General features: G+C 63.3%; 114 protein-coding genes, 1 pseudogene and 1 riboswitch (1 of these 116 cut by a window edge). Of the genes and pseudogenes, 63 read left to right on the top strand and 52 right to left on the bottom strand.

Annotated features, from left to right (window positions below):
• Positions 1–810, bottom strand: partial view of a carboxypeptidase M32 gene (locus NKI41_RS13030; RefSeq protein ID WP_352683344.1) — the 5' portion only. 675 nt of this gene lie to the left of the window's left edge; only the first 810 of its 1,485 coding nucleotides appear in the window; the start codon lies at positions 808–810; its stop codon lies off the left edge, out of view.
• A 184-nt stretch (positions 811–994) separates the two neighbouring features.
• Between NKI41_RS13030 and NKI41_RS13035 the strand changes: the two are divergent.
• Positions 995–1,337 (top strand): annotated as a pseudogene (locus NKI41_RS13035) (DUF1304 domain-containing protein).
• Positions 1,338–1,416: 79 nt separating this feature from the next.
• On the opposite strand, the gene NKI41_RS13040 reads toward NKI41_RS13035, so the two are convergent.
• The 7 genes from NKI41_RS13040 to NKI41_RS13070 all read right to left on the bottom strand — a co-directional run bounded on the left by NKI41_RS13040 (position 1,417) and on the right by NKI41_RS13070 (position 7,505).
• Positions 1,417–1,815, bottom strand: coding sequence for a hypothetical protein (locus NKI41_RS13040; protein WP_352683346.1), 399 nt, complete (start codon positions 1,813–1,815; stop codon positions 1,417–1,419).
• 264 nt (positions 1,816–2,079) lie between these two features.
• Positions 2,080–3,111 (bottom strand): peptidoglycan -binding protein, encoded by a 1,032-nt coding sequence (locus NKI41_RS13045; RefSeq protein ID WP_352683348.1) that lies wholly within the window; start codon positions 3,109–3,111, stop codon positions 2,080–2,082.
• Between the two features lies 1 nt (position 3,112).
• Positions 3,113–4,138: a MotA/TolQ/ExbB proton channel family protein gene (locus NKI41_RS13050; RefSeq protein ID WP_352471212.1), complete on the bottom strand. Its 1,026-nt coding sequence runs from the start codon at positions 4,136–4,138 to the stop codon at positions 3,113–3,115.
• 115 nt (positions 4,139–4,253) lie between these two features.
• Positions 4,254–4,961 (bottom strand): PAQR family membrane homeostasis protein TrhA, encoded by a 708-nt coding sequence (gene trhA, locus NKI41_RS13055; RefSeq protein WP_352683350.1) that lies wholly within the window; start codon positions 4,959–4,961, stop codon positions 4,254–4,256.
• Between the two features lie 99 nt (positions 4,962–5,060).
• Positions 5,061–5,861 carry an inositol monophosphatase family protein gene (locus NKI41_RS13060; RefSeq protein ID WP_023678017.1) on the bottom strand — a complete coding sequence of 267 codons (801 nt, stop codon included), beginning with the start codon at positions 5,859–5,861 and terminating at the stop codon, positions 5,061–5,063.
• 81 nt (positions 5,862–5,942) lie between these two features.
• Complete coding sequence (gene efp / locus NKI41_RS13065) at positions 5,943–6,509, bottom strand: elongation factor P (RefSeq protein WP_023678016.1); 567 nt, start codon at positions 6,507–6,509, stop codon at positions 5,943–5,945.
• A gap of 138 nt (positions 6,510–6,647) precedes the next feature.
• Positions 6,648–7,505 carry a LysR family transcriptional regulator gene (locus tag NKI41_RS13070; protein ID WP_352683352.1) on the bottom strand — a complete coding sequence of 286 codons (858 nt, stop codon included), beginning with the start codon at positions 7,503–7,505 and terminating at the stop codon, positions 6,648–6,650.
• Between the two features lie 112 nt (positions 7,506–7,617).
• Between NKI41_RS13070 and NKI41_RS13075 the strand changes: the two genes are divergently transcribed.
• Positions 7,618–7,779, top strand: a complete 162-nt coding sequence (locus tag NKI41_RS13075) for a hypothetical protein (RefSeq protein ID WP_352683354.1) — start codon at positions 7,618–7,620, stop codon at positions 7,777–7,779.
• Between the two features lie 15 nt (positions 7,780–7,794).
• Complete coding sequence (locus tag NKI41_RS13080; RefSeq protein ID WP_352683433.1) at positions 7,795–8,634, top strand: zinc-dependent alcohol dehydrogenase family protein; 840 nt, start codon at positions 7,795–7,797, stop codon at positions 8,632–8,634.
• 42 nt (positions 8,635–8,676) lie between these two features.
• Here NKI41_RS13080 and NKI41_RS13085 read toward each other — a convergent pair whose 3' ends face one another.
• The 3 genes from NKI41_RS13085 to NKI41_RS13095 form a co-directional block, all read right to left on the bottom strand.
• Positions 8,677–9,708 (bottom strand): tetratricopeptide repeat protein, encoded by a 1,032-nt coding sequence (locus NKI41_RS13085; protein WP_352683356.1) that lies wholly within the window; start codon positions 9,706–9,708, stop codon positions 8,677–8,679.
• 1 nt (position 9,709) lies between these two features.
• A complete protein-coding gene (locus NKI41_RS13090; protein ID WP_352683358.1) occupies positions 9,710–10,357 on the bottom strand; it encodes a thiamine phosphate synthase in 648 nt (215 codons plus the stop codon).
• A gap of 176 nt (positions 10,358–10,533) precedes the next feature.
• Positions 10,534–11,418, bottom strand: coding sequence for a DMT family transporter (locus NKI41_RS13095; RefSeq protein ID WP_352540309.1), 885 nt, complete (start codon positions 11,416–11,418; stop codon positions 10,534–10,536).
• A 132-nt stretch (positions 11,419–11,550) separates the two neighbouring features.
• Here NKI41_RS13095 and NKI41_RS13100 point away from each other — a divergent pair, with 132 nt between their 5' ends.
• Together NKI41_RS13100 and NKI41_RS13105 are read left to right on the top strand one after the other, a co-directional pair.
• Positions 11,551–12,000, top strand: coding sequence for an Lrp/AsnC family transcriptional regulator (locus NKI41_RS13100; RefSeq protein WP_023678010.1), 450 nt, complete (start codon positions 11,551–11,553; stop codon positions 11,998–12,000).
• A gap of 95 nt (positions 12,001–12,095) precedes the next feature.
• The gene (locus tag NKI41_RS13105; RefSeq protein WP_352450835.1) at positions 12,096–12,866 is read left to right on the top strand and encodes a sulfite exporter TauE/SafE family protein; all 771 of its coding nucleotides are present in this window, start codon (positions 12,096–12,098) and stop codon (positions 12,864–12,866) included.
• 40 nt (positions 12,867–12,906) lie between these two features.
• Here the strand turns inward: NKI41_RS13105 and NKI41_RS13110 are convergent, their stop codons facing one another.
• Positions 12,907–13,458, bottom strand: a complete 552-nt coding sequence (locus tag NKI41_RS13110) for a DUF2269 family protein (protein WP_023678008.1) — start codon at positions 13,456–13,458, stop codon at positions 12,907–12,909.
• Between the two features lie 581 nt (positions 13,459–14,039).
• Between NKI41_RS13110 and rcdA the strand changes: the two genes are divergently transcribed.
• Entirely contained in the window at positions 14,040–14,567 is a 528-nt protein-coding gene (rcdA, locus tag NKI41_RS13115; protein WP_352450833.1) for a protease adaptor protein RcdA, read from the top strand.
• A 38-nt stretch (positions 14,568–14,605) separates the two neighbouring features.
• Here the strand turns inward: rcdA and NKI41_RS13120 are convergent, their stop codons facing one another.
• On the bottom strand, positions 14,606–14,923 hold the full coding sequence (locus NKI41_RS13120; protein ID WP_245274745.1) for a winged helix-turn-helix transcriptional regulator: 318 nt from the start codon (positions 14,921–14,923) through the stop codon (positions 14,606–14,608).
• A gap of 192 nt (positions 14,924–15,115) precedes the next feature.
• Between NKI41_RS13120 and NKI41_RS13125 the strand changes: the two genes are divergently transcribed.
• The 16 genes from NKI41_RS13125 (at position 15,116) to ftsH (ending at position 29,750) form a co-directional block, all read left to right on the top strand.
• On the top strand, positions 15,116–15,970 hold the full coding sequence (locus NKI41_RS13125; protein ID WP_352540306.1) for an SDR family oxidoreductase: 855 nt from the start codon (positions 15,116–15,118) through the stop codon (positions 15,968–15,970).
• Positions 15,971–16,235: 265 nt separating this feature from the next.
• Entirely contained in the window at positions 16,236–16,748 is a 513-nt protein-coding gene (gene ruvC / locus NKI41_RS13130) for a crossover junction endodeoxyribonuclease RuvC (protein ID WP_352540305.1), read from the top strand.
• Between the two features lie 55 nt (positions 16,749–16,803).
• Positions 16,804–17,073 (top strand): AbrB/MazE/SpoVT family DNA-binding domain-containing protein, encoded by a 270-nt coding sequence (locus NKI41_RS13135; protein WP_352471202.1) that lies wholly within the window; start codon positions 16,804–16,806, stop codon positions 17,071–17,073.
• Positions 17,051–17,473 (top strand): type II toxin-antitoxin system VapC family toxin, encoded by a 423-nt coding sequence (locus tag NKI41_RS13140; RefSeq protein WP_352471201.1) that lies wholly within the window; start codon positions 17,051–17,053, stop codon positions 17,471–17,473. Before NKI41_RS13135 ends, NKI41_RS13140 begins: the two co-directional genes overlap by 23 nt.
• 13 nt (positions 17,474–17,486) lie before the next feature.
• A complete protein-coding gene (gene ruvA / locus NKI41_RS13145) occupies positions 17,487–18,107 on the top strand; it encodes a Holliday junction branch migration protein RuvA (RefSeq protein WP_352540304.1) in 621 nt (206 codons plus the stop codon).
• A gap of 43 nt (positions 18,108–18,150) precedes the next feature.
• A complete protein-coding gene (gene ruvB / locus NKI41_RS13150) occupies positions 18,151–19,191 on the top strand; it encodes a Holliday junction branch migration DNA helicase RuvB (protein WP_352454896.1) in 1,041 nt (346 codons plus the stop codon).
• A gap of 127 nt (positions 19,192–19,318) precedes the next feature.
• Complete coding sequence (gene ybgC, locus NKI41_RS13155; protein WP_352540302.1) at positions 19,319–19,789, top strand: tol-pal system-associated acyl-CoA thioesterase; 471 nt, start codon at positions 19,319–19,321, stop codon at positions 19,787–19,789.
• Positions 19,790–20,084: 295 nt separating this feature from the next.
• The gene (gene tolQ, locus NKI41_RS13160) at positions 20,085–20,795 is read left to right on the top strand and encodes a protein TolQ (RefSeq protein ID WP_023677997.1); all 711 of its coding nucleotides are present in this window, start codon (positions 20,085–20,087) and stop codon (positions 20,793–20,795) included.
• Between the two features lie 9 nt (positions 20,796–20,804).
• Positions 20,805–21,263, top strand: a complete 459-nt coding sequence (gene tolR, locus NKI41_RS13165) for a protein TolR (protein ID WP_352522864.1) — start codon at positions 20,805–20,807, stop codon at positions 21,261–21,263.
• Between the two features lie 7 nt (positions 21,264–21,270).
• Entirely contained in the window at positions 21,271–22,428 is a 1,158-nt protein-coding gene (tolA, locus tag NKI41_RS13170) for a cell envelope integrity protein TolA (RefSeq protein ID WP_352613388.1), read from the top strand.
• A 78-nt stretch (positions 22,429–22,506) separates the two neighbouring features.
• Positions 22,507–23,778, top strand: coding sequence for a Tol-Pal system beta propeller repeat protein TolB (tolB, locus tag NKI41_RS13175; protein ID WP_245274748.1), 1,272 nt, complete (start codon positions 22,507–22,509; stop codon positions 23,776–23,778).
• An 81-nt stretch (positions 23,779–23,859) separates the two neighbouring features.
• Positions 23,860–24,216: a four helix bundle protein gene (locus NKI41_RS13180; RefSeq protein WP_352683435.1), complete on the top strand. Its 357-nt coding sequence runs from the start codon at positions 23,860–23,862 to the stop codon at positions 24,214–24,216.
• A 222-nt stretch (positions 24,217–24,438) separates the two neighbouring features.
• Positions 24,439–24,945 carry a peptidoglycan-associated lipoprotein Pal gene (pal, locus tag NKI41_RS13185; RefSeq protein WP_023677992.1) on the top strand — a complete coding sequence of 169 codons (507 nt, stop codon included), beginning with the start codon at positions 24,439–24,441 and terminating at the stop codon, positions 24,943–24,945.
• A gap of 175 nt (positions 24,946–25,120) precedes the next feature.
• The gene (ybgF, locus tag NKI41_RS13190; protein WP_352683361.1) at positions 25,121–26,230 is read left to right on the top strand and encodes a tol-pal system protein YbgF; all 1,110 of its coding nucleotides are present in this window, start codon (positions 25,121–25,123) and stop codon (positions 26,228–26,230) included.
• A gap of 54 nt (positions 26,231–26,284) precedes the next feature.
• Complete coding sequence (gene tilS / locus NKI41_RS13195; protein ID WP_352683364.1) at positions 26,285–27,718, top strand: tRNA lysidine(34) synthetase TilS; 1,434 nt, start codon at positions 26,285–26,287, stop codon at positions 27,716–27,718.
• Between the two features lie 106 nt (positions 27,719–27,824).
• Positions 27,825–29,750: an ATP-dependent zinc metalloprotease FtsH gene (ftsH, locus tag NKI41_RS13200; RefSeq protein ID WP_023677989.1), complete on the top strand. Its 1,926-nt coding sequence runs from the start codon at positions 27,825–27,827 to the stop codon at positions 29,748–29,750.
• A gap of 529 nt (positions 29,751–30,279) precedes the next feature.
• Here ftsH and NKI41_RS13205 read toward each other — a convergent pair.
• Positions 30,280–30,942: a hypothetical protein gene (locus NKI41_RS13205; protein ID WP_502901207.1), complete on the bottom strand. Its 663-nt coding sequence runs from the start codon at positions 30,940–30,942 to the stop codon at positions 30,280–30,282.
• 874 nt (positions 30,943–31,816) lie between these two features.
• Between NKI41_RS13205 and glmM the strand changes: the two genes are divergently transcribed.
• The 5 genes from glmM to serA all read left to right on the top strand — a co-directional run bounded on the left by glmM (position 31,817) and on the right by serA (position 38,357).
• The gene (gene glmM / locus NKI41_RS13210) at positions 31,817–33,169 is read left to right on the top strand and encodes a phosphoglucosamine mutase (protein WP_352471193.1); all 1,353 of its coding nucleotides are present in this window, start codon (positions 31,817–31,819) and stop codon (positions 33,167–33,169) included.
• 226 nt (positions 33,170–33,395) lie between these two features.
• Positions 33,396–34,235 carry an outer membrane protein gene (locus NKI41_RS13215; protein WP_352613400.1) on the top strand — a complete coding sequence of 280 codons (840 nt, stop codon included), beginning with the start codon at positions 33,396–33,398 and terminating at the stop codon, positions 34,233–34,235.
• A 232-nt stretch (positions 34,236–34,467) separates the two neighbouring features.
• Entirely contained in the window at positions 34,468–35,217 is a 750-nt protein-coding gene (locus NKI41_RS13220) for an outer membrane protein (protein ID WP_352450819.1), read from the top strand.
• A 182-nt stretch (positions 35,218–35,399) separates the two neighbouring features.
• Entirely contained in the window at positions 35,400–36,575 is a 1,176-nt protein-coding gene (locus NKI41_RS13225) for a phosphoserine transaminase (RefSeq protein ID WP_352683368.1), read from the top strand.
• A gap of 183 nt (positions 36,576–36,758) precedes the next feature.
• Positions 36,759–38,357 (top strand): phosphoglycerate dehydrogenase, encoded by a 1,599-nt coding sequence (gene serA, locus NKI41_RS13230; protein WP_352683370.1) that lies wholly within the window; start codon positions 36,759–36,761, stop codon positions 38,355–38,357.
• A gap of 59 nt (positions 38,358–38,416) precedes the next feature.
• On the opposite strand, the gene NKI41_RS13235 is transcribed toward serA, so the two are convergent.
• A complete protein-coding gene (locus NKI41_RS13235) occupies positions 38,417–39,319 on the bottom strand; it encodes a DMT family transporter (protein WP_352454884.1) in 903 nt (300 codons plus the stop codon).
• Between the two features lie 322 nt (positions 39,320–39,641).
• Here NKI41_RS13235 and NKI41_RS13240 point away from each other — a divergent pair, with 322 nt between their 5' ends.
• Both NKI41_RS13240 and NKI41_RS13245 read left to right on the top strand, forming a co-directional pair.
• A complete protein-coding gene (locus tag NKI41_RS13240; protein WP_023680654.1) occupies positions 39,642–40,940 on the top strand; it encodes an adenylosuccinate synthase in 1,299 nt (432 codons plus the stop codon).
• A 73-nt stretch (positions 40,941–41,013) separates the two neighbouring features.
• Positions 41,014–42,699, top strand: a complete 1,686-nt coding sequence (locus NKI41_RS13245; protein WP_352683372.1) for a hypothetical protein — start codon at positions 41,014–41,016, stop codon at positions 42,697–42,699.
• 31 nt (positions 42,700–42,730) lie between these two features.
• Here the strand turns inward: NKI41_RS13245 and NKI41_RS13250 are convergent, their stop codons facing one another.
• The 4 genes from NKI41_RS13250 to NKI41_RS13265 form a co-directional block, all read right to left on the bottom strand.
• Entirely contained in the window at positions 42,731–43,030 is a 300-nt protein-coding gene (locus NKI41_RS13250) for a CcdB family protein (RefSeq protein ID WP_352450813.1), read from the bottom strand.
• Complete coding sequence (locus NKI41_RS13255; protein ID WP_254816484.1) at positions 43,030–43,272, bottom strand: type II toxin-antitoxin system CcdA family antitoxin; 243 nt, start codon at positions 43,270–43,272, stop codon at positions 43,030–43,032. The genes NKI41_RS13250 and NKI41_RS13255 overlap by 1 nt, the downstream gene beginning before the upstream one ends.
• A gap of 76 nt (positions 43,273–43,348) precedes the next feature.
• The gene (locus NKI41_RS13260) at positions 43,349–45,169 is read right to left on the bottom strand and encodes an ABC-F family ATP-binding cassette domain-containing protein (RefSeq protein ID WP_352683374.1); all 1,821 of its coding nucleotides are present in this window, start codon (positions 45,167–45,169) and stop codon (positions 43,349–43,351) included.
• 15 nt (positions 45,170–45,184) lie between these two features.
• Positions 45,185–45,829, bottom strand: coding sequence for a thiamine diphosphokinase (locus tag NKI41_RS13265; protein WP_352683376.1), 645 nt, complete (start codon positions 45,827–45,829; stop codon positions 45,185–45,187).
• A gap of 127 nt (positions 45,830–45,956) precedes the next feature.
• A riboswitch (TPP riboswitch) is annotated at positions 45,957–46,071 on the top strand.
• Positions 46,072–46,114: 43 nt separating this feature from the next.
• Between NKI41_RS13265 and thiB the strand changes: the two genes are divergently transcribed.
• From thiB to NKI41_RS13285, 4 genes are all read left to right on the top strand, one after another.
• Complete coding sequence (gene thiB, locus NKI41_RS13270; RefSeq protein WP_352683378.1) at positions 46,115–47,128, top strand: thiamine ABC transporter substrate binding subunit; 1,014 nt, start codon at positions 46,115–46,117, stop codon at positions 47,126–47,128.
• A gap of 488 nt (positions 47,129–47,616) precedes the next feature.
• Complete coding sequence (gene thiP / locus NKI41_RS13275; RefSeq protein ID WP_352471186.1) at positions 47,617–49,236, top strand: thiamine/thiamine pyrophosphate ABC transporter permease; 1,620 nt, start codon at positions 47,617–47,619, stop codon at positions 49,234–49,236.
• Positions 49,233–50,024: a thiamine ABC transporter ATP-binding protein gene (gene thiQ, locus NKI41_RS13280; protein ID WP_352613421.1), complete on the top strand. Its 792-nt coding sequence runs from the start codon at positions 49,233–49,235 to the stop codon at positions 50,022–50,024. Before thiP ends, thiQ begins: the two co-directional genes overlap by 4 nt.
• Before the next feature lie 253 nt (positions 50,025–50,277).
• Positions 50,278–51,747 (top strand): M48 family metalloprotease, encoded by a 1,470-nt coding sequence (locus tag NKI41_RS13285; RefSeq protein WP_352683380.1) that lies wholly within the window; start codon positions 50,278–50,280, stop codon positions 51,745–51,747.
• Between the two features lie 13 nt (positions 51,748–51,760).
• Here the strand turns inward: NKI41_RS13285 and NKI41_RS13290 are convergent, their stop codons facing one another.
• Positions 51,761–52,618 (bottom strand): RNA polymerase factor sigma-32, encoded by an 858-nt coding sequence (locus NKI41_RS13290; protein WP_254816490.1) that lies wholly within the window; start codon positions 52,616–52,618, stop codon positions 51,761–51,763.
• A gap of 324 nt (positions 52,619–52,942) precedes the next feature.
• On the opposite strand from NKI41_RS13290, the gene NKI41_RS13295 reads away from it, so the two are divergent.
• The 3 genes from NKI41_RS13295 (at position 52,943) to NKI41_RS13305 (ending at position 55,286) form a co-directional block, all read left to right on the top strand.
• The gene (locus NKI41_RS13295; RefSeq protein WP_352683381.1) at positions 52,943–53,716 is read left to right on the top strand and encodes an amino acid ABC transporter substrate-binding protein; all 774 of its coding nucleotides are present in this window, start codon (positions 52,943–52,945) and stop codon (positions 53,714–53,716) included.
• Positions 53,717–53,838: 122 nt separating this feature from the next.
• Positions 53,839–54,519, top strand: a complete 681-nt coding sequence (locus tag NKI41_RS13300; RefSeq protein ID WP_352471183.1) for an ABC transporter permease subunit — start codon at positions 53,839–53,841, stop codon at positions 54,517–54,519.
• Positions 54,516–55,286 (top strand): amino acid ABC transporter ATP-binding protein, encoded by a 771-nt coding sequence (locus NKI41_RS13305; RefSeq protein ID WP_352683383.1) that lies wholly within the window; start codon positions 54,516–54,518, stop codon positions 55,284–55,286. Before NKI41_RS13300 ends, NKI41_RS13305 begins: the two co-directional genes overlap by 4 nt.
• A gap of 77 nt (positions 55,287–55,363) precedes the next feature.
• Here NKI41_RS13305 and NKI41_RS13310 read toward each other — a convergent pair whose 3' ends face one another.
• The 6 genes from NKI41_RS13310 to NKI41_RS13335 form a co-directional block, all read right to left on the bottom strand.
• Positions 55,364–55,945 carry a CarD family transcriptional regulator gene (locus NKI41_RS13310; protein WP_006327799.1) on the bottom strand — a complete coding sequence of 194 codons (582 nt, stop codon included), beginning with the start codon at positions 55,943–55,945 and terminating at the stop codon, positions 55,364–55,366.
• Between the two features lie 367 nt (positions 55,946–56,312).
• Complete coding sequence (gene fdxA, locus NKI41_RS13315; RefSeq protein ID WP_292664799.1) at positions 56,313–56,651, bottom strand: ferredoxin FdxA; 339 nt, start codon at positions 56,649–56,651, stop codon at positions 56,313–56,315.
• Positions 56,652–56,799: 148 nt separating this feature from the next.
• A complete protein-coding gene (locus tag NKI41_RS13320) occupies positions 56,800–57,186 on the bottom strand; it encodes an RNA-binding S4 domain-containing protein (RefSeq protein WP_023680553.1) in 387 nt (128 codons plus the stop codon).
• 12 nt (positions 57,187–57,198) lie between these two features.
• Entirely contained in the window at positions 57,199–60,606 is a 3,408-nt protein-coding gene (locus NKI41_RS13325) for a helicase-related protein (protein WP_352683385.1), read from the bottom strand.
• Between the two features lie 731 nt (positions 60,607–61,337).
• The gene (phbB, locus tag NKI41_RS13330; protein ID WP_352683387.1) at positions 61,338–62,063 is read right to left on the bottom strand and encodes an acetoacetyl-CoA reductase; all 726 of its coding nucleotides are present in this window, start codon (positions 62,061–62,063) and stop codon (positions 61,338–61,340) included.
• A 104-nt stretch (positions 62,064–62,167) separates the two neighbouring features.
• A complete protein-coding gene (locus NKI41_RS13335; protein WP_352683388.1) occupies positions 62,168–63,352 on the bottom strand; it encodes an acetyl-CoA C-acetyltransferase in 1,185 nt (394 codons plus the stop codon).
• 278 nt (positions 63,353–63,630) lie between these two features.
• Between NKI41_RS13335 and phaR the strand changes: the two genes are divergently transcribed.
• Positions 63,631–64,239, top strand: a complete 609-nt coding sequence (phaR, locus tag NKI41_RS13340; protein WP_023678449.1) for a polyhydroxyalkanoate synthesis repressor PhaR — start codon at positions 63,631–63,633, stop codon at positions 64,237–64,239.
• A gap of 73 nt (positions 64,240–64,312) precedes the next feature.
• Here phaR and NKI41_RS13345 read toward each other — a convergent pair whose 3' ends face one another.
• Positions 64,313–65,461: a citrate/2-methylcitrate synthase gene (locus tag NKI41_RS13345; protein WP_352452507.1), complete on the bottom strand. Its 1,149-nt coding sequence runs from the start codon at positions 65,459–65,461 to the stop codon at positions 64,313–64,315.
• A gap of 92 nt (positions 65,462–65,553) precedes the next feature.
• Here NKI41_RS13345 and NKI41_RS13350 point away from each other — a divergent pair, with 92 nt between their 5' ends.
• The 7 genes from NKI41_RS13350 to NKI41_RS13380 all read left to right on the top strand — a co-directional run bounded on the left by NKI41_RS13350 (position 65,554) and on the right by NKI41_RS13380 (position 73,713).
• Complete coding sequence (locus NKI41_RS13350) at positions 65,554–66,642, top strand: citrate synthase/methylcitrate synthase (protein WP_352683390.1); 1,089 nt, start codon at positions 65,554–65,556, stop codon at positions 66,640–66,642.
• Positions 66,643–66,842: 200 nt separating this feature from the next.
• Positions 66,843–67,625 (top strand): 3-hydroxybutyrate dehydrogenase, encoded by a 783-nt coding sequence (locus tag NKI41_RS13355; RefSeq protein ID WP_352489286.1) that lies wholly within the window; start codon positions 66,843–66,845, stop codon positions 67,623–67,625.
• A gap of 26 nt (positions 67,626–67,651) precedes the next feature.
• Positions 67,652–68,782, top strand: a complete 1,131-nt coding sequence (locus NKI41_RS13360; protein ID WP_352452521.1) for a patatin-like phospholipase family protein — start codon at positions 67,652–67,654, stop codon at positions 68,780–68,782.
• Between the two features lie 16 nt (positions 68,783–68,798).
• Complete coding sequence (locus tag NKI41_RS13365) at positions 68,799–68,942, top strand: hypothetical protein (RefSeq protein WP_352452504.1); 144 nt, start codon at positions 68,799–68,801, stop codon at positions 68,940–68,942.
• Positions 68,943–69,064: 122 nt separating this feature from the next.
• Entirely contained in the window at positions 69,065–70,276 is a 1,212-nt protein-coding gene (locus NKI41_RS13370; RefSeq protein ID WP_352683392.1) for an efflux RND transporter periplasmic adaptor subunit, read from the top strand.
• Positions 70,277–70,278: 2 nt separating this feature from the next.
• Complete coding sequence (locus NKI41_RS13375; RefSeq protein ID WP_352683394.1) at positions 70,279–73,455, top strand: efflux RND transporter permease subunit; 3,177 nt, start codon at positions 70,279–70,281, stop codon at positions 73,453–73,455.
• A 99-nt stretch (positions 73,456–73,554) separates the two neighbouring features.
• Positions 73,555–73,713: a DUF3309 family protein gene (locus tag NKI41_RS13380; protein WP_023678456.1), complete on the top strand. Its 159-nt coding sequence runs from the start codon at positions 73,555–73,557 to the stop codon at positions 73,711–73,713.
• A gap of 65 nt (positions 73,714–73,778) precedes the next feature.
• Here the strand turns inward: NKI41_RS13380 and NKI41_RS13385 are convergent, their stop codons facing one another.
• The gene (locus NKI41_RS13385) at positions 73,779–74,738 is read right to left on the bottom strand and encodes an SDR family oxidoreductase (protein WP_352683396.1); all 960 of its coding nucleotides are present in this window, start codon (positions 74,736–74,738) and stop codon (positions 73,779–73,781) included.
• Between the two features lie 93 nt (positions 74,739–74,831).
• Here NKI41_RS13385 and NKI41_RS13390 point away from each other — a divergent pair, with 93 nt between their 5' ends.
• The gene (locus NKI41_RS13390; protein WP_352683398.1) at positions 74,832–75,743 is read left to right on the top strand and encodes a LysR family transcriptional regulator; all 912 of its coding nucleotides are present in this window, start codon (positions 74,832–74,834) and stop codon (positions 75,741–75,743) included.
• Here the strand turns inward: NKI41_RS13390 and NKI41_RS13395 are convergent.
• From NKI41_RS13395 to NKI41_RS13410, 4 genes are all read right to left on the bottom strand, one after another.
• On the bottom strand, positions 75,701–76,882 hold the full coding sequence (locus NKI41_RS13395) for an MFS transporter (protein ID WP_352683400.1): 1,182 nt from the start codon (positions 76,880–76,882) through the stop codon (positions 75,701–75,703). The two genes, NKI41_RS13390 and NKI41_RS13395, sit on opposite strands and share 43 nt — an antisense overlap.
• A gap of 146 nt (positions 76,883–77,028) precedes the next feature.
• Entirely contained in the window at positions 77,029–77,406 is a 378-nt protein-coding gene (locus NKI41_RS13400; protein WP_502893702.1) for a cupin domain-containing protein, read from the bottom strand.
• A gap of 78 nt (positions 77,407–77,484) precedes the next feature.
• Positions 77,485–77,793: a DUF1244 domain-containing protein gene (locus NKI41_RS13405; RefSeq protein ID WP_352683402.1), complete on the bottom strand. Its 309-nt coding sequence runs from the start codon at positions 77,791–77,793 to the stop codon at positions 77,485–77,487.
• A gap of 26 nt (positions 77,794–77,819) precedes the next feature.
• The gene (locus NKI41_RS13410; protein ID WP_352613454.1) at positions 77,820–78,617 is read right to left on the bottom strand and encodes an N-formylglutamate amidohydrolase; all 798 of its coding nucleotides are present in this window, start codon (positions 78,615–78,617) and stop codon (positions 77,820–77,822) included.
• 286 nt (positions 78,618–78,903) lie between these two features.
• Between NKI41_RS13410 and NKI41_RS13415 the strand changes: the two genes are divergently transcribed.
• From NKI41_RS13415 to NKI41_RS13425, 3 genes are all read left to right on the top strand, one after another.
• Entirely contained in the window at positions 78,904–79,350 is a 447-nt protein-coding gene (locus tag NKI41_RS13415; protein WP_352489443.1) for a DUF1036 domain-containing protein, read from the top strand.
• Positions 79,347–80,777, top strand: a complete 1,431-nt coding sequence (pyk, locus tag NKI41_RS13420; protein WP_352454861.1) for a pyruvate kinase — start codon at positions 79,347–79,349, stop codon at positions 80,775–80,777. Before NKI41_RS13415 ends, pyk begins: the two co-directional genes overlap by 4 nt.
• Before the next feature lie 213 nt (positions 80,778–80,990).
• Positions 80,991–82,073 carry an NAD(P)H-dependent flavin oxidoreductase gene (locus NKI41_RS13425; protein WP_352683404.1) on the top strand — a complete coding sequence of 361 codons (1,083 nt, stop codon included), beginning with the start codon at positions 80,991–80,993 and terminating at the stop codon, positions 82,071–82,073.
• A gap of 102 nt (positions 82,074–82,175) precedes the next feature.
• Here the strand turns inward: NKI41_RS13425 and NKI41_RS13430 are convergent, their stop codons facing one another.
• The gene (locus NKI41_RS13430) at positions 82,176–82,775 is read right to left on the bottom strand and encodes a tetratricopeptide repeat protein (protein WP_352489294.1); all 600 of its coding nucleotides are present in this window, start codon (positions 82,773–82,775) and stop codon (positions 82,176–82,178) included.
• A 94-nt stretch (positions 82,776–82,869) separates the two neighbouring features.
• Positions 82,870–82,995, bottom strand: a complete 126-nt coding sequence (gene ykgO, locus NKI41_RS13435) for a type B 50S ribosomal protein L36 (protein ID WP_006327841.1) — start codon at positions 82,993–82,995, stop codon at positions 82,870–82,872.
• A 225-nt stretch (positions 82,996–83,220) separates the two neighbouring features.
• Here ykgO and NKI41_RS13440 point away from each other — a divergent pair, with 225 nt between their 5' ends.
• Positions 83,221–83,643, top strand: a complete 423-nt coding sequence (locus tag NKI41_RS13440) for a lysozyme inhibitor LprI family protein (protein WP_352683406.1) — start codon at positions 83,221–83,223, stop codon at positions 83,641–83,643.
• A gap of 92 nt (positions 83,644–83,735) precedes the next feature.
• Here NKI41_RS13440 and NKI41_RS13445 read toward each other — a convergent pair whose 3' ends face one another.
• The 12 genes from NKI41_RS13445 to NKI41_RS13500 form a co-directional block, all read right to left on the bottom strand.
• The gene (locus tag NKI41_RS13445; protein WP_352471166.1) at positions 83,736–84,812 is read right to left on the bottom strand and encodes a 5-(carboxyamino)imidazole ribonucleotide synthase; all 1,077 of its coding nucleotides are present in this window, start codon (positions 84,810–84,812) and stop codon (positions 83,736–83,738) included.
• Positions 84,809–85,306 carry a 5-(carboxyamino)imidazole ribonucleotide mutase gene (gene purE, locus NKI41_RS13450; protein WP_023678468.1) on the bottom strand — a complete coding sequence of 166 codons (498 nt, stop codon included), beginning with the start codon at positions 85,304–85,306 and terminating at the stop codon, positions 84,809–84,811. The genes NKI41_RS13445 and purE overlap by 4 nt, the downstream gene beginning before the upstream one ends.
• A gap of 124 nt (positions 85,307–85,430) precedes the next feature.
• Positions 85,431–86,264, bottom strand: coding sequence for an anti-sigma factor family protein (locus NKI41_RS13455; protein ID WP_352683408.1), 834 nt, complete (start codon positions 86,262–86,264; stop codon positions 85,431–85,433).
• Positions 86,261–86,821, bottom strand: coding sequence for a sigma-70 family RNA polymerase sigma factor (locus NKI41_RS13460; RefSeq protein WP_502901206.1), 561 nt, complete (start codon positions 86,819–86,821; stop codon positions 86,261–86,263). Before NKI41_RS13460 ends, NKI41_RS13455 begins: the two co-directional genes overlap by 4 nt.
• Before the next feature lie 25 nt (positions 86,822–86,846).
• Positions 86,847–87,194: a cupredoxin domain-containing protein gene (locus NKI41_RS13465; protein WP_352683410.1), complete on the bottom strand. Its 348-nt coding sequence runs from the start codon at positions 87,192–87,194 to the stop codon at positions 86,847–86,849.
• Positions 87,195–87,205: 11 nt separating this feature from the next.
• A complete protein-coding gene (locus NKI41_RS13470; RefSeq protein ID WP_502895005.1) occupies positions 87,206–88,153 on the bottom strand; it encodes a metallophosphoesterase family protein in 948 nt (315 codons plus the stop codon).
• A 165-nt stretch (positions 88,154–88,318) separates the two neighbouring features.
• Positions 88,319–89,524, bottom strand: coding sequence for an aminotransferase class V-fold PLP-dependent enzyme (locus NKI41_RS13475; protein WP_352683411.1), 1,206 nt, complete (start codon positions 89,522–89,524; stop codon positions 88,319–88,321).
• Positions 89,525–89,547: 23 nt separating this feature from the next.
• Complete coding sequence (locus NKI41_RS13480; RefSeq protein ID WP_023678474.1) at positions 89,548–90,009, bottom strand: RidA family protein; 462 nt, start codon at positions 90,007–90,009, stop codon at positions 89,548–89,550.
• A gap of 34 nt (positions 90,010–90,043) precedes the next feature.
• Entirely contained in the window at positions 90,044–90,838 is a 795-nt protein-coding gene (locus tag NKI41_RS13485) for an amino acid ABC transporter ATP-binding protein (RefSeq protein WP_292655694.1), read from the bottom strand.
• 4 nt (positions 90,839–90,842) lie between these two features.
• Positions 90,843–91,493 (bottom strand): amino acid ABC transporter permease, encoded by a 651-nt coding sequence (locus tag NKI41_RS13490; RefSeq protein WP_352683413.1) that lies wholly within the window; start codon positions 91,491–91,493, stop codon positions 90,843–90,845.
• Between the two features lies 1 nt (position 91,494).
• Positions 91,495–92,160 carry an amino acid ABC transporter permease gene (locus NKI41_RS13495; protein WP_023678477.1) on the bottom strand — a complete coding sequence of 222 codons (666 nt, stop codon included), beginning with the start codon at positions 92,158–92,160 and terminating at the stop codon, positions 91,495–91,497.
• 66 nt (positions 92,161–92,226) lie between these two features.
• Positions 92,227–93,108 (bottom strand): transporter substrate-binding protein, encoded by an 882-nt coding sequence (locus NKI41_RS13500; protein ID WP_031212143.1) that lies wholly within the window; start codon positions 93,106–93,108, stop codon positions 92,227–92,229.
• 128 nt (positions 93,109–93,236) lie between these two features.
• Between NKI41_RS13500 and NKI41_RS13505 the strand changes: the two genes are divergently transcribed.
• Positions 93,237–94,040 carry an IclR family transcriptional regulator gene (locus tag NKI41_RS13505; RefSeq protein WP_352683415.1) on the top strand — a complete coding sequence of 268 codons (804 nt, stop codon included), beginning with the start codon at positions 93,237–93,239 and terminating at the stop codon, positions 94,038–94,040.
• 50 nt (positions 94,041–94,090) lie between these two features.
• Here the strand turns inward: NKI41_RS13505 and NKI41_RS13510 are convergent, their stop codons facing one another.
• Positions 94,091–94,294, bottom strand: a complete 204-nt coding sequence (locus NKI41_RS13510) for a YdcH family protein (protein ID WP_023678480.1) — start codon at positions 94,292–94,294, stop codon at positions 94,091–94,093.
• A 239-nt stretch (positions 94,295–94,533) separates the two neighbouring features.
• Between NKI41_RS13510 and NKI41_RS13515 the strand changes: the two genes are divergently transcribed.
• The 7 genes from NKI41_RS13515 to NKI41_RS13545 all read left to right on the top strand — a co-directional run bounded on the left by NKI41_RS13515 (position 94,534) and on the right by NKI41_RS13545 (position 101,252).
• Entirely contained in the window at positions 94,534–94,713 is a 180-nt protein-coding gene (locus tag NKI41_RS13515) for a YdcH family protein (RefSeq protein WP_023678481.1), read from the top strand.
• A gap of 195 nt (positions 94,714–94,908) precedes the next feature.
• The gene (gene ispG, locus NKI41_RS13520) at positions 94,909–96,162 is read left to right on the top strand and encodes a flavodoxin-dependent (E)-4-hydroxy-3-methylbut-2-enyl-diphosphate synthase (protein ID WP_352683417.1); all 1,254 of its coding nucleotides are present in this window, start codon (positions 94,909–94,911) and stop codon (positions 96,160–96,162) included.
• A gap of 4 nt (positions 96,163–96,166) precedes the next feature.
• On the top strand, positions 96,167–97,021 hold the full coding sequence (locus NKI41_RS13525; protein ID WP_352683419.1) for a transglycosylase SLT domain-containing protein: 855 nt from the start codon (positions 96,167–96,169) through the stop codon (positions 97,019–97,021).
• A gap of 162 nt (positions 97,022–97,183) precedes the next feature.
• Positions 97,184–98,380, top strand: coding sequence for a phosphoglycerate kinase (locus tag NKI41_RS13530; RefSeq protein ID WP_352540261.1), 1,197 nt, complete (start codon positions 97,184–97,186; stop codon positions 98,378–98,380).
• A gap of 140 nt (positions 98,381–98,520) precedes the next feature.
• Complete coding sequence (locus tag NKI41_RS13535) at positions 98,521–99,546, top strand: class I fructose-bisphosphate aldolase (protein ID WP_352683421.1); 1,026 nt, start codon at positions 98,521–98,523, stop codon at positions 99,544–99,546.
• 150 nt (positions 99,547–99,696) lie between these two features.
• Positions 99,697–100,434 carry a DUF899 domain-containing protein gene (locus NKI41_RS13540; protein ID WP_352683423.1) on the top strand — a complete coding sequence of 246 codons (738 nt, stop codon included), beginning with the start codon at positions 99,697–99,699 and terminating at the stop codon, positions 100,432–100,434.
• A gap of 86 nt (positions 100,435–100,520) precedes the next feature.
• The gene (locus tag NKI41_RS13545) at positions 100,521–101,252 is read left to right on the top strand and encodes an SGNH/GDSL hydrolase family protein (protein ID WP_352683425.1); all 732 of its coding nucleotides are present in this window, start codon (positions 100,521–100,523) and stop codon (positions 101,250–101,252) included.
• A 117-nt stretch (positions 101,253–101,369) separates the two neighbouring features.
• Here the strand turns inward: NKI41_RS13545 and NKI41_RS13550 are convergent, their stop codons facing one another.
• Positions 101,370–101,531 (bottom strand): hypothetical protein, encoded by a 162-nt coding sequence (locus NKI41_RS13550; protein ID WP_352540257.1) that lies wholly within the window; start codon positions 101,529–101,531, stop codon positions 101,370–101,372.
• Positions 101,532–101,734: 203 nt separating this feature from the next.
• Between NKI41_RS13550 and NKI41_RS13555 the strand changes: the two genes are divergently transcribed.
• The 3 genes from NKI41_RS13555 to NKI41_RS13565 all read left to right on the top strand — a co-directional run bounded on the left by NKI41_RS13555 (position 101,735) and on the right by NKI41_RS13565 (position 103,190).
• Complete coding sequence (locus NKI41_RS13555; RefSeq protein ID WP_023678489.1) at positions 101,735–101,902, top strand: hypothetical protein; 168 nt, start codon at positions 101,735–101,737, stop codon at positions 101,900–101,902.
• Positions 101,903–102,044: 142 nt separating this feature from the next.
• Positions 102,045–102,452 (top strand): hypothetical protein, encoded by a 408-nt coding sequence (locus tag NKI41_RS13560; RefSeq protein ID WP_352683427.1) that lies wholly within the window; start codon positions 102,045–102,047, stop codon positions 102,450–102,452.
• 18 nt (positions 102,453–102,470) lie between these two features.
• The gene (locus NKI41_RS13565) at positions 102,471–103,190 is read left to right on the top strand and encodes a helix-turn-helix transcriptional regulator (RefSeq protein WP_023678491.1); all 720 of its coding nucleotides are present in this window, start codon (positions 102,471–102,473) and stop codon (positions 103,188–103,190) included.
• A 59-nt stretch (positions 103,191–103,249) separates the two neighbouring features.
• Here the strand turns inward: NKI41_RS13565 and NKI41_RS13570 are convergent, their stop codons facing one another.
• The 3 genes from NKI41_RS13570 to NKI41_RS13580 all read right to left on the bottom strand — a co-directional run bounded on the left by NKI41_RS13570 (position 103,250) and on the right by NKI41_RS13580 (position 105,583).
• The gene (locus tag NKI41_RS13570; RefSeq protein WP_023678492.1) at positions 103,250–103,945 is read right to left on the bottom strand and encodes a DUF1013 domain-containing protein; all 696 of its coding nucleotides are present in this window, start codon (positions 103,943–103,945) and stop codon (positions 103,250–103,252) included.
• 354 nt (positions 103,946–104,299) lie between these two features.
• On the bottom strand, positions 104,300–104,440 hold the full coding sequence (locus tag NKI41_RS13575; RefSeq protein WP_023678493.1) for a DUF1127 domain-containing protein: 141 nt from the start codon (positions 104,438–104,440) through the stop codon (positions 104,300–104,302).
• Positions 104,441–104,572: 132 nt separating this feature from the next.
• Positions 104,573–105,583: an NAD(P)H-quinone oxidoreductase gene (locus tag NKI41_RS13580; RefSeq protein WP_352452476.1), complete on the bottom strand. Its 1,011-nt coding sequence runs from the start codon at positions 105,581–105,583 to the stop codon at positions 104,573–104,575.
• Positions 105,584–105,707: 124 nt separating this feature from the next.
• Here NKI41_RS13580 and NKI41_RS13585 point away from each other — a divergent pair, with 124 nt between their 5' ends.
• From NKI41_RS13585 to NKI41_RS13595, 3 genes are all read left to right on the top strand, one after another.
• A complete protein-coding gene (locus tag NKI41_RS13585) occupies positions 105,708–105,902 on the top strand; it encodes a DUF1192 domain-containing protein (protein WP_023678495.1) in 195 nt (64 codons plus the stop codon).
• Between the two features lie 95 nt (positions 105,903–105,997).
• Positions 105,998–107,245, top strand: a complete 1,248-nt coding sequence (locus NKI41_RS13590; protein ID WP_352683429.1) for an MFS transporter — start codon at positions 105,998–106,000, stop codon at positions 107,243–107,245.
• 31 nt (positions 107,246–107,276) lie between these two features.
• The gene (locus NKI41_RS13595; protein ID WP_023678497.1) at positions 107,277–107,564 is read left to right on the top strand and encodes an ArsR/SmtB family transcription factor; all 288 of its coding nucleotides are present in this window, start codon (positions 107,277–107,279) and stop codon (positions 107,562–107,564) included.
• Between the two features lie 59 nt (positions 107,565–107,623).
• Here the strand turns inward: NKI41_RS13595 and NKI41_RS13600 are convergent.
• On the bottom strand, positions 107,624–108,006 hold a 383-nt coding region (locus NKI41_RS13600; protein ID WP_352683431.1), incomplete at its 5' end, for a transposase.

The following is a 108,006-nucleotide window of genomic DNA, read 5'->3' on the forward strand; positions in this document are numbered from 1 at the left end:
CAGCGCATGGCCGGTCTCGTGCAGCACGCCCATCAGCGCCGACAGGAAATCCGAGGTCTTGTAGCGGGTGGTGATGCGCACGTCGCTCGGCACGCCGCCGCAGAAGGGATGGTGCGAAACCGACAGCGAGCCGTGGGTGAGGTCGAAGCCGACTGCCGCCATCATGGCGAGGCCGAGCTCGCGCTGTTTGTCCAAGGGGTAGCTGCCGGAAAGCGGCTTCAGCGGATGTTTCGCCAGCCGCTCTTCCTGCACGGCCAGTGCCTCCGGCACGAAACCTTTCAGGAAGGTCTTCAACTCGGCAAACACAGGCGTGACGTCGGCGGTGCGATTGCCCGGATCATATTGCTCCATCAGCGCGTCGTAAGGCTCGAGCCCGAGCACCTCGGCGCGAAGGGCCGCCTCCTCGCGGACCAGCGCCACGACGCCTTCCAGCGCCGGCAGGAAGCCGGCCCAGTCGTTCTTGGCGCGCAGGTCGCGCCACAGCTGCTCGGAGCGCATGCGCGCGGTCGTCTGGCGCTCGACGAACTCGACCGGCAGGCAGGTCAGGTTGGTATATTGCCGGCGGAATTCCCTGACCGCGGCCTGCTGCTCTTCGTTCAGCGCCTCCTGCTCGGCCGCCGCGATCCAGTCGGCAATCTCCGGCGCAGTCGCCCGGGCATGGTGCATGCCGGCAAGCACCGACATTGCCTCTGCGCGCTTCTCGCCGCCGCCGACCGCCATATGGGTCGCCTCGTCGGCGCCGAGGATGGCGAGGGCGTGTTCCAGTGCTTCGAGCTTGTGGCCGAGGTCGTCGAGTTTTTGAAAGGACATTGTGGGTTCCGCTGATTTGACGGCGGGAAAAGATACCAATGCAAAACTGTTGGCAACCCCTGAAGACCGTCCGCGACCGATGCATCGACTGCCGGCCGCAACGGTCGAAAGGCATCTTGTGAAAGCGGTGGCGTGCGTGATCAATGTCGTCCGGCGGCGGCAGACCGCGATGGGGAGACGAAACGTGATCGCCAATGTGCTGGTCGGGCTGGTGGCCGTGATCCACCTCTGCATCGCCTATCTGGAGATGGTGCTGTGGGACACGCCGCGCGGCCATATGGTATTCAGGCTGACGCCGGAATTCGCCAGTGCCTCGAAAGTCCTCGCGGCCAATCAGGGCTTTACGACGGCTTTCTCGCAGCCGGCCTGACCTGGGGCTTTACCTCGGCGAAGCCGGTTTTCAGTAGTCTTCTTCTTGCTCTGCGTCGCCGTCGCCGGCCTTTACGGCGGCAACGGCGGGCGCAAAATCCCTGTTCATCGAGACAGTGCCGGCAGTACTGGCGCTGATTGCGCCGGCGTTGGACTAGCGCATGATCCCTGAACCGAAAGCTGGAAAAGGATCATGGGCAAAATCAATTGCCACAGCGCCGGGCATTGCGGCCGATTTCAGCCGCCTGGATAAGTTGGGCCATAGCCGTTGGGATAGTATCCGCCATCGGCGCCGTTGCCGATGAGGAAGGCACTGCCGGTGTCAGCGCGCAGCTTTTGGCTGATATCGTCGAGCTGCGCCATCAACTGCTGATATTGCGTGCTCGGCATCGTTCCACGGCGGGCGGCCCTCTGGGCGGCCCGATCGAGTTGAGCGACCTGCGTGCGCAAGTCACGTGCCTCGCCCGGCTCGAGCTTGTTCGCCCGGATGGCGCCCTGGATACCCGTCTCCACACTCTGGATCTGATTGATCAAGGCCGTCTCACGCGGGCCGGCGTAAGCGCCAGCAAACGGAACGGCGAGGAGAAGTGTGGCGAGGGTAGCAGTCCTGAGATTCCTGGGAGCGAAGAAGCGCATGGTTGCGTCTCCTTTACTGGGGAAGGCGGTGGTTGGGAGGGTCCTGCCTTCCGGCCGCGGGCCGTCAGGTTCCGTCGCGTCGCGATGAGCGGTTCCACCGCCGGCGGTTCTCGGCCCATGACCAAGGCTAAAAGGCCATGGCGGCAAAGTGTAATTAAAAAAAGGTAATTTTTTCAGTTCTTGCCGCTGCCGCACCAGTGCCCTAAATGCCGCCGACTTGAGCCGGCTCGACCTGGCGCATGATACAAGCCAAAGGCTTGCAGATCACCGCTCGGTCAGCTTCAACTCGATGCGGCGGTTCTTGTTGCGCGCCTCTTCGGTATCGGCGGGGTCGAGCGGCTGGAATTCGCCGAAGCCGGCCGCGACCAGCCGGTTGGCTGGCACACCGTTCTCGATCAGGAACTTGACCACCGATGTCGAGCGCGCCGTCGACAATTCCCAATTGTCGCGGTAGCGGCCGGTGCCGGAGAGCGGCTTGTTGTCGGTGTGGCCATCGACGCGCAGCACCCAGTTGATCTCCGGTGGGATTTCCTTTTGCAATTCGATGATAGCATCGGCAAGCTTCTTCATCTCGAGCTTGCCGGCATCGTTGATCACCTCGGAGCCGGTCGGGAAAAGCACTTCCGACTGGAAGACGAAGCGGTCGCCGACGATGCGGATGTTCTCGCGGTCGGCAAGAATTTCACGCAAGCGGCCGAAGAAATCGGAGCGGTAGCGGTTTAGCTCCTGCACGCGTTGCGCCAGTGCGACGTTGAGGCGGCGGCCGAGATCGGCGATCTTGGTGTTGGATTCGCGGTCGCGCGTTTCGGACACGTCGAGCGCTTGTTCGAGCGCTGCGATTTGCCTGCGCAGCGCCGAAATCTGCTGGTTGAGGATCTCGACCTGGCTCAGCGCCTGCTGGCTGATCTGGCGCTGGCTGTCGAGCTCGCCGGAAAGTGCCGTCGCGCGCTGGTTGGCGGCATCGCCGGCACCGGCGCCTTGCGCCAGCAATTGCTCGAGCCGGCTCTTTTCCGCCTCCGATGCAGACAGCGATGCCTGCAAATTGGCAAGGGTGTCCTCCTTGTCCTGCGTCGTCGAGCGCTCCAGCGCCAGAAGCTGGGTCAACTCGTTGATCTGCGAATTGAGGCGGTTGAGCACCGTGTCCTTGCCGGAGATCTCGCGGCCGAGCAGGAACTGCGCCAGCACGAAAACAGTCAGCAGGAACATGATCGCCAACAGCAGCGTCGACAGCGCATCGACGAAGCCCGGCCAGTAATCGATGCGGCGGTCGGAGCGCCGGCCTCGTGCCAACGCCACGTCAATGCACTCCAGGCTTCTTCAAGGCGTCGGCGATCTTCTCCAGGGTGTTGCGCATCGCCTTCTGCTCGTCCGACTGGGCCTCGACCCAGTCGCGCATGATCTGCTGTTCCGAGCGCATGTTCTTGACCAGGCCGGAAATGCCGTCGGCGAGATTGGCCATGGCGGTGGCGACGCGCGGATTGGAGCCGCCGCCATTCTCCTGCAGAGTGCGCAGCTTTTCCGACAACAGCCGGATTTCCTCGGAGGGTTCGGTCTTGGCCGTGTCGGCAACGACGATGTCGGAGGACAGGTCGGTGACCGAGGACAGCCAGTTTTCGAGTTCGGTATAGAAGCGCGTCTGGGCGCGGCCGGCCTGCAGGTCGAGAAAGCCGAGCACCAGCGAGCCGGAGAGGCCGAACAGCGAGGACGAGAAGGCGGTGCCCATGCCGGCCAACGGAGCGGAAAGCCCCTGCTTCAGGGATTCGAGCACGGCCGCGGCATCGCCGGTGCCGGGATCGAGCGACTCGATGGTTTCGCGGATCGAGCCGATCGTGTTGAGCAGGCCCCAGAAGGTGCCGAGCAGGCCGAGGAACACCAGCAGTCCGACAAGGTAGCGCGACGTGTCGCGGCTTTCGTCGAGCCGGGTGGCGATCGAATCCAGCATGGTGCGCATCGAACTGGTCGAGAAGGCAATCGTCGAGGAGCGGCCGATCATCGCCTTCATCGGCGCCAGCAGCACCGGTTCGGTGGTTTCGGAACCGGCGCGGAACGAGTTGACCCAGCGCACCTCGCGGAACAGCCGGCCGACCTGGACGAAGGCCAGCAGGATGCCGACCGCCAGCACGCCGATGATCAGGCCGTTGAGGCCGGGATTGGTGACGAAGGCGGTCGAGATCTGGCGGGTCAGGATGGCGGCTATGAAGGCCACGATGAACAGGAAGATCACCATGGTCAGCAGAAACACCTGCGGGCTCGACAATTTGTGCGGGTCGTAGATCAGAACGTCGGAGCGCCTGCCCATGCCGAAGGATCTGAGAAGAGTCATCCGTGCCCCGTTTCCGATGCCGTCGCCGCCGATCAATTTGTGTTTGCGACTCTAAACGGAATTGTGACGAAATTGAATGGCGCTTGGCAATATTGCCACTGTCCGCGACCGGAGGTCAAAGCCGGTTGATGACCAGGCAGTCGACCATGGCGGCCAGATGCAGGCCGGCGCCGGTAACGACAAAACCATGCCACAGCGCATTGTGGAAGCGCAGGCCCTTCCAGGCGAAGAAGATCACGCCACAGGAGTAGACGATGCCGCCGGCAACGATGAGCGCGATCGATGTCGCCGGCAGCGTCCGCACGAGCGGCTCCACCAGAACGATGCCGCTCCAGCCGATGGCTAGGTAGAAGACGATCGCCAGCCGGTCGAAACGGCCGGGAAGAAAGATCTTGATGGCGATGCCGACCGCCGCGGCGGTCCAGACCAGCACGATCATGGAAACGGCCAGCGGCGAGCCGCCGAGCTGCGCCAGGAAAGGCGTGTAGGTGGCAGCGATCAGCAGATAGATCGCGGCATGGTCGAAGCGCCGCAATATCCATTTTGCCGGCGACGACACCGGCCAGACATTATAGGCCAGCGAAACCGACAGCACGGTGAGCAGCGAGACTACATAGAAGGCGGCGGCGACGTATTCGCCGGGGCCGGTTCGATAGGCGGCCAGTGCCAGCAGCGTCGAGCCGGCAGCGATCGCCAGCACGATGCCCACGGCGTGGACAATGCCGTCGGCGATGATCTCGGCGCGCGAGTAATGCCAACGCCCCATGAAGGGAATGTCGAGCTGGGAGAGTTCGCTCTGGGGTTGGGGCCGGCTGTTCGTCATCGATGATCCTGCGCCACCTTATCTGGGCGGCAGCGGGACAGTATTTCAAGCTTTGGTTGCGGTTTTGCGACTGCGGCGGTTCAGCGCGGCGTGCCTCTATCAGCCGGCTGAGAGTGGCCTTTTGATAGTCTTCAACAGCGCGCGCTGGATGAGTTCGTTGCCGGCGACCAGTGAACCGGCGTTCAGCACATCCTGTCCCCCGGCGAAATCGGAGACGAAACCGCCTGCCTCGCGGATCAGCAAAATGCCGGCGGCGACATCCCAGGCCGACAGGCCGGTTTCCCAGAACCCGTCCATGCGGCCAGCGGCGACGTAGGCGAGATCGAGCGAGGCGGAGCCGAGACGGCGGACGCCAGAGACCTCGGCCATGACATTGCGCAACTCGATGAGGAAATTGCCGTGCTGGCCACGCCCGAGATGCGGCATGCCGCAGCCGATCACCGCATCGACCAGCTTGGTGCGGCCGGCGACGCGCAGCCGGCGGTCGTTCATGAAAGCGCCGCCGCCGCGCTCGGCGGTATAGAGCTCATCCATCGCCGGATTGTAGACGACGCCGGCGACGATCTGGCCCTGGCGCTCCAGCGCGATCGAAACGGCAAAGAGCGGAATGCCGTGCAGGAAATTGGTGGTGCCGTCGAGCGGGTCGACGATCCAGCGGTGCTGGCCGTCGTCGCCCTCGATCACGCCGCGTTCCTCCATCAGGAAGGCGTAGCCGGGCCGCGCCTTGGAGAGTTCGGCAAAGACGATGTCTTCGGCCTTGCGGTCGGCCTGGCTGACATAGTCGCCCGGCCCCTTCATCGAGACCTGCAGGTTCTGCACTTCGCCGAAGTCACGCGACAGCGAGCGGCCGGCCTTCATTGCGGCCTGGACCATGACATTGAGGATCGCGGAACGCGCCATTGCTGTTCTTCCTGTCGCTGCGCCTATTTGCCTTGACGCATGATCTTATCCAAAAAGTCTGCAACTCTTTGGGATCACGCCTTAGTCGGCGCGGCGCACGTAAGTGATTTCGTTGGTATCGACGATGATGCGCTCGCCCGAGCCGATGAACGGCGGCACCAGCACGCGGATGCCGTTTTCGAGTATCGCCGGCTTGTAGGACGAGGCTGCCGTCTGGCCCCTCACCACCGGGTCGGCCTCGGTGATGGTCAGCGTCACCTGGTCGGGCAGCGAAATACCGATCGGCCTTTCGTCATAGAGCTGGACCGTCACCATCATGCCGTCCTGCAGGAAGGCGGCGCGATCGCCGACGAACTCCTTTTGCAATTCGAGCTGCTCGTAGCTTTCGGTGTCCATGAACACCAGCGCGTCGCCCTGCTCGTAGAGGAAAGAAAAATCCTTCAGATCGAGCCGGATCTGCTCGACCGTCTCGGCCGAACGGAAGCGCTCGTTGAGCTTGGTGCCGTTGATCAGGTTCTTGAGTTCGACCTGGTTGTAGGCGCCGCCCTTGCCGGGCTTGACGGTGTTGGTCCTGACCGCCACCCAAAGGCCGCCATCGTGCTCGATGACGTTGCCGGGACGGATTTCGTTGCCATTGATCTTGGCCATGGTGAGGTGATCCGGAAATGAGATGATCGCCGCAAAGGGCAATTTGGCGCCTCCAAGACCACAAATCGCCAGCAGAGGCAAGGAGCGCCTTCCGATGAAGCGGGAACGAAGCTGGCCCGGCAGCGCGGCGTGGCGGCCTCAGTCCGTCCTGACAGTCGCGGTGACGGCCTCGGTCACTGCGTCGGCGACCTCTCTCAAAAGATGCAGGTGCGGCGAACGCAGGACGACAATTCGCAGCGACAGCTCGAGGCCGGGAGCGTCGACCAGGGCAATGCCCTGCGGCAGCTTTTCCCGCAGCAGCCGCCTGGGCAGCAGGCCAAGGCCTTGGCCTCGACGAACCCAGTCGATCTGCAGCGCGCTGTCCTGAATCTCGGCGCCGACCATCAACCTGTGGCCGTCCTCGGCCAGGGCAGCCGCCAGCCGCCGGCGCGCGTCGCAGGGTTCAGGGCTGAGGACCCAGGGCGTGGTCTTGACGTCGGCTTGCCGGCTGGTGTTTTCGGCAGCGATGATGCCGAGGGGCTCGGTTCCGACAACGCCGTCTCCAGTTTTGGAATTGCTGCCGTCCAGGATGAAGGCGAGGTCGAGCTGTCCGCGCTTGTGCTGGTCGGCCAGCTCAAGACTCCAGCCGCTCTTCAGACGCAGCGAAACCTTCGGAAACCGCGCCACGGCATCAGCAATGGCGGCGGCCACGGCTTTGTCGCAAAGTCCATGCGCGAGGCCGAGCCGCAGCAGGCCCTCCGGCTCGTTGCCCTTGGCGAATGATCTCAGCGCGTCGACGGCGGCGAGAATGTCCTTGCCGCGTGCCAGCACTTCTACGCCGGCCGGGGTCAGTCGCGACGGCTTTAGCCGGCGGTCGAGCAATTCCGTGCCGAGCATCTCCTCCAGCCGCTGGATCTGGCGGGTGACGGCCGGCTGCGTCAACGGCAGGCGTTGCGCCACCTTCTGAATCGAACCCTCCTCGGCAAAGAGGGCCAGTGTTTTCAGTTCTTCAAGCACGACACACCCGAACATGTCATAGAAGCATAATTATGCTGAACATTATGAATTTGAAATCCGGTGGATGGCAAGCGATTTTCCTCTGGCAGGACCCAGCTGAAAAGGAACGACGATGAAAGCGATCGAATTGCAGAGCCCGGGCGGCCTCGAGAACCTCAGAATGGTCGAGCGGCCGATGCCTGAGCCAGGGCGCCAGGAGATGATTGTGAAGGTCAAGGCGACGGCGCTGAATTACCGCGATGCCGAGATCGTTCGCGGCAGCTATCACACGTAGTTTGCATTGCCGCTGGTGCCGCTGTCGGACGGCGTCGGCGAAGTCGTTGCCATCGGCGCCGAGGTCAGCCGGTTCAAGATCGGCGACCGGGTCTGCGGCACGTTCTGGCAGCGCTGGGTCGGCGGCAGTTTCGCGATGGCCGAGCCCTCCTATCAACGCGGCGGCCCGATCGACGGGCTGCTCAGCGAATTTGCCCGGCTCGACGAACAGGCGGCGGTGCTGGCGCCGGCCAATCTGAGCGACCCCGAAGCGGCGACGCTGCCATGCGCCGGTGTGACGGCATGGCACGCGCTGTTTACGGAGGGCAGCGTCAAACCCGGCGACACCGTGCTTTGCCTCGGCACCGGCGGCGTTTCGCTGTTTGCGGTGCAGTTCGCCGCCGCTGCCGGCGCGCGCGTCATCGTGACGTCGAGCAGCGATGAGAAGCTTGCGCGGGCGAGGCAACTTGGCGCGCAGGATGGCGTGAACTATCGCAGCGTCCCCGACTGGGCATCGGCCGTGCTGGGATTGACGGATGGCCGCGGCGCCGACCATATCATCGAGGTTGGCGGACCGCAGAGTTTTGCACAATCGCTGAGGGCAGCGGCGCGCGGCGCCCAGATCAACGTCATCGGCTATCTCGGCGGCAGTGACGGCGCCATCAACCCGCTCGACATCTTCCGCCGGCAGGTCAGGGCGCGAGGCATACCGGTCGGCTCACGCGAATCCTTCGAGGCGATGAACCGCGCCATTGTCGTCAACCGGTTGAGACCGGTGATCGACCGGGTCGTGCCATGGAGCCGGGCCGCCGAAGCCTTTCGGTACCTTGAACACGGCTCGCCCTTCGGCAAGGTCGTGCTCGATCATACGCAATGAGCCCGCCTGACGAGCCCGGTGCGATGAGTCTCGAGACCGCGGTCAGGGCAGGCGGTTGGCCCGTTGCAGCGCCTGCTGCGTCTGGTCGTCGGTCAGGCCCTGCAGGAAATCGTCCATCTCTTGGTCGATGAGCCCGGCGCGGCGGGCGACAACATACCAGGCGCCAGCGAGGATCAGATCCGGGTCGGTGCCGATGCCGTTCATGTAGAGCTTGGCGAGACGGTTCTGGGCGGCGACATTGCCGCCCTCGGCGGCCTGCTTCATCCAGTTGAAGCCGGATTTCAGGTCGCGGGCGCCGCCGCGCCCCTCGATCATCCAGGTTGCGAGATCGATCTGTGCCGTGTCGTAGTTCTGCCGCGCGGCCTGTGCCAGCAGGCTGCGGGCGCGGACATCGTCGCGCGGCTTGCCGCCGGCGCCATTGGCGTAGACCTGTGCCATCGCATATTGTGCGTCGGCAAGCCCGGTCGCGGCAGCGCGCTCGTAATAGGATACGGCTTTGGCAATACCAGCATCGCCGGGCTCTTGTTCGACCATCAGCTGCGCAAAATTGAACTGCGCCAGGCGGTTGCCGGCCTCGGCGGCGGCCTGCATCAGCGCATAGGCCTCCTTCTCGTCCTTTTTGACGTAGCGGCCGTCGAGCAGCATCAGCGCATACTGGAATTGCGATTCCGGGACGCCCTGCTCGGCGGCAAGCGCATACCACTTCGCCGCCCCTGCCGCGTCGACCGGCACGCCGAGGCCGCGCGACAATATCTCGGCCACCAGCGTCTGTGCCGCCGGATCGCCGTTTTGAGCGCGCGAAAGCGCAAGGTTGTAGGCCGTCTTGTAGAGTCCGCGCTGAAAGGCGCCATAGGCAGCGTCGGACGGCTTTGCGCCGAAGCGGTCGGGGTTGATGGTATCGGCCGACGGCAACGGGGTGGTGGTGGCGGGCTGCGGCAATTGTGCGGCGATCGGCTTGTCGGCAGGTTCGCTGGAATCCGGCCTGGGCTGCGGCAGCGGAACGGGTTCCGCCGCTATCGCCTGCGTCACGGCCGTTGCAAGAAAGGCGCTGAAAAGGATTTTCCGCGAGAGCACGTCAGTCCTCGAAGCGCGGCGCGGTTTCGTCGAGCAGCGCGTTGGCGGCGGCGACCGCCATCTTCGGATCGACGTCGTCGGCGAAGACGGCGCTGGACAGCGCCACGAATTCAGCGCCGGTGGCGGCGACCGCTTCCACCGAGGCAAGATCGGATCCGGCCATGACGATGCAGGGGATCTGGATGACGTCCGCCCACCATTGCCCGAGCGACAGGTTGCGCGGGTGCGGCTCAGGCTTGTTGTCGTAGCCGAAACGGCCGAAGAAAATGTAATCAGGCCTGACTTCGCCGAGTTCCAGCGCATCGTCGCGGGTCTTGGCGCCGCCGGTGCCGACCATCATCCTGGCCTGGAAGTGTTGGATCGTTTCGGCGAGCTCGTCCTTGCCGACCTCGACATGAATGCCGTCGGCCTGGACGCGGCCGGCGATGCGGGTGTCGCCGGCAATGATGACGGCAATGCCGGCCGCTTGCGCCACCGGCACGATCTGTTCGGCAAAGGCTTGGAAAGAGGCCTCGTCCATACCGTTTTCCGGCAGGATAAGCGAGGCGACGTCACCGCCGTCGAAGGCCGCGGCGATGCGCTCGGCCGGCACGTTCGGCGGCGCGATCAGCACGATACGGCAGCGGTTGGGCGGCGTTGCGTCATTCATTGGTGTTCGATCCCGGTTATCGCCTATGCCGGGCGAAGATGGTTGCATTGCGGCATAGAGCAAAGTGCGGGGATTGAACAGGCGGCAGGGGGATCACGATTGCCGTCAACGATTCCATAGGGCTCGGCGCATGACTGCCGTTGGCCGAAATTCTCCTCGCCTGGTCGCCTGCGGCCCTACGCAGGCACCTTCGATTTCCACAGCGACCAGCCGAGATTCATGCCGGCCGCGGCGACCAGGATGGCGGCGGCGCCGACGATCTGCGCCGGATGCAGCCGATGGCCGAAGGCGACCACATCGACGAGGATGGCGACGACGGGATAGATGAAGGACAGCGATCCCTGCAGATGCGTCGGCAGCTTCTGGATGGCGCCGTACATGAGGATGTACATCAGGCCGGTATGGACGATGCCGAGCGTCGCCAGCATGACCCAGCTCCGCGCATCGGCGGGAAGGTGGGTGAGATTGGCGAAGGGTGCCAGCATGAGAACGCCGACGCAGACCTGGATCAGGGCGATCAGGTGCGGCGGCGTGCCTTTGAGCTTCTTGGTGACGATAGCCGCAACGGCCCAGAAGAAAGCCGCGGCCAGCGCCATCGCAATGCCGGTAAAGTAATCCGTACCATGATCGCCTGCATCGGGCGCGGCCTGCACGATCAGCAGCATGCCGGCGAAGGCGATGCCGAGCCAGGTCAGCTTGGTCACCGTCAGCCGTTCGGAGAAGAAGAGCGCGCCAAAACCCACCAGCATGAAGGGCTGCGTGTTGTAAACGGCCGTGGCGATCGAGATCGACGCGCGGGAAAACGCGCTGAACAGCAACAGCCAGTTGATAACGATGGCAGCACCGCCGAGAGCCGCGATCGCGACGATGCGAAGCGACAGCCTGCCACGCAGCAGTCCCAGCGCCGCGCAGATGATCAGCAGCGTTACCGCCCCGAAAGCACAGCGCCAGAACACCACGTCCATGATAGGTTGGCCGGAAAGGACGACGAACCAGCCGATCGTGCCGAGGATCGCCATCGCCGCCGTCATTTCGATCGTGCCGCGTACCGTGTTGTCCATGGATGCTCCTGAAACCCGTTGAGATTTTATAATCCCACAGCGGATCGGGTCTTTCTATGACTTCTAGCTGGTGATATGCAGGACGAACCTCATTAAATTAGGTAGACATCGGCTTTTTCTTGGAATTGTAAAATGCTGGACGAACTCGACAGAAAGCTCCTCGATATCCTGGTCAAGGATTCACGGACCTCGCTGAAGGAACTGGCGCTGCAGGTCGGGTTGTCGTCGCCAAGCGTTTCGGAGCGGCTTCGGCGGCTAGAGGATCGCGGCGTCATCCGCGCGTTCACCATCGACATCGATCCGCAGGCGCTCGGCTACGCCTTGCAGGCGATCGTTCGCATCCGGCCATTGCCGGGCAAGCTGCACATCGTCCAGAAGCTGATCGAGGAAATCCCGGAATTCGGCGAATGCGACAAGGTGACGGGCGATGACTGCTTCGTTGCCCGGCTGTTCGTCCGCTCGATCGGCGAGCTCGACGGGATTCTCGATCGCATCGCCGACAAGGCCGAAACCAGCACCGCCATCATCAAGGCGCAGCCGATCCGGAGACGCCCGCCGCCGCTCGACATGCCAAACATGTGACGGGTTTCGGTGGCGTGGCCCACATATTTGCGGTCGCGGTCTGGCCATTTCTGGTCTATTCCAGAGTTCAACTTTCCCTCCAGCGTCCCTTCCCCATGTCAGGCCTGCTCGTCGATCCCTGGTTCTATGCCGCGGCCATTCCGGCCGTCATCCTCGTCGGCCTGTCGAAAGGCGGCTTCGGCGGCGCCGTCGGCTTTGTCGGCGTGCCGTTGATGGCGCTGACCATGCCGCCGGTTCAGGCTGCCGCAATTCTTCTGCCAATTCTGTGCCTGATGGACATTGTCTCGGTATGGACGTGGTGGGGCATCTTCGACCGCAAGATGCTGGCCGACATGATGCCGGGCGCCGTGATCGGCATCGCCCTTGGCTGGCTGACGGCGGCACTTGTAACCGAAGAGATGGTGCGGCTGATCGTCGGCGCGGTTGCCCTGATCTTCGTGCTGCGCTGGCTCTATTTGCAACTCCGCCACGGTGCCGGCCACGCGGCGGAGCCCAACCGCGTCGCCGCCGGCTTCTGGGGTACTGTTGCCGGGTTCACCAGCTTCGTCGCCCATGTCGGCGGCCCGCCTTTTCAGGTCTATGCGCTGCCGATCAGGCTCGATCCGAAGGTGCTGTCGGGCACCGCGGCGATCTTTTTCGCCGTCACCAATGCGCTGAAGCTCATCCCCTATTTCGCGCTCGGCCAGTTCGACACCACCAATTTGACCGCATCGGCGGTGCTGATGCCGCTGGCGCCGCTGTCGACCATCGCCGGCGCCTGGCTGGTGCGGCGGATGCGGCCGGAGCTGTTCTATCCCTTCACCTATGCGACCGTGGCGGTCGTCGCGGTCAAGCTTCTGTGGGACGGCATCGCCGGCCTCCTGTAAGACGGCGGCCCCATTCGGCCGCCGCCGGATTCCTTACACCTCAGGCGGCACTCGGCAGCAGCTGCCGCGTCCTGCCAAGCGCCAGGGCAATGCCGGTTGCGAGTACGAGCGCCATGCAGCCCAGAATGGTGATGTCGTGCAGCGTCGGCTTCAGCACCATGTCCGCGATGATCACCAGCATCACCGAATAGTCGAAGCGCGCGGCGCTGAGGACGCGCTGGCCCTGGGCAAGCACCGCCGGCGTCACACCCTCCTTGGCGATCATGCCTGCCATGCGGTCGGCAGTCGGCTTGAAGATGAACATGCCGATGCAGAAGGTCGTCGCATAACCGGCAAGGCCGATCAGCACCCACAGATCGGAAAAGCCGACCCAGAAGCCGCACATGATGAGGCCGAAAAGCAATGTCAGCATCGACATCGGCGCGAAGAACCGGTTGCCGAGCTCGCCGGTGGCGCGCATCGCCTGCAGCATGCCTTCGACGTTCCCGGCGCGGTCGGCGCGTACCGCGAGCAGCATCAGCGTGAAGCCGCCGCCGACCCAGAGGATCGCCGAGACGATATGCAGAAATTTAACGGCCGAGTACCAGTCCATTATTCGCTCCTTGAGAGATTTGATGATTTGCCGGAGCGCAAGGTTTGCTCCGCCTCGTTGCGAGGAGCGGGCGTTTACCGCGGCGCCTGTTTCGGAACGATGTCGCGCGGCGAGCGTATCTGTTTCGATATGTCGGTCACGATCTGGAGGAAACATGGCGCAAGCGCGTCGCCCCGACTTTCCAGCCGGTAGTGGGAACGGGTGCCGTGGCCAGTCAGCTGTGCTGTTACGGCACAGATGCTGGGCGTTTGATCGAAAAATATGCCCTGCGTTAAGGCTTCGTTAAGCTTTACAGGCGTTTACTATGTCCATCCAGTGATCTGGATTCTTACCGAGTGGTTGGAGCCACTTTGTTTGACGCCTCCCTGTTAAACTCCTGAGAGCCGCCTTATCCGCGGCTCTTTTTTTTTCCGCCGGCATGGGCGTCCTTCCGGCTAAATGCGTCCGTTAACCGTTTGTTAAACATGTGCTTGCCTTCGCTGGCAGCGAAGCGCATTTTCAAGCTTCAGTCGTTTAGGCTGCCGGATATGGCGGCCAAGAGCCGAATCGGCCGGCTGTCAGGCAAGTGCAGGGGCGTAGCGATGAACGAGCCTTCGAAGGCGAGCGCGAAAACCATCAAGCTGGCGGAGCGCCGGGTTTTCTCCCAATCCTTCAAGCCGCTCTATCAGGAAGGCATGGGCCTGGTCGAGCAGGCGGCCGAATATCTCGACGGCAAGGGCCGCGCCGAGGCCAAGAAGCTGTCGAGGCTGGCGGCGACGCTTTATGCGGCCGAATCGATGCGGCTGACCACCAGGCTGATGCAGGTCGCCTCGTGGCTGCTTTTGCAGCGGGCGGCGAATTCCGGCGAGATGACCCGCGATCAGGTGGCCTCAGAAAAATCCAAGGTGCGTCTCGATACTGCCTCGGCGCATGACGAGGCGCCCGGCTGGGCCGAGCTGCCGAAGGATTTCATCGACCTCGTCAACCGTTCGCTGCGGCTGCAGGCGTTGGTGCGCCGGATGGACGAGGAGATCTATGGCGGCCTTGCCGAGGTGCCGCCGTCGAGCCGTCGCCTCAATCCGGTCTCCGACCAGATCACGCTGCTCAACACGGCTTTCGCCCGCGGCTGAGAGACCGTTTCATAATTCTACTCCGGCGGCCATCTAGACTAACCGCGAAGGGATGGGCTCGCGATCATCAGGCGGGGAGAATCACGCAGCAGCAGGCGCGATCCGACCTCCACGATAGACCTGATCGCTGGGAGCAGCTCCTGCCCCAATGACGTCAGCTCATACTCCACGGTCGGCGGCGATGTCGGCATCACGTGGCGTGCGAGGACGCCACGCTCCTCGAGATCGCGCAACCTGCCGGTCAGCACCTTCGCCGAAATGGCTGGGATATCGCGGCGCAATTCGGAGAACCGGCGCGGGCCGTCGCTCAAGGACCAGAGCACCTCGGGTGTCCAGCACCCGCCAAGCAGCGCCATGCACCTCGACATGGGGCAGCCGGGAAGCGCCTTCACCTTCGTTCGCATCCTGAGGACCATCGCGCATCTTCCATGAGAGTTTCCAGTTGGTTACCGGAAAATGATGGTAACTACAAGATACGTGGTTTCCGCGGGTAACGAGAGCCGCTATCTGAGGCTCTCAATCCATCCAACCACGAAATGGACAGAACGATGTACGCAATAACTGGAGCAACAGGACAGCTTGGCCGTCTCGTGATCGACGCACTGCTGAAGACAGTTCCGGCCAGCCGGATCGTTGCGGCGGTTCGTGATCCGGCAAAGGCCAGCGATCTTGTCCAACGCGGCGTAGTCGTGCGGGAGGCGGACTATGATCGTCCCGACACGCTCCCGATGGCGCTGGCCGGCGTCGATAGACTGCTGCTGATTTCCTCGACCGAAGTCAGCGGCCGCTTGCCGCAGCATCGGTCAGTGATCAAGGCCGCCCAACGGGTGGGGGTTTCGCTGATCGCTTACACAAGCATGCTGCATGCGGACACGTCTCCCGCGAGGCTCGCGGTCGAACATCGGCAGACGGAGGAGGTCATCGCGGCCTCCGGCCTACGCGCCGTCATCCTGCGCAACGGCTGGTACACCGAGAACCATCTGATGGCGCTCCCGGCGGCTCTGGAGCACGGCGCCTTCATCGGCGCCGCAAATGAGGGGCGCTTCTCGTCCGCGGCGCGGCAGGATTATGCCGAGGCCGCGGCCGTGGTGCTGACGAGCGAGGATCAAGCAGGGAGGACTTACGAGCTCGCCGCGGACCAAGCCTTCACGCTCGCCGAGCTTGCGGCGAAGGTCTCGCGGCAATCGGGCAAGGCGATCGCCTACAACGATCTTGCCGGGGCGGCCTATGAGGGCGTGTTGACAGGCGCCGGGCTGCCCGCCGATCTCGCCGCTATCCTGGCCGATGCCGACATTGCAGCCTCACGCGGAGCGTTGTTCGATGACGGCGGCGCCATGAGCCGGCTGATCGGTCGACCGACAACGCCACTGGAGAGCGTCGTTGCGGCAGCATTGCGCGGTTGAAACCGAGATGGCTGTCACATCCGCCAAAGGATCAGAGGACCGTCTGTCGCTCGCGCCAACAGTTATTCAAACGACTAGACTAGCGCAGCCTTCTGCGCTTCCGGTGCTCGCGTACTTATGTACGCTCCGCTCCGGTTCTCGAAAACCACGCTATCTGTCTCGCCAGAGCGAATTCTCAAAGATTCTCTAGACCAGACTCGGTTGCTGTTTCTGGTTTGTTTCACATTTCGCTGGCATCGCTGTCCCCCGAAGGTAGACTTGACGGATGGGGGAAGCGATTCGCATCATCGGCATCGATCCGGGGCTGAGGCGCACCGGCTGGGGCATCGTCGAGAGCCTCGGCAATTCGCTGCGCTTCGTCGCTTGCGGCACGGTGCGGTCCGACGACAAGGCCGCCCTGGCGGTGCGTCTTTGCCAGTTGTATGACGGGCTCGCCGAGGTCCTGCATGCCGCGATGCCGCAGGAGGCGGCGGTCGAGCAAACTTTCGTCAACAAGGACGCCGCAGCGACGCTGAAACTCGGCCAGGCACGCGGCATCGCCATGCTGGTGCCGGCGCGTGCCGGCCTTGTCGTAGCCGAATATGCGCCAAACGCCGTCAAAAAGGCGGTGATCGGCGTCGGCCATGGCGACAAGAAGCAGATCCACATGATGGTCAAGGTGCTGATGCCGAAGGCGACTTTCGACAGCGATGACGCCGCCGACGCGCTGGCCATCGCCATCTGTCACGCGCATCACCGGCAGAGCATCGCCTACAGGATGGCGGCGCTGGCCGGATAAGTATGTTCTTGACTTGTTCTCCATGGGCAATAAGTAATACCAACGAGGTATTACCATGCGCGTTACCACCAAGGGCCAAGTGACCATCCCGAAGGAAATACGGGATCATCTGGGTATCGGCCCGGGCTCGGAGGTGGAGTTCGTCCCCACCGAGGACGGGGCTCGTGTTATTGCGGTCGACGAAAACATGTCGGAGGAGGAAGCCTCGCGCAGATTCAGCCAGATGCTCGGCCGTATGGCCGGTACGCTGGATCTGGGAGGCATGACGGCGAACGAATATATGGAATGGCTGAGGGGCCCACGTGAAGATCTCGACATTGATTGACACAAATGTCCTGATCGACGTTTGGGGTCCTGCCGGACGGGAGACGAAATGGTCGGCATCCGCGATTACCGCATGCCGGCGCGACGGCGCACTCGTAATCAATGCAATCGTCTGGTCCGAGCTCGCGCCGTTGATTGCGACCGAACAGGCCCTTCGCCAAGCAGTCGACATGCTCAAGATGGATCGCGAATTCCTGCCGTGGGAGGCAGCCTTCCTCGCTGGTGTCACGCATTCCCGCTATCGCCGCGCCGGCGGCATTGGCGAACGAACGCTGCCGGATTTCTTTATCGGCGCCCATGCGGTTGTCGCCGGGCATCGGCTGCTGACGCGCGATGCCGCGCGCTATCGCAGCTACTTCCCGGACCTCGATATCATCTCTCCGGAAACCCACCCGGCATGATCGGCACGCTCAAATGATCGGCAAGCTAAAAGGCACGCTGGACGAGATCGACGAGGATTTCTGCATCGTCGACGTACATGGCGTCGGCTACGTTGCCTATTGCTCGGCGCGCACGCTGGCGGCATTGCCGCCGCCCGGCGAGGCGGTGGTGCTGTTCATCGAGACCTATGTGCGCGAGGACATGCTGCGGCTCTATGGGTTCCAGTCGGTGCTGGAGCGCGAATGGTTCCGGCTGTTGATGAACAATGTGCAAGGCGTCGGCGCCAAGGTGGCGCTGGCCATCCTGTCGACGCTGGCGCCGGCCGACCTCGCCAATGCGATTGCGCTGCGCGATATCGCCATGGTCAGCCGTGCTCCCGGCGTCGGCAAGAAGGTCGCCGAGCGCATCGTCACCGAATTGAGGAACAAGGCGCCGGCCTATGCGGGCACTGCCTCCGGCACCATCGGCCTGAAGCAGGAGCTCGGCGAGGGCGTCGCCTCGGCGCCGATCACCGACGCCGTCTCGGCGCTGGTCAATCTCGGCTATTCGCGCGACACCGCGGCCAATGCGGTGGCGGCAGCGCTGAAGACGGCAGGCGAGGAGGCGGACGCCTCGAAGCTGATCCGCTTCGGGCTGAAGGAGCTGGCACGGTGAGACGTTGCTTGTCCGGTCCCTTGCCATATGCAAGGAAGGCGGCATGAGCCTTTCGCCACGCCTCATTGCTCCCGACAGACGCGGCGAGGACGCCGAGCAGACCTTGCGGCCGCAGACGCTTGGCGACTTCGTCGGCCAGGCGGCGGTGCGGGCCAATCTCAAAGTGTTCATCGAGGCCGCCAAGGGGCGCAGCGAAGCGCTCGACCATGTGCTGTTCGTCGGCCCGCCCGGCCTCGGCAAGACGACGCTGGCGCAGATCATGGCGCGCGAGCTTGGCGTCAATTTCCGCTCGACCTCGGGTCCGGTCATCGCCAAGGCCGGCGATCTCGCGGCGCTGCTCACCAACCTCGAAGACCGCGACGTGCTGTTCATCGACGAGATCCACCGGCTCAACCCGGCGGTCGAGGAAATCCTCTATCCGGCGATGGAGGATTTCCAGCTCGACCTGATCATCGGCGAGGGGCCGGCGGCGCGCTCGGTCAAGATCGACCTTGCCCGCTTCACGCTTGTCGCCGCCACCACCCGGCTCGGCCTGTTGACCAACCCGCTGCGCGACCGGTTCGGCATTCCGGTGCGGCTCAATTTCTACTCGGTCGAGGAACTCGAGCAGATCGTGCGGCGCGGCGCCCGCATCCTTGCCATGCCGCTCGGCGACGACGGTGCTTTGGAGATCGCCCGGAGGGCGCGCGGCACGCCGCGCATCGCCGGCCGGCTGTTGCGCCGGGTGCGCGACTTCGCCAGCGTTGCCGGCGACGGCCATGTCGACCGCAAGATCGCCGACGAGGCGCTGACGCGGCTGGAGGTCGACGGGCTCGGCCTCGACGCGCTCGACCGCCGTTATCTGTCGATGATCGCCCGGAATTTCGGCGGCGGGCCGGTCGGCATCGAGACCATCGCGGCCGGGCTTTCCGAGCCACGCGATGCCATCGAGGACATCATCGAACCCTTTCTGATCCAGCAAGGCTTCATCATGCGTACCCCGCGCGGCCGCGTGCTGGCGGCCAATGCCTGGCGGCACCTCGGCCTCGACGCGCCAAAGGACCTGGCGCAGCAGCAGATCAGCCTGTTCCAGGAAGAACCCTAGGTTCCGCTGCTTATGGCTTCGGTGCTGGCAGTCCCCGGCCCAGCCCTCCAGGTCTTGATCATCGCCGGTCTATGCGCAAAACAGGTGTTGCTTGAAACAGGGCCTGTCGGGCCAAAAGGACAGCGCAATGGACGATCACGGTGAATCGGCATTGTCCGCCGGACTTTCCGGCGCGCTGACGGAATTCGGCCATCGACTGATGGCGCGGGTCTATTATGCCGACACCGATTTTTCCGGCGTCGTCTACCACGCGCGCTATCTCGAATTCTTCGAGCGCGGCCGGTCCGACTATCTGCGGCTGGCTGGCGTCCACCACACCGAGCTTGCCGACGGCAAGCATGGCGAGAAAATAGTCTGGGTGGTGCGGCGCATGGAGATCGACTTCCGCGGTTCGGCCCGCATGGATGACATCCTGACCATCGATACGCGCACCGACGAGATTTCCGGCGCGCGCATCGTCATGGCGCAGCAATTGAAGCGCGGCAGCGAAGTGCTGGTCGAGGCGCGGGTCGAAGCGGCGATCGTCGGCGAGAATGGACGGCCGCGGCGCTTTCCCAAGGATTGGGTGGCAGCCTTCATGCCCGGAACGCGCAAATAAGAGTTCAGAGGCGGAAGATCCGGAGCTCCCGGTCGAGGCGAGGATCGCCGGGCTGGTCGTCGGGGCGCGGCAATGCGCCGCGCTGTACGTCCTAACCCATCCTTAACCATAACGGTCCATGAAGGGATTGGTTAAGATTGGAAGAATCCAAGCGCCTTCCTTTCACCAATATTTGCCCCGAAAAGGCCGCCAACGGTGCATTTGGGGTTATTCCGCAAGCTTAACGCGAACGGACCACAAGGGATGCCCATGGGCCAGCCGCCAGCCACGCCCCGAAAATCTTTAAGGACGTAACATGGAAAACATCGCTCTCGCCGAACCGGGCGCGCATTTATCGATTTGGGCCTTGTTCATGCAGGCCGGTTGGGTGGTCAAGCTGGTCATGATCGGGCTGCTTGGTGCCTCGATCTGGACCTGGGCGATCATCGTCGACAAGCTCGTCGCCTATGCCCGCATGCGGCTGGCGCTCAACCGCTTCGAACAGGTGTTCTGGTCGGGGCAGTCGCTGGAAGAGCTTTACCGCACGCTCGCCGACCGCAAGACGACCGGCATGAGCGCGATCTTCGTCGCCGCCATGCGCGAATGGAAGAAGAGCTTCGAGAAGGGCGCAAAATCGCCGCTCGGCCTGCAGACCCGCATCGACAAGGCTATGGATCTGGCGCTGACCCGCGAGATGGAAAAGCTGGAAGGGCGGCTCGGCTTCCTCGCCACCACCGGCTCGGCGGCGCCCTTCATCGGCCTGTTCGGCACCGTGATCGGCATCATGACCTCGTTCCAGGCGATCGCCGCTTCGAAGAACACCAGCCTGTCGGTGGTCGCGCCCGGCATCGCCGAAGCGCTGCTGGCGACGGCCATCGGCCTGCTCGCCGCCATCCCCGCCGTCATCGCCTACAACAAGCTGTCGTCCGACGCGAGCAAGATCGCGGTGCGCATGGAAGGGTTCGCGGATGAGTTCTCCGCCATACTCTCGCGCCAAATCGATGAAAAAGTCGCGCAGAAGGCCTGAGGAACGATCATGGGAATGTCCGTAAGCGCAGGTGGCGGAGGACGCGGCGGGCGCGGCCACAGGCGGCGCGGCCGCCATCACGCCTTGATATCGGAGATCAACGTCACGCCGATGGTCGACGTGATGCTGGTGCTGCTGATCATCTTCATGGTCGCGGCGCCGTTGCTGACGGTCGGTGTGCCGATCGACCTGCCGGATACCCAGGCCAAAGCGATGAACGCCGATACGCAGCCTATAACCGTGTCCATCAACTCGGCCGGTCAGATCTACCTCCAGGAAACCGAGATCCCGATCGAGGAGCTGGTGGCAAAGCTGCAGGCGATCTCGAAGACCGGCTATGACGAGCGCATTTTCATCAGGGGTGACAAGTCCACCGACTATGGCACTGCCATGAAGGTGATGGCCCGCATCTCGGCTGCTGGCTACAAGAATATCGGCCTGGTTTCACTGCAGGAACAGGATCAGTAGACGCAAGATGAGGACCGGCCTCACCACATCGGTGATCTTGCATACGGTGGCGATCGCCTTCGGGCTGTTCACGTTGTCCTCGCCGCCTGCGATGCCTGCGTCCGATGCGGAATCGGTGTCGGTCGAGATCGTGCCGATGGAAGCGACGGCACAGGTCCTGCAAGGCGACAAGAAGGCTGTAATGCACGACAAGCCGGCGCCGGTACCGACGCAGCGTCCCGACATCGTTCCCGATGCCCAGAAAGTCGGCGATAACAGCGTCGACACCGACAAGCCGCCGACACCGGAGTCCAAGCCCCAGCCAGTCGACATGACGGCGGCTCCGCCACCCGCGCCGACGCCGGTCGAAAAGCCCAAGCCCGAGGACGTGCCGAAGCCGAAGGAAGAGCCGAAGCCTATTCCTGCTACGGAGGTGGCGCCGGTGCCGCAGCCGAAGGAAGAGGTCAAGCCCGAACCTGTCAAGCAGACCGAGCCCAAGCCGACGCCGGCCAAGGAGCCGACGCCCACGCCGCCGCAGGACAAGACTGCCGCGATCGATCCGCAGCCCGAGGTCAAGCCGGATGCCGTCGCCGAGGCGATTGCCAAGCAACCGCCAACCGAGGAGGCGCAGCTTCCCGACTCGGCGCCGGCACCCGAGGCTCGGCCAAAGCCGCAGCCGGCCCAGGCCGAGAGCGCGAAGGCACCGGAGCGCAAGGACGCCGACAAGCCGGTCAAGGAAGCCTCATCCAGGCCGAAATCGGACGACAAGCAATTCAACGCCGACGAGATTTCGGCTCTGCTCGACAAGCGGAAGCCGTCCGGCGGCGGCGCCAAGCGCTCGACCCAGCAGGCATCGCTCGGCGGCGAGAAGGATCAGGGCCAGAAGCTTTCGAAATCGGAGCAGGGGGCATTGGAGGCCCAGCTTGGTGGTTGCTGGACGCTTCCGGCAGGGCTCGAGGGTTCGGAGAATTTCGTCGTCGTGGTCCGGTTTAATCTGGACGCCTCCGGCAAGCTGGATGGCCGGCCGAGCGTTGAAAAGTCGAGCGGAAACCGCCCGTTTGACGAAAGTGCAGTGCGCGCGGTTCAGAAATGCGATGTGGCCGGCTTGCAGGTTCCGGCGGGCAAGCAAGACATCTGGTCCGACGTTCGGGTCACTTTTGACCCCAGGGAGATGCTCGGTCTTTAGGCCTGGCGCTCACAGAATCAGCGAAAGAAGCGAGAAGACATGAAATCCATCCTCAAGCCGCTCCTGACGATCGCAGCGATGGCGCTGGGTATGACCGTTGCTGTCACCCTGCCGGCGCGGGCGCTCGTTGAGCTCAACGTCAATAAGGGCAATGTCGAGCCGTTGCCGATCGCCATCACGGACTTCCAGGGCGGCGATGCGCTCGGCGCCGAGATTTCTGGCATCGTCAGTGCCGACCTGAAACGCTCCGGCCTGTTCGCGCCGATCGACAAAAGCGCTTTCATCGAAAAGATCTCGAACCCGGATGCAACGCCGCGCTTCGAAGACTGGAAGGTGATCAATGCGCAGGCGCTGGTCACCGGCAGTGTCGGCAAGGAGGCTGACGGCCGCATTCGCGCCCAGTATCGGTTGTGGGACACGTTTGCCGGCCAGCAGATGTCGGGCGAGCAGTTCTTCGCCAACGACGCCAATACCAGGCGCGTCGCCCATATCATCGCCGATGCGATCTACGAGCGGCTAACCGGCGAGAAGGGCTATTTCGACACGCGCGTCGTCTTCATCGACGAGTCCGGCGCCAAGAATGCGCGCAAGAAGCGGCTAGCCATCATGGACCAGGATGGCGCCAACGTCCGCTATCTCTCGAACGGCAAATCGATCGTGCTGACGCCGCGCTTCTCGCCGAACCGGCAGGAAATCACCTACATGTCCTATGAAAGCGGTCAGCCGCGGGTGTACCTGCTGCAGATCGAGACGGGGCAGCGCGAGCTGGTCGGCAATTTCCCCGGCATGACGTTTGCGCCGCGCTTTTCGCCGGACGGCCAGAAGGTGATCATGAGCCTGCTGCGCGATGACGGCAATTCCAACATCTTCGCCATGGATCTGAGAAGCCGCTCGACAACCAGGCTCACCAACTCGACCGCCATCGACACCTCACCATCCTACTCGCCTGACGGCAGCAAGGTGGTGTTCACCTCGGATCGCGGCGGCCGCGCGCAGATCTACGTGATGGGCGCCGACGGCTCGGGCCAGACCCGCATCTCGTTCGGCGACGGCGTCTATTCGACGCCGGTGTGGTCGCCGCGCGGCGATCTCATCGCCTTTACCAAGCAGACCGGCGGCGAATTCCAGATCGGCGTCATGCGCACCGACGGTTCGGGTGAGCGCATCCTGTCCACCGGCTTTCAGCAGGAGGGGCCGACCTGGGCGCCCAACGGCCGGGTGCTGATGTTCTTCCGCGATTCCAATGGTGGACCAAAACTTGTTTCGGTCGATCTCACCGGCCGCAACGAACAGTCGATCCCGACGGCGAACTTCGCCTCGGATCCGGCCTGGTCGCCGCTGCTGGAGTGATGGAAGAAGAATTGAGGAATTGAAGAACTGAGGAATTGAAGAGTTGAAGAACTGAAGAATGGAGAAGGCAGGGGGGTCTACATCGAGCACGCGAGGGATTTAGAAGTCTATAAGCGTGCCTATGCGGTTTCCCTTGGGGTACACAGAGCCACGCTTGCTTTTCCGAAAATGGAGCAATACGCGCTCGCCGATCAACTACGTCGTTCCAGCAAGGCGATCTGCGCCACTTTGGCCGAAGGCTTTGCCAAACAGGCTCACTCCAAGCCCGAATTCGCACGCTTCATTTCAATGGCCATAGGATCATGCAGTGAGGTGGAGACCTGGAGTTCGTATGCGTTCGACCTCGAGTACATCACACAGGCGCAACGCGACGATTGGTTGCAATCCTATGCCCGCATCTACGGAATGCTGGTCAATCTCATAGAGAAGCTGAGGTGATCTCTTTCCTCAATTCCTCAGTTCTTCAGTTTCCTCAATTCCCTCTTTTTCATGTTTTGGCCGCATTTCCGCCTACGGTCCGCGCTCATTGTCGCCCCTCGGCAGAACGGTTGCGGACGGCAGCCGAAACCAAATTTTAACCGTGTTTCTTGAGCGTCGGTTAACCCAAACGTGGTTACTGGACGATCAATGAAATCACTCGAATTGCGAAGGAGAGGCGGCATGGGCCGTATCGCAGCACTTACCACAAACCCGGTCATGATCGCTCTGGTCGCTATGCTCGCGATCACCGGTTGCGCCTCGAAGAAGACGCCGAACAGCGCCGCCGATCTCGGCCTCAACGGCGCTGGCGCGGCAACGCCCGGGTCGGCCCAGGACTTTACCGTCAATATCGGCGACCGCATCTTCTTCGACACCGATTCGTCCTCGATCCGCGCCGATGCGCAGACGACGCTGTCGCGCCAGGCGCAGTGGCTGAACCAGTACAAGCAGTATGCCATCGTCATCGAAGGCCATGCCGACGAGCGCGGCACGCGCGAATATAATCTGGCGCTCGGCGCCCGCCGTGCTGCCGCCACACGCGACTTCCTGGTCGCCAAGGGCGTTTCGGCGCAGCGCCTGAAGACCATTTCCTACGGCAAGGAGCGTCCGGTCGCGGTTTGCGACGACATCTCCTGCTGGTCGCAGAACCGCCGCGCCGTAACCACACTGGGCGGCGCCGGTTCTTGATCGGCATAAATGCAACACCTGGTGCGAAAGGCGGCCAAAAGGCCGCCTTTTTCATATCTGCCCGCTCCAAACAAAATTTGGCCGAAGTCTCACGTCCTGTTAAGAGCCGAGGGCGCCTGGCCACTTCGGTTGGAAAGGGCGCGCAACAGGCTAACGGTTTCACGGCGAGAGGCACATGCATTTCAGATCGGTCTTGAGCGGCACGCTTGCGCTGCTGCTCGTATCAAGTATCGCGGCACTTGCTGACGGGGCAAACGGCACCGGGCAGTCACCGGAAAGCGGTTTTTCCTTCCACCTGCCGACGATCAAACTGCCCGGCATTTTCGGCGAAAAGAAAAAGCCGGATCAGGTTCAATTCGCGCAACAGGATGGTACCGGCACTCCGGCGCTGGAGGAACAGCTCCGGCAGATGAATGGCAAGATCGAGGAACTCAATTTCCAGGTCCTGCAGATGCAGGAGCAGATCCGCAAGCAGCAGGAAGACAACGAATTCCGCTTCCAGCAGCTGGAAGGCGGTCCGCAAGGCGCGCAGCAGCCGGCGGAGCAGAAGAAGTCCGAGGCCGCGCCCAGCAGCGACAGCCCCAATGGCGACGGTAACGTGGCGGAGGCGCCGGCAACGCCGGCTCCAGCCGCTGCGGACGCGCCGCCAGCAGGCGATAAGAGCGTCGAGGACGTCATCGTCGAATCGCCCAACGGCGATCCCGGCAAGCTGATCCCCGGCGCGCCGCCCAAGACGTTCGGCACCATCACCGTCGACAAAAACGGCAATGTCGTCGAAGCCGATGGCAATGCGCAAGCGAATGCGCCGCGGCAGAATACGGCCCCAGCCAACGGCGCCAGCGCAGCCGGCAACAAGGCCGGTAAATCCGATGATACGGTGGTCGCGGCACTCCCGTCGACCAACGATCCGGAAGAGCTTTACCGCAATTCTTACCAGTTCATCCTGTCGGGCGACTACAGCACCGCCGAACAGGGCTTCCGCGACCATATCGCCCGTTTTCCCAAGGACGCCAAAGCAGCGGACGCGCATTACTGGCTTGGTGAATCGCTGCTCGGCCAGCAGAAATACCGCGATGCGGCCGAGACTTTCCTCGCTGCCAGCAAGGACTATCCCAAGGCCAAGAAGGCGCCAGACATGCTGCTGAAGCTCGGCGTTTCACTGGTCGGGCTGAAGCAGCGCGACGTGGCCTGTGCCACTTTCAGCGAGATCGGCAAGCGCTACCCCGATATTTCCGGCGCGCTCAAGGAGCGGGTCAAGCAGGAAAGGGCACTCGCGGCGTGCTAGTTTTTCCGTTGCGTGTCGTTGCCGCAAAACCGGGCCCACGCTTGGGCGACATGCATGACGCTCGACAGCGAGCCTGACCTTTCGGATTTTTCGCGGATCGACTTTTCCAACGGCGCTGTTGCGGCCGTGTCCGGCGGCAGCGACTCGACCGCCCTTCTCCTCCTCCTCAAAGCCCATCTCGATCGTAACGCCCCGGCAACGAAATTGCTGGCGGTAACGATCGATCATCAATTGCGGCCGCAAGCGGCAGCGGAAGCGCAAGCCGTGGCCAGGCTGTGCGCGGCGCGCGGCATTGCCCATCGCATCCTCGCCTGGTCGGGGCACAAACCATCGACCGGCCTGCCCGCCGCCGCGCGCGAGGCGCGCTACCGGCTGCTCGCCGAGGCCGCCGAAGCGGCAGGCATCGGCCTGATCCTGACCGGCCACACCGCCGACGACCAGGCCGAGACCGTGCTGATGAGGCAAGCACGTGACGACGGGCCAGGTGAGGAGAGGCCGCGCGAGGAAGGGCGGGGCCTTGCCGGCATGGCGCCGGCAACCCTCTACGAGTGGCGGCACTGGATCGTGCGGCCGCTGCTCGGCGTAAGGCGTGCTGAGCTGCGCGAATTCCTGCGGCGTGAACAGGTTGTCTGGATCGAAGATCCGACCAATGCCGACACCGCTTTCGAGCGGCCGCGCGTCCGCGCAGCACTTGTTGAAGGCGACGATGCGCCTCGCATGGCTGAAGCTATGGCGCTGGCCAGAAAGGCGGCGGTCGAGCGTGAGCAGCTGGGACATCGCGCGGCCATGCTGATCCGCAGCTTGGCCTCCAGGCCGGCCGCCGGCCTCGTCCGGCTCGATCGGGATTTTGCGACGGCCGCCGACAGCCGGTCGGCCATTTATGCGCTGCGCATCCTGCTGGCGGCGACCGGCGGCACCGCCTTCCTTCCCGACCAGGCCCGCAGCGAAGCCCTTTTCGGCCGGTTCCGCACCGGGCCGCTTTGTGCCACATTGTCGCGGACCGTGGTCGATGCCCGGCGTACCGGCATCTTTCTGCACCGCGAATTGCGCGATCTGCCGCCCGCTGTTGCGGTTTCCGGCAATGCCCTGTGGGACGGCCGCAGACGGATCACATTGGGCGACAGCCCAGGTGCATTGTTGATCGCGCCGCTGTTGGTAGCACCGCTCGGGGCGGCTCTTGCCGCAAAGCGGGCAATTGAAGGGCATGGCACGCCGGCAAGCCTTGTGCGTGCCGCCTTGGCCGCCGAGCCGGCGCTCTGGCGGGACGGCGAATGCCTCGGTTTGCTCGGGGAAGGCCGGGGTTTGCCCGGGGAAGGCCCGATGCAGGCGGCTGTCGCCGCATATCCGGCAGTCGCGCCCTTCGCCCGTTTCCTGCCGTCCTTCGATCTGGCGCCGGCCGATGCCGTCGCCGCGTTGCTTGGCGCGGCGCCCGTTCCAGCCGTGCCGTTCGGCGGCCACAATGCCGGCCTACCACGGGCGAAAGCTTAACCGAGACCTGCTGTTATGCTTGGCAATGGGAGACGCTCTCCCTATGTTAGGGCCAAGTTTCCTCTCACGACGCGTGTCCGCCCAGCGGGCGCCAACGGGACAATTGATGAATCCGAATTATCGCAACCTCGCGCTCTGGGCGATCATAGCGGTCCTGCTCATCGCTCTCTTCAATCTTTTCCAGACGCCGCAGACGCGTGGAGCCTCGAGCGATGTTCCCTATTCGCAGTTCCTGCAGGAAGTCGCGGCGGGACGGATCAAGTCGGTGACCATCGCCGGCGCCCGTATCTCCGGCAATTACACGGACAGTTCCAACGGCTTCCAGACCTATTCGCCTGGGGACCCGTCACTGGTTTCGCGGCTGCAGGACAAGAACGTCACCATCAATGCGCGTCCTGAATCCGACGGCTCCAATTCGCTGTTCGGCACCCTGATCTCCTGGCTGCCGATGATCCTCATCCTCGGCGTCTGGATATTCTTCATGCGCCAGATGCAGTCCGGTTCCGGCCGCGCCATGGGCTTCGGCAAGTCGAAGGCCAAGCTTTTGACCGAAGCACATGGCCGCGTCACCTTCCAGGACGTCGCCGGCGTCGACGAAGCCAAGGAAGATCTGGAAGAGATCGTCGAGTTCCTGCGCGACCCGCAGAAATTCCAGCGGCTGGGCGGCAAGATCCCGCGCGGTGTGCTGCTCGTCGGTCCTCCTGGAACCGGCAAGACGCTGCTCGCCCGCTCGGTCGCGGGTGAAGCCAACGTGCCGTTCTTCACCATTTCGGGCTCGGACTTCGTCGAGATGTTCGTCGGCGTCGGCGCAAGCCGCGTTCGCGACATGTTCGACCAGGCCAAGAAGAACGCGCCTTGCATCATCTTCATCGACGAAATCGACGCGGTCGGCCGCCATCGCGGCGCCGGCCTCGGCGGCGGCAATGATGAACGCGAGCAGACGCTGAACCAGTTGCTGGTCGAGATGGATGGCTTCGAATCCAACGAAAGCATCATCCTGATCGCCGCCACCAACCGGCCAGACGTGCTCGATCCGGCGCTGCTGAGGCCGGGCCGCTTCGACCGCCAGGTGGTGGTGCCGAACCCCGACATCGTCGGCCGCGAGAAGATCCTGAAGGTGCATGTGCGCAACGTGCCGCTGGCGCCCAATGTCGACCTCAAGGTGATCGCGCGCGGCACGCCGGGCTTTTCCGGCGCCGATCTGATGAACCTGGTCAACGAATCCGCCCTGATGGCGGCGCGGCGCAACAAGCGCCTCGTCACCATGGCCGAATTCGAGGACGCCAAGGACAAGATCATGATGGGCGCCGAGCGCCGCTCGTCGGCGATGACACAGGCCGAGAAGGAGCTGACCGCCTATCACGAGGCTGGTCATGCCATCCTGGCGCTCAACGTGCCGTCGGCCGATCCGCTGCACAAGGCGACCATCATTCCGCGCGGCCGGGCACTCGGCATGGTCATGCAGCTGCCGGAAGGCGACCGCTATTCGATGAGCTACAAATACATGATCTCGCGCCTCGCCATCATGATGGGCGGCCGTGTCGCCGAGGAGTTCAAGTTCGGCAAGGAGAACATCACCTCCGGCGCCTCCTCCGATATTGAGCAGGCGACCAAGCTGGCGCGTGCCATGGTGACGCGCTGGGGCTTCTCCGACAAGCTCGGCCATGTCGCCTATGGCGACAACCAGGAGGAGGTGTTCCTCGGCCATTCGGTGGCGCGCACGCAGAACATCTCGGAAGAGACGGCGCAAATCATCGACGCCGAAGTGCGCCGGCTGATCGACGAGGCCTATTCGACGGCAAGGTCCATCCTGACCAAGAAAAAGAAGGAATGGATCGCGCTGGCGCAGGGCCTGCTCGAATACGAGACGCTGTCCGGCGAGGAGATCAAGCAGCTGATCGCCGGCAATAAGCCCGCGCGCGACCTTGGCGACGACACGCCGCCGAGCCGCGGCTCGGCCGTGCCGAAGTCCGGCCGCCGCAAGAAAGGCCCCGAGCCCGAAGGCGGCATGGAACCTCAGCCGTCAAGCTAGGCTCCGGCCCGGCACAGATCGATTTCGAAACGCCGCGGCTCTAACCGCGGCGTTTTCTCTTGGGGAATGCGACCCTTCCTGCATCGCAGGAAATTGGCGAAAGTGACGATGACGGCCAATCTCCCGCCTCGCGGGGGGATGTCCGGCAGGACAGAGAGAGGCGCGAAGGAATGGAGCCTTCTATCGGCCTCGTTGACGACTTCGGGAAGATCGACAAAGCGCGCCGGAGAATGAAGCTCGCATTTTTTGCCGGCGGCGCCACATTTTGTTCTTGCTTTGTGCCGGCAGCTATGCTATCAATTTGGGTGTGGTGCCAATTGGCGCTGAATGACCCGCCCGCCGAGGCGGGTTTTCTGCTTCCGGCTATGAGAGTTCCGGTGGTGCCGAGATCGATGTCGGCCGGACAGAGCCAAGAAACACGATCTGACAGTTGGTTCGACCTCGGAAGGCCCTCTCACTTGTTCGGCAGCAACAAAAAGCCCGCGAACCTTGCGGCTCGCGGGCTCATGTCGTCGGATGGTGGCGCCGGTCAGCTCTTCAGCTTGGCGTTGCAGAGGCTGTAGAAGCCGCCGCCCTTCTGGATCCACCTGAGGCCGCCCAGCGTGTTGGCGTCCTTGTTGGCGTAGTAGAGGTCGAGACAGGTGTGCATGCGGCCCTTGGCCGGGGTCTCGGTTGCATACTTCTTGGAGATCGCCGTCGGGAATTTCACGCCCTGGGGGGCGGTGATGGTCGGCGGTTGCGGATCGCCGGTGTATTTGGCATCGGGAGCCGGCAGGGTGTCGTCGTCGGCTGCGCCGGCGCCGCATTGGCTCTTGCGGAAGTCGTTCCACTTCATGCCGTTCAGCGTGTTGCCGGCCTTGGCAGCCTGATATTTGGCGCTGCAATCCGCCATGCTGACGCCTTTGCCGGTATCGGTCGCGGCGGCTGTCGTCGCCTTGGCAGGTGCCGCGGCGGGTTGTGCGGCTGCACTTGCGCCGGCGGCGCATTCACTCTTGCGCAAGTCGTTCCACTTCATGCCGTTGAGCGTGCCGGCAGCCTTGGCGGCCTGGTATTTGGTGCTGCATTCCTTGGCCGTCAGCCCAGGCGCTGCGTCATCGCTGCTGGCCGCCGCTGCTTTGGTCTTGGCGGCGGGTTGTGCGGCTGCCGTCGCGCCGGCGGCGCACTGGGTCTTGCGGAAATCGTTCCACTTCATGCCGTTGAGCGTGCCGGCAGCCTTGGCGGCCTGGTATTTGGTGCTGCACTCCTTCGCCGTCAGGCCCGGCGCCGCATCGTCGGCGGCGGCTGCCTTGGTCGTGTCGGCAGCCTTGGCCGTGGCTTTGGCTGGCGCAGGTTCGGTTGTAGCGGCGGAAGCATCGGTGCCGCATTGGGCCTTGCGGAACTGGTTCCAGTTCTGCCCGCCAAGCGTTCCCGCGTCCTTGGCCGTGTTATACTTGGTGCTGCACTCGGCCATGGTCAGCGCGCTGGCAGGCGCCGCCAGGAATAAGGTCGCGACGGCAAGACCCGTCAAAGTGGCAAGTCGGTGGATGAGCATGCGTTTTCTCCCTGCGGCGGTTCATGATATGTCCCAGTGCAGCAATAGCGCTCAACGGCTGGTTGCGCCAGATGCTAAGTAGCGTAGAGACAAATTTAGAAGTGCATTCTTTTCTTTAAGGTGATGAATTCGTTGCCGGGACCGTCTCCCCGCCAAGTTCGTCCGGGTGCATTGCACGGAGCGCGCGCCTATGGCTGGTTCCCAGCGAGGACACTGCGTCGAATGACAGCCAGTCAAATCGGCGGCTGCGGCGGACCTGAGCCCACCGCTGTCTGGAGCAGCACGATGCGGATTCAGGTTCAAGGCCACACTGCCACAGCCCAAAGGATCCAGATGAGGTTTGAGTTGATGTTTCTGATGCTGCTGCCGCAACAAGGGCTCGGAACTTGAAAATCAACACACTAGCGTGACGTAAAACACACAAAACAACAATTTTCTAAGGATTGGTCGTCCATAATCATACAATGTGATGACGGGGCTTGGGCCATTTTATGGCATGAGATGCTCGGAAAGAACCATCGGGAAGCTGGCGAACATGGCAGGACATTATTTCGGTACGGACGGCATTCGTGGGCGCGCCAACAAGTTTCCAATGACGGCGGAGGTCGCCATGCGGGTCGGCATGGCCGCCGGCCTCTCGTTCCAGCGCGGCAGCCACCGCCACCGCGTCGTGCTCGGCAAGGATACCAGGCTTTCCGGCTACATGATCGAGAACGCCATGGTGTCGGGCCTGTGCGCCGCCGGCATGGATGTCTTCCTGCTCGGCCCGATCCCGACGCCGGCTGTTGCCATGCTGGTGCGCTCGCTGCGCGCCGATATCGGCGTGATGATCTCTGCCTCGCACAACCCCTATTACGACAACGGCATCAAGCTGTTCGGCCCCGATGGCTACAAGCTGTCCGATGAGATCGAGGAGCGTATCGAGGGGATGCTCGACAAGGATATCGAACTGGCGCTCGCCGATTCCGATGGGCTCGGCCGCGCCAAACGCGTCGACGGCGTGCATGACCGCTATATCGAATTCGCCAAGCGCACGCTGCCGCGCTCGATGTCGCTGTCGGGCCTGCGCATCGTCGTCGATTGCGCCAATGGCGCCGCCTACAAGGTGGCGCCCGACGCGCTGTGGGAACTCGGCGCCGAGGTCGTTGCCATCAATGTCGAGCCCAACGGCTTCAACATCAACAAGGAATGCGGCTCGACTCATCCGGCCGGCCTGCAAAAGAAGGTGCACGAGGTGCGCGCCGATATCGGCATTGCGCTCGACGGCGATGCCGACCGTGTCGTCATTGTCGACGAGAACGGCGCGATCGTCGATGGCGACCAGATCATGGCGCTGATCGCCGAATCCTGGCAGCAGAGCGGACGGCTGGCCGGCGGCGGCGTCGTCTCGACGGTGATGTCCAATCTCGGCCTCGAACGCTTCCTCGGCGACATGAACCTGCAGTTGCATCGCACCAAGGTCGGTGACCGCTATGTCGTCGAGCACATGCGTGCCCATGGACTCAATGTCGGCGGCGAACAGTCGGGCCACATCGTGCTGTCCGATTTCTCGACCACCGGCGACGGCCTCGTCTCGGCGCTCCAAGTGCTCGCCTGCATCAAGCGGCATAACCGACCGGTCAGCGAACTGTCGAAGAAATTCGAGCCGGTGCCGCAGCTTTTGAAGAATGTGCATATTTCCGGCGGCAAGCCGCTGGAGGAGGCGCCGGTCAAGGCGGCGATCGAAGATGCGCGCAATCGCCTCGGCAAGGCCGGGCGCCTGGTCATCCGGCCATCCGGCACGGAGCCGCTCATCCGCGTCATGGCGGAGGGCGACGACCCGCAGCTTGTCGAGTCCGTGGTCAACGACATCGTCGAGGTCATTTCGGAAACGCGCAGCGCCGCCTGATCTCCCTCCAACATCGGTTCAAAAGCCCGCCTTGCCGGCGGGCTTTTTTATTGGGTCGCGGCCAGCTCCGCCTGCAGCAACGGCCGCCAGATTGCTCGACTTTTAGAGATTCGTGGTTAATCAATACGGTTAAACGCCTTTTAACCTTTCCGATTCATTATCCACAACTGAGGTCAATCACATTTCGGGCGCGTTCGCCGTTCGAGGGTTCTCAGGGGTGATAAGCATGTTCAACACAGCTAGAATGGCTCTTCTGGCCGCGCTGTTTGCCGGCGTCGGACCGGCATTCGCCGCCGATTTCGTCGAGCCGCCCGTCGTCGAGGAGGCACCGCCACCGGTTGCCTATGAGCAGCCGGCCGAATTCGGCGGCTGGTATATCCGCGGCGACATCGACTATCACTGGTCGAAGTTTCGTGGTGGCGACTACATCACCTACGGTGTGGCGCCCCAGAATCCCGGCAAGTTCGATACAGGCAAGCTGGATGGCGCCTTCTCGGCCGGCGGCGGTGTTGGTTACCAGATCGACGAGCATTTCCGCACCGATCTCACCCTGGACTGGATGAGCAAGTCCAAATTCCGCGGCTCGACCAACGGCTTCTGCGGCCCACAGCAAACGCCTTGCACGTCCGTCGATACCTCGTCCTATTCGGCGCTGCTGCTCTTGGCCAACGCCTATGTCGATATCGGCACCTGGCATGGGATCACGCCTTACGTCGGCGCCGGCATCGGCGGTGCCTGGGTCAAGTGGGATGAACTGCACAACGTGGACAGCGACGGTTCATTTGATCATGCCGGTGGCAAGGGCTGGCGGTTTGCCTATGCTGCCATGGCGGGCGCATCCTACTGCCTGACTGACCGCGTCAAACTAGATGTCGGCTACCGCTTCAGCCACATCAACGGCGGTAAGATGTTCGACTATGCCTCCCTCCCCAATGTCGGCCCCGGCTATGACAAAGGTATCAACGTTCACGAAGTGCGCGGCGGCCTGCGCTACCAGTTCGGCAGGTCGGACTGCGCGCCGCCGGAGCCTTACGTCCCGGAACCCGAGCCGGTCTACACGAAGTAGTCGCTTCGAAATCGAGGAATTCGTCGACCGCCCGGCTGATGCCGGGCGGTTTCGTTTGGCTGCCTAAAGATGCTGCGTTGCCCTGTAACACCGTCCGGCTCGAGGAGCGAAAACGGATCAAATCAATTGCTAACGCCTTGTTATCCTTAACCCGCACTTAACCACTATGGTTAACAATGCTGTCTGAAACGGCGCGCGATCGCGAATGCGCCAAGTTCGGGAGCCGAGGACCATGACATTCAAATCGCCTGTAGCACTGGCGCTTGCAGCAGTCGTCCTGGTGCCGCTGACGCCGGCGCTTGGCGCCGATTACGAACCGCCGGTCTATGTCGACCAGGCGCCCGACTATGTACCGGTCGAGGTTGGCTCGGGATGGTATCTGCGCGGCGATGTCTCCTATCTGGTGCAGAAAAGCTTCAAGGATGAGCATTTCGCCTTTACACCCGCGAGCTTCGACGAAAAGGAAGATCCCATCTTCGCCAGCATCGGCTTCGGCTACCATTTCAACGACTATCTGCGCGCCGATCTCAATGTGGGCTATCTTCCCGGCAACAAGATCGACGTCGGCTATAACGACGGAACGACCGTGGCATCGGCGACCCTGAAGAACTATGCCTTCTCAGGCATACTCAATGGCTATGTCGATCTTGGGACCTATGTCGGAATCACACCTTATCTCGGCGCTGGTGTCGGTATCCTGCAGAGCAAGCGTCGCCTCTCGGCGAGCTACTTCACCGACAACGCCGACCCCACCGACGATTTCGTCCTGCGTGACAACAAGACCCAATACTCCTTCGCCTACACGCTGAATGCCGGCCTTGCCTACCAAGTGTCCAAGAACGTCTCAGTCGATCTGGGCTATCAGTATTTTTCCGCGCCAGACGCCGAATATGTGACTGCCGAGAGCCTGACTTCCTTTCCGATCCGCAAAGGAATCAACAATCATCAAGTCAAAGTCGGACTACGCTACGATCTCTGGTAGGCTCGATCGAAGCCGAGGCGTTGACAATGGCGGGTCGCAGGCCCGCCGTTTGCGTTTCGTCGCCGGCAATATCCCGGCAGCGACAAAAACTTTCCCCTTGACGCCGAAAGCCTGAACGCATATCGCCGTCCGTGGGCCACCCCTCCCCAACGAGGGGCCACTATCTGGAAGGATAGACCACGATGACGACGCATACGAAGCCCGGATTCCGTCCGGCAAATCCCAATTTTTCCTCAGGTCCCTGTGCAAAACGCCCCGGCTGGTCGGTCGAGGCGCTCAAAAATGCCGCGCTCGGGCGCTCGCACCGTGCCAAGATCGGCAAGACCAAGCTCGAACAAGCGATCGAGCTGACCCGGGAAATCCTCCAGGTTCCGGCGGATTACCGCATCGGCATCGTGCCGGCCTCGGATACCGGCGCGGTCGAAATGGCGCTGTGGTCGCTGCTCGGCGAGCGCGGCGTCGACATGGTGGCCTGGGAGAGCTTCGGCTCCGGCTGGGTCACCGATGTGGTCAAGCAGCTGAGGCTCGCCGATGTGCGCAGGTTAGAGGCGGACTACGGCGCACTGCCCGACCTGACCGAAATCGACTTCGACCGCGACGTGGTCTTCACCTGGAACGGCACGACGTCGGGTGTGCGCGTGCCGAACGGCGATTTCATCCCGGCCACCCGCAAGGGCCTGACCATCTGCGACGCGACTTCGGCGGCCTTTGCGCAACAGCTCGATTTCAGGAAGCTCGACGTCGTCACCTTCTCCTGGCAGAAGGTGCTGGGCGGTGAGGGCGCGCACGGCATGCTGATCCTCAGCCCGCGCGCCGTCGAACGCCTGGAAAGCTACAAGCCGGCCTGGCCGTTGCCGAAAATCTTCCGCCTCACCTCGGGCGGCAAGCTGATCGAAGGCATCTTCAAGGGCGAGACTATCAACACGCCGTCGATGCTGTGCGTCGAGGACTATCTCGACGCGCTGCGTTGGGCGAAGTCGATCGGCGGCCTCGACGCGCTGGTCACCAGAGCGGATGCCAATGCCGCCGTTCTCGATCGCTTTGTCCGGAAATCTTCCTGGCTCGGCCATCTTGCCGTAGACCCGGCGACGCGTTCGAACACGTCGGTCTGCCTTTCCTTCACCGACCGGCAAGTCGCTGCACTCGACGCCGATGGACAGGCTGCGTTCGCCAAGGCAATTGTCTCGGCGCTCGACAAGGAAGGCGTCGCCTACGACATTGGTGCCTACCGCGATGCACCGCCCGGCCTGCGCATCTGGTGCGGCGCGACAGTCGAGACCTCCGATCTCGAAGCGTTGCTGCCCTGGCTCGACTGGGCCTTTGCCGCGCAAAAGGCGTCGCTCAAAGCGGCGGCCTGACTCCCTCCCCCTCGAGGGGAGGGTGGCCCGAAGGGCCGGGTGGGGTCGCCTCCACCCGTTCAACGATCCGCCATCCAGAAAGAAAAAGATTTGGCCGCATCCGGCCGCAACGACCCCACCCCGGCGCTTCGCGCCGACCCTCCCCTCAAGGGGGAGGGACGCCAATCGCAAAGGACCAAGCCAATGCCCCGCGTTCTCGTCTCAGACAAACTTTCCACCACCGCCGTGCAGATCTTCAGGGATCGCGGCATCGAGGTCGACTATTTGCCGGATCTCGGCAAGGACAAGGAAAAACTGCTCGAAGTGATCGGCCAATATGATGGGCTGGCCATCCGCTCGGCGACAAAGGTCACGGAGAAGCTGATCAATGCTGCGACCAGGCTGAAGGTCGTGGGCCGCGCCGGCATCGGCGTCGACAATGTCGACATACCGGCGGCGAGCCGCAAGGGCATCATCGTGATGAACACGCCCTTCGGCAATTCGATCACCACCGCCGAGCATGCCGTCGCCATGATCTTCGCGCTGGCCCGCCAGATACCGGAGGCCAACGCCTCGACGCATGCCGGCAAATGGGAAAAGAACCGCTTCATGGGTGTCGAGATCACCGGCAAGACGCTGGGCATCATCGGCTGCGGCAATATCGGTTCGATCGTCGCTACGCGCGGCGTCGGCCTGAAGATGCATGTCATCGCCTTCGATCCATTCCTGTCGGACAGCCGCGCCGAGGAGCTCGGCGTCGAAAAGGTCGAGCTCGACGAGCTGTTCGCCCGCGCCGACTTCATCACGCTGCATACGCCGCTTACCGACAAGACGCGCAACATCATCGACGCCGCGGCGATCGCCAAGATGAAGACCGGCGTGCGTATCATCAACTGCGCCCGTGGCGGGCTGATCGTCGAGGCCGACCTGATCGCGGCGCTGAAGAGCGGCAAGGTGGCCGGCGCCGGCATCGACGTGTTCGAGGTCGAACCGGCGGAGAACAACGCACTGTTCGGCATGGACAATGTCGTGGCGACGCCGCATCTCGGCGCGTCGACGATGGAGGCGCAGGAGAATGTCGCGCTGCAGGTCGCCGAGCAGATGTCCGACTATTTGATCAAGGGCGCCGTTTCCAACGCCATCAACATGCCGTCGATCACCGCCGAAGAGGCGCCGCGGCTGAAACCTTTCGTCAAGCTTGCCGAAGTGCTCGGCGCCTTTGTCGGACAGGTCACCGAGGATCCGATCAAGGAGGTCGAGATACTGTTCGACGGCTCGACCGCGACGATGAACACGCGCGCGCTGATCAGTGCCACCCTTGCCGGGCTGATCCGGCCGCAGGTCTCCGACGTCAACATGGTGTCGGCGCCGATCATGGTGAAGGAGCGCGGCATTATCGTCGCCGAGGTCAAGCGTGACAAGTCGGGCGTGTTCGACGGCTATATCAAGCTGACGGTCAAGACCGAGCACAGGACGCGCTCGATCGCCGGCACCTGTTTTTCGGACGGCAAGCCGCGCTTCATCCAGATCAAGGGCATCAATCTCGACGCCGAGGTCGGCCAGCACATGCTCTACACGACCAATGCCGACGCGCCCGGCATCATCGGCCTGCTCGGCACGGTGTGCGGCGAGAACGGCGTCAACATCGCCAACTTCCAGCTCGGCCGCAACCGGCCGGGCGGCGATGCCATCGCATTGCTCTATCTCGATGCGCCGTTCCCGGAAAACGTGTTGGCGCAGGTGCGCTCGCACAAATCGATCGACTCCGCCAAGCGGCTGCATTTCGATGTGGGGATAGCCTGAAATTCGGCCGCCCCGTGTGCAGCAGCACGCGGGGCGGCGGAACGTCGCGGCAAGCGACTTCATTCAGCAGCGGATGCCGCCATCTTCCGTCCGCTGTATTCGGCGAGGCTGATGCCACCGAGCACCAGCGCGAGAGCCAGCGCCTGATAGAGCTGGAATGTCTCACCGACAATCAGCACCGATAGCAGCGTACCGAAGATCGGCACCAGATTGATGAACAGGCCGGCCCGGTTGGCGCCGATCAGCTCGTTGCCCCTGATATAGAAGATCTGCGAGATGACCGAAGCACCGATGGCGGTATAGAACGCGACCGCCCAGCCGCGGGCATCGGGGACGATGACCTTGCCGGCGGCAATCTCCCACAGGAAGAAAGGCAGCGATGTGACGAGTGCGGCAACCGACAGCGCCAGCATCAGGCTCTGCCAGCGGATGACCGGCTTCAGCCGCAACCCCACCGAATAGAAGGAGTAGCAAAGCACGGCGACCAGCATGATCGCGTCGCCAAAGTTGAGATCCAGCTTGAGAAGCTGGCGCAGGTCGCCATGGCTCGCCGTCACCGCGACGCCAATGATGGTCAGCACGACGCCAGCGATCTGCACCCGGTTCACCCGCAGGCGAAACAGCACGAAATTGGCGATGATGATCACGATCGGTATCGCCGCCTGCTCGATCGAGACGTTGATCGCCGTGGTGTAGTTGAGCGCCGTGTAGAAGATCGCATTGAAAAAGGCGAAGCCGCAAGCGCCGAGCCCGCCAAGCAGCAACCAGTGCCTGCGCACCACCGGCCAGTCTTGGCGTAGCGTTCCCCAGCCGATCGGCAGCAGAATCAGAACCGCCAGCAGCCAACGCAGGAAGACCAGCGTCATCGGCGAGATATGACCGACCGCCAGCTTTCCCGCCACAGAGTTGCCGCCCCACAGCAAGGTGGTGAACAGCAGGAACAGATAGGCGGCTCGATGCATCGTGAGCTCCCGGCCAGGCAGAGGGAATTTGACGGTCGGTGTGGGCGTATTGCGACCGCCAGCCCAAGTAAATGATGTCAAAGGCGAAAATTGTTGTGCCTCGGAGCGTTTTGGGCGGCAAAGAGTGGTCGCGCTCGCCGGGTCTTGACGCTATAGAACGACGTGCGTGCAATTGGACGCTACAAAGTACGCGTCGGAAGGCTTTAATCCTCGCGTCGTGCTTTTCCGAAAATCGATTCCGATTTTGGGGGCCGATGCGATAGAGGCCTGTCGTTTCGAACTGTTTCAAGCTGCTCGTGCGGCGTCTCAAGGGAAAAGAAATATGGCCAATGTGGTGGTCGTCGGCTCGCAATGGGGCGATGAGGGCAAAGGCAAGATCGTAGACTGGCTGTCGGAGCGCGCCGATGTTGTCGTGCGCTTCCAGGGCGGCCACAATGCCGGCCATACGCTGGTCGTCGACGGCAAGGTCTACAAGCTGTCGCTGCTGCCGTCCGGCGTGGTGCGGCAAGGCAAGCTGTCCATCATCGGCAATGGCGTCGTCTTCGATCCGCACGCTTTCGTCGCGGAGGTTGCGAAATTGAAGGCGCAGGGCGTCGAGGTGACGCCAGACCGCCTGAAAATAGCCGAAAACACCGCGCTTATCCTGTCCTTGCACCGGGAGCTGGACGGATTTCGCGAGGACGCCGCTTCCAATTCCGGAACGAAGATCGGCACGACCCGTCGCGGCATCGGTCCCGCCTATGAAGACAAGGTGGGCCGGCGCGCGGTCAGGGTGATGGATTTGGCGGATTTGGAAACGCTGCCCTTGAAGGTCGACAGGCTGCTGACGCACCACAATGCGCTGCGGCGCGGGCTCGGCCATGCCGAGGTCACGCATGAGGCGATCATGAGCGAGCTGATCTCGGTGGCCGACGAGATCCTGCCCTATATGGACCGCGTCTGGAAAATCCTCGACGACAAGCGCCGCGCCGGCGAGCGCATCCTGTTCGAGGGCGCGCAAGGCACGTTGCTCGACATCGATCACGGCACCTATCCGTTCGTCACCTCGTCCAATACGGTTGCCGGTCAGGCCGCCGCAGGCTCCGGTGTCGGCCCGGGCGCCATCGGCTATGTGCTCGGCATCACCAAGGCCTATACGACGCGCGTCGGCGAAGGCCCGTTTCCAACCGAACAGAAGAACGAGATCGGCGAGTTCCTGGGCACGCGCGGCCATGAATTCGGCGTCGTCACCGGCCGTAAGCGCCGCTGCGGCTGGTTCGATGCCGTGCTGGTCCGCCAGGCCGTCGCCGTCAACGGCATCAAGGGCATTGCGCTGACCAAGCTCGATGTGCTCGATGGGCTGGACGAGATCAAGGTCTGTACCGGCTACCGACTCGACGGCGAGGCGATCGATTACCTGCCGGCCAGCCAGGGTGCGCAGGCCCGCGTCGAACCGGTCTACGAGACGCTGGAGGGGTGGAAAGGCACCACTGCCGGCGCACGCAGCTGGAACGACCTGCCGGCCCAGGCGGTGAAGTACGTCCGCTACATCGAGGAGCTGATCGGCGCGCCGGTCGCACTCCTTTCCACCAGCCCTGAACGGGACGACACGATACTTGTGACCGATCCGTTTCAAGACTAGTTTCTCAGCCTTTCCGGGCATTGCGGCTGATTTGCGGGGGCCGGCCCAGAAACAAATGCAGGTCGACTGACGTATGGTAGATTTTGTTCCTATTCTGAAAAAGGCGCTCGATAAACTCGGTGAGCCGTCGGCGGAAGTGCGCGCCAGGGTCTATGACAGGGCCCGTTCGTCAATCGCGAAACAACTCGCAGAGAAGGCCACCATGACGCCTTCCGATGTCGACCGGCAGATGCGTGCACTGGAAGACGCCATCGCCAAAGTCGAGCGGGACTATGCCAAGCCTGCGCCGCCACCCGACCCGCTGGCGGAACTGGAGGACATCTTCTCCTCCATCGACCGCAACAAGAACCAGTCCAGCCATATCCGACAGCCAGCAAAGACGGAGCCGGCATGGCAGCCGGCCAAGACCGAGCCGGCAAAGACGGAGCCAGCAAAGACTGGGCCGGCCTGGCAGCCCACGCCCGCCAAGGCGGCGCCGAACTGGCAAAAGCCGCAGCCCGTCGCTCTTTCTCAGGAGCGCGCTGGTCCGCCGCCGTCCGATATGGATCTTCCGACGGCTGACGGCCAAGACGGCGTTTTTCCGGGCGACGACTTTTCCAACGACGGCGGCCCCGCGGAGGACAGGTTCCAGCGGCTCTATCCTGCCGAGCGCAGGCGCAGCTATGGCGGTGTGATCGCCGCCGCCATTGCCTTGCTCGTCATTGCCGGTGGTGGCTATGGCATCTGGCTGAACAAGGATGCGTTCGGCAGCATGCTCGGCCTCGACTCGACCACAGCCGTCGCCACCGAACCGCTGGTAAAACCAGCCCCGGCCAAGCCGGTGGCCGATGCGGCCGTACCGGCCGCCGCGCCTCCGACGGATGCCGGCGAGGGCGCGAAGTTCACGCAGCGCCTGACGCCCGAGGGGCACGAAGTCGATCCCGGCCCCGCGGCCGGGCAGGCGGGCATCGGCGAAGGCGAATCCGTCGCCGCACTGACCACGCCGCCATCGGCCGCACAAGCGCCGACCACCCCGGCACCGGCCGCGCCGGCTCCGGCCGCACCCGCCGACACGCAAGCCACGGCCAATGCTCCAGCAGTCGATGGGTCCGCTGCACCAACTCCCGCAACGCCGCCCGCCAACGGGGCAGCAGCGCCTGCAGCGGCCGCCCCGCCGCCAGCACCGGCAGCGGCACCAACGGCAGTTCCGCCGCAAGCCACGTTGGCCGTCGGCCAGAAGGCGATCTTCTACGAGGAGCGCACCAGCACCGCTCAAGGCTCGGCCGAGCCCGGCAACATCGTCTGGTCGCTGGTGCAGGAATCGCCCGGCGGCGACCTGCCGCCCGAGCCGGCGATCCGCGCCGAGGCGACCATTCCAGGCAAGGATATCCAGTTGCGCATGACGATCCGTCGCAACACCGACCAGACGCTGCCGGCCAGCCATATTATCGAGATGATCTTCCTGACGCCTGACGGCTTCGAGGGCGGCGGCGTCGACAACATCCTGCGTGTCGCCATGAAGGGCTCCGAGCAAGATGCCGGAAGCCCGCTGATCGGCATCCCGGCCAAGATCGCCGACGGTTTCTTCCTGGTTGCGCTCAACGATACCAAGGCGGATGAAGACGCCAATCTGACCTTGCTCAGAGGTCAGGACTGGATCGACGTGCCGGTCGTCTACAAGACCGGGCGGCGGGCGCTGCTCACCATGGAAAAGGGCATTCCCGGCGAGAAGGTGTTTGACGAGGCGCTAAAGGCCTGGCAGACAAAGACGGCGGGGTGAGGTCGGCTCACCAGCCCAACGCCTCTCTGGCTCAGAAGCCCTGGAACAGCATATCGAGCGCGGCCACGATCTCGTCGTGATGCCTCGTCAGATTCAGTCGGCTCTCGCCCAGTTCCGTCGCCGCAACCGTGGCGATCAAATGGGTGGCCATGACCAATTTCCGACCATTGATCTCGAAAATCGGATGGAGCTTTCGCATTGGTGATGGCGCCATCGCAGCCGGCAGAAGCGGGACGACCACCCGGGTCTTGAAATGGTCTAGCAGATCGGCCTGGACGTCGAGGAGATAGCCGCCTTCGATGCTACCCGCGAAGACGTCGTAGCGCGCCATCAGAATTGCCGATGTTCTGCCAGCGGAATACCGTGTTTTTCGACATATTCGTTCCACGCATCTATCGTCGCGCGGTTCTCAAGCTTCCACAGCCGCGTCTTTTCGGCGGCCACGGCCTCGGCGATGCCGGCTTCAGCGGCGCGCGAGACATTCACATCGAGCCCCTTGGCTTCCTTCATGAGCTTTGAGTCGATCGACAGATTTGCCGGCTGGCGAACCGCATTCACAGCTATCTTGCGCATGATCACCTCCACAGTATGCGCATAACATATGCGCATTCCTCTCTAGTCGCAATGACAAGGTGCTTGAACTCGCGAATTACCCCTCCATCTCCTCGCGCAGCATTTCCAGTTCCAGCCATTCCTCCTCGAGCGCTGCCAGTGTGACGCGCTCCTTGTCGAGCGCGGCAATCGTCTTCTGGAACGAGGCCGGATCGCGCTCGTAATAGGCCGGATCGGCGATGTTGTTCTCCAGCCGCGAGATCGAGGCCGACACCGCCTCGATCTTCTTGGGTAAGGTTTCCAGCGCGAATTTCTGCTTGAACGACAGTTTCTTGGCCGGGCCCTTCGGTGCGGCCGCTTCGTTCCTGCTTGCCGCCGTCGCGTCGCCCGTCTCGGCCTTTGGTCGCGCCTTGCGGTCGTCCAGCCTGGTGCCGCCGCGCTGCGCCAGCATGTCGGAATAGCCGCCGGCATATTCGATCCAGCGGCCGTCACCATCCGGCGCGATGATGCTGGTCACGGTGCGATCGAGGAAATCGCGATCGTGGCTGACCAGGATCACCGTGCCGGCAAAGCCGGCGACCAATTCCTGCAGCAGCTCCAGCGTCTCCATGTCGAGGTCGTTGGTCGGCTCGTCGAGCACAAGCAGGTTTGCCGGCCGCGCCAAAACGCGGGCGAGGATCAGCCGCGCCCGCTCGCCGCCCGAAAGCTCGCGCACCGGCGTGCGCGCCTGTTCCGGCTTGAACAGGAAGTCTTTCATGTAAGAGACGACGTGGCGCTGCTCGCCATTTATGACGAGGTTCTCGCCGCGCCCGTCGGTGAGATACTGCGCCAATGTCTCCTGCGGGTCGACGGCTTCGCGCTTCTGGTCGAGCGTGGCGATCTCCAGATTTGTGCCGAGCCGCACCGTGCCCGCGTCCGGCTTCAATTCGCCGGTCAGCATCTTCAACAGCGTCGTCTTGCCGGCGCCGTTCGGCCCGACCAGACCGACGCGATCGCCGCGCTGGATTCGGGTCGAGAATCCCTTGACCACGGTCAGATCGCCAAAGGTCTTCTCGATGTTCTTGGCTTCGATCACCAGCTTACCGGATTCGGCGGCGTCGCTGGCTGTCATCGTCGCCGCACCCTCGGCGCCGCGATGACCACGAAAGCGCTGGCGCATGGTCTGCAACTCACCGAGCCGGCGCATGTTGCGCTTGCGCCGCGCTGTCACGCCATAGCGCAGCCAGTGCTCCTCGCGCACGATCTGGCGACCGAGCTTGTGCTGCTCGCGCTCTTCCTCCTCCAGCACCGTGTCGCGCCATTCCTCGAAATAGCCAAAGCCCTTGTCGAGACGGCGGGTCTGGCCGCGGTCGAGCCAGATTGTGGCGCGTGACACGCGCTCGAGAAAACGGCGGTCATGCGAGATGACGACCAGTGCCGAGGAGGTGCGGGCAAGCTCCTCCTCCAGCCATTCGATGACCGAAAGGTCAAGATGATTGGTCGGCTCATCGAGGAGGAGAATGTCGGGCTCCGGCGCCATGACGCGGGCGAGGGCGGCGCGCCGCGCCTCGCCGCCGGAAAGGTCGTTCGGCCGTTCCTCGCCGGTCAGGCCGAGATGCTCCATCAGATAGGTGGCGCGGTAGGGATCGTCGGCGGGCCCGAGCCCCGCCTCGACATAGGCGCGGACGGTCGCAAAACCGTCCATGTCGGGCATTTGCGGCAAGTAGCGCACGGTTGCCGAGGGCTGGCGGAAGACTTCGCCATCCTGCGGTTCGATCAGCCCGGCGGCGATCTTGAGGAGCGTCGACTTGCCAGAGCCGTTGCGGCCGACCAGGGCAATCTTGTCGCCAGCCGAGGCCGTCAAGGCGGCACCGTCGAGCAACGGCGTGCCGCCAAAGGTCAGCTTTATCCCGTCGAGATTGAGAAGTGGCGGCGCCATATCAGCTTTCTGGGCTCAGCTTTCCGGAAGAGGGTAGGGATGCGCGAGCAGCAGCGCGCGGCCGCTGGCCAGCGCGATTTCCAGCCGGCCCTTGACCTCGTTGGAAATGGTCAGCGACGAGCCGAACGCAACCTCGACATGGTCGAGCGGCCATTTGGCGCCGGTGACTGTCAGGCCGGCGAGATCCGAAAAGCCGAGCACCGAAAACAGCGTGCCGTCGGCATAGTCGAAGCCAGTCTTTCCAGGCAGCAAAGGAATGCCTTCCTGTGCGCCGCTGGTCAAAAGCACTTCCGTTCCGCCTTCCGCCAGCCGGACGCTCAGCGCCAGATGCAGGAAGATGTGGTCGGTGCGTTTGCCGCCGAAGGCGCCTGCGAGCACAAGGCTTGTCGCACCGCGTTCGAGCGCGGCGGCGATAGCGAGTTCACCGTCGGTCTTGTCTTTTTCGGCAGGAAACACCTGCCGTGGCACGGCGGCCAGATCCTCCGGCAACTCGGCAGGCACCGAATCGAAATCGCCGACCCAGAGTTCCGGCCTCAGGCCCAGCATGCGGGCATGACCGATGCCGGCGTCGGCGGCGATGACGCGCGAGCCTTCGACCTGGCGGTCGAGCAGCGGCGTGCGGATGAGATCGCCGCCAAGCAGGATGGTGAATGTGCTCATATCTCGTGGCCCTTACCAGCCCTGCCCCGGAAACGGAAGATGAAACGGCAGACGAAACGGAAGGCTGGGCTTTGGATGTCCGGCAAACTTCCGCTTGCGCAGCACTTCGGCCGGGCCTATGTGTCGCAACGCTCTAACGGGGTGCCGGACGCGATCTTCGCGGACCGGCTGAGAGGCAAGACTGCCAACCCGCTGAACCTGATCCGGTTTGTACCGGCGGAGGGATTAGACGTTTCGGACAGCCCGACGCCTCAATTCCTTTCAACGCGAACGAAGGAGGCGCCGATGCGCAGTTTTTTCCACTCTCTTGTCTCAATTGTCCTGCTTGCGGCATCCGCGCTCGCCCTGCCAGGGCAGGCATCGGCACAGGATAGACTGACGGTCTATACCTATGAAAGCTTCACCGCCGATTGGGGTCCGGGACCGGCAGTGAAGAAGGCCTTCGAGGCCGAATGCAGTTGCGTCGTCGAATTCGTCTCGGTCGCCGACGGCGTGGCGCTGCTCAACCGTGTGAAGCTGGAAGGCGCCGCGACCAAGGCCGATATCGTACTTGGCCTCGATACCAACTTAACCGCCGACGCCAAGGCAACCGGCCTGTTTTCGCCGCACGGCGCCGTCTCGGGCGTCAATGTACCGGGCGGCTGGAGCGACGATATTTTCGTGCCGTTCGACTATGGCTATTTCGCCGTCGTCTACGACACCGAAAAACTGAAGAGCCCGCCGAAGAGCCTCAGGGAATTGGTCGAGGGCGATGCCGGAGAGAAGATCGTCATCCAGGATCCGCGCACCTCGACGCCGGGCCTTGGCCTGCTGCTGTGGGTCAAGTCGGTCTATGGCGACAAGGCGCCGGAAGCCTGGGCCAAACTCAAGGCGAAGGTGCTGACGGTAACGCCGGGCTGGAGCGAGGCCTACGGCCTGTTCACCAAGGGCGAGGCGCCGATGGTGCTGTCCTACACGACCTCGCCGGCCTACCACATGGTCGCCGAAAACACCGAGCGCTACCAGGCGGCGTCCTTCGAGGAGGGCGAATATCTGCAGATCGAGGTTGCGGGGATCACCACCAAGGGCGCGAAGAACCCGCTGGCGGAAAAGTTCATTGCCTTCATGACCGGACCGAAATTCCAGGATGTCATTCCCGAAACCAACTGGATGTTCCCGGCCGGCAAAACCGACAAGCCGCTCAACCCGGCGTTCGACAAGCTGGTCAAGCCGACCAAGACCTTGCTGTTCAGCCCGGAAGACGTCGCGGCCAACCGCAAGGCCTGGGTCGATGAGTGGCTTGCGGCGATGAGCAGGTAGGGCTCAAGCCTCGTCGGATGTTTGCGCCAAGCCACCCCCCTCTGGCCTGCCGGCCATCTCCCCCTCAAGGGCACGGCTATCGCAGATGGAACGCCGAGGCTTTCGCTCTACGACGTACCCCCACCCCTAACCCCTCCCCACAAGGGGGAGGGAGACTTCCGTTGGCACTGACCTCGGCAAATTGTCTGCCTTTCGGCGCCAAAAAGGGAAGTAAGGGCATGCGGCAGCGTTCCCTCCCCCTTGTGGGGAGGGTTAGGGTGGGGGTCCAACTTCGTAAGAATCCAAATGCGATAGCCCTGCCCTCAAGGGGGAGATCGGCAGCTTTGTCGCCTCTCCTCGTCCTGCCACTTGTGAGATTGGCGAAGGCGGCTGAGTGCGCAATCTCCCCCCTTGAGGGGGAGATGTCCGGCAGGCCAGAGAGGGGTGGGCTCGGCCTTTGCCAGGTATTTCCTTCGATCAACACCTGTCGTAGTGTCGGGTAGCACGACATGCGTACGCGTCATCCGGCCGATCCCCGCGTCACTGCCGGCATCGTCGCGCTCGCCGCCATCGCGCTGCTGATCGGCGGTGCATTCGCCGGGCTCGTCGTCGAAGCCACACGCGACCTGTCCGGCGCCGCCTCCGCTTTCGATTCCTATCTCTTGCGCGTCGTCCGTTTCACGCTCTGGCAGGCTCTGCTGTCGACCCTGCTCTCCGTTGCACCGGCGCTGTTCGTCGCGCGCGCCCTGTCGCGGCATCCGCGTTTTTTCGGGCGAGGCTTCATCCTCCAGCTTTTCGCCGTGCCACTGGCGCTGCCGGCCATTGTTGCCGCACTCGGTGTCTTGGCGCTCTATGGCCGCGCCGGCTATTTTGCCGGCACGCTGGGCGCGCTAGGCGGCCAGAGCTGGCCCGGCATCTATGGCCTGTCGGGCATACTCGTTGCCCATGTCTTCTTCAACCTGCCGCTGGCGACGCGGCTGTTCCTGGAGGCGTTGCAGACCGTGCCGGCTAACCAATGGCGGCTGGCGAGCCAGCTTGGCATGGGTGCTGCGCCGGCCTTCCGGCTGATCGAATGGCCGCCGCTGCGTGCGGCCTTGCCGGGCGTTGCCGGGCTCGTTTTCATGCTGTGCATCACCTCCTTCACCATCGTGCTTACGCTCGGCGGCGGGCCGCGCGCGACGACGCTCGAGGTTGCCATCTACCAGGCGCTGCGTTTCGACTTCGACCCGGCGCGGGCGGTGACGCTGACCCTGCTGCAGATTGCCCTGACCTTCGTCGTCGTGCTGGCACTGACGCGGCTTGGCGCCAATATGACCGGCGACGCCAATCTGCCGGTGGCGCCGCGCCGGTATTTTTCAGCCGGTGCGGCCGAGACCGTGCTGAACGCGCTGGCGATCGGGCTCGCACTGCTGTTTGTCGCCGGGCCGATGGCGGCCACGCTGGCAGCCGGGCTTGGCGCCGATCTCGGCCGCCTGGCCGGCGAGAGCGCGGTGCGGCAAGCGACGGCGACCAGTGCCGTGCTCTCCCTCCTATCGGCGCTGCTCTCTGTGGCGTTGTCGCTGTCGCTGGTGATGGCGCGCCGGGCGCTGGCGCTCACCCGGCGGAGCGGCAGGAGGACGCTGCTCGAACACCTGGCCGACACCGGTGCGGGGTTCGTCCTGGTGGTGCCGCCCATCGTCATCGGTGCCGGCTGGTTCTTGCTCCTGCGCACCGTCGGCGATGTCTTTGCGATCGCCCCTGTCATGGTCGTTGCGGTCAATGCAGTGATGGCGATGCCGTTCGCCATCCGCGCCATCCGCCCTGCCTATGACGCGGCGAGCGAACGCCACGAACGGCTCTGCGCACAGCTTGGCATCTCGGGCTGGAACCGGTTGCGGCTGGTCGACTGGCCGTCGCTGCGGCGGCCGCTCGCCACCGGCTTCGCGTTCGCCATGGCGCTGTCGCTCGGCGATCTCGGCGTCATTGCGCTGTTCGGCAGCGATTCCGTGCAGACCTTGCCCTATCTGCTGCTGGCGCGCATGGGCAGTTACCGCACCGAGGATGCCGCCGGCCTGGCGCTGCTGCTCGGCCTTGTCTGCCTGGCGCTGGTGTTGGCCGCGGACTGGCTGGGAAGGAGGGAGAAATCATGATGCCGATCAGCCCGGAACGGTCCATTTCGGTGGAAAAAGGCGCGGCCGTGCGGCTCGATAATGTCTCGTTCAGCTATGGTGAAACGCCGCTTATATTCGATGTCGATTTCCCGGCGTCGGAAATCACCGCCATCATGGGGCCGAGCGGTTCGGGAAAGTCGACGCTGCTCAATCTGGTGGCCGGCTTCGAGACGCCGCGGTCGGGCCGCGTGCTGATCGGCGGCGCCGACGTCAGCACTGCGCCGCCATCAGCGCGGCCGGTATCGATGGTGTTCCAGGAAAACAACCTGTTTGCCCATCTGTCCCTCGAGCAGAATGTCGGGCTCGGCCGCTCGCCTTCGCTCAGGCTGAGCGAGGCTGACCGCGCCGCAATCGCCGCAGCGCTGAAGCGCGTCGGCCTTGCCGGCAAGGAAAGCCGGCTGCCGCGCGAACTCTCCGGCGGCGAGCGGCAGCGCGTCGCGCTCGCCCGGGTCCTGGTGCGCGACCGGCCGGTGCTGTTGCTCGACGAGCCGTTCGCTTCGCTCGGACCGGCACTGCGCGACGACATGCTCGACCTGGTGGCCGACGTCCATTCGGAGCAGCGCATGACGGTGTTATTCGTCACGCACCAGCCGGACGATGCGCGCCGTATCGGCCAAAATATGGTTTTCCTGGATGGTGGCACGGTTGCCGCGACCGGCACCGCGGCCGATTTTTTCGTCGGGGCTGGACCGGAGGCATTCCGACGCTATATCGGCTCGGGTCCGTTTGCGGCTGGATCACGAGATGTTGCCCGGAAGCGGACATAATTTATGGTCAAACCGGCGGAAGGCGAAGCGGCGCTTGCTTGCCATGGTCGAGGTAGTGTGGCTAGGTCCGCCAGGAGCTGGTCCGGCCTAGACCGTGATTTGCCCTTGCTGCCTCGTATCTGTCGGACGCACGAAGGACGCCGTAGCACTTGATTTGCGCGTGATGCTTTCCGGAAATCGCGCCCGATTTTCGCGGTCACGTGCCAGGACTTGAAAGGAAGCCGATCTGCCGACCGGCATCGACAATCGGAGGGTGAAACCGCTGGCGCGCTTTCTGGCGCTGGCCGGTCTTGCCGTGGCGCTGGCAAGCTGCCAGATGTTCACGCCTCCCGACGTGCAGGAATCAGGCTTTCAGCCCTCAGACAAGCCGATCACGGTCGACAATGTCGCCGCCAACGGCAAGCTCGCTCAACTGGCGAAGGCGCAGCACCCGCGCATCCTCGCCACCTATGGCGGCGAGTATTCCGACCCCAAGCTCGAGCGCATGGTGGCCAAGATCGTCGGCAGACTGACCGTGGTGTCGGCCAACCCAACCCAGACCTACCGCATCACCATCCTCAACTCGCCCAACGTCAATGCCTTCGCGCTGCCGGGCGGCTATCTCTACATCACCCGCGGGCTGCTGGCGCTGGCCAACGATTCCGCCGAGCTTGCCGCCGTCATCGCGCATGAGATGGGCCACGTTACGGCCAACCACGGCCTGCAGCGCCAGCAGCTGGAAGCCGAAGAGGGGTTGGCGACCAAGGTCGTTTCGGACGTGCTCGGCGACAACCCGACGGCCAAGGCGGCGCTGATCCGCGGCAAGCTGAGGCTGGCCCAGTTCTCGCGCAATCAGGAGCTGGAGGCCGATGCCATCGGCATCAAGTCGATCGGCGAAGCCGGTTTCGACCCCTACGCCGCCGGCCGCTTCCTGCAGTCGATGTCGGCCTATACCGATTTCCGCTCAATCAGCGGCGCCACCGACGCAAGCCTCGACTTCCTGGCGACGCACCCCAACACGCCGCAGCGTATCGATCTCGCGCAGCGCCACGCCCGCCAGTTCGGCGCGCCTGGTGTCGGGTCGCGCGACCGCGATTCATTTCTTGCCGGCGTAGACGGGCTGCTTTACGGCGACACGCCGGAGGAAGGCTACGTGCGCGGCGAAACCTTCCTGCACCCTGGCCTCGGTGTGTCGTTCTCGGTGCCCAACGGTTTCGTCATCGACAATTCGGCGGCGGCGGTGACGGCCACAGGCCCGGGCGACATGGCAATCCGCTTCGATGGCGTTTCGATCGACAAGGACCGCTCGCTGACCGACTACATCCGCAGCGGCTGGGTTGCCGGCCTCGACGACAGCAGCGTGCGCCAGGAGACGATCAACGGCAACGAAGCGGCAACCGCGCATGCCGGCGCCGATGGCTGGCAATTCGACATTGCGGTGATCCGCGCCGGCGGCCAGGTCTACCGCTTGCTGACTGCTGCGCCGTCGGCCAGCACCTCGCTGAGCACGGTGGCGCGCTCGGTCAGCGGCTCGTTCCGCATCCTGAGTGCTGCCGAGAAGGCAGCACTGAAGCCACTGCGTATCCGCATCGTCACGGTGCAGCCCGGCCAGACGATGGGCTCCCTGGCCGCACAGATGGTCGGCGTCGACCGCAAGCTGGATTTGTTCAGGGTGCTCAACGCGCTGTCGCCGGGTGCCGCGGTTTCGGCCGGCGACAAGGTGAAGATCGTCACCGACAAATAGCAGGCGACGCGATTCAGGCTGCGAGAAATTCCGGATTCTGCTTTACCAGCGCCGCCTTGAGCTTTTCCATGGCGCGCGCCTCGATCTGCCGGACACGTTCCTTGGAGATGCCGAGCGTCTCGCCGAGCGCTTCGAGCGTCGCGCCCTCGTCGCTCAGCCGGCGTTCCTCGATAATCCTGAGCTCGCGCGCATTGAGAGCGCCGAGTGCCGTCTTCAGCCACACCGAGCGGCGTTCGACGTCGATCGTATCGCCGACGACCTCATCGGGCAGCGGGTCATCCGAAACCAGGAACTCCATCCGCTCGGTTGCGCCCGCATCGTCGGCTAGCGGCGTGTTGAGCGAGCTGTCCGGCGCCGAAAGGCGGGAATCCATCATCGCCACATCGGCCTCCGATACCCCGAGAGCCGCCGACACTTCGCGGTAGAGCGTGGCATTCGACGTCTGCTCGGCGCCGTTTGCCAGGCGGGCGCGCAGACGCCGCAGGTTAAAGAACAGCGCCTTTTGCGCCGAGCTGGTGCCGCCGCGCACGATCGACCAGTTGCGCAGGATATAGTCCTGCATCGAGGCGCGAATCCACCAAGTCGCGTAGGTCGAGAACCGCACCTCGCGCTCGGGTTCGAAACGGGCCGCGGCCTCCAGCAGCCCGACATGGCCTTCCTGGATCAGGTCGCCCAGCGGAAGGCCGTAGTGGCGAAACCGCGACGCCATGGAAATGACCAGCCGCATATGCGCGACGGTGATGCGGTGCAGCGCGTGCTGGTCATTGTTTTCCTTCCAGCGCAGCGCCAGGAGATGCTCTTCGTCACGTTCCAGATAAGGGGCTTTCATCGCCGCGCGAACCATGGTCCGTCCTGCACTGTCTTCCATCATGCCGCGCTCCTGCTTCAGGCGTTGCGGTGCGATCGAATCGTGAGTTGGCGCCGATGGTTGAAATGGCGGCGCCGCGCCCTACAACAGCGAAGAACGTGCCATGCGGGGGAATGTTCCCCCGGACTGTCATGTCGATTGCGCTGTTCCAGGCGATTCGCCACCGGCCTTGACTCAGCCGGATGGCGCCGGAAGATGCTGGTTGAGAATTGGATTTCAAGGGTGCGGGATTTTTGAAATTCAGTTTCTTATTCTGGCATCGCGCATCTGTCATTTTCCGGCACTCGCAATGACGCCGGACACCGGCCAAGGACGGATCACAGAAAAATGAAATGGCTCAAATCGCTCATCATCGCCGGAACGCTGCAGGTTCTGGCCATCGCCGCCGGTCACGCCGGCGCCAATCTCGACCAGATCAAGCAGTCCGGCGTCTTCAAGGTCGGCACAGAAGGAACCTATGCGCCCTTCACCTATCATGATGCTTCCGGCGCGCTGGTCGGCTTCGACGTCGAGATCGCGCGGGCCATCGCCGAGCGCCTCGGCGTCAAAGCCCAGTTCCTCGAAGGCAAATGGGACGGGCTGATCGCCGGTCTCGATGCCAACCGCTACGATGCCGTCATCAACGAGGTCGGCATCACCGAGGCGCGCAAGGCCAAATATGCTTTCTCCGATCCCTACATCGCCTCCAAGGCGGTGCTGATCGTGCGCGGCGACAACACCGACATCAAGGGTTTCGCCGATCTCAAGGGCAAGAAGGCGGCGCAATCGCTGACCTCGAATTTCGGCAAGCTGGCTGAAACCAATGGCGCCGAGCTCGTCGGCACCGACGGCTTCGACCAGTCGATCCAGCTGCTTCTTACCGGCCGCGCCGACGCCACCATCAACGACAGCCTGTCCTTCCTCGACTTCACGAAGCACAAGCCCGACGCCAATGTGAAGATTGCCGCCCAGGAAGAAAACGCCGACTATTCCGGCGTCATCGTGCGCAAGGGCGATCCGGAACTGGTGGCCGCCATCAATAAGGCGCTGGCCGACATCAAGGCCGACGGCACCTACAAGAAAATCGCCGACACCTATTTCGGCCAGGACGTTTCGAAGTAAAACGGCTTTCTCGTGTGGGCCGAACGCCGGCCCGCGTCGTTCATATCGCGGCGAGCTGTCTTTTGACGGCCCGCCGCTTTCGCGTGATATGAGCGACGGCAATCTGGCAAGGAGGAGCCTTCGTGCCGCACTGGCTGCAATTGATGCTGGAATCCCTGCCTACGCTGCTATGGGCTGCACTGATCTTCACCGTGCCGCTGACGCTGCTGTCGTTTGCATTCGGTCTTGTACTAGGCCTGGTTGTGGCGCTTGTCCGGCTGTTCGGTCCCAAACCGCTGGTCGCCGTGGTCCGCTTCTACGTCTGGATATTCCGCGGCACGCCGCTTCTCGTGCAACTGTTCCTTATCTTCTACGGCCTGCCATCGGTCGGCATCCTGCTCGACGCCTTTCCGGCAGCACTGATCGGCTTCACCTTGAACATCGGTGCTTATTCGTCGGAAATCATCCGCGCCGTCATCGGTTCGGTGCCGAAGGGTCAGTGGGAAGCGGCCTATTCGATCGGCATGACCTGGGCCCAGGCAATGCGGCGCACCATTCTTCCACAGGCGGGGCGCGTCGCCGTGCCGCCGCTGTCCAACACCTTCATCTCGCTGGTCAAGGACACTTCGCTCGCCGCCGCCATCACCGTGCCGGAGATGTTCCAGGCAGCGCAGCGCATCGTCGCCACCACCTATGAGCCGCTGATCCTCTATGTCGAGGCAGCGGCCCTCTATCTGATCATGAGCTCCGTGCTGTCGGCCTTGCAGGCGCGGCTGGAAACGCGGCTCAACCGTTATGGTGGCTTCCTGGAGGCGCGCGCATGATCGGCCTCACCAACATCGAAAAGCGTTTCGGCGACAATCTTGTGCTGAAGGGCGTGACCGTCACCATCGAGGAAGGCAGCGTTACGGCGCTTGTCGGACCGTCGGGCGGAGGGAAGAGCACGCTTTTGCGCTGCATCAACCTGCTCGAGCTCCCGACTTCAGGCACGGTACGGATCGGCGACGATGCACTCGAATTCCGCCCCGGCGGCAGGATCTCGACCAGGGATATCCAGCGGCTGCGGCTGCAGACCGGCATGGTGTTCCAGAATTTCCAGCTGTTTCCGCATCGCACCGCGATCGAGAACATCATGGAGGGGCTGGTGACGGTGCTGAAATGGCCCAAGGAGAGGGCGCGCGAACGGGCGCTGGCCCTGCTCGAAAAGGTCGGCATGGCGCACAAGGCCGATGCCTGGCCGGCGACGCTGTCAGGTGGCCAGCAGCAGCGCGTGGCGATTGCCCGGGCGCTGGCGCCTTCGCCGAAAGTCCTGCTCTGCGACGAGCCGACCTCTGCACTCGATCCGGAACTGGCGCAGGAGGTGGTCGACGTGCTCGGCAAGCTCGCCAGCGAGGGCACGACCATGGTGATGGCGACGCATGATCTGCGGCTCGCCTCGAAGATCGCGCGGGAAGTGGTGTTCCTCGATGCCGGCAACATCGTCGAACAAGGCCCGGCCGCGGTGCTGTTCAGCAACCCGGAGCGCCAGCGGACCAAGCGGTTCATCGCCACGCTGAAGCACGAGGCGGAAAGGGAGGGCGGCGAAGGTTAGATATGCCCGTCGCCGGTCAGCCAAAACAAAAAACCCGGCGCGAGGCCGGGTTTTTCTGGATTCGAAAGCAAAAAAACTCAGGCGGCTTCTTCCTGCTCGGCTTCCTCGTTGTCGGCCTTAGCGCCGCGCTTCGGGCCCTTGTTGAGGTTCACCTCGATGAGGCGGACCGCTTCGGTCTCCGACATGCGGTTGACGGCCGCGATCTCGCGGGCCATGCGGTCGAGGGCCGCCTCGTAGAGCTGGCGCTCGGAATAGGACTGCTCCGGCTGGTTATCGGCGCGGTAAAGGTCGCGCACCACTTCCGAGATCGAGATCAGATCGCCGGAGTTGATCTTGGCGTCATATTCCTGGGCACGGCGTGACCACATGGTGCGCTTGACGCGGGCGCGGCCCTGCACGACCTTCAGCGCGCGCTCGACATAATCCTCTTCCGACAGCTTGCGCATGCCGATCGAGGTCGCCTTGGCGACCGGCACCTTGAGGCGCATCTTGTCCTTCTGGAAGTCGATGACGAACAGCTCCAGCTTGTGGCCCGCGACTTCCTGCTCATCAATCGAGACGATCTGGCCGACACCATGCGCCGGGTAAACGATGTATTCGCCGGTCTTGAAACCGTGGCGCGCTGCGGTGGACTTCTTCTGCGGGGTGATCGTTGCCATTACGCCCTGAACTCCTTGTTGTGGTACCGGCATCGTGCCGGCCCGAACTCGTGCGACCGGGGTGACCGGTCCTTAGCCACACAACGATGACTCACCGGAAAGGCCAGGACCGGCAAATCGCAACATTGCGACCGCCTGCCCCAGATCGCTCTGGTCCGGATTGAGAAATTCACCTTTCAGTGATTTGGGGCGTTTGCGCCATAAATCGACGTTGTGTCACCGGCATGTTTGGCTCATATAGCACAAAAAGTCGGAAGAATCAAGGTTTTGCTGCACGCGCGAAGGCCGCGCGCCGTCGCCGCCTGTCAAGGCAGTTAATGTATCACGTCTGTTACGCGGCGTCAGGCCACCGCAGCCGGCAGGCTCGTCAGTCGCCTTCGCCGGGCTCCGGGGAGAAATATTTCTCGAACTTGCCAGTTTCGCCATCGAAATTTTTAGCGTCGGCCGGCGGCTCCTTCTTGGCGGTGATGTTGGGCCATTTCTCGGCATATTCGGTGTTGATCTGCAGCCATTTGTCGAGACCCGACTCGGTGTCGGGCTTGATTGCGTCGGCCGGGCATTCCGGTTCGCAGACGCCGCAATCGATGCACTCGTCCGGGTGGATGACGAGCATGTTCTCACCTTCGTAGAAGCAGTCGACCGGACAGACCTCGATGCAGTCCATGTATTTGCATTTTATGCAATTGTCGGTCACGACATAGGTCATTGGTCGGCTCCGGGACGTCCCATTTTGTTGGGCTTTTTTGGTGAGGTAACGCCTTTGTCCGCTGGTGGCAAGGGCGGCCCCTGTCAGCGGTGCCGCGGTTTCCGGAATGGAATTCCGGAAGGCCGGCAAAGCGGGCGTTCGACCTTGCTCAATCGTCGCCGAGCAGGTGGTCGGTCTGGCGGCGTTCCTTCTTCGTCGGGCGACCACTGCCGGCCTCGCGCAACGGCGGCACCGCATCCGGAAGCGCCTCGCCCTTGGGCGCTGGGGGCGGCGACATGTCCTCGTAGAGCAGGCGGGCCTCTTCGGCCGGGCCACGCCGTACGCCGGTGCCAAGGACTTTCCAGACGAAGATCCGCCGCTCCAGCGTGATGGTCAAAACGTCGCCCGGCCGGACCGTGTCGGAGGCCTGCGCTGCTTTGTCGCGATTGATGCGGACGCGTCCGGCGACGACCAGCTTGGCTGCCAGCGTGCGCGATTTTACCGCGCGCGAGAAGAACAGCCACTTGTCGATGCGCTGGCGGGCATCAGTGACCATTGGACGAGCAGCTTACTTCTTCAGCTGGTCGCGCAACGCGGCGAGCTTGGCGAACGGCGAGTCCGGGTCGAAGCGGACCGGGCGTTCCTCACGCGGCTTTGGCTGGAAGGCGGGTTTTGCGCCTTGGGCGCCGCCTTTGCCGTCCTGCCGGCCAGCCTTCCAGTCGGGCCGGTTTTCGCGCCGGTCCGGGCGTTCACCTTGCGGCTTGCCGGCGCGCTGCTCTGCCGCCTCGCCTTGCGGCCTGGGCTTGAACTTGCTGCGATCGAAGCGCGGCTTGCCGGCGCCGTCGCGCTGGTCGTGGCGCCCCTGACGGGCGGGCCGGTCGCCCGGCGTCGCTTGCCCGCCGGCATCTACCGGCGCATCGCTGCGGCTGTCCGGCGCAGCTTGACCACTGCGCGCGCGATGGTCCCGATGATTGTCCCGGGGGCGGTTGTCATGCTGGCGATGACGCGGGCGCTGGTCGAAACGACCCTGCCGCCATAACAGGACAGGTTTTGGCTCCTCGGCTTCTGGAGCAGCTTCGCCGGAGACAGCTTCCGTCGTTGCTGCAGGTTCGGCCGGCGATGCTTCCGTAGTTTCGAGAACCGGCGGCTCTGCCGGTGCCGCAGCCTCAGTTTCCGCCCCAGGTTCCGCCGTTGGCTCGGCCGCTGGTTCCGCAGGCGCTTCAGCAGTCGCCTCCGCGGCGGGCCGGGTCTCTTGCGTGACTTCTGCCGCAGCTTCAGGGGCTGGAGCTTCGGCGACAGGCTCTGCCGTCGCTTCGGTCACAGCTTCGGCCGCCGCCTCCGCAACAGGAGCCGCATCCGACACAGGTTCCGAAGCCTCCGCCGGCGGCTCTGCCGCGGCAGATGCTTCCGCCATCCTCGCCTGCTCGACGCGCGCAGTCTCTTCCGCCGCCTGCTTTGCAGCGGCAGCTTCACGCGCGGCATTGTCCTGTGCTTCGAGCCGCGCCTTGACCTCGGCCGCCGGTTTGGCATCGGCGCGATAGCCGAGTCCCTTCAGGATTTCTTCCATGTCGTCGGCGGTGGCGCCGAGAATCGACATCATCGGCGGCGTCACCATGAAGGACTGGCCGTCATAGGCGCCGTCGGGGCGAGGCCCGAGGCCCGGCTTCCAGTTGGTCGCCGGCCGGATCAGGTCGGCCAGCCGTTCGAGAATATCGACGCGTACAGCACGCCGGCCAAGATTGCGGTAGCCGGCAAGCTTGTAGAAGGTCTTGTCGAAGGTCGGATCGATGACCACCGAGGTGCGGCCGGAGGCCAGTGCGTGAACGACATCGCCGAAGCCGGGCTTGTCCTTGCCGTCGTTTCTCAGCGCCCACAGCAGCGTTATCAGCCCGGCCGGCGCCGGTTTGATCAGCGCCGGCACGAAGACATGGTAGGCGCCGAAGCGCACTCCGAGACGGCGAAGCGCCGCGCGGCCTTCCTGGTCGAGCGACTTCATCTCGTCGGCGATGTCGCGACGGTTGATGAGGCCGAAATGCTCGACAAGCTGGAAAGCGATGCCGCGGCCGATGCCGGTGATCTGCTCGGCATTCTTGAGATCGACCAGCGGCTTCAGCAGGGATTCGATCTGGAAGTTTACGAAGCGCTCGGCGCGCGCCGCAACCTTGTCGCGTGCCGGGCCGGTGAGTTGCTCGTCGGCCAGCAGAACCAGACGCGGCTTCAAAGCGTCTTCGCCGGCGACCAGCGTGCCGATCGGCGCGCCGATCCAGCGCAGCGTGCCATCCGAACCCAGCGCGATGTCGCCATTGGCCGAGGCGCCGAAGCGCTCGGCCCGCGCCTCGAACTCGGCGGCAAGCGCCTTCTGCGCCGCCGCCCGCACCGCCTTGGCGTCTTCGCCGCCGGCGCTCTGGTCGGCGGTGAAGCGGAAACCTTGCAACTCGCCGACGTGATGGCCTTCGACGAGGACGGTTCCGGTTGGGCTGATTTCGGCTTCAGGCATCGTGTTTTCTCTAAGGCGCCGCATGAGGACGGAAGTCCTGCGGTCTACAAAACGTTTCGTCAACCGCTCATGCAGCGCATCCGACAATCTGTCTTCGATTTCGCGCGTCTTTTCCTGCCAGTGTGCCCGATCGGCCAGCCAGCCGGGCCGGTTGGAAACGAAGGTCCATGTGCGGATCTGGGCAATCCTGTGCGACAGCGTGTCGATGTCGCCTTCGGTGGTGTCGGCACGGCGCACCTGCTCGGCCATGTAGTTCTCGTCGACATGGCCGTGCCTGGCAAGGTCCATGTAGATGGAGGCGATCAAGTCGGCGTGCTGGGCCGGCGCGATCTTCCTGTAGTCGGGCAGCGCGCAGGCTTCCCACAGCAGCGCCACGCGCCTGGCATCGGTGGTGAGTGCCCGGACGTCCTCGTCGCGCGACAGATGCTCGAGCGCCTGCGCGTCTACTGCCGGCAGCGCGCGCGTCAGGCCTTCGACCGGAGCGTTGGTCTCAATCGAGCGCTTCAGCGCATCAAGGTTGGCGAAATCGAAATGCGCGGTGCGCCACTGCAGTACTTTCACCGGGTCGAAATCATGCGCCTCGATTTTGTTGACCAGTTCATCATCCAGCGGATCGACCTGGCCGGTGACGCCGAAGGTGCCATCGCGCAGATGCCGGCCGGCGCGGCCGGCAATCTGGCCGAGCTCGGCCGCCGTCAGGTTGCGGTACTGGTAGCCGTCGAATTTGCGATTCTGGGCGAAGGCGACGTGGTCGAGGTCGAGGTTGAGGCCCATGCCGATGGCGTCGGTGGCGACGAGGTAGTCGACGTCGCCCGACTGGAACAGCGCCACCTGGGCGTTGCGGGTGCGCGGGCTGAGTGCGCCGAGCACGACGGCGGCACCGCCCTGCTGGCGGCGGATCAGCTCGGCGATGGCATAGACCTCGTCGGCCGAGAAGGCGACGATCGCCGTGCGCCGCGGCAGGCGGGTCAGCTTCTTCGAGCCGACATAGGCAAGATGCGAGAGGCGTGGTCGCGTCACCACCGACACGCCCCGCAGCAGGCGCTGCAGAATGCCGTGCATGGTGGCCGCGCCCAGCAGCAGCGTCTCCTGGCGGCCGCGCAGATGCAGGATGCGATCGGTGAAGATGTGGCCGCGTTCGAGATCGCCGGCGAGCTGGACCTCGTCGATGGCAACGAAGGCGGCGTCGGTCTCGCGCGGCATCGCTTCCACGGTGCAGACCGAGTATTTCGCGCCCGCCGGCTGGATCTTTTCCTCGCCGGTGATGAGCGCCACCTTATGGGCGCCGACCTTCTCGCAGACGCGCGTATAGACCTCGCGGGCAAGCAGCCTGAGCGGCAGGCCGATGACGCCGCTTTCGTGCGCCACCATGCGTTCGATGGCGAGATGGGTCTTGCCGGTGTTGGTCGGGCCGAGCACGGCCGTCACGTCTCGACCCGACAGGATCAGCGGTTCAGTGTGTTTCGGATGGATGTTCATCGGCCTGGAAATAAGGCTCTCTGCCTCGCATTGTCGGGAGCGCGCCCATATTGGCCGCGTATGACAGGCGACACATAGGGATTTCGGGCGCGAAGCGAAAGCGGAATATGCCGAGGGCAGGCCGATTGGTTGGTTCGAAGCCAGAAAATCTGTTCCCGATTAACAGTTGGAACGAGTCTGGAACGAATCAGCGACGAATCACTGACTCGCGCTGATTCAGGGTTTGTTCACGGCTACATCTGGGTTTTCTGTCGGCGTACCTCACCACATGCTGAATCACGGAAACTGGCCCGATTTATGCAAGCGGCATCCAAGCGAGCACTGCGGTTAACCTTTGCCGGCGAATGGTCGTGGCCGGCCAATCTGCTTCGCACAACGTTATGAAATTATTGATGTTTCCTAACGCGCTTTAATCATTTCGAGGGTGTTTTCAGCTCTCGCCGTTAACGTTCCGCTCAAAGCCGGAACGAATCGGCGACGAATCAGAGATAGCCGAAGTTTCTTGGTTTGTTCACCGCAACATGTTGTGTTGTGGACAGCTTTTCCACCGAGAATCCACAGGCTGCCGGGCGGCTTTTGCACAAGCTGCGAGTTTGCCGTTAACCTTTGCGTGCCGGATTGGGGCAGCGTGCTGCATCGAGATCTTGCAACGGGAAGACCGCTATAGAAACGGGCCGTTTTGCAGGCCCGTTCGTCCAAGCGCGGATCTGTCTCAACGTAAAGACAAACGATCAGGCGACGTACTGGCCGCCATTGGCTGATATGGTCGAGCCGGTGATGAAACCGGCATCGTCGGAAGCGAGGAAGACGACGCAGCGCGCGATCTCCTCCGGCTCGCCGAGACGACCGACCGGGATGTGCGGGATGACGCGCTCGTTGAGGACCTTCTCGTCCATTGCCTTGACCATCTCGGTGGCGATGTAGCCGGGGCAAATGACGTTGACGGTGATGCCGGCGCGCGCGCCTTCCTGGGCCAGTGCCTTGGTGAAGCCGATATCGCCGGCCTTCGAGGCCGAATAATTGACCTGGCCGACCTGGCCTTTCTGGCCGTTGATCGAGGAGATGGTGATGATGCGACCGAACTTGCGGTCGCGCATGCCGCCCCACAATGGATGCGTCATGTTGAAGACGCCGGAAAGGTTGGTGTCGAGGACCTCTTTCCATTGCTCGCGGGTCATCTTGTGGAACATCGCGTCGCGAGTGATGCCGGCATTGTTGACCAGCACCGAGACGGGACCGAGATCGGCTTCGATCTGTTTGATGCCGGCGGCGCAGGCCTCGTAGTCGGCGACCGACCATTTATAGACCGGGATGCCGGTCGCGGCCTTGAACTTTGCCGCCGCTTCTTCATTGCCGGCGTAGTTTGCGGCGACCGAATAGCCGGCGCTTTTCAAGGCGACCGATATCGCCGCGCCGATGCCGCGCGACCCGCCTGTGACGATTGCAACCTTTATCATATGTCCTCCCGGGAAATGCAGATGACTGAGCGTTGAAGCGGTGGGGTTTGCCCTCTATTCCCTACTCGCTTTGCGCCAGCATCCTATTCGTATCGCTTGTCTCATCACAATGCTTCCACGCACATGGCAACACCCATGCCGCCGCCGATGCACAGCGTGGCAAGGCCTTTCTTGGCACTTCTGCGGCGCATCTCGTAGACCAGCGTGTTGAAGATGCGGGCGCCCGAGGCGCCGACCGGATGGCCGATGGCGATGGCGCCGCCATTGACGTTGACGATGGCCGGATCCCAGCCCATGTCCTTGTTGACGGCGCAGGCCTGCGCGGCAAAGGCCTCGTTGGCTTCGACCAGATCGAGGTCGCCAACCGACCAGCCGGCCTTGGCCAGCGCCTTGCGCGAGGAGGGGATCGGTCCCGTCCCCATGATCTGCGGGTCGACACCGGCGGTCGCCCAGGAAACGATACGCACCAGCGGTGTGATGCCGCGCCTTGCGGCTTCCGCTTCGGTCATCAGCACCACGGCGGCGGCGCCGTCGTTGATGCCGGAAGCATTGGCAGCCGTCACCGTGCCTTCCTTGTCGAAGGCGGGCTTGAGCTTGGTCATGGCATCGATTGTCGCGCCGTGGCGGATGTATTCATCCTGGTCGACTACGGTGTCGCCCTTCCTGCCCTTGACTGTAAAGGCAACGATCTCGTCCTTGAATTTCCCGGCTTTCTGCGCGGCCTCGGCCTTGTTCTGGGAAGCCAGTGCGAACTGGTCCTGGTCGTCGCGGGTGATCTGAAACTGGCGGGCGACGTTCTCAGCGGTGTTGCCCATATGATAGCCGTAGAAGGCATCGGTCAGGCCGTCCTTGATCATGGTGTCGATCAGCCTGAAATCGCCCATCTTGACGCCACCGCGCAGATGCTGTGCATGCGGAGCCATCGACATCGATTCCTGGCCGCCGGCAACGATGATCCTCGCGTCGTCCTGGGCGATCTGCTGCATGCCGAGCGCGATGGCGCGCAAGCCCGAGCCGCAGAGCTGGTTCAGGCCCCAGGAGGTCGCCTCCTGCGGTACGCCGGCAGCCATTGCCGCCTGCCGCGCCGGGTTCTGCCCTTGAGCCGCGGTCAGAATCTGGCCGAGAATGACCTCGTCCACCTCCTTGCCGTCGACGCCGGCACGGACCAGCGCTTCCCTGACGGCGACGGCACCCAATTCATGGGCTGGGGTGTTGGCGAAGGCGCCGTTGAAGGAGCCGACGGGCGTGCGCGCTGCACTGGCGACAACGATGGCGTTGGAAGCGGACATGTTCTTCTCCAGGCTTTCGGGGAATGATTTCGGGTGCCGTCGGGGACTTTTCTTGCCCTTTCCACAACCCGAGTCAAACCCGAAATGGGCATGGCGTCCCACTCCCGCAAGTATGCCGCCCGTCGCTGCAACGGCGGCCCGTCCGTGCTGCGCAGCATAAAATGTTCCCGCACTGCACAAACTGCTTGGATTCATGACGCTTTTGCGCATATCCTTTAAAAAGGCGCAATCGTTACCGGCGGCTTACTTAAGCTGCCCGGTGTCCGGGGAGGATGCAGATGGCCGCAAAAGACGAACCTATTGTTATCAAGAAATATGCCAATCGCCGTCTCTACAATACGGGCACCAGCACCTATGTGACGCTCGAGGATCTCGCTGAAATGGTCAAAAGAGGCGAGGACTTTACTGTCCAGGACGCCAAGACCGGTGACGACATCACGCATCCGGTACTGACCCAGATCATCTTCGAGCTGGAGAACAAGGACGGGCAGAACATGCTGCCGATCCCGTTCCTGCGTCAGCTCATCGCCTATTACGGCGACCAGATGCAGATGATCGTGCCGAGCTTTCTCGAACAGTCGATGCTGGCCTTCTCGAAGGAGCAGGAGCGCTTTCGCGAGCAGATGAAAGATGCGCTCGGCAAGTCGCCGATGGACATGATGAAGATCGCTACGCCGATCAAGGTGCTGGAGGAGCAGACGCGGCGCAACATGGAAATGTTCCAGAACGCCATGCGGCTGTTCACGCCGTTCCCGCCCGCGGGCTCGGCGCCGGCAGCAGCGCCGGCCGAACCGGCCAGGAAGGAAACGCCGGAAAAACCCGACGACCTTCAGGAGCTGAAGGAGCAGATCGCCGCGATGCAGCGCAAGCTCGACACGATGTCCTGACTGCCGGCTGGCGAAGTGCAGCGTCGGACCTTCCTTCAGGTGCTGCTGAGACTTCGCAAGCAGCGCGGCTAGACTAGAGCTGCTCCGGCAGCGGTCCCTGGTAGCGGGCGCGTGGCCGGATCAGGCCGTTGCTCGTCACCTGCTCCACGGCATGCGCGGCCCAGCCGACGCTGCGGCCGAGCGCGAACAGGCGGAACGGCGCATCGGACGGCAAACGGAGACCGCGCGTCAGCGCGGCCAAAGCGAAATCGACGTTCGGGCGCATGCCCGTTGCCGCAAAGGCCGCATCGCAAAGCCGTAACAGCCCATCATCGACATCTATCGCGGCCAGCAACGGTTCCGCACGCGGATCGCCGTCGGGATAAAGCGGATGGCCAAATCCGGGCAGCGGCCTGTCGTGACCGAGCCAGCGTCCGACAGCCGCGTCCGGCCCCAATCTCTGCGCATCTTCCGCCAGCATCATGACCGCCTCCGCGGCGCCGCCATGACGCGGCCCGGAGAGCGTGGCGAGGCCGGCAAGCAGGCAGGCCGAAACAGGTGCGCCGGTGGACGCGGCGACCCGTGCGGCGAAGGTCGATGCGTTCAATTCGTGATCGGCCAACAGTACCAGTGAGCGGCGGATCAAGTCTGCGCCGGCCGCATCGAGCGACCATCCCCGCGCCAGCCTTTCGTGCACGGCACCAGTTCCGGGAATCGCGCCGAGCGCCTGGGCCAAAGCGGCGATGGCGCCGGCCGCATCGTGGTTGAGCGAAGCCGATCTTCGGCCGAGCGAAGGCCGGCCGTTGGCCGCCAACGCGGCCAATTCCGCGAAGGCAGCCGGCCGGCCAGTTGCGCCGTTGCCATGGCGGCTCGCCGAGACGAACGACACCGGTGCGTCAGATGCCCAAAGCAGGTTTGCCGTCTGCTCCAGCGTGGCAGCCTCGCAGAGAGCAACCGCATCCTGGCCGCGATAGACAAGGCGGCCATGCAAAACGGTCGAGATCGTGGTGGCGATCGCCGGCTCACCCCAGGCAATTGCACTTTCGGCGATTGCCTGCGGATTTCGGCCACGAGCCCGGCGACTCGCCAGCGCCGCGATGTCGTCGGCGCGATACTGGCTGCGGCGTGGATCCGCCCGGTCCGGCCGCACGCCGATGCGCCCGCGGCTGACATAGGCATAGAGGGTCTGGGCTCGCACCTTGAGACGCTTCAGGGCTTCGTCCCGCGTCAGCCACTCCGTCATGTCAGCCTTGTCATGTTGATTCCATTGATCAAGATTGATGGTCCAGTCACCAACCCTTATCTACCACCCGGAAAGGGTCAAGGAGAAAACCGATGGCGAATGGGCTCGATGATGTTGTGGCGGCGGAAACGGTGCTCTCCGATGTCGACGGTCTTGGTGGCCGCCTGACCATCCGGGGCCATTCGTTGCCCGAACTGGCAGGTCGCTGGAAATACGCCGAGGTGGTTCATCTGCTGTTCGACGGCTTTTTCGACGATCTTCCCGACGGCAGGGAGCTGGCGAACGCGATCGGTCGGGCGCGCAGCGAAGTGTTCGAGCAGATCAAACCCTTGCTGCCGTTTCTCACATCCGTCGATATCTACAGCGCGATGCGCGCCGGTATTGCCCTGCTGCCGGATGGTGACAAATTGTCGGACGCGCTGCGGCTGGTTGCGGCACCTGCCGTGGTGACGCCGGCCTTGCTGCGCTTGCAGCGCGGCGAACGCCCGATTGCGCCCGATAGCAAGGCCGATCATGCCGCCGACATGCTGCGGATGCTGACCGGCATTGCGGCCTCGCCTAAATTGGCGAAGGCGCTCGATGCCTATCTCGTGACGGTTTGCGACCATGGCCTCAACGCATCGACCTTCGCCGCGCGCGTGGTCTCTTCGACGCAGGCCGGGCTTACTTCGGCGGTGCTGGCCGGGCTCGGAGCGCTCAAGGGGCCGCTGCATGGCGGCGCGCCAGGTCCGGTGATTGAGATGCTGGATGCGATCGAGGCGCATGGCGACGCCGCCGGCTGGCTGCGTAGCGAGATCGCGCGTGGCCGCCGCATCATGGGCTTCGGGCATCGCATCTATCGCGTGCGCGATCCGCGTGCCGACGTGCTGAAAGCGGTGGTGCGCCAGCTCGGCGCCAGGGGCGAAAGCGGCCACCGGCTGGCCTTTGCCGAAAGCGTGGAGCAGGCGGCGCTCGAAGTGCTCCGCATCGCCAAGCCGTCGCGCTCGCTCCAGACCAATGTCGAGTTCTTCACAGCGCTCCTGCTGGAAGCGGCGGGCTTTCCGAAAGAGGCGTTCACCAACGTCTTTGCTGCCGGGCGCGTCGCCGGCTGGATTGCCCATGCGCGCGAGCAGCAGACGAGCGGACGGCTGATCCGGCCGCAGTCGCGCTATATCGGGCCGGTGCCGGACCTCGTCGCCTGAGGATGTTTCCCTCGCATACTTGCGAAAACCGGTCGCAACAGCCGGTGCCGAACACCTCTCTCGTCGGGACGAGAGAGGTCTACATGACAAAAATTTCATGTCATTGCTCCACACATCCGCTGTTCTTGGGTGACAGAGAGCCTATATGTTGCAGTGCAGCATGGTTCACGGGAGCCCGCCTCGAAAGGAATAAAGCCGCCTTGACCGCCAGAAAAACCGCCATCGTCACCGGTTCCACCTCGGGCATCGGCCTGGCCATTGCCCACGCGCTCGCGGCCGAAGGCTGCAACGTCGTCGTCAATTCCTTTTCCGACACCGCCGACGATCACGCCATCGCCGACGCGATCGCGAAGCACCACGAGGTGAAGACCGTCTACGTCAAGGCCGACATGTCGAAGCCGGCCGAGTGCCGGGCTTTGGTGGCGAAGGCAGCCGAGGCATTCGGCTCGGTCGACATCCTGGTCAACAACGCCGGCATCCAGCATGTCGCGCCGGTCGAAAGCTTCCCGATCGAGAAATGGGATGCGATCATCGCCATCAACCTGTCATCGGCCTTCCACACCATCGCAGCCGCCATCCCGTTGATGAAACAGGCCGGTGGCGGCCGGATCGTCAACGTCGCCTCGGCCCACGGCCTTGTCGCTTCGCCGTTCAAGTCGGCCTATGTCTCGGCCAAGCATGGCATTATGGGCTTGACCAAGACTGTCGCCCTGGAGCTGGCGCGCGACAAGATCACCTGTAATGCCATTTGTCCGGGCTATGTGCTGACGCCGCTGGTCGAGGCGCAGATCCCCGACCAGATGAAGGCCAACAAGATGGACCGCGAGACGGTGGTCCGTGAGGTCATGCTCGACAGGCAGCCTACCAAGGAGTTCGTCACCGTCGAGCAGGTTGCGGCGGCCGCGGTGTTCCTATGCTCGGATGCGGCGGCGCAGATCAACGGCACGCACATCTCTGTCGACGGCGGCTGGACCGCTCAGTGAGGCTTCCAGCGGTCAAGGGCCACGCCATGCCGAAAAACGGCAAGGCGGAAGAGCCAAAGAAGATCAATGTCGCGCTGCAAGGCGGCGGCTCGCACGGGGCGTTTTCCTGGGGCGTGCTCGATCGGCTGCTCGAGGACGGGCGCCTCGACATAACGGCGGTTTCGGGCACCAGCGCCGGCGCCATGAATGCCGTGGCGCTGGCCGACGGCTTTGTCCGCGGCGGTGTCGAGGGCGCGCGGCGGAAGCTCGACGATTTCTGGCGTGCGGTGGCGGCAAAGGGCCGCTTCAGCCCGGTACAGCGCATGCCCTGGGACGTCGCCTGGGGCAATTGGTCGATCGAGAACACGCCCGGCTATTTCCTGTTCGATACGATGTCTCGGGTATTTTCGCCCTATGTCGCCAATCCGCTCGCAATCAATCCGCTGCGCGACGTGGTCGAACGTGAGATCGATTTCGACAATGTGCGCGCCTGCAAGTCGATGGAACTGTTCATTTCCGCTACCAATGTCGAGACCGGCCAGTTGCGGGTCTTCTCGGACGGCGAGATCGACCTCGACACAGTGATGGCGTCGGCCTGCTTGCCGCAATTGTTCCGTGCCGTCGAGATCAAGGGCGTGCCCTATTGGGATGGCGGTTATGGCGGCAACCCGGCACTGTTCCCGTTCTTCAAGACGGCGGCCACCGAGGACGTGCTTTTGGTGCAGATCAATCCGGTGGTCCGCGAGGGAACGCCGAAGAGCGCCAATGAGATCCAGAACCGCATCGACGAGATCACCTTCAACGCCGGGCTGTTGCGCGAATTCCGCTCGATCGCCTTCGTCAAGGAACTGATCGCCGCCGGCCGATTGCCGCACGGCGAATATCGCGACATCCGCATGCACCGCATCGATGCCGACGAAGCGTTCAAGGATCTGTCGGCATCGTCCAAGGTCAATGCCGAATGGGCGTTCCTTGCCTATCTGCGCGACCTCGGCCGCACCGCAGCCAGTGATTGGCTGGAAGAAAATTATGACGCCGTCGGCAAGCGGCCGACGATCGATCTGTCCGGCGAACTCGACGACGGCTTGAAGCCTTTGCGCGGGCCGGCGCCGGGTCGGCGGGTCAAGGAGTTTCTTGCGGCGCGCAAGCAGCCCGAGGCCGCCCGCCGTCCGGCCTAGCTGCTTCGCAAAGCAGATGGCATTCGCAATCTGTCCAATCATCCTGACACTTGCTGCCATGCCGCTGTTTTGGCAATCAACAGCCGATGCTGCGGCCGCATCTTTGCGGACAAAGCAACAATCCATCAACTTTTCTGACTATATTGCGATGCAACTTTGAGGTAGAAGCGCGCTTCGCCGATCACGGCAATTTGAATACGGCCTCGCGCGCACCCATATCGGCGACGCGCCCCAAGTAGAAGATGCGGCCTGGCCGAACCCCGCGCACTGGAAAAAATGACGATGCCGAAATTCAGGTTTCACAAGCTTGCAGCCATTGTTGTGCTTATCGGTTTCGCCGGCTGGATGGCGACAGGCGAGTTCTCGTCCGTCGGCAGCGCGTCCGCCGACAACAAGCCCAAGGCAGGAGAGGTCGAGCAGCCCAAAACAGCCGACGCAGGCAAGCCCCAAACTGGCAAACAGGGGGCTGCCAAGCCGGGGACTGCCGAGGCGGAACAGCCCAAGGCGCCGTTGCGCACGGTCGCGGTCATAACCCCGCCGCGGCGCACCTATGCACGCGCTATCCGCATTTCCGGACTGACCGAAGCCGATAAGCGCGCCGTCCTGGCGACACGCGTCGCCGGCGTCATCGACAAGCTGCCGGTCAAGCAGGGCCAGCACGTCAAGACCGGCGACCTGATCCTGATGCTTGCCGCCGAGGAAAAAATCTCGGCGGTCGACAATGCCAAGCAGCTTGTCGTGCAACGTGAGGCAGAGCTGGCTGCGGCCCTGGGGCTGATGAAAACCGGCAATCTGCCCAAGCTGCAGCTCGACACAGCCCGCTCCAACCTGACGCTGGCCAAGTCGCTACTGGACGCAGCGCAAGCCGAACTCGACCGCAACGAGGTGAAGGCGCCCTTCGACGGCGTTATCGACCGGGTGCCAGTGGAGCTTGGCAGTTCCGTCATGCAGGGCGGCGAAGTGGCGACCATTCTGAAGCTCGATCCGGTGATCGCCCGCGGCGAAGTCAGCGAACGCGATCTCGGCTATCTGAAGATCGGCGACAAGGCCGATGTGCGTCTGGTCAGCGGCCAGAATGTCGAGGGCACGGTGCGCTACATCAGCCGCGATGCATCTTCGGCTACCCGTACCTTCCGCGTCGAAGTCGCCATCCCCAACGCCGATGGTTCCGTACCGGCCGGCATGACGGCAGAAATTGCGCTCAGCGCCCAGCCGACCGACGCCGTCATGCTGCCGCGCTCGGTGGTGACGCTCGGCGACAAGGGCGATCTCGGCATTCGCGCCGTCGACAAGGACGACGAGGTCGTGTTCTTCCCGATCGACCTGGTCGACGACACGCCGACCGGCCTGGTGCTCGGCGGCATTCCGGCCGACGCCCGCATCATCGTCGCCGGCCAGGAGCTGGTGAAGGAAGGCGAAGTGGTCAAGCCGGTCGCAGCCGACCAGGCGACCATTCAAAAGCTGTTGGGCGAAGCGACGGCCGGGACGCAGTAATCATGGACATCGTCAAACTTGCAATCAGCAATGCCCGGCTGACCATTTCGGTCCTGGTCTTTCTCATCCTTGCCGGTGCGGTCGCTTACCAGTCGACGCCGAAGGAAGCGGAACCCGACGTTCCGATTCCGATGATGTATGTCAGTCTGATCTACCAGGGCATCTCGCCGGAAGACTCCGAGCGCCTCCTGCTGCGGCCGATGGAAGCCAAGCTGAAGAGCCTGAAAGGCCTCAAGGAGATGCGCTCGGCCGCCTTCCAGGGCGGCGGTTATGTGCTGGTCGAATTCCAGCCACAGACGGATCTCGCCACGGCGCTGCAGGACACGCGCAGCAAGGTGCAAGACGGCAAGGCCGACCTGCCGCAAGCGGCTGAGGAGCCCGTGGTCTCCGAGGTCAACATCTCCGAGTTCCCCGTCCTGGTCGTGACGCTGTCGGGCGAGGTGCCCGAGCGTGTGCTGACGGCGGCGGCGCGCGAGCTGCGCGACCGCATCGAGGAAGTGCCTGGCGTGCTCGAGGGCTCGCTGCAGGGTGCGCGCGACGACCTCGTCGAAGTGGTCATCGATCCGATGAAGCTGTCTTCCTACGGGCTGCAGCTCGACCAGTTGATCGGTGCGGTCGGCGCTTCCAACAGTCTTGTCGCCGCCGGCAACATCGAAGGATCCGAGGGCAAATACGCGGTCAAGGTGCCCTCGCTTATCGAGACACCAGAGGATGTGGCGGCGCTTCCGGTCGTCGCCGGCCCCAATGCGGTGGTGCAGGCCAAGGACATTGCCACCATCCGCTCCACATTCAAGGACGCCGAGACGGTCACCCGCCTCGACGGCAAGCCGGCGATCGCCATCGAGGTGAAGAAGCGCATCGGCTCCAACCTGATCGATACGATTGGCAAGGTCAGGGAGGTGTCCGACGCCTTCATCAAGACGATGCCGGAGGGCATGCACGTCACCTACACGCAAGACAAGTCGGTCTTCGTGAATCAGTTGCTCGGCGACCTGCAGAACCACGTGATGATCGCCGTGATCCTGGTGTTCATCGTCATTCTCTACGCGCTGTCTGGCCGTGCCTCGCTGCTGATCGGATTGGCCATCCCATCATCCTTCCTGATCGGCATCCTGTTGCTGGCAATGATGGGCTACACGATCAACATGATCGTGCTGTTCAGCCTCATCCTGGCGGTCGGCATGCTGGTCGACGACGCCATCATCGTCACCGAATTCGCCGAGCGCCGCATGAGCGAGGGCATGCCGAAGGAGCAAGCGTTCGCGCTTGCCGCCAAGCGCATGGCCGGCCCGGTCATCGCGGCGACGATGACGCGCATTGCCGCCTTCTCGCCGCTGTTGTTCTGGCCGGGCATCATCGGCGACTTCATGAAATACATGCCGATCACGCTGATCGTGACGCTCTCGGCCTCGATGCTCTATGCGCTGGTCTTCGCGCCGACGCTGGGCGCGATATTTGCCAAGGCGCCGGCCCATCACCCCGACGACAATCGCGACGGCTGGTACATGGCCGTGGTCAAGCAGGCGGTGCATTATCCCATCACCGTGCTTGTCCTCACTGTGGCGCTGTTGTTCGGCGTCGGCTACGCCTATTCGAAATTCGGCGCCGGCGTCGAATTCTTCCCGAATGTCGAGCCTGACTACGGCCTGCTCTATGTCCACGCCCGCGGCAATCTTTCGCTCGCCGAAATGGACGCGGCCACCAAGACCGCGGAAAATCGGCTGCTCGGTTGGCCGGGCGTGAAGTCTGTCTATACCCGTGTCGGCAAGACGCAGGGCGGCGGCCAGGATGTTCCGGAAGACGTGGTTGGCGTGATCCAGTACGAATTCGTCGACTGGCGCGAGCGTAAATCGGCGAACTCAATCCTGGACGAACTGCGCGGCGTTATGGCCGGCATTCCCGGTGTCGACGTCGAGGTTCGCGTGCCGGAAGCCGGCCCGCCTACCGGCAAGCCGATCCAGATCAGGCTTTCGGCCGTCGATCCGAAGGGCCTTGACGACAAGGCCCGCGCCGTCGCCGCGCGCATTGCCAAGGTGCCCGGCGTCATCGATATTTCCGACGGTCTGGCGCCGCCCGGCGTCGACTGGGCGCTCGAGGTCGATCGCGCCAAGGCGGCGCAGTACGGCATCAGCCCAACCGCGGTCGGGACGGTCGTGCAATTGGTGACCAACGGGCTGAAGCTCAGCGAGTACCGGCCCGCCGGCGCCGACGATGCGGTAGACATCAGGCTGCGCCTGCCCGAGGATCGGCGCACGCTGTCGACGCTCGACGAACTGCGGGTGCAGACCGCGCAAGGCTCGGTGCCGATCTCGAACTTCGTCGTGCGCAAGCCGGAGCCGACGGTCGGTATCCTCAACCGCATCGACGGCGCGCGAACTGTGGTCGTCCAGGCCAACGTCGCTGCCGGCGCCCAGGTGGCAGCCGTCCAGCAGGAGGTCACCAAAGCTGTCGCCGACATGAACCTCGGCAGCGGCATTCGCTGGAAGCTTGCCGGTTCGAATGAGGACAGCGCAGAGGCTGGTGCCTTCCTCAGCAAAGCCTTCGGTGCGGCGATCTTCCTGATCTTCATCGTGCTTCTGGCGCAGTTCAACAAGTTCACCAGCGTCTGGCTGGTGCTGTCCTGCGTGGTCATGGCGACGATCGGCGTGTTCCTCGGGCTGCTGCTGACGGGAGAGGCATTCGGCATCGTCATGTCGGGCATCGGTGTCATCGCGCTGGCCGGGGTGGTGGTGAACAACAACATCGTGCTGATCGACACCTATGACCGGTTGCGCGAAGAGGGCTGGGACAAATACGAGGCCGTTCTGCAGACCTGCCGCGAGCGTGCCCGCCCGGTGGTGCTGACCGCGGTGTCGGCGATCCTCGGCGTGCTGCCGATTGCCTTCGGCCTCGGCCTCGAAATCTTTCATCACGAGACGACGATCAACGCGCCGTCGACGCAATGGTGGATTTCGCTGTCCTCGGCGATCGTTTTCGGGCTGTCCTTCGCCACCGTGCTGACGCTGGTGGTGACGCCGTCGATGTTGATGGTATTCACCCGCGCCAAGGTCAAACCCGGTGCGCGTCGGGCCTGGTTCAGCCGCCTGTTCGGGCGTCGCAAGGCCGAAATCCCGTCGAAAGGCCTGGACGCCGATCTGGGCGCCGAACCGGCGATCGCCTTCCCGAAGGCCGCCGAATAGAGTCCGGATCGCCGTCCTGATCAAGCAAAGGCCGCCCGGGAACAATGGGCGGCCTTCTGCATTGTTCCGTCATTGCAACCTCAAAGCGAGGATTTTCTGATGACGATCAGCACCATTCTCATCATTATTCTTATTCTTATTCTGATCGGCGCGGTTCCGGCGTGGCCGCATTCCCGGTCCTGGGGTTACGGACCATCCGGCATCGTCGGCGTCATCCTGATCGTTGTCCTGGTGCTGCTGTTGATGGGCCGGATCTGAGCGCAACCTTCCTCCCCGACCAGCGGCGGATGACCGTGAGGCCATCCGCCTTTTTTGGTTTGTTGTTAGGCAGCTTTTTGCGTCGTCTTGAGCGTGGCGATGCCGATATCCTCGAGCGCTTCCGACACCGCATTTTCCAGCGGCGTGTGCGGGATCGTACCGATAACGCTTTCCAGCCTGCCTGAAACCAGCCGGTGCGGCTCGAAGCGGAGATAGGACATCGAAACGATCTCGCGCCACATCGCCACGAACGGGCCGCCGGCACGCAGCACCCACCACGGCATCGACGTCAGTTTCAGCGAGCGCCCGAGCGCCTTCTCCGCGGCCGCCTTGATCTGCAGGTCGGTCACCGCATGGCCGGGAAAGTTCAGCGCCTCGTAGAAGCCGAGCTTGTCGAGATTGTCAGCCAGCCCGACGAAGGTCTTGGCCAGGTCGGGTAAATAGGCCCATTCATGCACGAGATCGACCGGCCCTGGGGCGGTATAGACGCCCTTGGTCATCTTGGCGGCAACAACCAGATCGAACCACGATCCGCTGCCGGTGCCGCCGAAGAAATCACCAGCGCGCAGCAGGATCGTGCGCACTCGACCTGCATCAGCCTCGCGGCGAAACAGATCTTCCATGGCGACGCGGATACGGCCCTTTTCCGTCGTCGGGCGAAACGGCGTGTCTTCGGCGATCACCGCCGGCATCTGCGAGCCGTAATTGTAGACGGTGCCCGGGAAGAGATGCAGCGCGCCGTTCGCCCGGCAGGCAGCCATCACATTCTCGGCCATCGGCAGGCATTTGCTCCAGTCGGTGTAGAGCGGGTTGAGGCCGTTGAAAATGATGTCGACGCCTTCGGTCGCGCGGATCAGCGCAGCACGGTCGAGCGCGTCGCCGGCGATCGCCATAGCGCCTTTGAGCTCGGCCGGCACCTTGCCGCTGCGGGTGATGGCACGGACATCGTAGCCGGCATCGAGGAAGGCCTTGGCGACCGTGCGGCCGAGGCGGCCATTGGCGCCGAGAATTGCGATCGTGGTCATTGTTCGTCTCCGTGTTGCGTTACGACCCCAATATTGTCTCTTCGCAAACGAATGAAAATTGACTACGATTGGCGATATGATATTCAATTTTGAATGGATATTGACTGGAACCTGATCAAGAGTTTCGTCACCGTGGCGGAGACCGGCAGCCTGTCGGCCGCCGCGCGAAAACTTGCCGCCAGCCAGCCGACGCTCGGCCGCCACATCACCGAGCTGGAACAGGCGCTCGGTGTCACGCTCTTCCGGCGCGGGCGGCGTGGCTACGGGCTCACGGAAGCGGGCAACACGCTCTTTGAACGGGGCCGCGCGGTGAGCGAGCAGGCGAGCGCCTTTTCGCTGCTGGCGCTGGGATCGGTCGAGGCGATAGAGGGTACGGTGCGCATTGCCGCCAGCGAAGTGGTGGCGGCCTATGTGCTGCCGGAAATCACAGCGAGGCTTGGGTTCGAGGAGCCGGGCATCGAGGTCGAGATCGTCGCCTCGAACCAGGTCGAGAATCTGCTGCGTCGCGACGCCGACATTGCCATCCGCATGGTCAAGCCGGCGCAGAATGAACTGGTCGCGCGCAAGGTGACCGACATTCCGCTCCGCGCCTGCGCGGCAAAATCCTACCTCGACCGGCGTGGCCGTCCGCGCGAGGCCCGCGATCTTGCCGGCCATGATCTGGTCGGCTTCGACCGCAGCGACGAGATCATTCGCGGCTTTGCCCAGTTCGGCGTCCCGCTCGCCCACAATGCCTTCCGCTTCAGGACCGATAATCAGATCGTGCTGTGGGAAGCGGTGCGGGCGGGAAACGGCATCGGCTTTGGCCAGGAGCCGCTCGCCGACCGTGATCCGCTGGTCGAGACAGTGCTGCCGGGTCTCCCACTGCCGACGCTGCCGGTGTGGCTGGCCATGCATCGCGACGTGCGCACCAGCGTGCGCATCCGCCGCGTCGCGGATTTCCTCTACGAAGAGTTCAAGCGCTATTCAGCCGGTGCAGGCTCGGCAGCAAATTCAGCGCGGTGAGCGAGCCCAGCCATCACCAGCACGACGACCAGCAGCCCGGACAGAGCGACGAAGATCGGGCCGAAGCTCGAGTGTTCGGCGATGAAGCCGATCGCCGACGGCGCCACCAGAATGCCTGAGTAACCCATTGTGGTGACGACGCTCATGCCGGTGCCGGACGCCATGCCCTCCTGGTTGCCGCCGGCCGAAAAGATGATCGGCACCATGTTGGCAATGCCGAGGCCGCAAAAGGCAAAGGCGGCAATGGCCAGCCAAGGCGAGGGAGCCAGCCCGGCCACCAGCATGCCGGCAGCAGCGGCAAGAGCCGAGGCGCGCAAGGTCGTAACGGCACCGAAACGGTTGCGGACGCCATCGCCGAGGAAGCGCATGACGGCCATGACACCGGAAAAGGCGGCATAGGCCAGGCCTGCGATGGCAAGATCGGCGCCGAGCTCCTGCCTGAGATACAGCGCCGCCCAGTCGAGTACCGCACCTTCGGAGATCATTGTCAGCAGCGCCATGAGCCCAACCAGATAGACCAGCGGGTTTGCCGGCAGCGCGAATTTGTGGTGCTCGGCGACTGGGTGCTTGTCCTCGGCGATCAGGTAGCGGACCGCTACGGCGATGACGGCAAAGGCAAGAGCCGTCACCACCGTCGCATGGGCGAGGTGACCGTAGTTCTGGATGGCGAAACCGCCCAAAGCGCCGCCGGCGAAACCGCCAAGGCTCCAGAAGCCGTGCGAGGACGACATGATGGCACGGGACAGCCGCCGTTCGACTGCCACTGCATTGGCATTCATGGCGACGTCCATGCCGCCGATTGAACCGCCGAAGATGAACATGGCGACGGCCGCAAGGGGCACGTTGGGGGCCAGAGCCACAACCAAAAGGCCGAAGCTGCCGGCAAGTCCGAACCAGCGCAGCACCGTGCGCGAGCCATGCTTCGAGATCAGATGGCCGCACCAGGTCATGGCAGTGACGGCGCCGGCACCGAACAACAGAATCAGCAAGCCGAGCGTGAACTTCGAAATGTCGAGTCGCGTCAGGAACACCGGGATCTGCGGCGCCCAACTGCCGGTCAAGAAGCCGTTGGCGAGGAAGATGCCGCCCACTGCCCAGCGTCCACGAATCGCGATCTGCGTGATTTTCTGCGCGTCCATCGGGTAGAATCCGGTCCGGAAATGGCGTTGGGCGGCAAATTAGATCGATTCAATTCGCAGTCAAGCGCTCTTCGCCGAAAGTGCTTGGACCAGACGCTACGTCCTCTCGCGTCGGCCAACCACCTCGGCGGTCCACTCCGAAATTCCTACGGCTCGGGATAAGGCCCGCCATCCTTGTGCACAAACCGGCCGTCAGCGTTGGTGCTCATCATGTCGATGTCGGAGCAGGTGGCGACGTCGTCGGGCCAGCGCGAACCGACTTCGAGATAGATCGCCATCGCGCCCGATTTATTGATCATGTGATGGCCGTTGCCTGATCCTTTCGGAAAGGCCGCGCAATCACCGGCGCGCAGCACCGTCTCGCCGGCATCTTCGACGAGCGTCAGCTCGCCTTCAAGCACGTAGACGAATTCGTCTTCGTGCGAATGCCAGTGGCGCTGGCTCGACCAGTTGCCCGGCGGCAGGCGCATGAGATTGATGCCGAAGTCGGTGAGCCCGCCTGCGTTGCCTAGCCGCTGGCGCACGCGTTCGGCACAGGGTGCATCGAACGGCGGTGGATAGGATGAGCCCTTGCAACGTCAATCTTAGGCACGGCGTCCTCCCTAGTGATCCCTAGGGCGCCTTGCCTCGAACTCGGCCTTCTTGGCGTCGGAGGCTTCGACCTGGTTCAGTGCCTGCCACTCGGCATAGGGCATGCCGTAGATGATGTCGCGCGACTGTTCCTTGCTGAGTTCGACACCTTCGGCTTGCGCCGCATCGCGGTACCAGTTGGACAGGCAGTTGCGGCAGAAGCCGGCGAGGTTCATCAGGTCGATGTTCTGTACGTCGGAACGCTCGCGCAGATGCGCGACCAGCCGGCGGAAGGCAGCGGCTTCGAAATCGCGCTTTTGTTCGTCGCTGAGTTCGGTCATGTCATGTTGGCCTCCCTTGGGCCTCATCATACCGGCCCGGTGCGAGAGCCGAATATTTTCACCGCATGTATATCGGCACGTCGATCTATCGCGTCAACGATCGGCGCCAGCCGTTCGGCCCAGGCGAGGGCACCCTTGCGGTCGGCGATCAGGTCCTGGCGGACCTCGAGCAGCGCATGGGCAAAGCCGTTGACGATGGCGTGCCTGAACATGGTATCGCCGCGCAGTGCGCCGTCATAGGGTTCGTTGTCGCCGACGATGAGGCTCTTGTCCTCGGCGAGCATGTCGATCAGCGGCCGCGCAACGCGGTCGTCCAGGTCCCACAATATGCCGGCGTGCCACGGCCGCACGAATCCCTGCATGGTCGGTGTGAAGGAATGCACCGAAAAGATGAAGGGTGCCTGCGCGGATGCTCGCGCCACAGAGGCGATCATGGCGCTGACGGCATCATGATAGGGGCGGTAAAAGCGGTCCAGCCGTCTTTCGCGCTCCTCCGGGGCCATGGGATAATTTCCCGGGATGATGGTGCCGTCATAGAGCTGACGAATCAGCGTTGGATCGTCTTCGCCGCGATTGGGGTCGATCAGCAGTCGCGAAAAATTGGCAAGCACGGCCGGAACGCCGAGCAGACTTGCGAGTTCGCGGGTTACAGTCTCGACGCCGATGTCGTAGGCGATGTGGCGGTCGAACTCCGCCGCCGGCAGGCCGAGACTGCCATACTCCTCCGGCAGGTCGCGGCGGGCGTGATCGGCCAGAAGCACCATGCCGCGCTTGCGATCGCCTTCGACGATATCGAAAGGCGCGAAAACTGTGGATCGGGTCATTGGCGGGAAAGGTCTGTTCGCTGGCTTTCGGGGAGGGTGGTATCGTCATTCCACGAAGAGAACGCTTGCGCAATGCCGTTGTTTGGCCACGGTTTCTGCCAAAAAACTGAGCAGGGGCGACCGCAAGCGCGCCAGAGCCTTCTAAATCGATTGGAATTGGACAGATCGGCGCGTTGACATGCGTACGGACTTTTCCGAAAAGGGGCGTTGAGAGATGCAAATGTGGTTCTTGAGGGGTTTCAGGATGGGTTTCGCCGGCAGGCTGCGTGTGCGCCACGCCTTGGCCATGCCGCTCCTGGTACCGGCCATGGCTCTTTTCGCGGTGATTTCGGCCTCGCCGGCACGGGCCGATTTCCGGGTCTGCAACGCCACGCAGAACCTGGTCGGTGTCGGCATCGGCTATCGCGCCAAGGCCGGCTGGATCACCGAAGGCTGGTGGCACATCGAAGGATCGAGCTGCAAGACGCTGATCGAGGGACCGTTGTCATCAAGGTTTTACTATCTTTATGCAGAAGACGCCGAGCGCGGCGGACGCTGGGATGGCCCGATCAACATGTGCGTGGCCGAAAAAGAGTTCAAGATCGCCGGCGTTACCGATTGCGTCGCCCGGGGCTTTCAGCGCGCCGGATTCCAGGAATATGACACGGGCGAGCAGGCAAGCTGGATGGTCCAGCTGACTGACGAGCCCGCAACGGATGGCGCTCCAGCCGCCCCGGGAACAAACAGTCAATGAGACGCAGCCGCAAGGTCAAGATCCTCGCCACCATCGGTCCGGCCTCCTCGTCCGAGGAGATGCTGAAGAAGCTGTTCGAAGCCGGCGCCGACGTGTTCCGCATTAATATGAGCCACACCGACCATGAATTGATGCGGACGCTTGTCGGCCGCATTCGTGCCGTCGAGGAGGCGGTCGGCCGGCCGATCGGCGTTCTCGCCGACCTGCAAGGGCCAAAGCTGCGCGTCGGCAAGTTCGCCAACGGCAAAGAGGTGCTGACCGTCGGTCAGACCTTCACGCTCGACGACAATCCCGAGCCCGGCAATTCGACGAGGGTCTACCTGCCGCATCCCGAAATCCTGCGTTCGGTCGAGGCTGGTCATCGCCTGCTGATCGACGACGGCAAGCTCGAGCTCAAGGCGGTCAGCAGCAACGGCAAGGCGATCGTCTGCACCGTCGTCGCCGGCACCACCATTTCCGACAAGAAGGGCGTCAGCCTGCCCGACACCGACCTGCCGGTCGGCGCGCTGACGGAAAAGGACCGCCGGGATCTCGACGCGGTTCTGGCGACCGGCGTCGACTGGGTGGCGCTGTCCTTCGTGCAGCGGCCCGAGGACCTGGCCGAAGCGCGCAAGATCGCACGCGGCCGGGCGCTGATCATGGCCAAGATCGAAAAGCCGCAGGCCGTCGCCCGGCTGGCCGAGATCATCGAGCTTTCGGATGCGCTGATGGTCGCCCGCGGCGATCTCGGCGTCGAGATGCCTCTCGAAGCCGTGCCTGGCATTCAGAAGCAGATCACCCGCGCCGCGCGCCGTGCCGGCAAGCCGGTGGTGGTCGCCACGCAGATGCTGGAATCGATGATCACCGCGCCGGTGCCGACGCGGGCCGAGGTGTCGGACGTGTCGATCGCCGTGTTTGAAGGCGCCGACGCGATCATGCTTTCGGCGGAGTCCGCCGCCGGCGCCTATCCGGTCGAGGCGGTGGCGATGATGAACCGGATCGCCACCAAGGTCGAAACCGACCCGACCTATGCCGGCATTATCAACGCGCAACGCTCGGAACCGGAAGCGACCGGAGCCGACGCGATCTCGCTCGCCGCCCGCGAAATAGCCGAGACGTTGAAGCTGTCGGCGATCATCACCTATACCGCGTCCGGCACGACCGGCTTGCGCGCCGCGCGCGAGCGGCCGCAAGTGCCGATCGTGGCGCTGTCGCCGATCCTCAACACGGCGCGGCGGCTGTCGCTGTTGTGGGGCACGCATTGTGTCGTTTCCCCCGACGCCAGCGACCTCGACGACATGGTCGACCGCGCCTGCCGCATCGCCTTCGATGAAGGTTTCGGCAAGCCGGGCGACCGCGTCATCATCACGGCCGGCGTGCCGTTGAGGACGCCGGGCTCGACCAACATGCTGCGCATCGCCTATGTCGGATCGGAAGTCGGCCGCTAATGTCGGCCGCGGCTGCCGGATAGGCCGGCTGCATGGCGCGTCGTAAACGCGGCGGCCCGGTGCATCGACGGCAGTTGGGCTGCGATCAACGCCGAACTCCGCCAGCTTGCATCAGCCTGTGGCCGGCCGTGAAGCGGTTCGAAGGCCCTATCCGATCTTGAGCTGGAAGTCAGTTAAGGTAATCTCTCCTGGGAGAAAGAGGAGGGTGATCCAATGTGGATGCGCACTGATCTTCTGGAACTCCTCGGCATTGAGCACCCGATAATCCAGGCGCCGATGAGCGGCATCACCACGCCGGAACTGGCGGCGACAGTCAGCAATGCCGGGGCGCTTGGCTCGCTCGGATGCGGCATTCTGCCTGCGGCGGCTATCCGCGAGCAGCTCACGGCGACACAGCACGCCACCAATCGTCCGATCAACGTCAACTTCTTTGCGCACCCGGCGCCGATACACGATGATGCGGCAGCCCAAAGTATGCGAGACCGCCTTCGCGGCTCCTATGAGGAGGTCGGCCTCGGACCGGTGCCCGAGCCGGGCGAGCCCTTCCCCACCTTCGATCGTGAGCGTCTCGAAATTGTGCTCGAGCTGCGCCCCAAGGTGGTCAGCTTCCACTTCGGTCTACCCGACACCGCAATTGTGCAGCAGTTGAAGGCGGCCGGCTGTACTGTCTTGTGTTCGGCCACCACCGTCTCGGAAGCGCGCCAGCTTGAGGCAGGAGGGGTGGACGCCATTATCGCCCAGGGATACGAGGCGGGTGGGCATCGCGGCACATTCACTGGCGACCCTGCTATCGGCACAGCCGGCACTATGGCACTCGTACCGCAGATTGTTGATGCCGTACGGGTGCCTGTAATTGCCGCCGGCGGTATCTTCGACGGTCGCGGCATTGCTGCCAGCTTTGCACTTGGTGCATCTGGTGTGCAGATCGGCACGGCTTTCCTGGCCTGTCCTGAAGCCAATGTGCAGCCAGTCTATCGCGCAGCATTGCGCTCGGCCAACGACGAGAGCACGTCGGTGACTCGCTGCTTCACTGGCCGCCCAGCGCGCGTGGTGCGCAACCGGTTTGTGATGGAAATGGCTGGTGAGGAAGATGCAGTGTTGGCGTTTCCGCTACAGGCGAGTCTGGTCATGCCGCTTTCGATGGCAAAGGATGAAAGCAAGCGGGCTGACTTTTTGCCTATTTGGGCCGGGCAGGGCGTTGCGAAGCTGCGGGAGATGCCGGCCGCCGCCCTTGTGGAGAAACTCGTCACGGAAGCAAACGGCATAGATCGGGCCTATAGGGGAGTAGGGGAGTAGGGGAGTAGGAGAGTAGGAGAGTAGGGCGCATGTGTTCCACAGTGCAATCTGCACCTCTCACATAGTCCCTTACTCCCTTACTCCCCTACTCCCTTACTGGTCTCAAATGCCTTCGCCGGCAAGCTCCTCGGAAAGTGCGGCGACCTGGTCCTGGGCGCTGCGCATCATTGGGTAGATGCCGAGCACGCGCTGCCAGGCCTCAAGTGCCGACTGCTTGTGGCCGGTTTCGGCCATGATCTGAGCCAGGCCCGAAAGCGCGCCGAAATGGCGTGGTTCGAGCTGCAGGGTGCGGTCGATGTCCGCCATCGACTTCCCGTAGTTCTTCATCATGAAATGAACAGTCGCGCGCCGGTTCCAGCCTTCCGCATAGGTCGGCTGCAAAGTCACAACCTGATCGAGGAAATCGAGTGCAACATCGAATTTCTGGTTTTCGATCGCCTTCTGCGACCATTGCATCATCAGGTCGATAGAGGCGCTGCCCGACTGGGACCACTCGCTGCCGATCCGTCCGGCGATGCGCTCGGCCGCCTTTTCATTGCGTTCGCGCTTGAGATCGGCAAACAGCTGATCGAGCCGCGCCTGTTTCGTCTTGACGACCGGAGGTGCTGCCGGCGGAGTTGTGGTCGGATCTTCAGCCCACGCCGGCAGCGAGACAGCGCCGGAAACGAGGAAGGCCGTGAAAAATGCAAAAAGAATCCGCATCGCGGGAATCTAGCCCCCGACGCCGGATCGTCAAACTGAATTTAGCGTGAGAGTCGTATCATGCGAACGGAGGCGCGCAGCCTCCGTCGAAAACTCAACCCTGGCGCGCCTTGTAGCGCGGCGCGGTCTTGTTGATGATGTAGACGCGGCCCTTGCGACGAACCAGCTGGTTGTCGCGGTGACGCGCCTTCAACGCCTTGAGCGAATTCTTGATTTTCATGGTCTTGCCCGTCGGTCTGGGCCCGGTCACGGGCCGAATTATTAAGGCGCGCCCACAGACGCGCCTTTGAACTGTGCGTGGCTCATAGACGAGGAGCGTTGCCCGTGTCAACCGCAAGCGCGTTGCCTAAACGATACGGACCGTTTCGTATCATCAAATATCCGTCACTGGCGTTGCGCAGGCTTGAGACGGCTGGAATGATGCGGTTGCGAATTGGAGATCGTCATGCGCCGAATTCTTGTGTCCGCCTGTCTTGTCGTCCTCGCGGCAGGTTCTGTTGCCTATGCGCAGGAATGCGACCGCAACGACGACAGCCAGCAGATGATGAACATCTGCGCCGACACGGACTACAAATCCGCCGACGCCAAGCTCAACAAGGCCTACCAGGATCTCATCGGCGGAACTGACGCAAAAGCCAGGAAGCTGTTGCAGACGGCGCAGCGCGCCTGGATCGCTTTTCGCGACGCGGAATGCAGCTATTCGGCCGCGGACAGCGAAGGCGGCTCTATCTATCCGATGCTGATATCGGAATGCCTGACGCGGCTGACCGACGATCGCACCAAGCAGCTCACCGCCGATTCGACCTGCGCGGAAGGCGATGTTAGCTGCGCCAGCCCCGACGAGGACGAGAGCGGCGAAATCCAGTAAGCGTAGGTTCTAACTTTGTGTTTGAGCATGATCTTTTCCGAAAACCGGATTCCACTTTTCGCTAGCGCGGACCTTCGGTTCGGGATCATGCTCTAGCTGCGGCGGCTCACGCGCGTAAAATGGCCCATCTTGCGGCCGGGCCGCGCCTCGGCCTTGCCATAGAGGTGCAGCATCAGATCGGGCTCGGCGAGCAGCTCAGGAACGCGCCTGACATCGTCGCCGATCAGGTTTTCCATGACGCAGTCGAACTGCCGGGCGGGATTTCCCAGCGGCAGGCCGGCGACGGCGCGGATGTGCTGCTCGAATTGCGAGATGGTGCAGGCGGCCTCCGTCCAGTGGCCGGAATTGTGGACGCGCGGCGCTATCTCGTTGGCCAACAGCGAACCGTCGGCAAGGACAAAGAATTCGACGCCGATGACGCCGACATAGTCGAGCGCTGCAAGGATCTCTGCCGCCGCCGTTTGAGCCGCAGCCGCCGTCTCGGATTTTACTCCGCCCGGCAGCGTCGAGCTGTGAAGAATACCGTTGCGATGGACATTCCACGCTGGATCGTAGGCGGCGAGCGAGCCGTCGCTGCCGCGCGCGGCGATCACCGAAATCTCGCGCTCGAAGGTGACGAAGGATTCCAGGATCAACGGCACGTTGCCCATCGCCTCGCAAGTGCCGGCAAAGCCGCCTGTTTCCATGTTGCGGAAGACACGCTGGCCCTTGCCGTCATAGCCCATGCGGCGCGTCTTCAATATTCCGCTGCCGTTGAACTGTTTCAGCGCAGCCGTCAGTTCCTCGTCATTGTCGACGGGGCTGAAATCCGCGGTCGGTATGCCGATGCCGTTGAGGAATTTCTTTTCCGCCAGCCGGTCCTGCGCCACTTCCAGTGCGCGTGCCGGCGGATAGACCGGCACCGTAGAGGCAAGTGCCGCGGCGGCCGCGACCGGTACGTTCTCGAATTCATAAGTAACGACGGCACTGGCCGCAGCCAGCTCGCTAAGCGCGGCCGCGTCGTCATAGGCGGCGACGATCTGCCGGTTGGCGACCTGTGCCGCCGGGCAATCCGGCTGCGGCTCCAGCACGACGATGCGGTAGCCGAGGCGGGCCGCGGCCATCGCCAGCATGCGGCCAAGCTGGCCGCCGCCGATGATGCCGATGCTCGATCCCGCCGGCAGGCTCACGGCGCGTCCGTGGGCTCGGCGGCCACCTTGGCGGTCTGCGCGGCGCGCCAGCTATCCAGCCGGGCGGCGAGCTTTTCGTCGCTCAGCGCCAGCACCGCGGCGGCCAGAAGGGCAGCGTTGGCGGCGCCGGCCTTGCCGATGGCCAAAGTGCCGACCGGAATGCCGGCCGGCATCTGCACGATTGATAGCAGCGAGTCCTGGCCCGACAGCGTCTTTGATTCCACCGGCACGCCGAACACCGGCAGCGGCGTCATCGCCGCCGTCATGCCGGGCAGATGCGCCGCACCGCCGGCACCGGCGATGATCACCTTGTAGCCGGCCGCCTTGGCGCCCTTGGCGAAATCATAGAGCCGGTCGGGCGTGCGGTGGGCCGAGACGATCAGGCGCTTGTGCGGAATTCCAAGCGCCTCAAGCGTTTCGGCGGCGTGGCGCATCGTCGCCCAGTCGGACTGGCTGCCCATGATGATGGCGACGTCGGCGCGGTGATCGTCCAAGCTTCAGCTCTCCGGCGGCAAAAGCGCGCATTAGCTGAAATCGAGGGGAGCCGCAAGGATGGCCGGAAACGGCAAAGCCGCTTGTGTCGTCTCCGTGGCTGCGCACATGCACAGGAGCGGTCTGTCATCGGGTGGCCGCTGCTCGGAAGCGGTTGACGAAGTCGTCAAGTTCAGGCCGTTCGACATCGGAAATCGCCCAGTAGGAAAAAGCGCTGTCGCTCCAGTGGACCAGCGAGAAGCCACCAGCAGAAAGATCGACCGGTCCGGCTGTCGAGCCGGTTTCCTCGGGCGCGGCGACGAGAGTGATCAGGTGCTCGCGGTGCCTGTAGACCAGTGCCGGCACTGGCTGGTCGGCGATCACCTCGACCCGGCCGCCGAGCAACGCGAAGCCGTCATTGGCAAGGTCTGGCGCAGGCGGCGACAGGCCGACCCTGCCATCGAGCCAGGGTTTGACCGTATGCCTGTCCGACGAGACGACGTCCACCGGGCTGGCTGCCAGCAGGCTGCGGCGATGGCCGCTGGCGACCGCGGCGGCAAAGCTGTCGGGCGCCCTGCTCAGCATCATCCATTGCGTCGCACCGCTGGCCAGCACGGCGGTAACGATGATCGACGCCGCCAGCGCGCGCCAGTCGAACGCGCCAAATCGGTGCACCGCTCTGTGTGCCGGCGGCACTCGAGCGACGGGCGCCGGCGCCGGCAGCACTTTCTCCGTACCGGCTGTCCCGATTGCAGCGATGCGAGCCTTGAAATCCTCACGGACATCGAGCCTCGGCAGCCCGCTGACGACCGTCTGCAGCGCAGCGATGCGGGCATGCTCGGCGGCGAGCGCCGGATCGGCCGCGATGCGTCGCTCGACAGCCAATGCTGCTGCTGCGTCGAGCTCGCCATCGACCAAGGCATGGATCATCAGCTCCACGCCCGCCGGGTCATCGGGCAGTCCATCGTTGTGCGCGCTCATGGCGCCCTCCCAAGTTGGGATATCAGCAGACCGCGCGCCCTCGCCAGCCGCGACATCACCGTGCCTAGCGGCACGCCAAGCAGCGTCGCGATCTCGCGATAGCTGAGGCCGTTGATGTCGCGCAGCACCACAGTCTCGCGAAATTGGTGCGGCAGCGCGGCGATCGCCGCCTCGAGTGCGGCCGTGTCGGCCTTGGCGATCAGGCTTGCCTCAGGACTATCCGTATCCGGCAGGCCGGCGCCATATGCAGCCGTCATGTCATCGAGGTCGCTCAGGTCGCCGACGGCGACGATACTGCGCGGCCGGTTGCGCGCCAGCCAGGAGTAAGAGGCGTTGCGCACGATCGCCAGCAGCCAGGCGCGCGCATTGCCGCCGGCATAGCCGGCGATGCCCCCATGCGCCTTCAAACAGGCCTCCTGCACCACATCCTCCGCGTCGGCGGCGTTGCCGGTCAGCCAGCGGGCAAGCGCAAGCGAATCCGCGAGATGGGGCAGAACCACCTCGCGAAAGCGCTCGGTCGCGGCCTCTTGGTTCAACACCGTCGCATCGCCCGGCATCCCGGGCAGAACCTTCCGAAAATCCTCACGGAGCGACGGTGATCCTGCCCTGCATGTGCGGGTGAAGCCCGCAGAAATAGGCATAGTCGCCCACTTTGGTGAAGGTGAAGGCATATGTGTCACCGGTGTCAAGCGCCTTGGAGCGAAACGAGGCATCGTTGGCGACCACCAGATGCGGGATGTCGTCGTCATTCTCGAAGGTCACGGTAGTGCCCTGCTTTACCGTCAGCACCGCCGGTGTGAAGGCAAAGTTCTCGATCTTGACCATTGGCTGGTCTGCTGCGTTCAGTGGCATGGCAACCATTGTCAGGATCGCCGCCAAACCGAACGTGACAGGGGATACGAGCAAGACGCGGGATGGGAAGCGGATCATCGCATTTCCCCTCAGGCCAGCGTGCTGTCGATGATGGCGAGGTCCTGCCCGCCTTGCGTGACTGTCACGCTGCTTGTGCCGAGCAGGCTGCGCAACTGGCCGGCAGGTACCGTCATCGGCCCGGGTGAGGCTGCGGTGCCCGGCGCCGGTTGCGGGAAAGCGGTCGAGCGCGCGGTATGAAAGGTAACGTTGCCTTCGACCTTCTGCATGATCTGGTGGATATGGCCGTTGAGTACGGTGACAGAGCCGAAGCGCTTGAGCAGGGCCAAGGCCTGCGCCGCGTCGTCGGTGCCCCAGCCCCATTCGGGATAAACAGCCCATAGCGGGATGTGGGCAAAGACGACGATTGGCGTCGAGGCGGTGACCGCCTTCAGATCATCGGCCAACCATGCCAACTGGTCGGCGCCGAGATTGCCCAGCCCGCCAGCCTTCAGGTTGACGACGTTGACCAGCCCGATGAAATGGACGCCGTTCTGGTCAAACGAATACCAGCCGGCGCCCTTGGTGCCCTTGCCGTAGCGGTCGAGATAGGCCTGGCCATTGCCGTCATCGATCAGGTCGTGCTCACCGGGCACATAATGCACGTCGAAGCCTGCGCCGCCGATGATCTGGGCAGCGTTGTCGAACTGCGCGACTTTCGACAAATGGGTGATGTCGCCGGTGTGGATCATGAAAGCGGGCTTTTGCGGCAACGCCTGGATCTTGCCGATCGCCTCCTTCAGCGTGTCGATGGCGTGCGGGTTGGCAGCCTTGTCGAAGCCGATGTGGCTGTCGGAGATCTGGAGGAAAGTGAAGCCGGTGGCCAAGGCCTCGGCGGCTTGCGACGCACCGAGCAGGCTGAGCGAGACCGGCACGCCGGCCGAAATTGTCCACAGCACTCCCGTGCCGGCCCAGATCATGCATTCCAGTGCATGACGGCGGCTGATGCCGTCAGCTTCATTGTCGTGGTGGTGGATCATACCGGTCTCCTGCACGCCGGAAATGGCGTCTGTTTGGGAGACCAATGGGCGGGGTGGTTTATTCCGCCCGAAGACTAAAAGTTCATTCACACTGCCGTGATGGCGCACTGGCCCGATGCGAAGCCGGTGCTGGAAGGCACTGGCTCGACCACGCTCTGGCGATGTCTAGTCCGGCCAGCGCAGCGCTCCGGCGGACTGCTTGCGAGCGGGTTTCATCGCATCCGCGGGCCGATCGGCAGCACTCAACACCGCCCGCAGGCGTTCGGCAACGATCTCCGCCTCGCCGGGATGGAGATTGCACGGATCAAGGAAGAAGTGACCGCGCTCGACCTCGTGGTTGCGCACGATCACGGGCGGTGAACCCGCCGCAAGCGCCGAGGCGAGGCCGGCGGCGGTGAAGCGGCTTTCCGGCGCAACGAACACCTGCAGGCGGTCGAGAGGATTTCCGGTCGGATCTGGAATGATACGTGCCTCGATGCCAGGCAGGCCCTGCAATGCGGCTTGCCACAGATGCAGTGCGGCTTCTTCCCGCTGGCGAATGCCGGCATGGTCGCGCCGCTCCCAGGCTTCCAGGGCCGCCATGGTGCCGGCAATGCTCTCCTTGCCGACCTTCATGGCGCGCGCAACGCCGCGGTTCTGGAGATAGGCGGCCCGTACCAGATCCTTGCGGCCGGCAACGATGCCGCTTGTCGGCCCTGAGAGAAATTTGTGCCCGCTGTAGACAACAATGTCGGCGCCGCGCGCCAGAAAGCCACGCAAATCGTATTCCGAGGCGGCGTCGACGATCACCGGCACGCCCTTGGCGTGGCAAATCTCGCAGAACTCCTCAAGCGAGAGCATGCCGTATTGCACGGTGTGGTGCGCAACGACGTAGAGGGCTGCCGCGGTCCGGTCCCGGATCGCCTCGGCAGCATGATAATCCTGGGTGACGCTGACCGTGCCGGCAGGCACTGCCTTGGCTCCGGCAAGCCGGATCGACTGGTCGATCGGCGCGCCATAATTGACGATGTGACCAAGCTGAACGATGACCTCCGATTTGAGGCCCTCGGTGTCGTCCGGCAGCCGCTCGATCGCAAGAAGGCTGGTCCCGGTCATCGCGCCGGCAATCGCCATTGTTATGCCGCTGGCGCAGCATGCGGTGATGAAGCCGGCCTCGCCGCCGGTAAGGCGTGCAATCACCCTACTTGCGGCGCGCTGCAGATCGTCCATCTCGACCCATTGCGAGGCCATTTCCGACATTGCGGCAATCGCTTCTGGCACGATGATCGAAGCACCGAGTGCCGTCATCGTGCCGGAGACATTGATGATTGGGCGAAGGCCAAGCCGTTCGCGGATTGTCGTGTTGGAACGGTCAGCGGCATAGGTCGTCATCTCTGTAGATCCTGTTTAAGATTTCAGGCGGCGATCTCGACGACCGCCTCGATTTCAACTGTGATGTTGCCCGGCAGCGAGCCGACACCGATCGCCGAACGGGCATGTCCGCCAAGCGTATCAAAGACGGCCGCGAAAAGATCGGAACAGCCGTTCACCACCTTGGGATGCTCGCTGAATGTCGGCGTCGCATTGACAAAGCCAAGCAGCTTGACGACGCGCACGATGCGGCCGAGGTCGCCGGCCGCCGCATGCATGACGGCGAGCAGGTTCAGGCCGGTCAGACGCGCATGCCCGTAGGCCTCTTCAACGCTGACATCCTCTCCGACCTTGCCGGTGCAGAGCGCGCCATCGGCGCGCAACGGCCCCTGGCCGGAGAGGAAGATCAGCCGTCCGCTCTCGGCATAGGTGACGAAGTTGGCGATGGGCTTCGGCGGCTCGGGCAGTGTCAGGCCCAATTCCGCGAGCCGGATGTAAGGCGTCATAAAAGCTCCTTGCGACAGCTTTCGCCGTCCGATGTCAAAAATGCGAGGCGCGAAACCGCGCCAGGAAACTGCGAAGGCGTTCATTGTCGAACCCTGCCGCCAGAATCTCGGCGGGTGGTCCGACGGCACTGACGCCGCCATCCGCCATGAAAACGATGCGGCTCGATGCGTCGCGCGCAAAAGCCATTTCATGCGTGACCATCAGCATCGTCATGCCGTCTTCGGCGAGGCTGCGCACGACCTCGAGCACCTCGCCAACCAGTTCGGGGTCGAGCGCCGAGGTTATCTCGTCGAGAAGCAATATCTTCGGCTCCATCGCCACGGCGCGGGCGATGCCGACGCGCTGCTGCTGGCCGCCGGAAAGCTCGGCCGGGAGACTGTCGGCTTTGTGGGCGAGGCCTACGCGGCCGAGCCAGTGCTCGGCAATGGTGCGGGCCTCGGCATTGCTCTTGCCGCGCACCTTGCGCAGGCCAAGCATGATGTTGCCGGCCGCAGTCAAATGCGGAAACAGATTGAAGCTCTGGAACACCATTCCGGTCTCGGCTCGCATCGCCGCCAGGTCGCGCTCGCTGCGTCGCTGGCGCGTTCCCGTCTCGCGATAGCCGACTTCTTTGCCGTCGATACGGATCGAGCCGCTGTCGTAGCTCTCCAGGAAGTTGACGCAGCGCAGCAGCGTGGTCTTGCCGCTGCCGGAGGGGCCGATGACAGTCACGACCTCGCCGCGTGTCACTTGCAGGCTGACGGAGCGCAGGACCTCGACGGATCCAAAGGCTTTGGAAACCTCGGTGACATCGAGAAGTGCCGGATTCTGGTGCGAGGCATTGGACATCGTGCTATTCCCGGATGAAGGAGAAACGCCGCTCCAGGCGCCGACTGGCCAAGGAGAGGGCGTAGTTGACGGCGAAGTAGACGAGCGCACCGAGAATGTAGAGCGGCATCGCCTCATAGGTGCGGCCGATGACCTGGTTGATAGCCTGCATGAGGTCGGTGATGCCGAGCAGCGAGACCAGCGCGCTACCCTTTACCGCGTCGGTGACGCCATTGATCCAGGGTGGCAGGAAACGCCTGAACGCCTGCGGAAAAATGACGTAGGCCAGCCGCTGGCGAAAGGTCAGTCCGATCGCCATCGCCGCCTCGGACTGACCCTTGGGAATCGAGCCAACGGCGCCCCTGAGATATTCGACCACCTGTGCGGTCTTGAAGAGGGTGAGGGCGAACACGGCCGCCCAAAAGGATTCCAGATGCAGCCCCACCGCGGGCAGGCCGTAATAGACGAAGAAGATCAGCACCAGGATCGGAATGCCGCGGATGGTGTCGCTGAAGATGCGCACTGCCCAGCGCAGCGGAGAAGGACCGTAGACAAGGCCGACACCCATCAGCACGCCGGCGATGAGCGATAACACCACGACCAGCAGCGACACCCACAAGGTTACGGCAAAGCCTTCGGCGAGGAACGGCAAGGCGTAGATGATCTGGCTCAGCATGTCAGCGCGCCGCCTTGAACCGGCGCTCGACGAGCCGCAGCGCGAAAAGCAGCGTGTAGCCGGTCAACAGGTACATTGCCGTCACCACCAGATAGACTTCGACAATGCGGAACGTGTTGAAGTTGATCCACTGGGCGCCATAGGTGAGTTCGGGTACCGAGATGACCGACGCCACGGACGTATCCTTGAAGAGCGATATGAATGTGTTGGAAAGCGCCGGCAGGGTTATGCGCAGCATCGTCGGCAGGCGCACATCGAGCAGCCTTTGCCATGGTGTCAGGCCGATTGCCTTGCCGGCGTCGAGCTGACCGCGCGGCACCGCCTCGAGCCCCGAGCGAAACACCTCGACCAGGTAGGCGCCGCTGTAGAGCGACAGCGTGGCAATGAATGAGGTTTGCGCGCTGTAGGCAATGTCGACCACCGTCGGCAAGCCGTAGAAGACCAGATAGACGAGCAGGATCAGCGGCACGTTGCGGATGAACTCGACATACCCCGCGATGATGGTCCGCACCGCACGTCCGGCCGACACGTACCAGACCGCCAGAACGAGCCCGATGACGATGCCGATCGCGATCGAGATGACGGCCAGTTCGAGGCTTAACAGCAGTCCGCCCCAGAGCTTGTCGAAATGCCGCCAGATAAGGTTGAAGTTGAGAGTATAACCCATGCGTCCTCGTCATGGAGGGCTGTGATGAGAGAAGGCGGAAGGACGTTGTCCTTCCGCCTGCTTGCATCAAATGACCGGGAAACCGGGATGGCGCGCCGGCGGCTCCTGTCCGAAATAATCCTTGAACGCAGCGTCGTAGAGTGCCGTTTCATGGCCGAACATGGCGATGGTGAAGGTCTGGTTGACGAAGGTCAGCCAGTCGAGGTCGCCCTGCCGCAGCGCGGCACCATAAAGCATCGAGAACCAGCTCTTGCCGGCATCGAAGTATTTGTCCGGATTGCGCGAGGCGAGCCAGCGCACCGTTGACAGGTCGACCGCGGCGGCGTCGACGCGCTTCGATTCCAGGGCCTGCAGCACGTTGGCCTGCGTGTCTATCTGCATCACCTGCGACTCCGGCAGGACGATATGCACGTTAGCCTCGGCATCGACATTTTGCAGGATGGAAATCCGCGTCGCCGAACCGCCGGCAAGCAGCTTGTCGAAGGTCTTGTTTTCGGCGTTCGGAAGGGTCAGCAAGGCGATGCCTTCGACGTAGTAGGGTCGGGAGAAGTGGATCAGCTGCGAGCGCTGGGCGGTCATGGTCATGAACTGGATGGTGATGTCGACCTTGTTGGTGGTCACGTTCGGAATGCGCTGAGCCGGATCCTGCATGACAAATTCGACCTTGGTCGGATCGTCGAAAAGCCCCTTGGCGAGGATGCGACCCATGGTGATGTCCATGCCTACCAGTTCGCCGGCGTCGTTCTCGAAATGCCAGGGCGCGTTGGTGCTGCCGGTCCCGACGATCACCTTGCCGCGCTCGAGGACGGTGCGCAGCAGGCTGTCCGGCGCTGCCTGGGCCGCCGCTTTCTGAACGTCGACCGCGGTAGCGGCGCTCATCACTCCGGCCGTTGCAAGCCCGGCCATTCCCAGTTTCAGAAATTCACGCCTTTTGGATGTGTCGTTCACGGCGACCTCCTTTCGTGTTGTGTTCCCCTTTGGAGCAGTAATACAGGCATCGGTTGCAACTGACGCCATTGTCCCTTACAAGGGACGCCTGTACTCTGTACAAGACAGATTAACATCAGGAATCGATAATGCAAGAAGGTAATGCCTTGGCCGCTCGACCGGACGCCGGTCTGGACGAAGACAAGAACTCGGTTTCTCGGGAGAAGGGCCTCAACCGGGTCCTCCAGATTCTGGAGTTTCTCCACACGACCCAGCGTGCGATCGGCATCGGCGACCTTGCCAAGGGGGTAAACGCGCCGCGTTCGACGACTTATACGCTTGTGCGCTCGCTGGTCGACGCAGGCCTGCTGGAGATGGCCGGAGACGGCAATCGGGTCTATTTCGGAAAGAAGCTCTATCTCTACGGAATGGACTATGTGCGGGGCAACGACCTGCTCAGGCGAGGGCGCCAGGAAGTCGATCATCTGTCACGCGAGACCGGCGAGACCTCGGAGTTGTGCATGCTGCAAAGCGGCCGCTACACCATCGTCCATTCAAGCCCGGGAACGAGGCCATTCCGGATCAGCTCGGCGACCGGTCTGCAAATACCGCTCCCCTGGACAGCTTCCGGGCGACTGCTCCTCGCCGGCTTCGACAGGGCAGCGATTGAGGATATGGTCTCCGAGGACGATCTCGTGCTGCCGGACGGCCGCAGATTGCAACTCGACGATTTCATAGACGACATCGCCGTCGCCAAGTCGGCCGGCTACTGCGTCACCTCCGGCCTTGTCGATGCCTACACGAAATGCCTGGCCGCGCCGGTCTTTTCAGCGCCGGGCAGGGTCGAGGCGACGATGTGCCTGGTGGTTCCGATCGATACCTCGACCGAAAAGACCGACAACCTGATAGCGTTGTTGCGCGAGCGCGCCGCACGGCTTTCGATCGCGGCATAACCGCTTTTCCAGCAGGCCCCGCCGGCGTTCGTTCAAACAATGGCGTTCGTTCAAGCAATAATGTCTGGAATGATCTTGTCTTCCAGCGCCATCAGCCTGTCCTTCAGGAAAAGCTTCTTTTTCTTCATGCGCTGGATCTGCAGCGGGTCGCAATTCATGGCGATCATCGCATTGATGGCCGCGTCGAAATCGGCGTGTTCCTGCTTCAGCCGGGAATATTCGAGGCGGATATCTGCCTGTTCCTGATCGGACATTTTTACCGTCTGCACGTCTGCGGCGCCCAAACTATGGGCCTGATTGGGCGGGACCGGGGCTTCTTGCACCGGCGCGCAGCCCATATCACATTTCATATTGGCGTGGAATGCTACCACGCAGCATTCGACATCGGTGCGCGATGGTGGCACACTGTCATTATGCCGTCATAGAAGCGAGCCTGCGGTGGACGTGCCATGACGGCTGCAATCCGAGGAAACCATGAAAGGGAGAACCAATCATGTCTCTTGCATCCCATCTTGATGAGCTGCAGCGGAAACACGGCGACATCGAACGCGAAATCGATGATGCGATGACCCATCCATCGGTAGACGACCTCGAAATCGTGAATCTCAAGCGGCGCAAGCTGGCGCTCAAGGACGAGATTGAAAAACTGAAGGCGAAACCGACGACCCACTGAAACCCTTCCAGGGCGCCACCCGGAGCGCGATCTTTCCGGTGGCATGTCTCTATGCTGCCGGAAACGCTCATGGATTTGCGGCAAGCTGCCGTCTTGTTGTTTCCGATTTGCTGGGCCTGCGCGCCAGTTGCCATTGACAAGCCATCTTTGCTCCTCCACCTCATGCCCGGACCTTCAAGATTAAAGGCAGCCGGCATGACCGGATATTTTTCCTCACCCTTCCCACGCCGCAGGTCGGTCGGTGTCGATGTCGGCGGCGTGATTGTCGGCGGCGGCGCCCCAGTCGTCGTCCAGTCGATGACCAACACCGACACGGCCGATGTCGACCAGACGGTCGCGCAAGTGGCGGCGCTGCATCGCGCCGGCTCCGAGATCGTGCGCATAACGGTCGACCGCGACGAAAGCGCTGCCGCTGTGCCGGCCATCCGCGAGCGGCTGGAGCGGCTCGGGATCAACGTGCCGCTGGTCGGCGATTTCCATTATATCGGCCACAAGCTCCTGGCCGATCATCCGGCCTGCGCCGCGGCCTTGGCCAAGTACCGCATCAACCCCGGCAATGTCGGTTTCAAGGACAAGAAGGACCGGCAGTTCGCGGCAATCGTCGAGATGGCGATCCGATACGACAAGCCGGTGCGCATCGGCGTCAACTGGGGTTCGCTCGACCAGGAGCTGCTGACCCGGCTGATGGATGACAACCAGGCCCAAGGCTTTCCGCTGACCGCGCAGGAAGTGACGCGCGAGGCAATCGTGCAATCGGCGATCCTGTCGGCCGAAATGGCCGAAGAGATCGGCCTTGCGCGCGAGAAGATCATCCTGTCGGCCAAGGTCAGCGGCGTGCAGGATCTGATCGCCGTCTACACCGAGCTTGCCACCCGATCCGACCATGCGCTGCACCTCGGCCTGACGGAGGCCGGCATGGGCTCGAAAGGCATCGTCGCCTCGTCCGCGGCCATGGGCATCCTGCTCCAGCAAGGGATCGGCGACACCATCCGTATCTCGCTGACGCCGGAGCCGAACGGTGACCGCACACGCGAAGTGCAGGTGTCGCAGGAGCTGTTGCAGACCATGGGCTTCAGGCAGTTCGTGCCGATCGTCGCCGCCTGCCCGGGCTGCGGCCGCACGACCTCGACCGTGTTCCAGGAGCTTGCCCAGAACATCCAGGCCGACCTGCGCAAGAACATGCCGGTGTGGCGCGAACGCTATCCCGGCGTCGAGAACCTCAAGGTCGCGGTGATGGGTTGCATCGTCAACGGTCCGGGCGAATCCAAACATGCCGATATCGGCATTTCGCTGCCCGGCACCGGTGAGACACCGACCGCCCCGGTGTTCGTCGACGGCAAGAAGGCGGCGACGCTGCGCGGCCCATCGATTGCCGCGGATTTCGAGAAGATGGTCGCCGACTATATCGAACGGCGGTTCGGGCAGCACGACAAAGCCGCGGCGGAGTAGTTGAATGCGGCGTTTGCTGGGCGCGGCGCTGGTTCTCATTTGCGGGCTGATCTGGGCGACAGCCGTTCAGGCCGATCCACCACGGCCCGCCAAAAAGAAGCTGATCGACCAGGTTTGCAACCTGATCGAGGCCCATGCCGACCGGAACGGGCTGCCCAGGGATTTCTTTGCCCGGTTGATCTGGAAGGAAAGCCGTTTCGATCCCAATGCGGTCAGCCCGGTCGGCGCCGAAGGCATTGCCCAGTTCATGCCGGGCACCGCCAGGATGCGCGGGCTCGCCAATTCCTTCGACATCGAACAGGCGATCCCGGCCTCGGCAAAATACCTCGCCGAAATGAAATCCGGTTTCGGCAATCTCGGCCTCGCCGCCGCAGCCTACAATGCCGGCGAGAGCCGGGTGACGCGCTGGCTGCATTCCGGCGGCTTCTTGCCGATGGAGACCGAAAGCTACGTGTTGGACGTCATGGGCGAGCCGGCCGACAACTTCACCAATACCGCCTACGCCGGCGTCATCCGGCCGCTCGACAAGAAGGCGAGTTTCGCTGCTGCTTGCCGCGAGCTGCCGGTGATCATGTCCAGAACCGTGCCGATGTCGTCGATCAACATCAAGCCGTGGGGCGTGCAGGTGGCCGGCAATTTTCGCCGCGCCGCGGCGCTCAACCAGTGGCTGAGAGTGAAAAGCCGGTTCCCGGCACTGCTTGCCGGCCACGATCCGGTGGTCAGCCGGGTCCGCACACCGATCGGCAGGCGCGGCATCTATGCCGTGCGGATCGGCGCCGATAGCAGAGCCAAGGCCGACACGATCTGCGACAAGCTGCAAAGCGTCGGCGGCGCCTGCATCGTGGTGCGCAACCGGTAAAGCCATATGTCGGTGCGTTTTGCGCCATTGCTGCCCATCTCGCTCCCCGTGGGCACTTCGTCCTCGATACGTGAATCATATTTTCGGTGAACCGTTAGGCAGGTCTTGCATCGTCGTGGATGCGGGGTAAGGTCCCCGCGATTTTTCGCGAAAGGGATCAGCATGGCCGGCTTCAAGACACTGGACGACATCGGCAATATCAGCGGCAAGCGTGTGCTGGTGCGTGTCGACCTCAACGTTCCCGTCGCCGAGGGCAAGGTCACCGACGCCACCCGCATCGAGCGCATTGCGCCGACCATTGCCGAGCTCTCCGGCAAGGGCGCCAAGGTCATCCTGCTTGCCCATTTCGGCCGGCCGAAGGATGGACCGGCGGCGGAATTCTCGCTCGAGCCGATCGCCAAGGCGACGGCGGAAGTGCTCGGCCGCCCGGTTGGCTTTGCCGCCGACTGCATCGGCGACAAGGCGGGAAATGCCATTGCTGCCATGAATAATGGCGACGTGCTGCTGCTCGAGAACACCCGCTTCCATAAGGGCGAGGAGCAGAACGATCCGGCCTTCACCGAAAAGCTCGCCGCCAACGGCGACATTTTCGTCAACGACGCCTTCTCTGCTGCGCACCGCGCCCACTCGTCGACGGAAGGGTTGGCGCATGTGCAGCCTTCCTTCGCCGGCCGCACCATGCAGGCCGAGCTCGACGCGTTGGAAAAGGGTCTTGGCAATCCCGTCCGTCCGGTTGTCGCCATCGTCGGCGGGGCCAAGGTCTCGACCAAGATCGACCTGTTGATGAACCTGGTGAAGAAGGTCGACGCGCTGGTCATCGGCGGCGGCATGGCCAACACGTTTCTCGCGGCACGCGGCACCGACGTCGGGAAATCCTTGTGCGAGCGTGATCTCGCGACCACCGCCAAGCAGATCATGATCGAGGCGGCCGAGGCCGGCTGCGCCATCATCCTGCCCGCCGACGGCGTTGTCGCCAGGGAGTTCAAGGCCGGCGCCGCCAGCGAGACCGTCGCCATAGCAGACGTGCCGGCCGACGGCATGATCCTCGACGTCGGCGCAAAGACCGTGAAAACCATTGCCGAATGGATCGACCGCGCCGCGACGCTGGTCTGGAACGGGCCGCTCGGCGCCTTCGAGATCGAGCCATTCGACCACGCAACGGTGGCGACGGCCAGGCACGCGGCAGCGCGCACCAGGGCCGGCAGACTGATCTCGGTCGCCGGCGGCGGCGATACGGTGGCGGCGCTCAACCATGCCGGCGTAGCCGACGACTTCACCTATGTCTCGACGGCTGGCGGCGCTTTCCTGGAGTGGATGGAAGGCAAGCCCTTGCCCGGCGTCGACATCTTGAAGCGCTGAGCGCGGCAGCAATAACAGCGCGAAAGAGGGCGCCCGCGACTTTCAATCGATTCGCGCCTACCCGGTGAAATTGTTCGACTTGAACCTGCGTTGCTCTGGTGGTCTGCTGGGCACGGATCAATTCTTTCAGGAGAAGCACGATGAGCGAACGTCTCGAGGACATTGCTGCCGCGATGGTGGCCAATGGCAAAGGCCTGCTGGCTGCCGACGAGAGCTCCGGCACCATCAAGAAGCGCTTTGACGTCATCGGTGTCGAGTCGACCGCCGACAGTCGCCGCGACTATCGCGAGATGATGTTCCGCGCCAGCGATGCAATGACCAAGTACATTTCCGGCGTCATCCTCTACGACGAGACCATTCACCAGAAGGCCGCCGACGGCACACCGCTGGTCGACATCATCAAGGCATCAGGCGCTATCCCCGGCATCAAGGTCGACGCCGGCGCCAAGCCGCTGGCCGGCTTTCCCGGCGACACCATCACCGAGGGCCTGGACGGCCTGCGCGAACGCCTTGCCGACTATTACAAGCTCGGCGCCCGCTTTGCCAAATGGCGCGCGGTGATCGACATCGACGTTGCCAAGGGCGTGCCTTCCGCCACCTCGATCGGCTCGAACGCCCATGCGCTCGCCCGTTACGCCGCGCTTTGCCAGGAGGCCGGCATCGTGCCGATCGTCGAGCCGGAGGTGCTGATGGACGGCGCCCACGACATCGACACCTGCTACGAGATCAGCAAGGCGACACTGACAAAGTTGTACACCGAGCTCTATGCGGCCCGCGTCGTGCTCGAAGGCACCATCCTGAAACCGAACATGGTCCTCGCCGGCAAGAAATCGGGCAAGGTCAGCAGCCCCGAGGAAGTCGCCGAAAAGACGATAAAACTGTTCCGCGAGACGGTGCCGGCCGCGATCGGAGGCATCGCCTTCCTGTCAGGCGGACAATCGGACGAGCAGGCGACCGCCAACCTCAATGCCATCAACGCCATCGGCCCGCATCCGTGGAAGCTGACCTTCTCCTACGGCCGCGCCTTGCAGGCCGCTCCGCAGAAGGCCTGGAGCGGCAAGCCGGCAAACGTCGCCGCCGCACAGGCTGCCTTCGCCCATCGCGCCCACATGAACCATCTGGCAGCGCTTGGACAATGGCAGCCGACGCTGGAGCAAGCCGCCTGACGGAATTCAGGTTGCGTTCCCTCCGACCCGGGCCATGTGCCCGGGTTTGTTTGAAAGCAGCAAGGTCTGCGATTTCCTGCAACTAAAAATGCAGCTCTGTGTCGGCATTCCTCGCTGCCGATCGTCCTCCGTGAAAAGAGGAGCAGACCTATGCCAAACAACAAGACCGTATCGCAGGAAGACTGGTTTCAGGCGCACAAGGCGCATCTGGCGCGCGAAAAGGAATTGACGCGCTTTCGCGACCGCGTCGCCGCCGAACGCCGCGAATTGCCGTGGCTGAAGATCCGCAAGGACTATGTCTTCGAGACCGAGCAAGGGCCAAAGAAACTGCCTGACCTGTTCGGCGGCAACAGCCAGCTGATCGTCTACCATTTCATGTTCGGGCCGGGCGCCGATTATCGTTGCGAGGGCTGCTCGTTCCTTGCCGACCACATCGACGGTGCCAACCAGCATCTCAGGCACCACGACGTCTCACTTGTCGTGGTGGCGCGGGCGCCACTGGCTGAATTGCTGCCCTACAAGCAGCGCATGGGCTGGAAATTCGACTGGGTGTCGTCGTACGCTTCGGACTTCAACTTCGACATGCAGGTGTCATTCACCGACAAGCAGATCGCGGCCGGCGACACGACCTACAATTTCGAGCGGCGCGCGCGGCAATCGAAGGATCTTCCCGGCACTAGCGTGTTCTATCGCGACGAGAAAGGCGAAATCTTCCTGACTTTCATCTCGCGCTCACGAGGCGGCGAGCCGCTGATCGGCGCCTATCACTATCTCGATCTGACGCCGAAAGGCCGCAACGAAACTGGCCCGCATCATAGCCTCGGCGACTGGGTGCGGCTGCATGACGAGTATCAAGACCAATCCGGGACGCATGACGGTTGCCATTGAGGCGACAAGGGTGTCGCTGCAAGGTCGTTCACCTTCAGTGCAACATGCGCTAAGTGCTGTTCGCTATGCCCTAAAAGGGACTTGCCATGCGGCGCTTTCCGACCCTTCTCACCTGGCTCGCCTTTCCGGTCTATCTCTGGCAAGGACTTGGCGTGCGTCGCCGCACCGCCCGCATGCTGCCGGCACAAGGTCCGGTCATGCACGAGATATCTGGCCTGGCGCCAGCAATCTCGGTTCTGGTGCTTGGCGATTCCTCCGCCGCCTCGGTAGGGATCGGCAATTCCGAAAACGGATTGGCCGCGCAACTGGCAGTTCTGATTGCGCAACGCACCGGCCGCACCGTGCGCTGGCGGGCGGCCGGGTTCAACTCGGCAACCTCTGGCCAGATCCGCGATCATGTGCTGCCCAATCTATCGGCCGATCCGTGGACGCATATCGTGCTGGCCATCGGTACCAACGACACCAAGAATTTTCATTCGGTACCGCGCTTCAAGCGCGAGTTTGGCGGCCTGCTCTACGCGCTGCGCGCCAAATGGCCGGAAGCGCGCGTCGTGTGGTCGCCGGTGCTGGAGTTCACCCGGGCTCCGGCAATGCCGCCGCTGCTCGGCAAGATCCTCGAAATCCGCGCCGTCGAAATGAACCGGATGGGCGAGCGCCTTTGCCTCGAACGCGGCGCCATACCGGCGCCCCGGCTGCCGATCACGGATGCCGATGCCGGCTTCGCATCGGATGGATTTCACGCTTCGGAAGCCGGCTACCGAGCCTGGGCGGAACATCTGGTCAGCCTGGTGCTCGCCAACGAACCGGGCGTCGCGTAGCGGGCCGCCCGCACTAAAGCGCGTCGCATTCGATTGGCCTCATCCGACGCGCTTCAGGTTCTTGTTTTTATGCATGTCGTTGTCGCAAAACCGCTGCACACTTTTGCGCGACATGCATTACGTCCAGTGCCCGAGCACCGCCGTAATCGAAATCGCCGCCATCGCCAGCAGCGCCAGCTTCCAGAAATCGCTGCGCCGCTTCAGCCCGGGCCAGCCGAGCGGCTTGATGAGCTGGATGACCATCATGAAGATGATGACGAGCGCGAGAAGTTTCGACATGCAGCCTTTGATCAGCATCGCGGCTGGCTGTCAAAGCGGCTCCGCGATCGCCGTCTTTCCAGTGCAGCAGGCCTCTTTTCAGCACTGCCTGATCACTTCGGTCGACAAATCGGAACGCCGGTCAGGAGAGACGCACCCTCCTGACAGACTGCTGTCAGCAGGGGTGTGCGATAGTGCCTGCATCGAAAGAGAGGAGACCAGCCATGAACGGTATTACCATTCTGCGTAGCGTGCAGCACTATGTCGGCAAGATCCGGACGATCCGCAATGAGATCCGCACCCAGCGATTCATGAACACCCTGCCGGCGGACATCCGCAAGGATATTGGTTGGCCGGACATGTATGGCGACCGCCGCAATGGCGGCAATTGAGGCAAGCTTTCCGCGTGGCGTTTGGATGCAACCTGGCGACGAGCTGAAATGGGGCATGCTGAAGCCTCCTGACAGTATGGTGTCAGGAGGCTCGTGCCATAGTGCGATGGCCGCCGGAGCCGGATGGCCGAGAGGACGATCGATGAAAAGCTGGAACGACAGGCTGAACACGCCTGGCATCAACGGCATAACACCGTCGCCACGCACCATCGGCGACGTCGTCGAAGGCCAGCCGATGCTGGTTCCTACAGCTCGCCAGGTCCATGCATTCATCCGCTCTATCCCCGAAGGCATGGACATGAATATCCGCGCTTTGCGCACCGCTCTCGCCATCGAGCACGGTGCCGAGATGACATGTCCGGTCACCATCGGCTATCATCTGCGCACCGTCGCCGAGGCCGCCAACGAGGATCTTGAGGGTGGTATGGCGCTGGGCGACGTTGCGCCGTTCTGGCGGGTGGTCGACGCAAGCACGCCGACAACGAAGAAACTGTCCTTCGGCGCGGCCTTCGTCGCCGCGCAGCGCAAGCGCGAAGGGCTGGAACGATAGACGCCGAGGGACCATACGATGCGCCGCGCCGACAGGCTCTTCCAGATCGTGCAGCATCTGCGTGGTGGTCGTCTGGTCACCGCCCAGAAGCTGGGCACGTGGCTCGAGGTTTCCGAGCGGACGATCTATCGCGACATCGCAGACCTGCAGTCGACCGGCGTGCCGATCGACGGCGAGGCCGGTGTCGGCTACATGATGAGGGAGGGTTTCGATCTTCCGCCGCTGATGTTCACGCGTGACGAGATCGTCGCGCTGGTCGCCGGCGCCCGCATGGTGCGCGCCTTTGGCGGCGCGGCCATGGCGCGAGCCGCCGACGAGGCGCTGGTCAAGATAGGCGCCGTGTTGCCCGACGCCGAAAAGGACCGCATCGCCCGTACCGAGATCCACACGCCGATGTGGGTGGTAAGCGATGCCGCCCGCGAAGCCATCGACCTGATCGAGCGGTCCATCGAGAAACGTCAGGTGCTGACCATCGACTATTCGGATGAGGCCGGCCGCAGCACCGCGCGCGACATCCGCCCGCTCGGCCTGTGGTTCTGGGGCAAGGTGTGGACCTTGGTCGCCTGGTGTGAGATGCGCGGCGATTTCCGCGCCTTCCGCATCGACCGCATCGCCTCGGTGGTCATCGCCGGCCGCACCTTCAAGCCGGAGCGCGGCAAGCAGCTCGCTGATTTCTATCGCGCGGTGGAGCGCAGCGAGGATTACGGCATGGCGCCGGACCGGGCGGCGCGAAGCTGACACGGAAGATCACAAAAAAAGCCCGCTTGAAAGCGGGCTTTTAGTTTTGGATGCCAGACCTATTCCTCTTCGTCGGCGTCCTTGTCCTTCGACTTCAGCGCCGAAAGCTTGGCGAAGACGGCGTTGGCGTCAAGTTCGCGGTCCTCGTCCTTCGGCTTTTCGGGCGCCGGCACCAGCCGTTCGGTCAAGGCGGCCGGCAGCAGCGTATCGCCGACCGGCTGCGCCTGCTCGCGGCCGCGCGAGGCGCGGTTGATTTCCATATCGAGGTCGATCTGCGACGTCAGGCCGAGCGTCACCGGATCCATCGGCTGGAGATTGGCGGAGTTCCAGTGCTTTCTGTCGCGGATCTGGTCGATCGTCGACTTCGTTGTGCCGACAAGGCGGGCAATCTGCGCATCCTTGAGCTCGGGATGGTTGCGCACCAGCCAGAGGATGGCGTTGGGCCGGTCCTGGCGCTTCGACAGCGGCGTGTAGCGCGGACCCTTGCGTTTGGATTCCGGCACCCGCACCTTGGGATCGGAGAGCTTCAGCCGGTGGTTGGCGTCCTTCTCGGCGCGCGCGATCTCGTCGCGAGTGAGCTGGCCGGTCATGATCGGGTCCATGCCCTTGATGCCTTGCGCCGACTCGCCGTCGGCGATCGCCTTGACCTCAAGCGGATGCAGTCCGCAGAACTGCGCAATCTGCTCGAAGGAAAGCGCTGTGTTGTCAACCAGCCAGACGGCGGTCGCCTTTGGCATCAGCAGCGTATTGGCCATTTCAAAAATCCTTCTCGTTCGCCCGCGTTCCCGCGCGGGCGGTGGTTTAGAGCCACCAAAATGGGAAAATCGCGGTCTATATAACCGCTCGCTCGCCGTTTCGCAATGTTTTTGGCAGGCGCGCGTCAAGGACGGCACGGCAGCGCGACCAGCAGACCGCGAAGGGTCGGCAGATGACGCCATGCAGTCGAAACCTTCAAAAAGACAAAGCCCGCCAGACCAAGGTCGGGCGGGCTCGGAACCGGCGACGGAAATCCGTCTGCTGCGGCTCTGGCTTCTAAAGCTTGATCCCGAACCGCGGCTCGGCGTTGCCGAAAAGCGGCGCCCGGTCTTCGAGCGGGATCGTGCTCGAGATCAAAGCCCTTTGCGGGCGATTCTCTCGATGTCGCCGCGGTTGATGCCGAGGTCGTTGAGCTGACGAGCATTCAGCCGGTTTAGTTCGCGCACGGTTTCGTTGTACATGCGCCAGTTACGGAAAGCGCGGATCGGGTTCATTATAGTCCTCCATCGTTTTGATGCCGCGTAAATAGGCATCGGCGATGAAAAATTGAACAGACGCTTTTGCATGGCCGCAATGCGTTTGTTGCATTGCACCATTAAGCTTTCGTTCAGCCTGTTTGCGGGCCGTCAGGCGACATCGAGCACAATCTTGCCGATGTGCTCACCCTCCTCCATCCGCTCATGCGCCCGCCACGCTTCCTTGAGCGGGAAGATCGTATCCATCACCGGCGCAACCTTGCGCGTGCCGAGCAGCGGCCAAACCTGCGCCTCGAGCGCAGCCGCAACTGCCGCCTTGAACTCCACGGTGCGTGGCCTGAGCAGCGATCCTGTGTGCACGAGCCGCTTGGCCATGATCTTGAAGAAATCGGCGCTCGCCACTGCCCCGCCCTGCGTCGCGATCTGGACGATGCGGCCTTCCATGGCTGCAGCCTCATAGTTTCGCGCCACATAGTCGCCGCCGACCATGTCGAGGATGACATTGGCACCCTTGCCGCCGGTTGCCTCCTTGACTGCGGCGACGAAGTCCTCCTCGCGATAGTTGATCGCCCGGTCGGCGCCGAGCTTGAGGCAGGCGTCGCATTTCTCCTTGCTGCCGGCGGTGGTGACGACATAGGCGCCGAAAGCGGCAGCAAGCTGGATCGCCGTGGTGCCGATACCCGACGAGCCGCCATGCACGAGCAGTGTCTCGCCGCTCTTCAGGCCGCCGCGCTCGAAGACATTGTGCCAAACAGTGAAGTAGTTTTCCGGCAGCGCCGCCGCTTCGGTGTAGGTAAAGCCGGCGGGCAGCGGCAGCACGCTGCCGGCGTGCACTCTGACATATTCGGCATAGCCGCCGCCCGCCGTCAGCGCACAGACCCGGTCGCCGACGCGCCAGCGCGATATCTCGTCACCAAGGGCAGCGACTTCGCCTGCTGCTTCCAGGCCCGGCAGATCCGACGCTCCCGGCGGTGGCGGATAGGCGCCCTTGCGCTGTTGCACGTCCGGCCGGTTGACGCCGGCGGCCCGCACCCGGATCAGGATCTCGCCAGGACCGGGAACCGGTACGTCGCGGGTTTCCGCTTTCAGCACCCGCGGCCCGCCCGGTTCCGATATGGCGATCGCCATCATCTTCGCCGGAATTTTCTGTGCGTTCGCCATGAATTTTCCCGTCGTGCTCCGCCGGTTTCTCGTGCCAGCTCTTGCCCGCCATTTGCATCCATACCCTTGCCCTATGTATGCTCATTGGCAAATCAGGCAAATGGGCAATCACGGAGGAGCGACGATGGCGATCTTCGACGACGAACCCAAGAAGAAAGCGCGCCCGCACGAGATCGGGCAGGATCTGTCGCTGCTTTCCGTCGATGAATTGTCCGAACGGATCGGCATCCTGCGCGACGAGATCGCCCGGCTGGAAGCCGAGCTCAAGACCAAGGGCTCGACCAAGTCGGCGGCAGAGGCGCTGTTTCGCCGCGGGTAGTTACTGCGGGTAATTCCAAAAGCTCGGGCACGCCGCCGAAAAGCCGAATGCCGCTGTCTCCAGACTTGTGCCCTAAACCCCAGCCGGATTGAAAAATGTTCGCAAGCTACAGACCGATCCTCTCGCTGCTGCGCGGCACCGCGTTCCTGTTGGCGGCATCCGGACTGCACGGTCTGCTGTTGCCGCTGCGCGGACAGGTGGAGGGCTTCTCGACGGCATCGCTCGGCCTGATGGGCACGGCTTGGGCCGGCGGCTTCGTCACCGGCTGCTTCTTTGCGCCACGCATCGTGCGCCGCGCCGGTCATGTCAGGGCTTTCGGCGCCTTTGCCGCATCGGGAGCGATCGTCGCACTGCTCACCGGCCTGATCATCGACGAATATACCTGGATCCTGCTGCGCGCCTTCACCGGCTTCACCATGGCCGGCGCCTTCATGGTCATCGAAAGCTGGCTCAACGAGAAGGCCACCAACGAAAACCGCGGCACCGTCTTCGGCCTCTACATGATGGTCACCTATGCCTCGATCATGGGCGGTCAGATGATCGTTGCCGGCGGCGATGTGAGATCGGCGTCGCTGTTCATGATCACCGGCATTCTGTTCTGCCTGTCGCTGATCCCGACGGCGGTCTCGACGGCGTCTCACCCCAAGCCGCTGCAGGACGTGTCGCTTGACGTCAAGGGGCTCTACGTCAATTCGCCGGTGTCGGCGATCGCTTGCGTGCTGATCGGCATCGCCAACGGCGCCTGGGGTACACTTGGTGCCGTCTATGGAGCGCGCATCGGCATCTCGACAGCCGAGATCGCGCTGATGATGAGCCTCGTGGTCATCGCCGGCGCCGCCATGCAGCTTCCGGCCGGGCGGCTCTCCGACACGACGGACCGTCGTTTCGTGCTGGCGGGCGCGGCCTGCGGCGCTGCGCTGTTTGCCATCGCCATCTTCCTGTTCGAACCGCGCTCCGGCGTCTTCGTCATCGTCTGCACCGCCGCCTACGGCGCCTTCGCCTACACGCTCTATTCGATCGCGGTGGCGCATGCCAATGACCATGCGCGATCGGAGGACTTCGTCAAAGTGTCGGGCGGCCTGCTGCTGCTTTATGGCTTCGGCACGATGATCGGTCCGCTGGTGGCCGCCGGCCTGATGGGCTGGATGCGCCCTGAGGGGCTGTTCCTGGCCACTGCGCTCGCGCATCTCAGCCTGGCTGGCTATACGCTGCTGCGCATCAGCCGTCGCGCGCCGGTGCCGATCGAAGGCCGCGATGCCTTCAAGACCCAGCCGGCCGATCGTTCGGTGACGCCGGAAGCGTTGCGGCTCGACCCGCGCAGAAAAGCTGAAGCCGACAGTTGAGATTCGAGGCGCTTTGCCCCACAAATAAGGCATGATGCTTTCCGACGCCTTCATGGCGATTGCCGATCCCAACCGGCGCCATCTCTTGGAAGAGCTCCGGCGCGGACCGAAGACCGTCAACGAATTGGCATCCGGCTTGCCGGTGTCCCGCCCGGCCGTTTCGCAGCACCTGAAGGTGCTGCTTGATGCGGGGTTGGTCAACGCCAAGCCGGAAGGCACCAGGCGCGTCTATACGGTCAGCAATGCCGGCTTCCTGAAGCTCAACATCTGGCTTGACCAGTTCTGGGATGCGGAGCAGCTCGGTTCACCCGGAAGCTGAGAGGCATCGTCAGCGCGTCGAGCAACTATGCAGCATCGAGCCTAGAGTATCCGTGTTGGTCAAGGGAGAGATGGTGTCCAGGTCCGATTGTCCCTGAGTAGTGCGTTTGCGAGGATGATGAGCTTTCGCATGATGGCTGTGATGGCGAGTTTTGAGGCTTTGCCGTCGGCCGTGAGTTGGTGGTATTTTGCCTTTAGATCGGGATTGAAGCGCATGGCGACGAGGGCGGGCATGTAGAGTGCCTGTCGGACATTGGCTCGCCCGCCGCGGATGAAGGCGCGGCCGATCCAGTTGCCGGACTGTCGTGCGACGGGAGCGAGGCCTGCGAGGGAAGCAGCCTGACCCTGACCGAGCGTGCCGAGTTCGGGCATTTCGATGAGAAGCGCGAAGGCGGTGATTGCCGAGACGCCCGGGATCGAGACGAGGATAGCGAAGCGACGGG

The organism is Mesorhizobium sp. M0601, from assembly GCF_040320845.1.
GTDB lineage: Bacteria > Pseudomonadota > Alphaproteobacteria > Rhizobiales > Rhizobiaceae > Mesorhizobium.

Excerpts from the sequence above, each read along its gene's own strand:
- tilS (WP_352683364.1), top strand. The coding sequence starts at position 26,285 with ATGACGCTCGACAGCGAGCCTGACCTTTCGGATTTTTCGCGGATCGAC.
- NKI41_RS13090 (WP_352683358.1), bottom strand. The coding sequence starts at position 10,357 with ATGAATGACGCAACGCCGCCCAACCGCTGCCGTATCGTGCTGATCGCG.
- NKI41_RS13535 (WP_352683421.1), top strand. The coding sequence starts at position 98,521 with ATGAGCGAACGTCTCGAGGACATTGCTGCCGCGATGGTGGCCAATGGC.
- NKI41_RS13495 (WP_023678477.1), bottom strand. The coding sequence starts at position 92,160 with ATGGGTTATACTCTCAACTTCAACCTTATCTGGCGGCATTTCGACAAG.
- NKI41_RS13250 (WP_352450813.1), bottom strand. The coding sequence starts at position 43,030 with ATGGCGCGCTACGACGTCTTCGCGGGTAGCATCGAAGGCGGCTATCTC.
- NKI41_RS13440 (WP_352683406.1), top strand. The coding sequence starts at position 83,221 with ATGCGCCGAATTCTTGTGTCCGCCTGTCTTGTCGTCCTCGCGGCAGGT.
- NKI41_RS13490 (WP_352683413.1), bottom strand. The coding sequence starts at position 91,493 with ATGCTGAGCCAGATCATCTACGCCTTGCCGTTCCTCGCCGAAGGCTTT.
- NKI41_RS13505 (WP_352683415.1), top strand. The coding sequence starts at position 93,237 with ATGCAAGAAGGTAATGCCTTGGCCGCTCGACCGGACGCCGGTCTGGAC.
- NKI41_RS13515 (WP_023678481.1), top strand. The coding sequence starts at position 94,534 with ATGTCTCTTGCATCCCATCTTGATGAGCTGCAGCGGAAACACGGCGAC.
- serA (WP_352683370.1), top strand. The coding sequence starts at position 36,759 with ATGCCCCGCGTTCTCGTCTCAGACAAACTTTCCACCACCGCCGTGCAG.
- thiQ (WP_352613421.1), top strand. The coding sequence starts at position 49,233 with ATGATGCCGATCAGCCCGGAACGGTCCATTTCGGTGGAAAAAGGCGCG.
- NKI41_RS13475 (WP_352683411.1), bottom strand. The coding sequence starts at position 89,524 with ATGACGACCTATGCCGCTGACCGTTCCAACACGACAATCCGCGAACGG.
- NKI41_RS13550 (WP_352540257.1), bottom strand. The coding sequence starts at position 101,531 with ATGTCGAAACTTCTCGCGCTCGTCATCATCTTCATGATGGTCATCCAG.
- NKI41_RS13405 (WP_352683402.1), bottom strand. The coding sequence starts at position 77,793 with ATGACCGAACTCAGCGACGAACAAAAGCGCGATTTCGAAGCCGCTGCC.
- tolA (WP_352613388.1), top strand. The coding sequence starts at position 21,271 with ATGAGGACCGGCCTCACCACATCGGTGATCTTGCATACGGTGGCGATC.
- NKI41_RS13265 (WP_352683376.1), bottom strand. The coding sequence starts at position 45,829 with ATGAGCACATTCACCATCCTGCTTGGCGGCGATCTCATCCGCACGCCG.
- NKI41_RS13395 (WP_352683400.1), bottom strand. The coding sequence starts at position 76,882 with ATGGACGCGCAGAAAATCACGCAGATCGCGATTCGTGGACGCTGGGCA.
- NKI41_RS13480 (WP_023678474.1), bottom strand. The coding sequence starts at position 90,009 with ATGACGCCTTACATCCGGCTCGCGGAATTGGGCCTGACACTGCCCGAG.
- NKI41_RS13510 (WP_023678480.1), bottom strand. The coding sequence starts at position 94,294 with ATGTCCGATCAGGAACAGGCAGATATCCGCCTCGAATATTCCCGGCTG.
- rcdA (WP_352450833.1), top strand. The coding sequence starts at position 14,040 with ATGAACGAGCCTTCGAAGGCGAGCGCGAAAACCATCAAGCTGGCGGAG.
- NKI41_RS13575 (WP_023678493.1), bottom strand. The coding sequence starts at position 104,440 with ATGAACCCGATCCGCGCTTTCCGTAACTGGCGCATGTACAACGAAACC.
- NKI41_RS13555 (WP_023678489.1), top strand. The coding sequence starts at position 101,735 with ATGAACGGTATTACCATTCTGCGTAGCGTGCAGCACTATGTCGGCAAG.
- pyk (WP_352454861.1), top strand. The coding sequence starts at position 79,347 with ATGAGACGCAGCCGCAAGGTCAAGATCCTCGCCACCATCGGTCCGGCC.
- NKI41_RS13220 (WP_352450819.1), top strand. The coding sequence starts at position 34,468 with ATGACATTCAAATCGCCTGTAGCACTGGCGCTTGCAGCAGTCGTCCTG.
- tolR (WP_352522864.1), top strand. The coding sequence starts at position 20,805 with ATGGGAATGTCCGTAAGCGCAGGTGGCGGAGGACGCGGCGGGCGCGGC.
- NKI41_RS13525 (WP_352683419.1), top strand. The coding sequence starts at position 96,167 with ATGCGGCGTTTGCTGGGCGCGGCGCTGGTTCTCATTTGCGGGCTGATC.
- NKI41_RS13545 (WP_352683425.1), top strand. The coding sequence starts at position 100,521 with ATGCGGCGCTTTCCGACCCTTCTCACCTGGCTCGCCTTTCCGGTCTAT.
- thiB (WP_352683378.1), top strand. The coding sequence starts at position 46,115 with ATGCGCAGTTTTTTCCACTCTCTTGTCTCAATTGTCCTGCTTGCGGCA.
- NKI41_RS13235 (WP_352454884.1), bottom strand. The coding sequence starts at position 39,319 with ATGCATCGAGCCGCCTATCTGTTCCTGCTGTTCACCACCTTGCTGTGG.
- glmM (WP_352471193.1), top strand. The coding sequence starts at position 31,817 with ATGGCAGGACATTATTTCGGTACGGACGGCATTCGTGGGCGCGCCAAC.
- NKI41_RS13050 (WP_352471212.1), bottom strand. The coding sequence starts at position 4,138 with ATGACTCTTCTCAGATCCTTCGGCATGGGCAGGCGCTCCGACGTTCTG.
- NKI41_RS13455 (WP_352683408.1), bottom strand. The coding sequence starts at position 86,264 with ATGAGCGCGCACAACGATGGACTGCCCGATGACCCGGCGGGCGTGGAG.
- NKI41_RS13385 (WP_352683396.1), bottom strand. The coding sequence starts at position 74,738 with ATGACCACGATCGCAATTCTCGGCGCCAATGGCCGCCTCGGCCGCACG.
- NKI41_RS13485 (WP_292655694.1), bottom strand. The coding sequence starts at position 90,838 with ATGTCCAATGCCTCGCACCAGAATCCGGCACTTCTCGATGTCACCGAG.
- NKI41_RS13095 (WP_352540309.1), bottom strand. The coding sequence starts at position 11,418 with ATGGACAACACGGTACGCGGCACGATCGAAATGACGGCGGCGATGGCG.
- ruvB (WP_352454896.1), top strand. The coding sequence starts at position 18,151 with ATGAGCCTTTCGCCACGCCTCATTGCTCCCGACAGACGCGGCGAGGAC.
- NKI41_RS13390 (WP_352683398.1), top strand. The coding sequence starts at position 74,832 with ATGGATATTGACTGGAACCTGATCAAGAGTTTCGTCACCGTGGCGGAG.
- NKI41_RS13105 (WP_352450835.1), top strand. The coding sequence starts at position 12,096 with ATGTCAGGCCTGCTCGTCGATCCCTGGTTCTATGCCGCGGCCATTCCG.
- NKI41_RS13110 (WP_023678008.1), bottom strand. The coding sequence starts at position 13,458 with ATGGACTGGTACTCGGCCGTTAAATTTCTGCATATCGTCTCGGCGATC.
- ybgC (WP_352540302.1), top strand. The coding sequence starts at position 19,319 with ATGGACGATCACGGTGAATCGGCATTGTCCGCCGGACTTTCCGGCGCG.
- NKI41_RS13425 (WP_352683404.1), top strand. The coding sequence starts at position 80,991 with ATGTGGATGCGCACTGATCTTCTGGAACTCCTCGGCATTGAGCACCCG.
- NKI41_RS13590 (WP_352683429.1), top strand. The coding sequence starts at position 105,998 with ATGTTCGCAAGCTACAGACCGATCCTCTCGCTGCTGCGCGGCACCGCG.
- NKI41_RS13570 (WP_023678492.1), bottom strand. The coding sequence starts at position 103,945 with ATGGCCAATACGCTGCTGATGCCAAAGGCGACCGCCGTCTGGCTGGTT.
- NKI41_RS13040 (WP_352683346.1), bottom strand. The coding sequence starts at position 1,815 with ATGCGCTTCTTCGCTCCCAGGAATCTCAGGACTGCTACCCTCGCCACA.
- NKI41_RS13430 (WP_352489294.1), bottom strand. The coding sequence starts at position 82,775 with ATGCGGATTCTTTTTGCATTTTTCACGGCCTTCCTCGTTTCCGGCGCT.
- NKI41_RS13410 (WP_352613454.1), bottom strand. The coding sequence starts at position 78,617 with ATGACCCGATCCACAGTTTTCGCGCCTTTCGATATCGTCGAAGGCGAT.
- NKI41_RS13540 (WP_352683423.1), top strand. The coding sequence starts at position 99,697 with ATGCCAAACAACAAGACCGTATCGCAGGAAGACTGGTTTCAGGCGCAC.
- tolQ (WP_023677997.1), top strand. The coding sequence starts at position 20,085 with ATGGAAAACATCGCTCTCGCCGAACCGGGCGCGCATTTATCGATTTGG.
- NKI41_RS13345 (WP_352452507.1), bottom strand. The coding sequence starts at position 65,461 with ATGACGGAGTGGCTGACGCGGGACGAAGCCCTGAAGCGTCTCAAGGTG.
- NKI41_RS13530 (WP_352540261.1), top strand. The coding sequence starts at position 97,184 with ATGGCCGGCTTCAAGACACTGGACGACATCGGCAATATCAGCGGCAAG.
- ispG (WP_352683417.1), top strand. The coding sequence starts at position 94,909 with ATGACCGGATATTTTTCCTCACCCTTCCCACGCCGCAGGTCGGTCGGT.
- ruvA (WP_352540304.1), top strand. The coding sequence starts at position 17,487 with ATGATCGGCAAGCTAAAAGGCACGCTGGACGAGATCGACGAGGATTTC.
- fdxA (WP_292664799.1), bottom strand. The coding sequence starts at position 56,651 with ATGACCTATGTCGTGACCGACAATTGCATAAAATGCAAATACATGGAC.
- NKI41_RS13135 (WP_352471202.1), top strand. The coding sequence starts at position 16,804 with ATGCGCGTTACCACCAAGGGCCAAGTGACCATCCCGAAGGAAATACGG.
- NKI41_RS13325 (WP_352683385.1), bottom strand. The coding sequence starts at position 60,606 with ATGAACATCCATCCGAAACACACTGAACCGCTGATCCTGTCGGGTCGA.
- NKI41_RS13460 (WP_502901206.1), bottom strand. The coding sequence starts at position 86,821 with ATGCCGGGCGATGCGACGGTGTTGAACCAAGAGGCCGCGACCGAGCGC.
- NKI41_RS13120 (WP_245274745.1), bottom strand. The coding sequence starts at position 14,923 with ATGGCGCTGCTTGGCGGGTGCTGGACACCCGAGGTGCTCTGGTCCTTG.
- NKI41_RS13415 (WP_352489443.1), top strand. The coding sequence starts at position 78,904 with ATGCCGCTCCTGGTACCGGCCATGGCTCTTTTCGCGGTGATTTCGGCC.
- NKI41_RS13565 (WP_023678491.1), top strand. The coding sequence starts at position 102,471 with ATGCGCCGCGCCGACAGGCTCTTCCAGATCGTGCAGCATCTGCGTGGT.
- ruvC (WP_352540305.1), top strand. The coding sequence starts at position 16,236 with ATGGGGGAAGCGATTCGCATCATCGGCATCGATCCGGGGCTGAGGCGC.
- NKI41_RS13100 (WP_023678010.1), top strand. The coding sequence starts at position 11,551 with ATGCTGGACGAACTCGACAGAAAGCTCCTCGATATCCTGGTCAAGGAT.
- phaR (WP_023678449.1), top strand. The coding sequence starts at position 63,631 with ATGGCCGCAAAAGACGAACCTATTGTTATCAAGAAATATGCCAATCGC.
- NKI41_RS13295 (WP_352683381.1), top strand. The coding sequence starts at position 52,943 with ATGAAATGGCTCAAATCGCTCATCATCGCCGGAACGCTGCAGGTTCTG.
- NKI41_RS13380 (WP_023678456.1), top strand. The coding sequence starts at position 73,555 with ATGACGATCAGCACCATTCTCATCATTATTCTTATTCTTATTCTGATC.
- NKI41_RS13125 (WP_352540306.1), top strand. The coding sequence starts at position 15,116 with ATGTACGCAATAACTGGAGCAACAGGACAGCTTGGCCGTCTCGTGATC.
- NKI41_RS13075 (WP_352683354.1), top strand. The coding sequence starts at position 7,618 with ATGAAAGCGATCGAATTGCAGAGCCCGGGCGGCCTCGAGAACCTCAGA.
- efp (WP_023678016.1), bottom strand. The coding sequence starts at position 6,509 with ATGGCCAAGATCAATGGCAACGAAATCCGTCCCGGCAACGTCATCGAG.
- NKI41_RS13585 (WP_023678495.1), top strand. The coding sequence starts at position 105,708 with ATGGCGATCTTCGACGACGAACCCAAGAAGAAAGCGCGCCCGCACGAG.
- NKI41_RS13205 (WP_502901207.1), bottom strand. The coding sequence starts at position 30,942 with ATGAAGTGGAACGATTTCCGCAAGACCCAGTGCGCCGCCGGCGCGACG.
- NKI41_RS13320 (WP_023680553.1), bottom strand. The coding sequence starts at position 57,186 with ATGGTCACTGATGCCCGCCAGCGCATCGACAAGTGGCTGTTCTTCTCG.
- NKI41_RS13360 (WP_352452521.1), top strand. The coding sequence starts at position 67,652 with ATGCCGAAAAACGGCAAGGCGGAAGAGCCAAAGAAGATCAATGTCGCG.
- pal (WP_023677992.1), top strand. The coding sequence starts at position 24,439 with ATGGGCCGTATCGCAGCACTTACCACAAACCCGGTCATGATCGCTCTG.
- ykgO (WP_006327841.1), bottom strand. The coding sequence starts at position 82,995 with ATGAAAATCAAGAATTCGCTCAAGGCGTTGAAGGCGCGTCACCGCGAC.
- phbB (WP_352683387.1), bottom strand. The coding sequence starts at position 62,063 with ATGATAAAGGTTGCAATCGTCACAGGCGGGTCGCGCGGCATCGGCGCG.
- NKI41_RS13470 (WP_502895005.1), bottom strand. The coding sequence starts at position 88,153 with ATGATCCACCACCACGACAATGAAGCTGACGGCATCAGCCGCCGTCAT.
- ybgF (WP_352683361.1), top strand. The coding sequence starts at position 25,121 with ATGCATTTCAGATCGGTCTTGAGCGGCACGCTTGCGCTGCTGCTCGTA.
- NKI41_RS13595 (WP_023678497.1), top strand. The coding sequence starts at position 107,277 with ATGATGCTTTCCGACGCCTTCATGGCGATTGCCGATCCCAACCGGCGC.
- trhA (WP_352683350.1), bottom strand. The coding sequence starts at position 4,961 with ATGACGAACAGCCGGCCCCAACCCCAGAGCGAACTCTCCCAGCTCGAC.
- NKI41_RS13290 (WP_254816490.1), bottom strand. The coding sequence starts at position 52,618 with ATGATGGAAGACAGTGCAGGACGGACCATGGTTCGCGCGGCGATGAAA.
- NKI41_RS13060 (WP_023678017.1), bottom strand. The coding sequence starts at position 5,861 with ATGGCGCGTTCCGCGATCCTCAATGTCATGGTCCAGGCCGCAATGAAG.
- NKI41_RS13225 (WP_352683368.1), top strand. The coding sequence starts at position 35,400 with ATGACGACGCATACGAAGCCCGGATTCCGTCCGGCAAATCCCAATTTT.
- NKI41_RS13310 (WP_006327799.1), bottom strand. The coding sequence starts at position 55,945 with ATGGCAACGATCACCCCGCAGAAGAAGTCCACCGCAGCGCGCCACGGT.
- NKI41_RS13335 (WP_352683388.1), bottom strand. The coding sequence starts at position 63,352 with ATGTCCGCTTCCAACGCCATCGTTGTCGCCAGTGCAGCGCGCACGCCC.
- NKI41_RS13375 (WP_352683394.1), top strand. The coding sequence starts at position 70,279 with ATGGACATCGTCAAACTTGCAATCAGCAATGCCCGGCTGACCATTTCG.
- NKI41_RS13350 (WP_352683390.1), top strand. The coding sequence starts at position 65,554 with ATGGCGAATGGGCTCGATGATGTTGTGGCGGCGGAAACGGTGCTCTCC.
- NKI41_RS13305 (WP_352683383.1), top strand. The coding sequence starts at position 54,516 with ATGATCGGCCTCACCAACATCGAAAAGCGTTTCGGCGACAATCTTGTG.
- NKI41_RS13560 (WP_352683427.1), top strand. The coding sequence starts at position 102,045 with ATGAAAAGCTGGAACGACAGGCTGAACACGCCTGGCATCAACGGCATA.
- NKI41_RS13370 (WP_352683392.1), top strand. The coding sequence starts at position 69,065 with ATGCCGAAATTCAGGTTTCACAAGCTTGCAGCCATTGTTGTGCTTATC.
- NKI41_RS13580 (WP_352452476.1), bottom strand. The coding sequence starts at position 105,583 with ATGGCGAACGCACAGAAAATTCCGGCGAAGATGATGGCGATCGCCATA.
- NKI41_RS13245 (WP_352683372.1), top strand. The coding sequence starts at position 41,014 with ATGGTAGATTTTGTTCCTATTCTGAAAAAGGCGCTCGATAAACTCGGT.
- NKI41_RS13255 (WP_254816484.1), bottom strand. The coding sequence starts at position 43,272 with ATGCGCAAGATAGCTGTGAATGCGGTTCGCCAGCCGGCAAATCTGTCG.
- ftsH (WP_023677989.1), top strand. The coding sequence starts at position 27,825 with ATGAATCCGAATTATCGCAACCTCGCGCTCTGGGCGATCATAGCGGTC.
- thiP (WP_352471186.1), top strand. The coding sequence starts at position 47,617 with ATGCGTACGCGTCATCCGGCCGATCCCCGCGTCACTGCCGGCATCGTC.
- NKI41_RS13260 (WP_352683374.1), bottom strand. The coding sequence starts at position 45,169 with ATGGCGCCGCCACTTCTCAATCTCGACGGGATAAAGCTGACCTTTGGC.
- NKI41_RS13365 (WP_352452504.1), top strand. The coding sequence starts at position 68,799 with ATGGCATTCGCAATCTGTCCAATCATCCTGACACTTGCTGCCATGCCG.
- NKI41_RS13215 (WP_352613400.1), top strand. The coding sequence starts at position 33,396 with ATGTTCAACACAGCTAGAATGGCTCTTCTGGCCGCGCTGTTTGCCGGC.
- tolB (WP_245274748.1), top strand. The coding sequence starts at position 22,507 with ATGGCGCTGGGTATGACCGTTGCTGTCACCCTGCCGGCGCGGGCGCTC.
- NKI41_RS13465 (WP_352683410.1), bottom strand. The coding sequence starts at position 87,194 with ATGATCCGCTTCCCATCCCGCGTCTTGCTCGTATCCCCTGTCACGTTC.
- NKI41_RS13240 (WP_023680654.1), top strand. The coding sequence starts at position 39,642 with ATGGCCAATGTGGTGGTCGTCGGCTCGCAATGGGGCGATGAGGGCAAA.